Source organism: Paenibacillus sp. N3/727 (genome assembly GCF_022637315.1).
Classification (GTDB): Bacteria; Bacillota; Bacilli; order Paenibacillales; family Paenibacillaceae; genus Paenibacillus_AQ; species Paenibacillus_AQ uliginis.
Map to the genome: position 1 here is coordinate 1110343 of NZ_CP093336.1, position 115343 is coordinate 1225685.

A 115343-nucleotide genomic window follows, 5' to 3' on the forward strand; every position below is an offset into this window, starting at 1 on the left:
AAGGCATCATCCATCTTAGATATAACTGATCTGCATATTTTGAATAACGACTACATAAAAGCTTTTGAATCAGCACAATCGTGGGAACGACTTCTTACGCAATTTGATAGTTGGCAATACACCGGATTAGGCCGATCTATGAGTGAATCCTGGTTTGATATCTGTCTTGGCTTTTATAAAGAAAAGGATATCATTAGCGCACAGTTATGCTACCGGAATGGTGATTGGATGTTAAGAAAAACAAATCATTTTTATTTAAACGTTTTGGAAAAAGCGTTTGCCTGCAGCAAAGCTGTTGGGGATAGGAAGGGTATTCGTTTTTATAAAAAAGCAGTTAATAAGGAACAAAAAAGCATTGATAAAATGTTCAAAAAACGATGACATGGCTCTCGAAACGGGGGCCAAACCAGCTGCATGTTTGATCCATTTCAAATATCCCGATGATACAATTATGAGAATGGATTATTTGGTATTATTGATTCTGAAAAAGGTTTTTCTGTATTAAAGAGAACTAGAGGGAAACAATATTCTGAATAGTTGAGAGGGGAGAAACAAACATGACAAAGGGAAACGACATCAGCAATAAAACGGAGTTGTCGCCGGAACAACGCGAGGGACTGCTCAAAGCTTTGAAAGCCCGTTTCGAGAAAAGCATGAACCGCCATGAAGGACTGGAATGGGCTAACGTGCAAGCAAGGCTCGAAGCAAATACGGAAAAGCTGTGGTCGCTTCATGAAATGGAAAGAACTGGCGGCGAGCCTGATGTTGTTGGGTATGACCATAAGACGGGCGAATACATATTTTATGATTGTGCGGTGGAAAGTCCTAAAGGCCGCAGAAGCGTTTGTTACGACCGTGCAGCGCTGGAGTCAAGGAAAGAACATAAACCGCAAAACAATGCGGTTGACATGGCAGCCGACATGGGCATTGAGCTTTTAACGGAAGAACAATACCGGGATCTGCAGCAGCTTGGAAATTTCGATCTGAAAACATCAAGCTGGGTGGTAACACCTGCAAATATTAGAAATCTTGGCGGGGCCATCTTTTGTGACCGTCGCTATGACACGGTCTTTGTGTACCACAATGGAGCTGAATCCTACTATGCTGCAAGGGGCTTCCGCGGCTCGCTAAGAGTCTGATGATGATCTTGTATGGGGCGGAGCATCACTTGATGGTGATATCCAATACTATTGATGCGGAAGAACATCGGCATTCTTTTTTACAGGTAACCATTTCTTTAGAGGACGAATTTGATATTGATGTAGAGGAACAAAGCTTGATTTGCTCCGGCATCATTATCAATTCCAACGTGGTTCATCGGCTAAAAGGAGCGGGACACCCTTTGATGCTTCTTCTGATGGACAGCACCTCTGAGATGGCGGCAAGCTTTAAGCGGTATATAGAGGGTCAGACATATCATGTATTTCCGCCGGGGATGATGAAGACTATTCGCGAATTTGTGCCAAAAGAGTATCCTGGCGTTAAGGATACGGACAGCTATCTTTCTTTTCTGGGACAACTCATGAAGCTAATGGGCGTGGAGCATGTAAATACAGCTATTGTTGATCCGAGAATAAGAGAGTTTATACAGCTTATAAAAGATTGCACCGACTCCGAGCACTCCGTAAGTCTATACGCCAGGCAAATGGGTTTGTCCAATAGCAGATTGTCGCATCTCTTTAAAGAAAATACAGGCATATCGCTTAGCGGATACATGCTGTTGCACAAGCTTCAGAAGGCAACTTATTTTATGTTTAAAGGGCTCAGCATTACGGATGCGGCTATGGCGGCGGGATTTGATAGTCCGTCGCATTTAGCCGCCACCAGTAAGCGGCTGCTGGGAATGACGGCGAAGGATATTCGCAAAGATAGCGTCTTTTTAAAAGTTTCCTGCCTGCATTAACCGTACAATTGGTGCAGGAGGTGTTTCCAATGAGAGCATACTTAAAGGAAACGGAATTGCTGAACTATTCTCATCCCCTGATCGGGCAAGTCATTCACAGTCGCCAGTGGGATCGTATGCCCAGGAAGGAACAAATTCTTGGCATTTACAACTACGTCCGTGACGAAATCCTGTTCGGCTATAATAGGGCGGATGATATTCCGGCATCGGAAGTATTGCAGAATGGCTATGGTCAGTGTAATACAAAGGGTGTGCTTTTTATGGGGTTGCTAAGGGCCGTGGGAGTGCCTTGCCGTATGCATGGATTTGCCATTGATAAAAAGCTGCAAAAGGGAGCGATGAAAGGGTGGTATTACCAACTGTCGCCCCAGGAGATCGTTCACAGCTGGGTTGAAGTGCTTTATGAAGGCAAGTGGTTGAATATCGAAGGGTTTATACTGGATATTCCCTACTTGACCAAGCTTCAGCAAAAATTCGGACAGTGTACGGGTTCATTTTGCGGTTACGGCGTTTCTACAGATAATTTTCAAAACCCGGAAATTTATTGGAATGAAAACGATACCTACGTGCAAAAGGAAGGAATCGTTCGGGATTTTGGGATTTACGACAGTCCCGATGCATTCTTCTCCGTTCATCAACAAGGGCTCAGCCCGCTCAGGAAAACGATCTATAGCCGGGTCGTTCGGCATCTGATGAATCGGAATGTTAATCGCATAAGGCAGGGGTAATAACTGTTATTTGGATAAAGAGAAATTGCGTGCTTTAATTACCGCGATTGAAGGATTTGAACACACCTGAAGTCTTTTTTAATCCCTGTTTGTAAAAACTGACCTATCCTAAACCAGTTCACTGGGCGATGGAGAGCGGGAGGGAAGAAAATTCACTGAAGGAAAATGTATTGACCCGTCATGCTTAAGTAAATTAGTAATGATTCGATCGGAGTAGCCTTTTAGAGGTTACTCCGTTTTTTTTGCTAGCAAGTCGAATTAACAATCGTAATTAGAGGCGGTTCAGCGCTGAAGCGGCGGCGAGATCAAACTCCGTCTGGAGACCGAAGCCAAAATACATCTGCTGCAGGAAGCAACTTCTCTTGTTTGGTATATTATGGAATCAGAGCGTGAGGAGGTCGATTACTAGTGATCTAAGACCTGGGTGCCAGTCGGAATCACCTACGGACAGGTCCAAGATGCTATATAGATTGAACTAAAGAAAGGGGTACTTCAACGAAGAAGGCGGAATTATTCTGGAGAAGCGCAGCGTGCGCCTAAAAGCTTTCCAAAGGAAAGCTCACATCGGAAGCATAAGCTGTCCCCAGATTTCAACGTTATATAAAGACATGAAAGAAATCTGGGGGCAAGAGCGATCGTAAGAATAATCCGCATTCGTAGTGATGCTCAGGCTACGAATCTTTAGTTCAACTTATATAGAAAGAAATTCAATTTGATTATTTCCATCTCTTTGAGAAACTGGGAATCGCGTCAAACCAAGCTTTAAAAATACGATACGAGGAGATGTAATAAGTGAAAAAGCTTATCGAATTCAAAGGAGTAACGAAAGAATACAATGTAGGAGAAGTGTCAATCAAGGCCCTTAATGGTGTGGATTTTTCCATATCGGAGGGAGAATTCGTCGTTATTTTGGGAGCAAGCGGCGCCGGTAAAAGTACGATTTTGAATATACTTGGCGGTATGGATACGCCTACCTCAGGTCAAGTGTTAGTTGGCGATCAAGAAATAACAAGATTGAGCGAAAAAAAATTAACAGTCTATCGCGGTGAAAAAGTTGGATTTGTATTCCAATTCTATAACTTAATTCCGAATTTAAACGCTCTAGAGAATGTTGAATTTGCCACTGAAGTATGTAAAAACCATCTGGATGCTAAAGATATTTTATATAAGGTTGGATTAAAGGAGCGTATGAAAAACTTCCCTTCCCAGCTCTCTGGAGGAGAACAACAAAGAGTTGCAATTGCCAGAGCTGTTGCAAAAAATCCTTTACTTTTACTTTGTGATGAACCAACCGGAGCTTTGGATTATGTGACAGGCAAGTCCGTCTTAAAGCTTCTTCAAGATTTGAACAGGGAAACGAACAAGTGTGTCGTTTTGGTCACCCATAATTCCGCAATTGCTCCTATGGCGGATAAGATTATTAAGGTTAAAAGCGGAATGATCGAGAGCGTTACGATTAATGATGAGAAACAAAGCGTTGAAGGGATTGAGTGGTAATTATGAAATTATTTTCGAAGTTATTAAGGAATGTAAAACATTCGATCGTTCAATTTATAGCCTTGGCTTTGGTTGTCGCAGTAGGCGCTTTTTTCTATGCGGGGCTGAATAGTTATAGCAATAAGCATCGTACTTATTCTGAGGCTTACTTTAAAGAACATAATTTAAGCGACTTAAATGTATATTACGGTCAAATTTCCAAAGATGATGTGGCTGGTTTAAGTGTAATTGAAGGTATCAACAAAATAGAAGGACGTTATACCTTTGATGCCACGCAAGTCTTTAAAGATTATAAAGCTTCATTAAAACTTCATTCGATCCCTGTCAACAATGAAATCAATACGCCTACTATGATTGAGGGCAGTATTCCGTCAAAAAAGTATGAGATTTTATTGGATTCCCATTATGCCCAAGAACATCATTATCAGGTCGGCGATCAAATCCGTATCAATACGAATGGAAGAGATGTTACGTTTACCATTAGCGGCTTGGGCGAGAATGTGGAATATTTAAAAAAGAACCCCACGCAAGACCATAAAACCCACGGAATCGCTTATATTGCCGAAGAGACAATACCTGAAATCCGGGACGGCTTTTACTATAATGAAATCATGATTGATGCTCAAGAAGGTTACGATATTGACCAATTAGGCAAATCAATTGAAGGACAATCCAAACATCTTCCTTATTTAGACCAAACAAGTAAGGAACGGACTTACGGTTATTCTCAAATAAAACAAACAATATATAACAATAGTATGATGAGTAAGGTTATACCTTTAGTTCTCTTTTTGATCTCCGCTATTATCCTGTTTCTTACCATGTCGAGGACGATCGATTCTGAGCGAAATCAAGTAGGTATCATGAAGGCTTTGGGTGTAAAGAACCGAAACATCATGCTTCATTACATGGGATACCCTGTGCTGGTAGGTATAGCAGGCTCAATCATAGGTTGTATTATGGCCGCTCTTGTATTTATTCCATTAGTAACTGCGTCGAGTGCAAAGTCCTACACTTTGCCTGACATTACATTCTCACTTTCTTGGTTTTCGATCATTCCTTCGATCATTTTCTCTAGCGCTTTTGGAATTCTGTCCTGTTACTTGAGTGGCAGAACGATATTAAAAGAACGTGCGGCTCAGGCGATGCGTCCTAAACCGCCAAAGAAGATGAAAAAGCTATTAATTGAAAGAGTTCCGGGTATCTGGAGTCATATTTCCTACAGTTACAAACTCATTTTAAGAAATATATTTTTAAATAAACAAAAAGCTTTAGCGAGCTCAATTGGTGTTGTTGTAAGCACGGTGTTATTGATAACTGCTTTGGGCACTCAATCGTCCTTGATCAAAATAGCGAACCAAACTGAAGATGTTTATACGTATGATGTAAGAGTAGATTATAAGCTGGGCACATCTTCCGATACGCTACAACTACCCTCCGGCATTAAAAATAGTTATTTTACATCCACCTTTCCTGTTGAATTCATTAAAGGTGGTGAAAAAGAAAATGCCACTTTGGTTGTTACGGAAAAAGAAAACAATCTCATTCATTTCTTTGACAAAGATGACAACAAGATGTATTTAGAAGATGAGGGTGTGCTGGTACCCCAATCCTACGCCGACAAATATCATATTGTAGAAGGGGATACCATCCAAATAAAGTTCACAGCACCAGAGCTTAAAAATAAATCGGTAGATATGAAGGTTTTACAAATATCTACACAGTATTCGAATCCGTCTTTTTATAGCACACCAGACTATTTAAAGAGCTTTGGCATAGACTATAGTCCAACTTCACTGTTAGTTGAAGCCAATAGCTCTACCGATCTTATAAGCGTCCGTAACTTCTTTGAACAAGATCCTCATGTAGATACAATTGCAGATAAGAATGATCTAAAGCAATCAGCTCAATATATTTTGAAACAAAATAGTTTTATATTTATCATGTTTATCATTTGTGCCGTCATACTCTCCTTTGGCGCCATATATACGATATCTTCCATAAACATTTATGAAAGGAATCGTGAGCTTGCAACACTTAAGGTATTAGGCTATCAAAAAAATAAAATAAACAGACTTATCTTTTTTGAAAACATCATACTAACCACCTTTGCGGTAATTGTAGCTTTACCGATAAGTGGCTATTTTTATACAATTATTGTAAAGGCACTGTCTAGTACCCATCAACAAATCCCAGATAAATTAAGTATTTTTATAATGCTGGTATCTGTTATGTTTGCATTCTTACTCACCATTCTCTCTAACTTATTACTTCGGAGAAAAGTGTCTCAAATCAATATGATTGAATCATTAAAAAGTGTAGAATAAAACTTTTAAGGTGATGAGACAAAAATGGGAGTACTAGGATATATTATCCTGATACTCCCACATAAATCAAAAGTCGATTACCCATTCAGATCCTAAATCTATATAAGAACTAATTGCTCATTTAAAAGACGACTTGAACCCATTTTTATTCGTTCTAATTTATTGAAAAAGTCAGCTTGCTCTCTTATATTCATCTCTAAATTCGATTTGATTTGGAGATGATAATTAATTGTCAAAATTGAGTATCTTTTTTCACCTATGTATTTTTCATTAATGCGTTCAAAAATATAGCTATTTTCTTCAAAGGGAATAGTCGCACATTTTATTTTCTGTGTTTCAATGTTATTTAATTCTTTTCTTAAGGTATCAAAATAGTTTGTTTCAAGTGCCTGTCGTTTTTTACTTAAATCAGTAAGTGAGCCTTCACTTGTAATATAGACCGTATGATATTGTTCTTGAATAACAACATCTTCCCTTAATGACTTAAATTGATAACGATCATCGCTATCGCGAGATACATATTTACTATATTCTCTCATTACGTAACCTATATCACTTAAAGCATTATTAGGAGTTACTTGCTCAAATGCCTTAACTAAATATATTTCCCTCTCAGATAACGGATTTCTTTCCTTGATATCATCAACATGAAAATTGGTAAGTTCATAACAAGCTACTAAATGTACTATAGGCTTATTAAGATCTGTTCCTAAACCATCTTTATATTGAATAATTCCAAAACATTCAATGTCATGTGTAGATTCATCAGGTGAATCCTCATCATAAATAAAACCTTTAATATCTCCCATAACATAGCCAGCTTTATTCTGCGTGCTAATCGAAATTGTTATACTTTGTAAATCTTCCCCTCTATTATTAACAGATTTTACTTTTGCAAAAATACTTCCACCACTATCGAGATACTTCGCTAGTAATGGTGTGAACTCCTTTGGGACATACCCAATAGATTTCCTATTAGATAGGAATACCTTAATAGCATTTGAATCATACTCATTGTTTGGCTCTCGAACTAAATAAATTGTATCTCCATCAGTAGCATATCTTCTAATAATATTTGGACGATCCTCAAAGGTGACTCCAGATACATTAAATTCAATTTGCATAAAATCCTCCTAAATACTTATTTACTAATTTAACTATTATACTATGATACTACTTTTATAAATTGGAGATTTATCAATAATAAGTATTAATCCGTGATTTTAGTACGTGTAACAAACGTCATAAATTGATTCAGGTCGTTAACAGGGGCTCTGCTTGATGGCAGCGCCTTTTTCTACATATCTGAGTGTACTGGCAGCAGCGCCTGATCTATAATAGGGACGTGGCATTCAATGGTAAATTCAATCATCAATGGAATAGGAGAACAGGATGAATAAACAGAAGATGGCCGTCATCGGCTTAGGTCACATGGGCCGGATTATGATTCACCGATTACTGCCCCAATATGGTGAGAAGATCGAATTAGTTGCACTTTGCGACAGTGATGAGTCCAGTTTGTACAGGGAAGTCGCAGCAGCAGGAATTAGTCCCCGGCTGTACACCGACTACCGCCAGCTGCTGAACGAGGTTGCGCTTGACCTGGTGTATATCGCGGTTCCGCCGTCCCTGCATTATGACGTGGCCCAGATCGCATTTGAGAAAGGCATTCACGTCTTCTGCGAGAAGCCGCTTGCCAACAGCTTGACCGAAGCCCGGAGTCTGGTGGAGCTGGCAGAGAAGGCCAATGTGCTCCATGCCGTTCATTTCTCGCTTCCGCTCGACCCGGCCGTCCTGAAGCTGAAGGGATTACTTGAAGAGCAGGCGATCGGCCAGATCCTTAAGATGGATCTATACCTGGAGTTTCCGCAGTGGCCGAGGTCCTGGCAGCAGAATCCATGGATCACCTCAAGACAGCAGGGCGGATATCTCTTGGAAGTCGGCATTCACTGGATCCAAATGATCCAGCAGGTGTTCGGTCCGATTACGCATGTGAAGAGCGAGATCGAGTTTCCGCCGGATTCGAATCAGTCCGAAAGCCGTGTCCGAGCCGTTTTGCGATTACATAATGATATCGAGATTCACCTGTCTGGAACCGATCAACGGGAAGGGGAGGAACGTGTCTCCCTGGTGGTCCATGGTGAGGAAGGAACCATGGCGTTGGAAAACTGGCGCAGCCTGTTCAGAAGCGGCAAAGACGCCCATCTTCAGCCTGTACCTGTGGACGACGTCGTTAGCCCGCTGCCGATCCTGAAGCAAATCATTCAGATTTTGAACGGAGAGCCAGGTCTTATCTATAATTTCTATGACGGGTATAACGCGCAGGTTGTATTGGAAGCTCTGCGTATGCCGGGTGAGGGCTTTACGGATTTAAGACCTCAATTGATGGGGGCCAAGCGGTAGAATTATCGTAAACAATCGGAAACCCACCGCGGGTAGTATAATGCCGTAATGAAATCGGGGAATGGATGAATGGAGAATGGGGAAAGGCCCAATCCATCAAGCCGTTCCTCTATTTTGAAGTGCGGAATGAAGGCTGCGATTACAACAGATGTCCGCGGACATGAAGTTATTATAAGTGAAGAGGGGTGAGGACCCCTCTTTTTTGTTAAACTCTCTTAATGATTTTGACTTTGAGAGTCACTTTCCATAGCTCTAATAGACTCGGCAACCTTCACCATCATGGAACATTCAACCCTCTTGCGAAAAACATCACAGCTAAAGTCATAGATGCCGTTGATGGAACCCGTCGCGTGCAGGGCATTGGCAGGACAGCCACCGCTGCAGTAGAGTTTGGCCCAGCAATCCTTGCATTCCGGTTTCGAGTAGCAGTTGCTCTCTTTGAATTGGCATTGTAGTTCTGGTCGTGTGATACCATCCCAGATGTTCCCCATGCTGTACGCTTCATCTCCGACGAACTGGTGGCAAGGAAAAAGCTCGCCCCATGGCGTGACAGCGAGATATTCCGTTCCCGATCCACAGCCGGTAATTCGTTTCTGAATGCAAGGGCCTTCCGAGAGGTCTAGCATGTAATGATAAAAGGTAAACCCGTTGCCTTGTTCACCGCGCTCAATCATTTCTGTGGCGAGAATTTCGTACTGGTTATAAATTTCCGAGAGGTCCTCCTCGGTAAGTGCATAGGGTTCCCGCGGATCACAGATGACCGGTTCCATCGAAAGTTTATCAAAACCAAGGTCTGCGATATGGAATATATCATTGGTGAAATCGACATTGTTACGAGTGTAGGTTCCTCGTACATAGTATTCTTGGTCTCCGCGTTTTCGGACGAATTCCTGGAACTTAGGTACAATATGGTCATAACTGCCTTTTCCGTTAACGGTTGTGCGGAGCCGGTCATGAATCTCTTTTCTACCATCCAGACTGAGTACGACGTTGTACATTTCCTTATTTAAAAATTCGGTGACCTCGTCGTTCAGCAGCATACCGTTCGTCGTGAAGGTGAAGCGGAACTTTTTCTTATATTCTTGTTCTTTGCTTCGTGCATAAGCTACAATCTGTTTGACCACTTTCCAGGCCATAAGCGGTTCGCCGCCGAAGAAGTCAATGTCAAGGTTCCGGTGATGTCCTGAATTTTCTAGCAGGTAATCGATAGCACGCTCTCCAACCTCATAGCTCATAATGGCCCGATCGCCGTTGTATTTTCCCTGACTGGCGAAGCAATAGTCGCATGATAGATTGCAGGTGTGCGCGACATTGAGGCATAGCGCTTTAACATAAGTTTTTCGATTCCTTAAATCCATAGAGAGATTCTCATACGGATCTTCGGTAAAGAGCTGTCCAGTATCTTTAAGCTCCTCAATGGCCGCGATGGTTTCTCGAATGTCTCTCTCGGTAATATCCGAATCGTGCTTATGCTGTTCCAGCATGATTGTCAGGATTTCCTTCGGAGATGTATGCTCGTAAAGCTCAATGATTTTGTATGCCAGATCATCAACAACGTGTACCGATCCACTGTAGGTATCAAGCACGATGTTGTATCCGTTCAGTTGGTATTGATGAATCATACTTGCTAATCAAGCTCCTTTTACCGACAAATAGAACCGGTTTAAAAAATAGACGCCCATCTACAGAGCAGTGGGCGGTGAACATTTTCGAATCCTATTTGTTCATTGGGTTTTCACAGCGCTGGTTGGCAACGCCGCAGGAAGTCTTACAAGCGGACTGGCAAGATGTTTGGCATGCGCCACATCCGCCGTGTTTTGCGGTATCCATCAGTTTGCGGGTACTCAGTGTTACGATTCTTTTCATCATGAATAACTCCTCTGCCATTTCATTAGTTCAACAATAACAAGATAATATTGTGAATGAATTCACTCTACTTCTTTGAACATGGTAGCAACTACTTCGGATGTACATCAATCAAATAGGTCACACTGGATCAACTCAAAAAGTAGATTATTATAAAATATACCTAGCTACCGTCAGTACTCATCCGTGTGGAGAGGATTAGAATCGGTGGCAACAATACCTAAATGAAGAGGCTGCCCCAAAAACTACAATGAACGTAGTCTTTGGGGGCAGCCTCGTTTAGATTACTTATGTCTTATTTAAAGGGGAAGTGATCCCTTCCAATTGCCTAGCTCTACAACTTACTTCCTACTTGGCAACAGCTTATTTAACAAGATCGCTGCAAGCGAAGCAGCTAGAATAGGTGAGCCCAATAGATATTGCACGAAAGTAGGCAGAGTATAGAGAAAATCTTTAGGAATGAGCACTAGCGCTAGCGTTAAAATCATCGGTATTGCGATAATGTACATTTCTTTTTCGCCAATCGTTTCGTTTTTCATGACCTGGATACCGTTAATCGAGATGATACCGCAGACGATAGCGAACACGCCGCCGATGACAGCTGTTGGAATCGAAGAGATTAAAGCTGCTAATTTTCCTGAACAGCCGAAGAGGACAAACCATCCTCCTACTGCAAGAAAGACTCGTCGGCTCGCGATACCTGTGATGGAAATAATACCTGCATTTGTAGAATAGCCTGTAACTGGAGTTGAACCGAGTCCAGCAGCTATAAGACAGCTAATCCCTTCTCCAACAACACCTTGGTTAATATTCTTATCCGTTAACGGTTTATCGATCACGTTGCTGATGGCAAACCACGTACCTGTTGTTTCAGCCAACAGTACGAGATAAATAATGACCATGGTGATAATAGCAGAAAAGTCAAAAGTAAAGCCGAAATCTTTAAAAGGAATCCGCGGCATGCTAAACCACGGGGCATTTTGAACAGCTGAGAAATCCAAGACGCCCATAAATTGTGCAGAAATACATCCGACAATTAACGCGATCATCACGGAAGTAATTCGGAATATCGATCCTTTTTTATGGAACAAAGAGCCTAGGATCACGAAAATAATGAGCACAGCAGCTGAGATAAGTGCTAATAACACGTTTTGGTTAATTGTAGCGTCAGTGGCGCCATAAATATTGTCTCTGATCGCAACAGGCAATAAAGAAAGACCTACAATGAAAATGATTGTTCCCCCTACAATGGGAGGGATAAATGATTTAACTATTTTGTTGAATACTCCAGCATAGCCCAAAATAATAACGAGGATCGCACCAATTAAGCTGGCACCTAACACAGAACTCCAACCTAGTTCTCCACCACCACTAGCGGCATAAATCGTGACAATCGCACCGAGCGGAACATAAGAAGGACCTTGCGCCATAGGCAGCTTCATACAGAAATAAGTTTGGACAATCGTTGCAAGCCCAGCAGCAATAAACGTGGATTGAATTAATGCGCTTGATTGATTGGGTTGTAAGCCAATTAACATGGCAATCAGGAAAGGAACGACATAGACGTCCATTGCTAATACATGCTGTAAACCTAGGACTGCCGATTTTCCGAATGATATTTTGTCTTCGGGTAGAACCGTTAAATGCTGTGATTGTGTTTGCGCGTTATCTTGCTTGTCTGCTTGTGTTTTCACTCAGATGCACACCTCGAATTTTCTAATTAATTTCTATATCTTAACGTGAATGAACCTTTTCACCTTGTACCCAGACTTCGCGGATATGCTCAGGCCTTGCAAGATACATGATTTTCTGGAAAATATCTTGTAAATCTTCATTCTCATCGAAGATCGGTAGTTTGGCAGATGGACATTTCGTATCGATAACCTGTACATCCCACGTATAATTTTCTTGAATACGACCGATAGGCAAGCTCAAGCTTTCCCCACCGCCAGCAGTAGCAAGATAGAATGCTTCATGTATCGTAATGCGTGATCCTGGTACACCACGCTCTTCGGCAGGAAGATAGGTGTTAACGCCATCCTCGAGCATTCTTGAAGAGATTACAGCTTGTCTTATATTATCGAATAGACTCGGTGAGAAGCCTCCAGAAATATCAGACCTTAAGCCAATCTCAACACCTTTGGAATGGATATGAGCGACTGGAATGACACTGTTGGCGAAATACGCGTTTGATACAGGACAATGAGCGATAGCCGTTCCGGTTTGAGCAAATAAATCGACATCAGGATCATCTAGGAAGTTACAATGTGCCATGATCGATTTATCACGCAATAGGCCAAAATCATGCAACGCAAAAGCATCGTTCTTGTTATATCGATCTTGTACATAACCGTGAGCCCAATCACTTTCACTACAGTGGGATTGAACATACGTATCGTATTTAGCTGCCAGTTCCCCCAAGCCCTTTAGGCCTTCATCTGTACAACTTGGAATGAATCTTGGTGTTACTACGGGATACACGCCTTGTTTCGTGGATTTAGCTAATTCTTGTACCGCGATAATAAATTCTTCCGTATCTGCTAGTGCCGCTTTGGTGTCAGCATCGCGATAGTATTCTGGATTTTGCTCGGGATCGTCCATTACTACCTTCCCAACGAGTCCACGTTGGCCTTTATTTGCACATATTTCTGCTAACAACAAGCTTGCTTCTTTATGCACCGTTGCAAAATAAAGTGCTGTTGTTGTTCCGTTTGCCAGTAAGGTGCTTACCACTTCATCGTAGACCTTTTGTGCAAAATCTAAGTCTGAGAATTTAGACTCCAGTGGGAAGGTATAGGTGTTTAACCAATCATAGAGTGGGATGTCTAATGCTGTTCCAGATTGGGCCCATTGCGGTGCGTGAACATGTAAATCGACAAAACCAGGCAAGAAATACTGTCCGTCAGCTAATCGATGAAAGCTGCTGGTGCCTTGATACGCATCTAGCAAAGGTTGATAGTCTGCATCTTCCGGAGCAACGATTTTTTCAATCATTCCGTCCGTATTGATACAAAAAAGATAGTCTTTTAATATTTGAATTTCTTTGGATGATTTGCTCGAAAAAGCAGTCCCTTGAAATAATTGCATATGTTTATCCATGTTTACCGCCTTAATGTTCGTTTTTTGGAATGTGTTTGTTATTATAATCTGTTGAAAATGATAAGTCTATACTAAAAAAGACGAATAGTGGGGTTTGAATATTCTCATATATCCAGTTTTTTTAGTTGCAATTAATGTAGGAGGAAGGTACGTTTGATGAGATGAGGGAACCCTTGTCCCATCAGCCTCGGCGAATGCCGAGAGGCTATTATAGAACATAGGAGGATATATGTCCTGGAGCAAATTGAAGCAACAACTGGAGAGTTTTCTCTGTCCTGCGTTATATGGAAGAGTCGAATACCGCGCAACCAGCTACCGTTATTTACCAGATAAAGCAGGTCTTTGTTATATTGCGGTAGATAAAAAGAACGTACTCAATATGAGTGATAGAACTACCTTAATCAGATGGTATCAGACGGAACTGGAAATTAAGAATGATCCAGATATCCAAATTCCTATCAGCAATGAAGAAATTGAAGTGGTCAGAAAAGATACCAAGGGGATCGTTCCGGAGGATCGTTTAAAAGTAATTGCAAGAAGTAGAAAAATATCAGAACATGCAAAGGGACTTTTGTCAGCACAGTCATCATTAAGTAAATCAAATTTTATCGTTCTAGCTAATAAGTTTTTATCCATTTCTATAGAGGAAAGCATAGAGAGCAATGATATCTTATTGAATATTCTAGCTTTGGTGGATAGACGAGTTGGAAAAAAGCGAATTTTAAACATGACCGAGAAGATGAAGTTAAAGCATCCAATTGTGCAGTATTTTTATGAACTACGGCGTAGTACGTTATGAAAATAAATAACTCATTCACCTCCAATCGGGAGGTTTTTTCATGATTATTAATATTTGTTCGCCGAAATATTTTGAAAACCGTTCTTATGTTATAATTCATTCTTAGCCGCTAATGCAGTGAAAGGAGAATTTTATGTTTGATCTGAACGATTGCATCTGTTTTATTACGAATACAGCTTCCAAAAAAATAATTGATGAATTTAATAATAGATTAGAGAATAGTGGTACGACCCGAGTACAGTGGATGGCTCTTTATTTCATCGGAGAAAAAGATGGAATTATCCAAAAGGAATTGTCTCAAAAAATGAATGTGCAGGAGTCCTCAATTGCCAGACTTATGGATCGCATGGAAAAAGAGAATTTATGTTATAGAATCAGAGACGTTAAAGACAGAAGGATTACCAGAGTTCGATTGACACCGCTAGGTGAAACGATGAGAGAAGAATTACTTCCTTTTGGTCAATCTTTTCATAATGAAGCTACTCAAAACATTTCACAGGAGGAGTTATCTATTTTTAAAGAAGTGCTCAATAAAATGGTTCGGAATTTGGCGAAAAACAACTAATTGATTTGACATTATTCGAGCCAAATGATACTTTATACACATATACTTTACATAGCAACTATTGCAGTGTAAAGTTAATTTTTCGAGAATAAAAGTGAATTATTTCACAATTAATCAAGAGGAGAGTTAAAGATGAAAAAAGATGTGAGAGAAATGTTGAATGATTTCACAAATGGACTGGCCACCCTGTCTGAAACCAATGGTGAACACGTAAATGCGTTTATGAATTTGCTGGGAACCACCTATTCAGAGGGAGCTCTCGATACAAAAACGAAAGAACTGATAAGTATCGGCGTTGCCGCTTACAACCGTTGCGAGTACTGTATCGTTTTTCACGTTTACAAAGCTCTTGAAGCTGGCGCGACACGTGAGCAAATTATCGAAGCAGCGATGGTGGCAGTAGCGTTTGGCGGAGGTCCGAGCATGGCCTACTCTGTCACCTTGCTTAAGGACTCTATTGACGAATTTGAGAAAGACTTCAAATAGCAATTACAAGAGCAGCTTTACTGAACATGGGAGGTCTGCTTTAACAAGCAGACCTTGCGGATAACAACCTAGATGAACTAAAGAAATAGAAGTACTTCAACGGAGAAGGCGGAATTATTCTGGAGAAACGTAAGTGGTCGCCTTTGTCCCCGGATTTCAACGAATATATATACATAAAAGAAATCTGGGGGCAAGAGTGATTGGAAGAATAATCCGCATTCGTAGTGATGCTCAGGCTAAGAACCTTTAGTTCGACTTATATAGATAAACTTAAGGAGGCATCTCTTTTGGAGATTAAACTCGAACAGCTCTCCGGACACGAGAAGACATCGAAAATCGGAAAAATTAATGTATCCGTTGGAGATCAAGTTGAGGTTGGACAACAACTATTGCAATTAGAAAGCAAAAAGGGCAACACCCCTTTCAAATCTAAATACGCTGGTAAAATCGACGAAATTATGGTTACAGAAGGACAGGAAATCGGGATTGGTCATGTAATGTTTAAAATGACTACCGATCAGACAGAACCTGCCAAACCTAAACTGGATTATTTTGCTGGGCTGGTTCATGGCAAAAAGGAACAGGTGGAGGCCGATGTTCTAGTGATCGGTGCAGGACCTGGAGGATATGTAGCCGCTATTTATGCAGCGAAGCATGGCCTAAAGACAGTTATCGTAGAAAAAGAGAAGCTTGGCGGAACCTGCCTCAACGTGGGCTGTATTCCTACTAAAGCTTTAATCCGATCTTCAGAAGTATTCCATAACTTTAAGAATGCAGAAGATTTCGGAATTTCAGCTGAACATATTCAATTGGAAATGGCTAAGGTCATTGAACAAAAAGATAAAATCAAAGATACGCTTGTTTCAGGAATCGACTACCTGCTGGAGAAAAACGGAGTAAGAGTGATCCGAGGAAGTGCATCCTTTATAGACAACAAGCAGGTACTGGTCAAAAACAGAAAAGACGAATATACCATTCAAGCGACCAATACGCTAATTGCCACAGGCTCAAAAATTTCCAAAATCAATCTGCCGGGTATCGAACATGATTTTGTCTTGAACAGTACATCGGCACTGCAGCAGAAGGAGAATTTTAAATCGATCACCATTATTGGTGGCGGTGTCATCGGTATGGAATTTGCCTTTATCTACTCCAATTTCGGGATCGAGGTCAACGTCATCGAATATTGTGACCGGCTTTTGACTATGGTGGATGAGGATGTTTCGGAAGAAATCAGAAACATCGCGGCTGAACGCGGAATTCGCGTTCATACTGAAGCCAAAGTGACAAGGATCGAAAAAGATCAGAACAGCAACGCGGTCGTCATTTTTGAAAAAGATGATACTGAAATGTTTATGACAAGTGAAAAAGTTCTGGTCGCCATTGGAAGAGAACCAAACCTTGAAGGATTGGATATCGATAAAGCTGGCGTTGCACTAAACGAAAACGGAAAAGGGATTGCTGTAAATGAACATTTGCAGACATCTGTAGATCATATTTATGCTATTGGCGATGTCACCAATCGAATTCAGTTAGCTCACGTGGCTTCCCATGAAGGAACAGCAGCAATAGACCATATATTAGGAACAGCCTCGACCTTAAATTACGATATGGTACCAAACGTTATCTTCACTTCACCTGAGATTGCATCCGTTGGACTGACAGAACAACAAGCATTGCGTCAAAAGATGCAAATTACGATCAGTAAATTCCCTTTCCAGGCTAATGGGAAAGCGTTGACGATGAGAGAAGAAAAAGGGTTCGTCAAGTTAATTAAGAATAACGACAACGGTAAAATCGTTGGTGCTTCCATCATCGGTCCTGAGGCTTCCGCTTTGATCAGCACACTTACTGTAATCATCAATAACGGGATCTCAGAGGAAGAAATTATACATACGATTTTCGCTCATCCCACGACTGGTGAAGCCATTCACGAAGCGGCATTAGGCTTAGGCATTGGAGCGCTTCATTACCATGAATAAGATCGTAATATCGCAGGAACACGATCCTTATTTCAATCTGGCTTTGGAAGAGGAGCTGTTTAGAAACGCACGGCAGGGTGAAGTGACACTATACCTTTGGCAAAATGAAAAAACAGTCGTTATCGGTAGAAATCAGAATCCGTATATCGAGTGTGATATCGAGCAAATCAAGCGAAGTGGCGGCAAAATTGCCAGACGAATTTCGGGTGGAGGAGCAGTATACCACGATTTAGGTAATCTAAACTTCACTTTTGTATGTAAAAAGTCACAAGAAGATTTGACTAAACAAATAGCAGTACTCCAAAAAGCTGTCGAACATTTTGGACTTCAAGTGGATCGGTCTGGAAGAAACGATTTGATACATGAAGGTGAAAAATTCTCCGGTCATGCCTTTTATGAAGAAGACGGGAATGCATTTCATCATGGGACCATGATGGTAGACGTAGACTTGACTATGCTTGCTAAAGTGCTGAAACCATCCAAGCTCAAGCTGGAATCGAAAGGAATCACCTCGGTCAAAAGCCGGGTCGTTAATTTGAAGGAACTAAACGATGAAATCACAATTTCCAGCCTTTCCGAAGCGCTGATTGACAGCTTTAAAGAAATTTACGGTGAAAACTCCTTCTTGGTAAAGTATAACTGGCAAGAGAAATCGCTTGACTTTATTAAGAAATATATGGATGATCGATGGATTTATGGGGAGAGTCCTGTATATAATGCGTCTTTTGAGAAAAGGACTTCATCAGGCAATATTCAGGCCTTTTTCCAAGTTGAACATGGGCTTGTAAAAGAGTTGAAGATTTTTTCCGACAGCATCTCTATTTTAGATTTTCGTGCAATTGAAAACCGTTTTATTGGAATGGATTTTAATGAAGTAATTGAAAAAGATTTGTTGCTTCTTGCCCTGTAAGCAGCCCCCATTTAGTGGACAATAAAAAAACCTAGATAGCAAACTGGCGCCGGTACTGAATCGGCGTCAGTTTTTGTAATTCCGTCCCATCACGCGTGATAGAATAGATTTAAATTTACGCATGATTGGAGGTCTCCTCATTGATCATTCAACTTGGCAAGTTTGAAGTGAAGTCCGGACAATTGGTTGTAGCCGATCCCTATTCTTTTTGAGGCTCGATTAAAAATGCTTCTCAAATCCTCCACGTCTTCTCGTGAAGTCATTTACTTTACGACTTGTTAATTCCTCTTGGTCGATATAAAGAACAAAATATTTATCTGGAAAGCCAAAATTTTTATTCATAATTTCATTCTTAAAAAAAGAATAACATGTATGAAATGTAGCTTCATCTTCACCATAGATCCAGTCATACCACATTTTGAAGTGGTCTCCATCCAACACAACCAAATCATGTGATTGTAATTTTTCGTCGCACCTTTTCCCCTACATAATACCACTACAAATAGTAGGAGGGGGGATGACACAATCGACCGATCGCCTCGCTTCATAACCTCAATTTTGATATTTTTATTAATGATTGTTTATTTTTTATTAAAATTTTGGTATTATGTTTATTGGAATACGAATAATTAAGGTTATTTTTTAAATTATTGTTCGGTTTTATAACACTTTATACATTGATGCAGAAATTACACTTACTACAAATGAAGTGTTGATGTATGGGAATGGAGCTAAGATGAAGAAGAATATTTACTTTAATCATGATGGCGGCGTTGATGATTTAATTTCGTTATTTTTGCTACTGCAAATGGACAACGTTGAGTTGACGGGTGTTTCGGTCATTCCAGCGGATTGTTACTTAGAACCAGCTATGTTTGCAAGCCGTAAAATCATTGATCGTTTCGGTAACGGCGGTTTGAATGTAGCAGAGTCCAATTCCCGTGGGAAGAATCCTTTTCCAAAGGACTGGCGCATGCATGCGTTCTATGTTGACGCACTACCGCTTCTCAATGAATCTGGTAAAGTCATTGCTCCAGTAGCGGACAAGCCGGCACATCTTCATATAATAGAAACGCTGCGTGCAACGGAAGGAAAGACGACCTTACTATTTACCGGTCCGCTTACTGACCTTGCTCGTGCATTAGATATCGATCCTACGATCGAAGAAAAAGTAGAACGCCTTGTGTGGATGGGTGGTACATTCCGTGAAGAAGGAAATGTGCATGAGCCTGAGCATGATGGAACAGCCGAGTGGAATGTATTCTGGGACCCTGAAGCAGCTGCTCGTGTATGGGAGAGCGGGATTGAGATTGATTTAGTAGCCCTAGAAAGCACTAATCAAGTACCACTTACACTAGATGTTCGTGAGCGCTGGGCTGCAGAACGCAAGCATATCGGTGTTGATTTCCTTGGCCAATGCTACGCGATGGTGCCGCCGCTTGTTCACTTCTCGACGAACTCGACATACTATCTGTGGGATGTATTGACGACAGCGTTTGTTGGCAAAAGCGATCTGGTGAAGGTGCAGACGGTTAACAGCATTGTTATTACTGAAGGTGCAAGCCAAGGCCGAACCGTTGAAACGGCTGATGGACGTCCGGTAAATGTCGTTTATGACGTGGATCGTGATGCATTCTTTGATTACATGACAGAATTGGCGAAAAAAGCAACAGAAAGGGTTTCATAATGTCAGAGAAAAAGCGAGTTATTATTGATACCGACACAGCAGGCGATGATACGATTGCCATTTTAACAGCACTTCATTATTTCCAAGTAGAAGGCATTATGATGACAGGCGGCAATGTCCAGTTCGATCAACAGGTTGAAAATGCACTCTACACCGTTCAAGTCGCAGGGAAAAGTGGACAAGTTCCTGTGTATAAAGGGCATGAGCGCCCAATGATGGGTCTCGGTCAAAAAGAGCATCGTACGGTTGAGGATGTACATGGTAAGGATGGAATGGGGGATTCGTTTTTTGAAAAAGCGATTCAGTCTTCTGAAAAAGGACATGCCGTCGATTTTCTTATCGATACCGTTCACAACAATCCTGGAGAGATCCATCTTATCGCGATTGCGCCGTTAACGAATATTGCGATGGCGATCAAGAAAGATCCGACCATTGTACCTCTAATCCCGCATCTTTATATAATGGGCGGCACGAACAATGCGTTAGGAAATATTACGCCGAGTGCGGAGTACAATTTCTACGTTGATCCGGAAGCGGCCAAAATCGTCCTTCATTCGGGCATTCCAATCACCATGGTTGGTTGGGAAATGTGTACAGAGTATTCCATTATGGACGATAACGATCATGAAGAGATCGAAGCTCTAGGGACAAAAGGCGCTAAGTTCTTCAAAGATGTCAACAAAGTTGTTATGAGATTCAACAAAACGGTACATAGACTAAACGGTACAACCCATCCGGATACGTTGCTCGCAGCCGTAGCGGCGGATGAGAAGATTATGACCAAGTCTAATCTATATCACGTTGATATTGAGACGGTTGGCGAGCTGACAAGAGGCTACAGCCTTGTAGATATTAACAATCGTTTGGAACGCACTCGTAATGTTCGCGTGTGTGAAGCGATTGATCGCAATGCTTTTAAAGAGATGCTATTTGATGTATTGAAATCTATTAACTAACGAGTAGTCGTCTTCTGAAATGGAGAGCGGCTATTTCCAGCCCTTTCACTTTTACATTCCGGGTCACTGCACATGAAGAAAGGATATGTATATGCAATTCATTTGGGGAGTTCTAGGCATCTTAGGCATTTTTTTAATAGCAGTTGCGTTTTCGAAAAACCGTAAGGCGATCAATCCGAGAACGGTCATTGGCGCGTTTGCGATTCAATTCATTTTTGCATTGATCGTATTAAAATGGGATTTTGGTAAAAAAATTCTCGAATACTTGTCATTGGTCGTTCAAAGCATCATAGATTCTACGAATGCAGGAATTCAGTTCTTGTTTGGCGGGATACTAGGTGCGGAAAACGCAGGTTTCACGTTCGCTTTACAAGTATTACCTATTATTATCTTCTTCTCTTCCTTAATATCGGTTCTTTACTATCTTGGAATTATGCAGTGGGCTACGAAAATTATTGGTGGATTTTTAGCCAAGGTGCTCAAAACGAGTGAAACGGAATCCATGTCAGCGGCTGCAAATATTTTCCTGGGTCCGACAGAAGCGCCACTGGTCATCAAGCCATACATCGAGAAAATGACCAAGTCAGAGCTGTTTGCGGTCATGGTAGGCGGACTGGCGTGCGTCTCTGGTTCTGTTCTAGGTGGATACGCTATGCTTGGTGTTCCTATTGAATATTTGCTTGCAGCAGCATTCATGGGAGCTCCGGGCGGTTTGCTAATGGCTAAATTATTGGTTCCTGAAACAGAGCATCAAATTAGAGTTGATCGTGTTGAAATGATTAAAGATACAGAGTCCAGAAATGTCATCGATTCCGCTGCTCGCGGGGCTTCGGAAGGGCTAAAAATGGCTGCCGGTGTTGGTGCACTGCTGCTGGCGTTTATATCGCTTATCTTCTTAGTAAACACGATTATTGGCTGGTTTGGCGGCATATTTGGTTTAGAAGCGCTGACGCTGGAGCAAATTTTAGGCTATCTGTTTGCGCCGATTGCCTTTATGATCGGTGTTCCATGGGATGAAGCCCTACAAGCTGGATCTTTCATCGGTCAAAAGTTTGTCCTAAACGAATTTGTAGCGTACACTTCTTTTGCACCTGAGATTGTTAATTTGTCTCCAAAAAGCGTTGTCATCATCAGTTTCGCACTTTGTGGTTTCGCCAATCTAGCTGCGATTGCATTGATCATTGGAGGTTTGGGCGGGATTGCTCCTTCAAGAAGACAAGATATCGCTGAGATGGGCTTGCGTGCGGTCATTGCAGCAACATTAGCTAACCTATTGAGCGCAGCTATTGCCGGGATGCTCTTTTAGATCAGATGATCGACTGAGAAGTATAATTGAATAGAAGTTACGAAGAAACGGCGGTGCAAGGTTCTAATCTTGCACCGCCGTTTTTTCGTTTTAATCCATAGTTTTAGTAGTTCTTTTTTACCATGATAGATTCAAGTTTCGATGTTATACTATACAATATTCAATAAAAATTTGCGAAAATATGTAAAAATGGGTCTTTTTAGGAGGATTATGGGGAAACAAAAGGGCGAAACTATTATCCTTATTCCATCGCTTGAGCCAGACGAGAGACTATTGTCCTATGTACAGGAATTGCGAGAATACGGCCTTATGAATATTGTTATTGTAGACGACGGCTCTGGTGAGGAGTACCAGTCGATTTTTAGGGAGCTCAGTGAGAACGGTTGTGTCCTGCTGCGGCATACGGAAAATCAAGGGAAGGGCGCTGCACTCAAGACTGGCTTTCAGTATATCGAACAGCAGTTTGATGAGGTTTCCTCCGTTGTAACTGCAGATTCAGACGGACAGCACGCTGCAGAGGATGTATACCGGCTTGCCAAAGAAGCGCAACGCCATCCTGACGCGCTGGTTCTAGGGGTAAGGAACTTCAGCGAGGGAGGAATACCGCCCAAGTCTTTGCTGGGCAATCGGATTACCTCCATTATTTTTGCCATGCTGTACGGCAAGAAACTGTCAGATACCCAGACAGGTCTTCGAGCCTTCGGCCCCCAGCTGCTTGCATTTATGCAAGGTGTTCGCGGCTCCCGTTTTGAATACGAGCTGCAGATGCTCATCTCCTGTATCCAGTCCGGCATACCGATTCATACCCTGCCGATTCAAGTCATTTATGAAAATGGAAATGCGGGGACTCATTTTAAAGCGATCCGGGACAGCGCCCGGGTGATGAGTGTTCTGTTCTCCAATTTCGTGCGATTTATTTCCTCTTCGATTGCCAGTGCTGCAGTTGATATAGGAATCGCATGGTTTTTGATCGACTTTTTGCGGCCGATGTTGGGCCAGCATGACTATGTAAGGATTCTATTGGCCACGGTGATTGCAAGAATCATTTCCATTATGGTCAACTATTTGCTGAATAAGCACTTTGTATTCCACAAAGAGGATACCCAGGGAAGTCTATGGCGCTATTTGACGCTATGCGCGTTCGTGATCTTGCTTTCCAGTACCGGGGTATATTTGATCCATACGATTTTCTTGATGAGTGAGAAAATAGCGAAAATCGTCTGTGATGCCTTGCTGTTCCTGCTCAGTTTTCAGATGCAGCGGCGGTGGGTATTTGCAGCAAGGAGGCAGCGGCTTTAGTGCTAAACAAAAAGCGGCAAAATGTTCTGTTTGTCGTCACGATGATCCTAATGTCTATTTATTTGCTATGGCGCATGATTTTTACGCTGCCATGGGATCAAGGTTTCTTGAACATGGTTTTCGGTATCCTGCTGATTGTGGCTGAAACGGTAACGGTGCTGACTACCTTTGAATTGTTTTTTCAGAAGATGCAAAAGGAACGTACACAGCTTAGCTTCCCAACCATTCCGCCGGAGCATTATCCAGATGTAGATGTATTCATTGCCACGCACAATGAGCCGGTCGATCTGTTGTATAAAACCGTCAATGCCTGTACGTTTATGGATTATCCGGACAAACAGAAGGTTCATATTTATTTGTGTGACGATGGAGGACGGCCTGAGGTTGAGGAGCTTGCTAGACAGTTTGGCGTCGGGTATCTTGGCTTTCCCGGAAACACGGAGGCCAAATCTGGCAACTTGAACAATGCACTGAGCAAAACTTCCTCCCCGCTCATTGCAACCTTTGATGCTGACATGATTCCCCAGCACACCTTTCTGATGAAGACCGTTCCGTATTTCCTGCTCTCCAAGTTTATAGAGGAGAATGGTCAATGGCGGCTTCGCCGAGAGGATGAATTGGATGAAAAATTTAAGCTCGGGCTGGTTCAGACCCCTCAGAGCTTCTACAATCCGGATTTATTCCAATTTAACCTTTATGCAGAGCAGGAAATTCCTAACGAGCAGGATTTCTTCTCAAGAGAGGTTAATATTTTGCGCAATGCCTCCAATGCGGTGGCTTATACAGGGAGCAACACGGTCATATCCCGGAAAGCTATGGAGGAAATCCATGGTTTTCCGCTGAAAACGATCACCGAGGATTTCGAGACGAGCGTCCGCTTGCAGCAAGCGGGCTATATTACTTATGCAACCCAGGAGGTTCAGGCCGCCGGGCTGACCACGACAACGATCCAGAGCATGATTAAGCAGCGCACCCGCTGGGCAAGGGGCATTATTCAAAGCTTGCAGAATACCCGCGCTATCTTTTCCAAGAAGCTTCCCTTCTGGACGAGAGTTACTTACTTGAGCAGCTACTTGTACTGGTGGTCCTTTTTTAATCGGTTGATTTTCATTATGGCTCCCATTTTATTTGCGCTATTTGACTTCCAAATTGTAAATACTAGCTTTTGGCAAATTTTAATATTTTGGCTTCCGTCCTATTTTTGCTACAGTATGTCGATGCGTTATCTGTCAAGCAATATTCGAAATCAGCGCTGGAGTCAAGTCATTGATACCATATTTATGCCGTATCTGATTGTGCCTGTCTTCCTTGAAACCTTGGGCATCCATGAAAGAAAATTCAAGGTTACGAACAAAAACAAGGCCGCCAGCCGAAAATGGATGTCCTCCCTGTTGTATGCAATTCCGCATATCATCCTTCTTCTTCTTTCGGTTGCAGCAGTGGTCCGGTTTGTGCATGGCAAGTACGGCTTAGCTCTGTTCTACAGCAGTATCATCATTTTTTGGCTGGTTTATAATATGATTGCATTATTTTACGCCCTATTCTTCATGATCGGCCGCCGCGCTTATCGTGAGACAGAGCGTATTCGGGCACAAGAGGATGTAACAATCCACTACAAAGCTAGCAACCTGCACAATCAGGCGAAGACCGTAGATGTATCCGAGCAAGGCATTGCCCTATATGTCCCGTATCCCATTTACTTGCCGCAACAGACTAAGATCTCTTTGGTCGTGAAAACCGAGCGCTATGAGGCGAATCTCGATGCAGTCATCGTCTATGTGAAAAAGGATGGAGAGGGCTGGCGCTATTCTGCAAAGGTTCAGCCGGTCAATGAGAGGGATAAACGCCAATATATGCAAATCATTTATGACCGAAAACACTCTTTGCCAGAGCAGATGAATCTTTGGGATACGGCTTATGACGATATGCTTCGCAATGTGAAAAAGCGTATTGTCCAACCCAGATCGGATCAGAGAAAAATGCCTCGGATCCGGCTTCAGCTTCCGATCGTTTTTACAAATGGTGCTAGCTGTACGCTACGCAGCTTCAATTACCGTTTCTTTTCCGCCTCTGGCTTCCAAGGCGATATTTCGGCAGGGGCTTTGGTTACTTTTTATACAAAAAATAATATTGAAGTCATTTTGCAGCATACAGGAAAAACTACAGCCGGTCACGAGGTCCTTCTCTCGGTTGAGAATATCGACGATATTGTGGAGCGCGGCCTTATAGATCAACTGTTGGATGATTTGATCCATCCGCATTCCGAGAGTTTCACTAGAGAGGGTTAGGAGAGATAGAGATGCTGATTATGCTTCAACTTTTGATGGGAGTTTTATTGGTATTCTCCTTTCTTGGTTACTTGCTTATTGTTCGGAAGACACTTTCACTACAATGGGAGTTCATCCCTGTATTCGTGTTCTCATCGATTGCCTGCATTGTTTTTTTTAGCGGTTTGGCAGGGCAGCTCTTTATGGGGAGCCTTGCCGTTATGGTCCTGGGCCTGCTTGCGTTTGTTGTGATCGCGTTTCTCTGGCTGCGCCAAGGGGCTTCATTCCGCATTTCCTTTTCCATATCCCAGCTTTGTTTTCTCGTAGGAAGCTTCATTTTTCTGCTGGTGCTTTTCCAGAACAAATTGACGCACTACGATAATTTTTCCCACTGGGCTATCGTTTTGAAGCAGATGTTAAGTACGGACGCCTTTCCGACGCCAGACTCCAATCTCATTGATTTTAAAAATTATCCGCTTGGCGTCTCGTCTTTTCTCTATTATGTCTGCCGTTTCGCGGGACATTCCCAATCCGTTATGCTATTGGCGCAAGGGCTGCTTATCTTTTCCTGTTTTTATGCCATGTTCGGCATCGTTTCCGAAAAGAAACGCTTTCTTCTGTATGCTTTTCTCGGACTCGGCTTATCTACGCTTTCTTTTTTCAATATTACGATCCGCATCACCAATCTGTTGGTGGACTTCTTGCTCCCGATATATGCACTAGCGATCTTGGCAGTTGTCTATCAGTATCGTAATGATATGAAGCGAGCATGCATTGTCGTTCTCCCGCTGGTGGGGTTGCTGACGGTCGTTAAAAGCACCGGCATTATTTTTGCGGCCATCGGCCTGATCTTTCTAGTGTATACATGGCTAACTCATGGGCAAAAGTCCGGTTGGAAACCTGCGCTAGCTGTGGTGGGGACGATCTGCGGCGCACTAATTCCTTACTTCGGCTGGAGCTGGCGAATGGCGACGATGTTCCAGGGGGTAGATAACAAGTTCGATGTTGCTGCCTCCGGTCTGCAGATCGGAAAGACTCCGGAGCAGATGCGTGAGATTATTTCGCTATTTCTAAGATCTAGTACCGACCTTACGACACGGCCGGTGATCGGGATTGTTATCTTTCATCTTGTAGCGATCGCAGCTTCTGTATTTGCGGTAGTTGTGTTGAAGAAGAAGTGGAACTTGTGGAAAGCACTGATTGCTCTGGATATCGTACTGTTACTGTACTATGCAGGGATTCTGGCGCTGTACCTCTACTCGATGCCGCTGGATGAGGCGATTAGGCTGGCTGGCTTTGAGCGTTATGTATCGAGCATAGTGGTGCTGTTTGCCGGCGGGCTGGTGCTGTGCGCTACGATAGACCTGGAGCGTTCATTCCACTATAAAATAGGTGAAGTGCCCGATTATCGTGCATTTAAGAGTTTCGAGACGAAAGGCTATTATCAAAAAGGAATTATAGCCTGTATAGCTATTGCTGCCACCATCCTTTTATCGGAATACAATGGTATCGTCTCGATCGCCAAAAGCTACGATACGACGCTTCCGCACAAGATTTATGCGGTTACCGGTGATCGGTGGTACAAAGGTGGCCAGGAGGATAAACACAGATATCTCTTCTACGCCTCGGACAGGGATCAGCAGGTCACGAACTATTACATGCAATACGTCGGGAAGTATTTTTTGTATGCCCCAAAAGTGGACGGGATTGTGTTGTTCTATGAGGACAACATGGACAATCTTCTGAGCGGCTACGATTATCTGGTCGTTGTGGAGACGGATTCCGACGCAAAGCGGTTGTTGAAAAAGCATTATGGCGTTGACATGCAGGAGGGTATCTACAAAATTACCCGTTCCGGGGATCAGATCGTTCTTACGCTGCAATGAGGCCATAATCGTAATGGAATCCTGTTCCGGTTTTATGGTTTTTTACCCTCCAATAAGGATTAAGTAGACCGCAGACATAGCCTGCGGTCTTTTTGCGCGCAAAAAAAGGGCTACTTGAAGGTAGATATGTCAATGAAATCATTGCAGTCAATAGGCTGGGATTCATTCTTTTTTGAACAATTGATACCGTCTAAACATAATAAGTACACACCGGCAAAGGTTGTATCTCAGCATAATGATCGGTACCATCTTGTTTCGGAGCAAGGGGATTTCACAGCGAAGGTTACAGGTAAATTTCGTTTTAAAGCAAATCACCTTAGAGATTATCCTGTAGTTGGAGATTTTGTGCTGGTAGAGCACATTGAAGAGTCAAACCATGCCTTGATTCATATGGTTCTACAAAGGAAAAATTGTTTCTCAAGGAAAGCCCCGATATCTGGGGAGAAAAATGAAGAACGGTGTTATTGAAGGTGGTATAGTTAGAAATAGTCATTCTGCTCAACAAGATTGACTTGTGCGACAAGCCCGATGAGTATTTGTCTCAGGTAAATGAAATAGCTGGTGGTTCACTTGTGTTGCCAATAAGTGCCGCTAACAAAATTGGACTTGATCCAATTTTGAATTACATGGTCGAAGGCAAAACGATTGTATTTCTCGGATCGTCAGGCGTTGGGAAATCTACCTTGCTTAATTCCCTTCTTGAACAGGAAGTGCAGACTACGAATCAGACAAGTAATTATTCTGGCAAGGGCAAGCATACAACAACTCACAGACAGTTGTTCTTTCATCACTCGGGATGTATGATCGTGGATACTCCGGGTATGAAAGAACTGCAATTGTGGGCAGAGAACGGTGATCTTGATTCGGTATTTACAGATGTCGTGGATATTGTCGCCCAATGTAAATTTTCGAATTGTACTCACAGAACAGAGCCGGATTGTGCGCTTCAATCAGCTATTGATAGTGGAGTGATATCACGGGAGCGTTATGAACGCTATCTAACTCAGCTAAAGGAATTGAGCCGATTGAAGGAAAAGAAAAAAGAATACATGCAGAAGTATAGCAAGAGAAGTAAGCGCTGAACCTGATAAATATGATGGAAGCTTATGAAAAATTGGAATTACGATGATTGAGAGAGAAATTGTCAAAGAGTTTAATAGAAGATTCCATTTATTTTGGCAAGGAACTCTAGGGCAATTGATGAAAACGACTCCTGTATAGGGAGTCGTTTTCAGGTATAGGTCGAATAAACTCCACCACCGATCTGCCCGTTATTGAGCTACATGAATGACTTTGTCAATTAGCCCGTATGCCTTTGCTTCGTGGGCGTCCATAAAGTTATCTCTGTCGGTATCTCTTTCAATTTTCTCAAGTGCTTGACCCGTTTGTTGAGCCAATATGTGGTTAATCTTACTTCTCAATCGAATAATGCGTTTGGCGCTTATTTCTATATCCGTTGCTTGACCTCGTGCTCCGCCGAGAGGTTGGTGAATCATGACTTCACTATTAGGAAGTGCAAGCCGTTTTCCTTTTGCTCCGTTTGCCAATAAAAAAGCACCCATTGAAGCCGCCATACCAACACATAGAGTTGTTACGTCAGCTTTCACTAACTGCATTGCATCATAAATCCCCATACCTGCTGTAATTGAGCCGCCTGGCGAGTTAATATACATGTTTATATCCTTCTCCGAATCAGTAGCATCTAAATAAAGAAGCTGTGCTATAACGCTGTTTGCAACCTCGTCAGTAATTTCGCCGGAAACAAATAGGATTCGGTCTTGCAAGAGCCTTGAGTAAATATCGTAGGCTCTTTCGCCCCTAGAGGATTGTTCGACAACGTAAGGAATTAGATTCATAGTTACGCTCCCATCCTTTTCAGTAATCGACACGGTATTTCTTTTCTAAGTATGAAAACTCATTATCCCTTGTTTCCAAAACCTTTGGTTGAATGAATACGATATTTGTTTCTTCACTGTTGGATGGGATATTGGTATTACTTAATTCCTTAATTCGTTCTACAACTTGTTCGTCAATCTTGACCAGATCCATTTCATTTTCATTCACTAATTGAATTGGAATTTTCTTGCATACCGAGGTTTCGCGTGAAAACAAGGTCACAGAAATTGTCACTTCACCACATGCAATTGCGTCTTGGGTGAAGATTTCTATCATAACCTCTTTGTCCTGTACATCAAGGACAATTTGTTCTTGTTCATTCTCAACATAACCATTGAGGTTACGTGAGCGATAAACGCCATTCGGAAGCTGGATGTCGAGTTCCGATTTTTGAGATTCAACTTTGTCATCTCGAAGTATCTGTATCCATAAATGATTCATTCCTTCTTCGTTCTCCATCAATGACTTGGCTAATTTAATTTCAAGTATCATTGATTTTCACCCCTCAATGCCTGAGATACCGAATCAATAACTTTTTGTTTTAACTCTGCAGAAATCCGAGGGCTTATCGTTATTATGACATCATCCGTTATTTTCAGTGTTTCGTTTTCAATAATTCGGCTAGGTTCATACAGTGTCATTTGCTGACTGATTTTTTCAATATCCTCCAAGGAAAGCTTCTTCAATGTTTCCTGAATGGAGGCCAATGTTTCGCCAGTTCTTGATAAGGTGATAATAGCTCGAAAGTAGTGAATGTGATTATCCGTGTAGACCCTCTTATTACCGACTAATTCAAGGGGCGGTACCATACCAATCTGCGTGTAATACCTTACCGTTCGCAAATTCATGCGTGGGTCGTCTTGTTGGAGAACTTCTGCTATTTGTTTAGCGGTATAGCTATTCATGACACACCTCCAATTACACTTAACTGTTACTGTTACACTATAGTGTATTGTTTACAGTTTACTGTAACGTTATTCGATTGTCAATTTAGTGTGCATTGATTACAATTACAACTCAATAAAAAAGCCCACCCTAAGGTGAGCTGTGAAATCGTACCGAGAGGTAGATGAACAATAATTAGCGAATACTGCCACATCGAAGGACTGTCTATTTACGCAACTCATACATGTGGAGTGCTGTGTGTCGCTGGTGAGAACGTAGTGATTTAGAGCCACATTTACCAAGGGATTGCCCGAGCTGCTAATCAGCTTGGGCATTAGAAAATACTACCTCAATCCAAGTAAGTAGTTCAAGTTGTCGGGTTTAAAAAAGGAGTATGTCGGAAAATGTCGAAGTTACAGTGTAGGTACATGTTAGTATATTCTGTAATTGCAGAGGCGAAGTCCACAGCAAGAGTTTAGATTTATGCAAAATGCTTATGTTAGAAAACAGTTAAACCTATTTGAAGGGGAAGGTTAAATAACGTATTAGAGAGGAAGTATAAGTATGACGCTAGCTCCGGATAAAAATAAGCTTTATCCAAATGAAAATATTAGAACAGTTTGTTACATTAAAAATTTACCAAGTAGACCAAACGTTGAGATTGGCGATTATACATATTACAGTGACAATACAACCTCACCAGAGAATTTCTATGACAATATTCAGCATCATTATGACTTTTTAGGCGATAAACTGATTATCGGTAAGTTCTGTGCCATGGCTGAAGGGGTTAATTTTATTATGAATGGTGCTAATCATCAGATGGATGGTTTTACAACATATCCCTTCAATATTTTTGCTGGAGGCTGGGAAAAGGTCACTCCAACGAAAGAACAATTGCCTTTCAAAGGCGATACTTTGATTGGTAATGATGTATGGCTGGGACAACATGTCACGATTATGCCGGGGGTAAGAGTTGGCGACGGGGCAATTGTTGCTGCGAACTCAACTGTTGTGAAAAACGTTGAACCATATACAATTGTTGGTGGCAATCCTGCAAATGCTATTAAGAAGCGTTTCAGTGATGAGACGATTAAATTATTGTTGGAGCTTCAATGGTGGAACTGGGATGAGAAAAAAATATTTGAAAATCTTGAGCAACTAGTTTCGAGTAACGATATTTCCACATTAAAGAAGCTATTGAATGAGGAATAATATAATTAATAGTAGGTCACGCTCTTGCAAATGGGCTTATTTTTAATATCCCATTGACCGTCTCAACACATGTGGAGTGTTTGCTCATTGTTACTTAAGAAAGACTAATAGTTGAGATGTATTGGCGGTTATAGCAAAGAGGGGACACAAAACCCCTCTTTTTGTTGGGTCTATTATCGTTTTATGTTGATTTAGGGAACTGACCCCTACAAGTTATTATGATGTTATAAGTTCTTGTCCTCAAAATACTCTTGATATTGGCTTGGCGTAACGTGGGCGTACTTTTTGAAGATACTAATAAAATACTTGTAGTCACTAAAGCCGATATCTTGAGCGATTGTATATACTTTGTTATCCTTTGATTTCAGTAAATCTATCGATTTTTGGATGCGATAGCGGTTGAGAAACTCATTGAACGTATAGCTTGTCTCTGCCTTGAATTTTTGGTTCAAGTAATAGGCGCTTAAGCCAAGCTCCTCAACGAGGTCATGGATGCTGACTTTCTTTGCATAGTTCTCCTGTACATAGGCGATCATTTTGGATACGTATTTAGATGTTTTTGTTTCTTTCTCTAAAAATTTGCTGTTTATAATTTCTTCTTTTTCTTGCGGATGATTAGAGATGATTTCATATTTGCGTATTAAATCCACTTTTGCTTTGGCAGATTCCAGTGCTGTAACCAACTGATCATCCTCTAATGGCTTCACTAAAAACTCAGTTACGCCTAACTGGAGTGCTTGCTTGGCAAGATGAAATTCATTATAGCCGGAAATAATAATGCTGCTGAAGGTATGCATCTGCAGCCCCTCTCGAATCATCGAGATGCCATCCATAATCGGCATGTTGATATCCGATATGACAATATCCGGTTTAAGCTCGCAGATTTTCTCATAGCCATCTTGCCCGTTAAGCGCTTCTTCAATGACGATACAATCGTATTTAAGCCAATCAATGCTGAATCGTATCCCCCTGCGAATCATATCTTCATCTTCAACAAGCAGAACTTTAAACATGATGTCCACTCCATTCGTAAGGAATTGTAAGTGTCACACAGGTGCCTTTTCCTTGCGTGCTGTCAATGTGGATGCCGGATTCTTCACCATATAGAAGCACTAAACGACGATGAACGTTGTATAGCCCGATATGCTGTGTAACGTTTGTCTGACTTTGCAAAATCTGATTAACTTCCTGCAACGTTTCTTCACTCATGCCTGGCCCGTTGTCGAGAACCTCCAGAATCAGCTTTCCTGTGGATGTGTAGATCCTAATCTCAATAAGCACATTGGTTTGATTTCGATAGCCATACTTGATAGCGTTTTCGATAATCGGTTGAAGCAGAAGCTTAGGGACATATACATCTTGGGTTTCCTCCGCTACTGAAATCCGATACTCCAGTCGTTCATTGAAACGAATTTGCTGCAACTTCAGGTAATCACGTACATAATTCATATCATCTTTCAGCTGAACACTGCGATCATGTCCGATGCTGTATCTAAGTAGTCTGGATAGAATCATGACGATTTCCTGCGCTTGATTCGCGTCAATCTTAATTGCATAGCGCAGTGTTTCCAGTACATTGAATATAAAATGCGGATGGAACTGTGATTGCAGCTGCTTAATCTCAATAATGGTGCGGAGCTCTAACAGCTCTTTATTTTTCTCCATCAGATCCTTTAATCGATCAAGCATCACATTGTACTCATCACCTAGAATTTCAAACTCGTCATTCGTCTGAATATCGACATAGCCATTGAAATTCCCTTCGCGCAGCTGTGCCAACGCATGAATTAATTTATCGATCGATTCGGAATTGCGCGTGGACATTTTGTTCGCCAGGAACTGAATCATGATCCATAGCAGTAGGCTGGCAGCAATAACAAAGAAAGACACCGTATAGTAGGTGTATTGCTCTGATTTGTAGGAATTGAGCGCGATGACTTGAATAGGCGTGTCAGGTATTCGCTTGGAATACATGTAGTACTTGCCATCGTTCAACAGAACATGCCCCTGCTTATCAAGCTTAGGGCTGAATTTGTTCAGAACACCTTTGGTAACATTGCTAGTTGTGGCAATAATGGTGTTATGTTCATCGGTGATCATGGCGATCTCATTATTTTGTTCAAAAATAACTTTCTGGATGTCTGATTCGTACAGTTGGTAGATGATATAACCTATCGTCTGCTTGTCCTTTACGATGGCTTTGCCAAACGTATAGCTCGTATCGCGATCATGCGAATAACGGAAGCTATTCATTTCGGTCAGCGTGTCGCTTGGCCTCTGATCAATCCGATTAATAAGATTGCCAAAAGCAAAGTTGGAATACAGTTCATCTGGCGGAGCGGAACTAGCCAGGAAGATGCCTTCCGTATTGACGATATGGAAAATACTCTTGACCTTCTGATGATTGTTGAAATCATAAAACTGGGAATACACTTTATCACTGCCCAAATGTGTGCTCACATAGTTCATAACAGTAGGGGAGACGGCCATCTGATTAATCTCTTCGTAGTATTGCTGAAATACGCCTGCCATGGACTGACTAATGGATTGGGCAGCTTCGGTTGTTTTTTGGGTCAGGTTCATTCTGCCATTAATAATGGTGAAGGCCAAGAACAGTACGATTAAAATGGAAAACGGGATAATCGTATATATTCGAAATAAGTGACGGGTTGATTCCTTGAAATTACGCTTTTTTTTATGTTCCATGTTGCCCTCCACTTACGATAAGCCTTTCATTATACATTATACTTACTCGTTGTTCATAGCAGATAATCCAAATACATCCAAGCCGGTCCTCAATGCTGCAGGTACCGACTTGGATGTAAATGAATCTATTAACTTCGAGAGTGAACGCAAGATTCGATGCCGAGTTACTTTCTGTATTACTTCGTGATCAAAAGCGGACTTTTTGAACTACCTCTCTTAAAGTGAAACTTCTTTCTGTCCAGAGAGCTTCAGGAAGACGAGCAGCGACACTACCGTAATTAGGGTAAGGATCGTGGACAGTGCTGCCGCAACGCCATAGTTCCCGCGAATGACCTCGGTATAAATGGCAACCGTTACGGTCTTCGTCTTGCCTGTATACAAGATGATCGAAGTACTTAATTCTGTAATGATGGTAATCCAGCTCAAGATCGCACCGGAGACTACGCCTGCAAGCATCATCGGAAGTGTAATCTTGAAGAACGTCTTCATCTGGGAAGCTCCCAGGCTGATCGCTGCTTCTTCAATACCATCGTTAATCTGATGCAGAATGGCTGCACTCGATCGAATCGTATAAGGCAGACGCCGAATGACAAACGAGATGATCATGATTAAGGCTGTTCCGCTCAGTGCCAGCGGCTTATTGTTAAACGTGATCAATAAGGCAATCCCTAGAATGGAGCCGGGAACGATATAAGGGAACATCGTGAAAATATCAAGCGTGTTCGTTAAAGCATTCTTTCTTCGAACGGTTACATAAGCGATCAGAATCGCTAACAGGATAATGACGACAAGCGACACGATTGCCAGGAAGAACGTGTTCGTAATGACGCCTCCAATATTATTGAAAGCATCCCGATAGCTTTGGAGCGAGAACCCTTTTACAAAGATTCTGCCGTTCGATTTCAGGAAAGAAGTATAGATGACATATAGTTGCGGCAACAGCGCAATTAAAGTATACAGATAGATGACGGCATGAGCCGTAATGTTGCCGAGTCCCTTTTTCTTCTTGGATTCAATTGGATGTAGCGCACTCATCGTAAAGGATTTACGATTGGATACGAATTTTTGAAGCAGGAAGATCGTTGTTGCAAACAGAACGACAATGACACTGATCGCAGCAGCGAAGCCATCATCGCCGCCGACCTCACTGATAAACTCGTTAAAGATCAGTACAGGGACTGTCTTGTACCCTTCACCAATCAGCATCGGTGTACCAAAATCAGCGAGTGCACGCATGAATACGAGCAGGCCGCCTGCAAGCAAGGTTGGCGTAATGAGCGGGAGCAGCACTTTACGCATTTTGCTGAGGCCCTTATAACCCATGCTTTCTGCAGCTTCCATTAGCGATTGGTCCACATTCTTAAGTGCCCCCGATACATACATGAAGATAAGAGGGACCATCTGCAAGGTTAAGACCACTACTATACCTGTAAAACCGTATATATCAGGCATCGTAATTCCAAATGTGTTACTAACGAATTTGGTAATGACGCCGCTTCTTCCTAACAACAGGATCCAGGAGTAAGCTCCAATGAATGGGGCCGACATCGACGAGATCAGAATCAACACTCGAATGGTTGAATTGCCTTTAATCTTAACCGTTGCCATGATATAGGCCAGCGGCGTTGCGATGATGGCAGCAAGTAATGTTACGCTGACGGTTACTTTAACACTGTTGAACAGGGCATTTAAATAATAGGGTTTACTGAAAAACTTTGTGAAATAGGCGAATGAAAAGTCGCCTGTCGTGCCGTTGTATACGCTTTTGAACAACATCGTAAATAAAGGCAGGGCCAGAAAAAGAATGTAGAAAGCGAAGATCAGTAACGAAATGTTGGTCCAGACATCAAATCGTTTGCGCGTCCCCCTCATAGTTGACCGCCCCTTGTATAGTTCAATTCACCTGCAGCATCATAAACATTAATCTTCTCTTTTTTCACCTTCAGATAAATGACTTCACCAGGTTCAAGTATTTGTGTAGATTTCGATTCCTGTGTGATTTCAACCCGTTGACCGGACTCCAAATCCACAAAATAATGGGTGTTCTGTCCTAAGAATACGCTGTGTACAATAGTCGCTTTCAGGCCTGTTTGATCCTCGGTCATGATGAACTCTTCAGGGCGAACCGAAATTTTAACGTTAAGAGTATTCTGCGCATTCGATGTCGGCACTTGAATGTTAGAGATTTCTTCCGAATAGCCTGAACCGATCTGCAGGTTATAGCTGCTTGCTTCTCGCGTTAAGCTTCCTTCGATAATGTTAGTACGGCCGATAAAGGTAGCAACGAAAACATTCGCAGGACGTTGATAAATTTCTTGTGGCGTACCGAGATGCTGAATCACGCCTGATTTCATGACTGCAATTCGATCGGATACAGCCATAGCTTCTTCCTGATCGTGCGTTACGTAGACGGTTGTAATCCCGACTTCTCTTTGAATGTCTTTAATCGCGTTCCGCATGTCGACACGAAGCTTGGCATCTAGGTTGGATAGAGGTTCGTCCATCAGCAGCACATCTGGCCGTATGACGATCGCTCTGGCTAATGCAACGCGCTGTTGTTGACCACCGGACAGATTCTTCGGCATGCGATCTTTGTATTGTTCGATTTGAACGACCTTCAAGATGTCATCTACTTTGGAGCTGATTTCAGCTTTGGATAATTTCCGATTCTCAAGTCCGAACGAGATATTTCCTTTAACCGTAAGGTGAGGGAAGATGGCATAGCTCTGAAACACCATCCCGATGTTTCGCTTACCTGGTTCGACCTGATTAATGACACGCTCATTAAAGTTAATCGTTCCGCCTTCAATGCTATTAAAGCCAGCAATCATGCGCAGAAGTGTTGTTTTGCCGCACCCGGAAGGACCGAGAAGGGTGAAGAATTCACCCTTCTTAATCTCCAGGGACAACTCAGGAATGACGGTTGCATCACCATATTTTTTTACTAAATCTTTAATGGTTATTGTTACGCTCATAGTTGTCACCTATTCTTATAGTTTATTTGGTGCTTGTGAATACATCGATGTAACGCTCAACGATTTGGGATTTATGCGAACTTACATAGTCTGTGTCTTCATCAATCATGTTGATATCGGCCAATGGCTTCATGTGATCACCAAGCTTCGTATCTTGGCGAAGCGGACGGTTCGTTAATTGAGTACCAAACGCATCTTGAGCTTCTTGAGACAGAATGAAGTCGATGAATTTCTTGGCATTGTCCATGTGCGGAGCATCTTTGATAATAGCGGATGCCGCATCCAGGAATACTGCGCCTTCTGTTGGATATACAACTTCTACCGGAGCACCGTTCTTTACATAAGTGCTAGAAGGGTCTTCGTAAGTTAGGCCAACCACATATTCACCGTCAGCAACGCTTTTGTGAACGGCACCGGAACCGCTTGCAATTTTACCGTCTAGGTTCTCGATCAATTTGCCAACATAGTCCCAGCCTTTATCATTCTCATAGTCGCCGCCCTTCGCTTTCAGCATATTGGTTAACTGTGCAAAAGCGGAGCTTGAGCTTGCTGGGTCAGCAGAAGCAATTTTCCCTTTAAGCTGCGGGTTGAGCAAATCCTCATAGCTTTCAATTTTAATATCGCCGATGAGGTTTTTGTTCACGAGTAACACACTTCCATCTGAGATATAAGGGGTAGCGAATCCCGAAGTATTGCGATGACCTTCAATTAAGTTCTTGTCTTCAGGTGACACGTAAGGCTCGTATAGATCGGCATTTTCACGGTAACCAGCCATGGAACCACCGAACATAACGTCAGCATAAGGATTCTGTTTCTCGGATTGTAAACGCTTAACAATCTCGCCTGTTCCAGCCGTTACAAGTTCAACTGTAATCCCCGTCTCCTTCTCGAACATTGGAATGATGGTCTTGATGATCTCTTCACTATTCGGACTGTAGACGACAAGTTTATTAGATGAACCCGAATCTGACTCACCATTTCCACAACCGCTTAACGCCCCTACAACTAACATGCAAGCTATAAGCAACATAGAAAACCTTTTCATTTTTATTCCCCCTGAACTAAGTTTGTTTCGTTGCATGTCTATTGTAGCAAGTATGGTACCGTTTTCAGAATCCCATAATTCGCAAACATCGTCTAAAATTCGCAACCTATTTTTGAGTAAGGAGAGATCTGAAGTGAAAATAATTTATAAGCGGCTGCATATACGAATTCTAAATTACGTTTGCATTTAGAAAAAGAAAGTTGTTAAATATAATTAACCTGGTTATATATTTACTCTGTTATGTAAAATGTAAAGCATATAAGTTGTTTGAAAGGTGATTTTATGGATAAGAAAGAGGAAGAATATATACATGTAGTCGGAGCTAGAGAGAAAAACCTTAAAAATATTGATGTGAAAATCCCAAAGAAAAAAATAACGGTCTTTACTGGAGTTTCAGGTTCAGGAAAATCATCTTTAGTGTTTGATACCATTGCAGCAGAATCACAAAGGCAGCTCAATGAAACGTATTCAAGTTTTATTCGGCATCGCTTGCCGCATTATGGACAGCCGAATGTGGATGCTATTAAAAATTTATCTGTTGCCATTATCATTGATCAAAAACGTATTGGAGGAAATGCAAGGTCAACGGTTGGAACGATCACTGATATAAATTCATTACTAAGATTATTGTTTTCTCGGATAGGACAGCCCTTTGTTGGCTATTCCGATGTTTTTTCATTTAATAATCCTTCTGGAATGTGTCCAAAATGCGAGGGATTAGGGAAAGTCGATACGATAAATATGGAGCGGCTGTTGGATAAAAAAAAATCTCTCATTGAGGGAGCCATTTTATTTCCAACCTTTGAACCGGGAGGATGGAGATTAAAAAGATATATCCACTCGGGCTTTTTTGATAACGACAAAAAAATTAAAGACTTTACAGCTGAAGAATTGGAGTTGCTTTTATACAAATCAGATATTAAAGTAACTACCGCTGATCCGGAATGGCCAAAAACTTCATTTTATGAAGGGCTTATACCGCGAATTGAAAGAAGTTTCTTAAAAAAAGAAGATGGAGAATCAAACAAATATAAAAAAGAAATTGCTGGTATTGTCAGTAAAGAAACGTGCCTTCTCTGTGGCGGTACTAGATTAAATGATGAGGTCTTGCAGTGCACAATAAATGATAAAAATATAGCGGATTGCGTGGACATGCAAATTACGGACCTGCTGGATTTTATCAATGCCATTAAAGACCCGAAAGCAGTTACCATGGTCATGGCAATAAGTAATCGGTTGGAACATTTAGTTTCAATTGGTCTAGGTTATTTAAGTTTAAGCCGCGAAACGTCAACTCTTTCAGGCGGCGAATCACAGCGGATAAAGATGGTCCGGCAGTTAGGAAGCAGCTTAACGGATCTTACTTATATTTTTGATGAACCGAGCATTGGTTTACATCCTCATGATGTAAATAAGATCAATGATTTATTAAAACTTTTACGTGATAAAGGGAATACCGTTCTTATAGTCGAGCATGATCCTGATGTTATTGAAATTGCAGATCATATCATTGATATGGGACCGCATGCTGGAACAAATGGTGGGAAAATCATGTATCAAGGTACTTTGAATGGTTTGCTAAAGGCAGACACACTTACGGGGAAATATTTATGCAATCAAACCCAGTTGAAAAAGAATATTAGAACCCCAGCCGCCGAATGGCTGTCTTTGAAAAATGCACATTTGCATAATCTTAAAAATATTAATGTGAACATTCCTAAAGGGGTTATGACGGTAGTCACTGGAGTTGCAGGTTCAGGAAAAAGTACGTTAGTCAATCAAGTGTTGCCCAAATTTTATCCTGAAACGATTTTTATTGATCAGAAACCAATCCAAGCTTCGAAACGTTCCAATATCGCTACTTTTACAGGATTATTCGATATCATAAGGGAGTTGTTTTCGAAAGCTAATGATGTAAAGCCTGCTTTATTTAGTTTTAATTCACAAGGAGCCTGTCCAAACTGCAAGGGCTTAGGAGTAACATATACAGACTTGGCATTTATGGATACAGTTATAAGTGCATGTGAGGTTTGTCAGGGCAATCGATTTATAGATGAGGTACTAATTTACAAATTGCGTGACAAAAGCATAAGCGAAGTTTTAAACATGACAGTTGACGAAGCCTTAGACTTTTTCTACGAAAAAGAAATATCTGCAACCTTAAATAGATTAGCAGATGTAGGAATAACCTATATCACGCTTGGACAACCACTAAATACGTTATCTGGCGGAGAACTGCAAAGAGTAAAACTCGCCGCTGAACTTGAAAGTAAAGGGAATATATATGTGCTGGATGAACCAACCACTGGACTTCATATGTCAGATATATCCCAGCTCCTTAAAATTTTGAACCGTCTTGCTGAACAAGGCAGCACCGTAATTGTGATAGAACATAATCTGGATGTTATTAGTCAAGCAGATTGGATTATTGATTTAGGACCCTTTGCAGGACAAAAGGGTGGTGAAGTAATATTTGAGGGAACGGCACAGGATCTAATAAACTGTAATGCCTCCATTACAGGACAATATTTAAAAAAATATCTAAAGGGAGGGAAATATGCATGGCAAAAAAAGAACTAGAAAAATATTATATTCCTTTTCAATGTATGATTATCAATAATATTAATCGTCTTAACATTGAGGGTGTTACTACGGCTCAGTATAATGTATTGGACATTTTAGATAAACAAGGCTCTAAAACAACTAAAGAGTTAGCAGAGATTCGTGGGATTTCACAAGCTGGAATGTCTAAGTTAACGAAAAGGCTTTTAGAGAAAAAATACATTATACAAGAACGTCAGGAAACGGACCGGCGAGCCTATGACATTTTTATTACTCCTGATGGTAAGAATTTTCTTTTAAAATCGGAGAAATTTAGAAACGAAATCATGAATTTAATTGAGAGTGCGTTGACAGAAGAAGAATTACATTGTTTTATACAGTTGTGCAAAAAAATCACGGATTCATAATAAAGTAAAAGGAAAAGGGAGTAAACAATGAATAATTATAAATTGACCATACAATATGATGGCGGGCGTTATAAGGGCTGGCAGCGTCTGGGTGATAGTGAGAATACCATTCAAGGGAAAATCGAAAATGCCTTATCCGTCATGGTAGGTCAATCCATTGAAATCATTGGGTCCAGTAGAACAGATGCGGGGGTCCATGCTCTTGCGCAAGTAGCCAATTTTAAGATCAGTGACAATATGCCTGAATCTAAAATCATGAATTTTTTGAATCATTATTTACCACCGGATATTAGCATTACGGAAGTTGAGCTAGTGGATGACCGTTTTCACGCTCGTTATAACGCGAAAGATAAAACGTATTTGTACAAGATTTGGAACGAAGCGTATAGCCATCCTTTCATGAGAAAGTACAGTATGCATGTTGGGAAAAAGCTGGATATCGAAAAAATGAAAAGTGCATGCCAGTATTTTATCGGTGAACACGATTTTACGGCTTATTCCAACGCCAAGTCTAAGAAAAAAGATACGGTACGAAAAATATACTCGCTGGATGTAGAAGAAGTAGAAGGCTTTATCCAATTTCGAGTAAGTGGAAACGGATTTCTGTATAATATGGTTCGAAAAATGATTGGAACGTTGATCGAGATCGGATTAGGTGAAAAAGAAGCAGAAGAAATACCGACCATTTTACTCTCCAAAGAACGAGTGCAGACGGGTGGAATGGCGGATGCATGTGGACTTTACTTGGAAAAGATTAATTTTTAAGAATCCTTTCAGATCCGTTAGGGCAAGATATGATTTGGAACTGCGCTTGGCAAGAAGCAGCGCTTCCTATCACAATGACGAGGGAGTGAGATGGATGGCTAATAAAAAAGATCAAAACGTTGATTCTGACCGCGACACGACCATGGATGTTGACGCTGGAGAAGCTGTAGGAACTGCAGGCGGCGGTGTCGTGGGTGCTGCTGTGGGTTCCGTATTGGGTCCAATTGGCACTATTGCAGGTGGCATCGCAGGCGCAGCATTGGGTAACAAAGCTGGCGAGGCTGTTGGAGATGAAGACAGCGATTCAGAATAAACAGCGCTAGCACTACCATATACTGGCGAGTAAAAATCAGGGGGCCCGGAAAATCCGGTGCCCTCGATTTTTTGTTAGGTTTGACTGTGCACGGCGGGCAGTCGATTGACTTGCAAGCGTATTATGACAGTCTGTCGGAACCGTCTGAGCCGATGGCCTAGATTATTATATATTCTCATGAAATCATCATGGTATCGGACAACTGTAGAGCTATTATCCAAGGGGTCATTTTATCAAAAAGAACAGGAGCGTTTCGTAAGAACGTTCTTGTTCTTTTTTGTCATGTGGAGAAAATTGGAAAAATATATATATCGCTGCCCCATTAGCTGTAGCTGTAAAAACCCTCCTATGTTACGATGTGGGGTATAATCAAGCAAATAAGTATCGTACAATCATGACACTGGAATGGAGATAAAATCTTGAAATCATTTAAAAAAGTTTATATAGAAATTACAAGCATCTGCAATCTCGCCTGCACCTTTTGCCCGCCAACGGAGCGTAAGGCAAATTTTATTAAGGTGGATGACTTTTCGAAGAGGTTGGATGAGATCAAACCGCACACTAATTACATTTATCTACACGTCAAAGGGGAACCGCTTCTCCATCCTAAGATCGATGAGCTACTAGATATCAGCCACGAGAAAGGCTTTAAGGTCAATATCACAACAAACGGAACATTGATCGCGAAAAATCGGCATAAGCTGCTTGGAAAGCCTGCGCTGAGACAGATGAACTTTTCGCTTCACAGCTTTGACGGTCATGAGGGATCAACCAACCGCGAAGGATATTTAAGGGAAATCCTCTCCTTTGTCCGTGAAGCGGAGGAGCATAATGTCATCTTCTCATTCCGTCTGTGGAATTTGACGCAGGACAACGCAACAAACATTGAAAAGAGTAGAAACCGCGAGACACTCGAAATCATAGAGAAAGAATTTGGCCTAGATTACAAGATCGAAGAAAAGGTAGTGCCAGGCGGAGGGGTGAGAGTCTCCAACAACGTCTATTTGAACCAAGATCATGAATTCCAGTGGCCTAGTATGACAGCACCTGAGGATGAAGGTAAAGGCTTTTGCCATGCACTTCGCAGCCAAGCGGCCATTCTTGTGGACGGAACTGTTGTACCATGTTGTCTAGATGGTGAAGGGGTAATTAATCTAGGCAATATTCATCAGACATCATTTTCTGATATCGTCGATGGCGAGCGGGCGAATAACCTCGTTGACGGATTTTCCCGCAGGGAAGCTGTCGAGGAACTATGTAGAAGATGTGGATATCGCCAGAGATTTGGAGCGTAATGTTTGTTGATTGGGATTGAAAACTTATAAGTTGAAATAGAATGAAGACGCTGGGATTTGTTATCCAGCGTCTTTTATATTGAACGCATTTTATTCTTAATGGAATGTTGTTTGGGTAGTGTAATCATGGAAATTAAAGGTAATTAATGGTATGATATAAGCTAGAAATATTACAACGGGAACGAAAAAACACGGTTCGGTTGGTAGTCCGAACACATGGTCATCATTGTGTCCGTGTCAGTAACCTTCCCCCCTCGGGATGTCCATCGTACTCGTAATACGTTAGAGGGGGAGTTTGTATGAAACTGACTGTCTATTTTGATGGTCAATTTTGGGTAGGTGTTGTAGAGGAGAATGATAACGGCAAGTTAAAAGCAGGCAGATATATTTTTGGGCCTGAACCAAAGGATGACGAAATTCTCGCGTTCATCCATAAGGATCTTTGTGAACTCATAAGTAAATTATCACAAGATGTGGATATTACCACAACTAGTGACCGAAGGGTTAATCCCAAGCGTTTAGCAAGACAGGTGGCTCACGAGCTAAGTATGAAAGGAATTTCTTCATATGCACAAGAAGCTTTGAAATTGGAGTATGAGAAGAGAAAAAAAGAGAAACAAGTGTATACTCGTCAGCAAAGAGATGAAATGAAGGAACGAAAAAGAGAGTTAAGAGTTCAAAAAGCGAAAGCTAAGCATCGTGGTAAATAATTTGGATAGCGATGTATTAGCGGATATAGAATTAAAGAGGGGGGAGAACCCCTCTTTTTAAGTTTCATAACTCTTCAATTACTACTGTACTGCCAAAGTCTTCACTGAACAGGATTTCAATTAATTTGTCTGCCGTATATTCAGGTGTTTGCAGCTTCCCTTCTTGGGCGATTTGGATGAATTGATCCACGTAAGGGAAGGTTTCACTGCTTACAGAACGAATCTCAGCCTGCAATTGCGTATCGATCATGCCGGGATATACGGAAACAACCTTGGCAGGATATTCTTTATTCAGCTGTTCCAAGCTCACGCTCTTGGAGAAAGAATCCAAACCGGCTTTAGAGGTGCTGTAACAGCTTTGGGATGGCAACAAGTATTTGGCTGAGGCAGATGATATATTCATAATCCGTTTGTCTATGTTTAATTCGAGCGTGTGCTTAATAAAATTTGACGTAAAGATCATAGGAGCAAGTAAATTGATATTTACATTTTCAATGATGCTATCAGCACTATTCAGTTCAATTGGAGCAACGGGGGATAGCATCCCGGCATTGTTTATCAAATGAACCGCATCAATTTTCGATTCATGTTGTATTGTGTTAAATAATTCTTCAAAAAGTTGATCAATTCCGCTTAAGTTATTTAGGTCAAATGGGTGGTAGCTTATCCGGTTGTTTTTTTCCTTCGCCAGTTCAATTAGCCTGTGATTGCTAGTTCTCGATATGCAAAAAATATGATGGTTATCATCTAGCAATTGTGTGGCCAATGCTTCGCCAATTCCCCTTGATGCACCTGTAATGATAAAAAATTGCATCCAATTTCACCTCTAATGTTCGATTTTTAATCAGTAGACTTTCTCCTCTTCTTCTAGATGCTATTCACTGTTTCCTTCCGTACGCCTTGATAGACTATCTCAAATTCCATCAAAATACATCTTGATATATTATCAATGACTAACGCGAGCATATGTGCTTTAAAATCTATATTACGTGACGACACAACTCCTAAATCTACTTCGATTTGAAAAGGTTAATCTTGGTAAGTGATTATAGTGAATATACGTGACGGGTGTCATTGTCGCTGCTACCTTGTATGCGGCATCATATATGAGCATAAAATACCGAGTTCTAACCGTAAAAAGGATGGGGAAACGTTACATGGCACAAGACGAATCACAACATGCTTCACAACAATTGCCAACATATAAATTACAGCAAGCCTCTTTAGAGCCGACTTGCTCGAAAGCATGCTCGGACTCTGATAAGGAGACGCAGCATCAGTCCTCGAACCGTGCTCAGCATGCTGTGCAATGGCGACCTTCTCGCTTCAACGCCCAGGCGCAAGTGGATGACGACGGGCTTATTCTTTACAACAGTTATTCAGGGGCCATTGCTTCCTTCTCGGCGGAAGAACGGAAACGTGTACTGTCTTGGCTTCACCCGGGACAAACGGATATGGAGCCGGATCATGAGATTTACAAGGAACTACGGGAACACGGTTTCCTTGTTTCGGCGGATACAGACGAGCTGCGGCGGGCGCAGTTCCTTCATCAGTCGATGCACCAGCTAGATGCCATGCATCTCGTGCTGCTAGTTACTGAAGCATGCAATTTCCGCTGCAATTATTGCTATGAATACTTCCCGCGTGGAAACATGCGGGGCGAAGTCATCAAGGGACTGATCGCCTATATGGAGCAGCGGGCGAAGACACTGAGTGTCTTGAATATCAGCTGGCATGGCGGGGAGCCGCTTCTGGCTCCACGCGTGATCGAGCAGCTGTCTGCGTCTTTCATTGAAGTCTGCGATAAGTACAATGTTGCATATCATGCGGAAATGTCAACAAACGGTTATTACTTGACAAGAGAGCTGTTCGAGCAGATGCTCGATCTGCACATCGATCGCTATATGATTACGCTGGACGGCCCTGCAGAAGTACATAACACTCGACGGGGATTATTCGGGGGTGGGGACACCTATGAACGCATCGTATCGAACTTGCTCTCCCTCAAGCAGGTAGATCGCCCATTCGAGATCAACATTCGAGTAAATTTTGACAATAGCAATCTGGAAGCTGTTCATTCCTTCATTCCGGAACTGCGCGATTTGTTTGGAGATGATGAGCGTTTTGCCGTCTATTTCCGGCCTGTAGGCTGCATGGGGGGAGAAAACGATCTTACGCTCCCTGTGTGTGATGCTCGTACTAAGGACAAGGAAATATGGGCGCTCAATGAGGAAGCGATTCAAGCGGGGCTGCCTGTAAGTTCCTTTATAAAAGACATTTTGCTTCCGACAGGGGCGATCTGCTATGCAGCGAAGCCGAATTCGATGGTTGTCGGGTCGGATGGACGCCTTTACAAATGCTCGGTTGCGTTCGAACAAGAGAACAATCAATTAGGACGTATTCATGAGGACGGTACGCTCGACGTTGATATGGACAAGCTGGCCTTATGGACGACGTCCGGAGAAGAAACGGATGCGAACTGCCAAGCCTGCTTCTTCCGTCCGTCCTGTCAAGGCAATCATTGTCCGCTCTATCGTATGCGGACGGGCAACCGCCCTTGCTCCTACGAGAAACGTCAAATTAAGCAGGTGCTTCGCACGATATGGCTCCAGTCTGCGGCTTACGAATCAGCTGAGTAGTAGGCTGCATCTAGTCCTGAAGCCAACCTGATCATGGAATGGAAGGAGAGCCAGGCGAACTTCGTACTGTCTGTGCGTATGCAAGGAGAGCCAGGCGAACTTCGTACTGTCTGTGCGTATGCAAGGAGAGCCAGGCGAACTTCGTACTGTCTGTGCGTATGCAAGGAGACCCAAGCGAACTTCGTACCGCCTGTGCGTATTGCAAGGAGGTGAGTAATATGAAAGTAATTCGTCCAGCAGCAAAGCCTGCATCGATCAAGACAGGACGCTTGACCAAGTCTGTACCCGGCAATTTGAGCTAATAGCCAGCTGATAGCTCTGAAGCTCTGAAGCTCTGTGAGTGCCCAGGCTCATCGATGCCTTTCTTGAGATGAGAATGTTGGTGCATGAATACGCAGAATAGCTGCACATGGTTTGCGAGGCACGGTGTAGTGTTGCATATCATACAACAACATGCGGGTGGGGATGCACTCAGTGCACCAATGTTGCATGAAGTACATCATTTTCCCATAAAAATACGCTTGAATCGAGTAATGAAGGGATAATCTTGCGCATAATGCAACAATAGCTGTGCATAGTGTCTTTTGGTCCGTTACATGTTGTATGACCTGCAACATTTTTCTATCGATCCCTCTCGCAGCCGGTGCAATACGAACCACCGAAGATTTATAGCAACAGCAAAAGCCTGGGATCCTAGATACCAGGCTCAGATTGTCGAGAAACCCTGTCCTTTTAAAGGTACAGGGTTTCTTTTTCCAAAATGAGCGGTGCTCCATCGAGGTGAAGCTCCATTCTTACAAGTGACTGTTCGTTGCGCCAACAAGGCTCTCAAACAGTTATAACTCCTCATCGCACATTGGAGCAATCGCAAATTTCATTAACTCTCCCTAACATCGAGGATAGTGGTACAAAACACAGTGGATATAACCGCGCCAGGCCAAGAGAACCAGTGTCTGGATTGTACTTTTCCTGTTTCTTCGTCTACCGCCTCTGAATACAGTCCATCCCATTGAACAAGCTCCATGAGCTTTTGAAAAATTCTGTCTCGGCGAACCTCATCCTTCATAACATCGCTAAAGAGCAGTTCCTGCGCATCCCCTAAAGGCCATGGATGAGGCGTGTGAACAGATCCCAATCCTCCATAACGGCCGGGATAAAATCCGCCTTTATTGTCTTCACTGAATCCAAACTCCATCGTATGGATCCATCTCGTATCATCTTGACTACAGAATCCCCACATTGGAGCATATACGGCAGGAAGGTCGTTCGCATCGTGATACTTCTGGAAGTTGCCCTTCAAATCCGTCAGATAGGTAAACAGTTCTTTACCATTATGAAGTGTGCTAAATGATCCTATGCAATCATGTCGTACCTGATCTGCCCATTCTGCTAAATCTTTATCGTAAAAAGAAAACTCTTTGTTCAACTCGGATAATTGCTGCAACGTATGCCACGCAAGTACTTGACTGGAAAAATGATAAGGATAATCGACTTTGTCATCAGCCGGAGTCTCTCCAGTCTTAAACAGCCACTTTTCCTCATGTTTAAACGCCATGATCATATCAAGAACATCTTTGGCAATTGGCAGTAAACGTTCAATTGTCTCCTTATCACCGAACTGTGCATAGTAATCACAAAGCTCTAGAAGGGGATAACATTGCTGATCGAATTGGAACACATTATCTTTACTGGAGCCGTTCGTCAAATAAGCGCGTCCCCAGTATTGAAGTGGGCGATCGGCCTTTTCAAACATCCAGAGTAAATGCCCCTTAACAATCCGTTGTACAAGACTCTTCCATTCTGTTCGATATGAATCTTCAAACAGGAACTCCATTTTTTTCTCGGATTCCAATAGGAGCTGCATCATGTAATAGGAGTCTCGATTCCATGATAAAGGAAGTAATTGATGATCGGTGATTACACACATATACTCATCACAAATTGGCATAGAACAGCAGGAAACGATATAATCAAGATTCCTTTGAATGATAAACCGAGCTGCCTTCGCTTTATCACCTTGGACGGACTCCGTATTCTTCCATTTAGGTAAATTCTGAATTGCCTTGGCAGTCAGCTCTTCAACATCGGTGTACGTCAGTTCAGACTCACATTCTTCTTGATGTGAAAGTGAATAAACCATGTTGATGATTCGGCTTTCTCCTTGTTCCAACGTAAGTTCCGTTCCATATTCGTAATTGACAGGTTCATTCGCTGTTGTCTGTACGGGTGCAAGGATCAAGGCATCTTTACCAGTAAACAAATACATATCAGCTCTGGCAGATAGATGCGAATTGCAAATAGCCATATGATTGCTCTGGACATCCACTCTATTTTCCAATGGAGGAATTGGAATAGGTCCTCCTTCCGTCAATTGTCCGTAACTGCAGCGGTTTAAACTGAACCGTCCACCGACCGTAAGTGGAAAGACGATTTCTTTATCGCTTATATTGTTAACTTCGAATCTATGAATGAAATAGCTCTTTTCATCCTTTTCGGTTGCTACAAACATAGAATGAACTTCGGCTGTTTCGAACTGATAGCGAAAAACAGGCGACTTGCCTTCCAAATAATAAACTTCTTGATTTAAGCTCTTCTCTTGAGGTCTGATACCGAAACCAACCGCCTGGCGTTCACCTTCTAATGAATCAACCAACCTTCTGCGGTAACAGCGAACATAGTTGCTATCATAAAACTTATCATTTGGAAACTGTTCAATCGAAGTCAGTGTAATGAATCCTTGCGTTGGATGATAACTATTTACGGAACGGACCAATCCGTCAAGTCCTATACTGGCCGACAAGCGCCCGTTTCCGACATCGATTGGTTTTTGATTGCTAACATCTAGTAAAGGGAGCATCTGACGATTGTTGTATTCTGTTTGCATTTTACTCTGACCTACCTGTTTTAGTATTTGGGATTCGGATTCTCTGCCAATGACGCGTATAATTCAGGTCTTCTGCTTCGTAAGATCGGCTCTTGTTTCCGCTCTTTCAAGATGAGGGATAAATCGATCGTACCGATTAATACGCCTTCTTCATCTCCTGCTTCGCATACGACTTCACCACGAGGATTCACGATTTTACTTAAACCGCAATAGGTACATTCACCGTCTGTTCCAACCCGATTAATCGCCACTGTAAAAATCTGATTATCCTGTGCTCTGGCACAAGTACGAAGGTTCAGTAAATATTCGAAGTTTTTAGGAACGGCTGAAGGAATGAAAATGGCTTCTGCACCTTTAAGCGCCATAATGCGAAACATCTCTTCGAATGCGTGGTCATAGCATGTCGCGATTCCTATTTTCATTCCTTTGAGGTCAAATACCGGGAATTCCGATCCACTCCGGAAATATTGATGCTCGGTAGGGTAAAGATGAACTTTTCTGTATTTGCCAACATAGTCACCATTCTCGTCAATCACAAACGTTGTATCGTATAAGACGGATTCCTGAAGCGAATCTTTTTCTACAATATTGGCTATAATCGCAGTACCATATTTTTTTGCCTTTTCTGCCAACCGATAAACCGTGGGCCCGGGAACCGTTTCAGCCAATGTATAGAAATCATCGTTAATCAAGCCAAGATGATATCCTGTAGTAAAAAATTCAGGCAAACATAGCACGTCTACGTTCATCCCTGCTTGATCAATATATTGTTCCGCCTTTTGAATATTGGCTTCCTTATCCTTTATTACACAGTCCATTTGAACGATACCAATTGTTAATTCCATCTTGTTCTCCTTCTAAGCAAAAGTTACGATCTGGCCGTAACCTTCGAAAGGGTAGTCAATCACAATTCGTCCGACTTCCGTATCCCCGATGCCGCTGTACAGGTTAACTTTGCCGTCTTGACGCATCTCAATGCCTGCCGTGAAGGCGCAATCTGTCAGAACGGGCTTTTTGGCCGGCCCTTCAGGATAGCAGGGGCGTGTACCGATGATCTTGACATCTAGCGCTTCATTTGTGGCTGGATCTAGAACAAAGGACATGTTCATGTAGGTTTGAATCATATGTCCTTCTTCATTCATTGACTTATAGCAGATGTGTCCGATTACGCCGATTTTTCCACTTTCCAAATAGTAGGCTTGGTTACAGCCGCCCCATTCGTCCTTAGCGAACAAATCTGGAATGTATGGAGCGTTCTCGATGATATCATTCGACAGTTCATCCAGATTGTTGATGACAGTGAATCCGATAAGTGATTCGCTTCCGTATTTTTGACGTACTTCCTCGCTCCGTGGTCTGGAGAACACGCCTATTTTATTCCCTGGCATTTCTACCAGTCGAATATCTTTCATATTATCCGGCCCGGTCGTAAAGTAATAGAGATCGTTCAGGTCGGTGCCTCTATAGAAGTAACCGAAGAACTTGTCCACATTTCCCTGTTTGTAGCGGACATGCGTCCCACCGAGCACCAAGGTACTTCCGACCACACTTACATACGGATCTTCAAGCTGATAAATCATAGAGTCCGGCACCAGTGTCCATTCATCATTACCGCTCTTCTCAAACAGGTGAACCCAGGAGCGAGCCCATTCTTCACGTTTTTCGATGCGTCCATAGATATAACGTTTGCCATTCCATTCAAATGGAATGGATACATTGTAAACATCATATCCCGCTACGCCGTGAAAAGTGAGTTTTACACTTTCGTATATATGTTTGTTCTCTTCGAATTGTTTACGACGTTCCATAAGATTCATGTTCAACATCTCCTTAGTCATATTCGTTAGTTAACTTTTCTATCGCTATCGTAAATCATGGAGAACTGCAAATCTTGCTTTGTTTTGATTAGCGATTATGGTATTTTGACATATGAGACAAGCTGATGAATGGAGGCTGGGAAAATGGAGGTCAAGAAGCTGCTCGCTTCGGAGGGAATTGATCCGGATATTCAGGCGCATTACCGGTTCATCACATCAATCCGAAATACGGCGGAAATTCATACGCATGATTTCTTCGAATTGTTTCTTATATTAAAAGGCAGTGTTATCCATTGTATAAACGGAACGCGGCAAAGGCTGGAGGAAAATACACTTGTATTCATTCGGGATCGGGATGTACATTACTATGAGCAAACGGAGGAAGGGGATTGCCAATTCATTAATCTCTCGTTCAATAAGGAAGTCGTTGCAGCATTGTTCGATTACCTTGGCGAAGGTTTTCCAAAGCTGCAGATTCTGAATCCAGACATGCCTCCGACCGTAATTCTCTCCAAGACGGAGAAGGAATATGTACGATACCGGCTTGATAGATTGAATCTCATTCCACATACGGATAAAGCGCACGTAAAAGCTGAAGTAAGGGCATTGCTAGTGGAGCTATTCTCACGTTATATGACAGTAGCAGAGAGCCCCGATTGGAGTGAGCATCCGAGTTGGCTGCAGGAGTTATGCACGGAGATGAAGAAAAAAGAAAATTTTATTGAGGGAATATCAGCTATGCTCCGGGTGTCAGGCAAGTCGCATGCGTATGTGTGCCGAATGTTTAAGAAACATTTGGAAATTACCCCAATACAATATATCAACAGGCTTAGATTGTCCTATGCAGAAAATTTGCTTCTCAATACCGATATGGAGATTGTGAATATTTGCCTAGAGGTCGGACTTGAGAACATGAGTTACTTTTACGACTTGTTCAAGCGGCAATTCAATATGACCCCGCATACTTATCGTGTAAATGGAGAAAGGAAGAATAGTATTAAGAAGATATATTAGAGAGGAAAATTAATCTGCCACTGAGCAAAATAAGTTTACCGCTAAGCCGACGATTTTCAGGCATTTGTCCTGATTTCGATTGGCTTTTTTGCGTTTTTACGAGACGTCCATTATATTACTGGCGAGGCTGTCATCTCTTGTTCGCCAATGGCGTCATTGAATCGCCCTTGCCGTTTTGGATGCAGAAGAGGGCAAGGGTAGCGCTGTGGCACTGCCTTTGACGCTGAGGATTTTAGCCTTTCGTGTCCACTGATCGACTGTATCCAGCACATACCAAGTCTCCGGCCTGGAAGGCACCTTTGGGGGATAAGCGGAAAAAGGGGGAGGACGTGAACGATTACGGTTTATGAAGTTTTGTTTGATCGTACCTTGTTTCACTACTGTAAACGTGCCCCAGTCGTTTAATTGTATTATCTTTCCAACTCTCTTATCCCATGCTACTATGATAACTATATAAATTGAACTAAAGAAATGGAAGAACTTCAACGGAGAAGGCGGAATTATTCTGGAGAAACGGAGTGGTCGCCTTTGTCACCAGATTTCAACAATTGTATAAATATGTTAAAGGAAATCTGGGGGCAAGAGCGATCAGAAGAATAATCCGTATTCGTAGTGATGCTCGGGCTGAGAATCTTTATAGTTCAACTTATATAGAAAAACTATAATACATAATGGAGAATACACAATGAGCCGATCAAGGAAGATACTCGTTATTGAGGATGAACAAGATATTTCCCGTGTTATCAAAGATTACTTAACCATTAACGGATATGAGGTTTTGGTTGTGGAGAACGGTCAGGAAGGCCTGACATTAATCGACACCTTGTCGCCCGATTTTATTATTCTGGATATTATGCTTCCGGATGTGGACGGGATTGAGCTGTGCCGTCAAATTCGTGAGACATGCATCACGCCCATTCTGATTTTGAGCGCTAGAGGCAGCGATACGGACAAAGTGCTCGGGCTTGGATTTGGTGCGGATGATTATATGACGAAGCCATTTTCTCTAAGTGAGCTCGTAGCTAGAATTAACGCCCATCTGCGGAGAGGGGACATGGACAGCAGGCCCAAGCATGATGAACTGTTGCAGTATGGGAGCCTTATCATTGATAAGAAAGCCTACAAGGTAACAATAGAAGGTCGAGAAATATCATTATCTGCGAAGGAATTTGAACTGTTGTATTACTTGTCCAAGCATAAAAATCAAGTGTTCTCTAAAAGTCAGTTATTAGATGCAGTATGGGGATACGATACCTTTGGAGATGAAAGCACAATAACCGTTTATATTCGAAGATTGCGAGAAAAGCTGGAGACCGACCCCTCAAATCCAACGTTTATTAAAACGGTCTGGGGCGTTGGTTATAAATTCAGCTTGGATTAAGTCTGGGGATGGAGAATACGATGTATGTAAACCGGTGGTTAAGAAAGTGGATTTACGCTGTTTCGATATGTCTAATCATCGCGATCGGATGTGGAGCGTACATCCTATGGGGTGAGAAAGAGGACAAGACCCACACGAGCTATGTGATTAATCAAGTGCGTATCAAGGTCAACGATATGATGTTGTATCTTGAACAACATCATCAAGCGATTGCCAGCGATGCGACGATACGAGAGACCTTGCGGAAGATGAGTGAAACTAGTGGGGTAAACCTTCTGTTTTCTCAGTTGGATGGCAAGGTTATTTTTCATTCTTCCTCTGAGGAGTCAATACAGACCATCGATTTAAAGACTTCGCTTCATTATGATTTATATCGTTCAAGGGTAGATGAAGATTTTTTTGAAATCGCCTTTCCCGTCATCAGCCAAGAGTCACAAGCTCAAATCGGAAATGCCATATTTACAGTGCCGGCAGCACAGGTTATCTATGGACCATCAAATGATATCCCCCTCTTTCCTTTCATCCTGATGATTTTATGTTTATTGATGATATTTATTTTACTGTGGTTCCTTAGAAAGAAAATCAACAACGATACAATCCGACCGATTCAGAAATTGAAGTACTATTCGGAAGCCATTCTGAAAGGGGATTACGATCATAAAGCGGAGTATGGTCGCATGGATGAAATCGGAGAAGTGTACGCCATGTTTGATCAGATGAGGCTGGAGATTATGCATCTTAGCAAACGAAGAGATGAGCAAGATAAAGCTCAGAAGGAGCTGATCTCGAATCTATCTCATGAGCTTAAGACACCCCTCACGACGATAAAAGCATACCTTGAGGCGATACGTGCAGGGGTTTGTCCTGACATGGAATCGGTTATGGAATATATCCAAGTGATGCAAACCAACACACAAAAAATGACAGTGCTTGTGGATGATCTGCTTCTGCATGCATTAAAAGAATTGGAGCAAATCTCAGTCTGTCCAACAGAGCAATATAGTAAAAATATCTTGCTGCAAATGATTAAGCCGATAGGTCATTCCGTCCGTACAGCCGGGATTACCTTTATCGAGCCAGTAGAGATTCCTAATGTGCTCATCAATGTGGATGCAAATCGGTTGGAACAGGTGATTTCCAATCTGATTGCGAATGCCTTGAAGCATACATCCCCAGGTGATTCCATCCGAATTGACATTGAACAGGAGCGGGATCAGTTAACCGTCACGATTGCAGATACAGGCAAAGGAATTCTACCGCAGGATATGCCGTTTATTTTTGAACGTTATTTTAAAGGTCAGGTGGACAATCTATCGGTTAAACAAAAAAAAGAGGGTTCAGGATTGGGCTTGTCCATATGCAAATATATTATTGAAGCGCACAAGGGATCGATTTCCTTTAAAAGCAGACCGGGTCAAGGAACCACTTTTTATTTTTCCATTCCATTATGCTAAGCCGTGGTCTGTAATACTTTATTAATAATCTGATAAGCAGCATGCAAGAAAAGCCCTTTACAATGGCAAATATACTGAATTGCAGGAGGGCATTAATGAATGACTGCCAAAAAAACGATGATTCATGCAACTAACCTCTGTAAAACTTACTCTACCAGCAGCGAACAATATCATGCCATTCGAAATCTTGATATCGATATTTACCAAGGAGACTTCACGGTTATTATGGGAAATTCCGGTTCAGGAAAATCGACATTGCTCTATCTTCTAAGTGGACTGGATAGCGTGACAGCTGGAGAGGTGTATTATCAAGAACAACATATTAATTCTTACAGCGAAAAGAAAATGGCAGACTTCAGGGCACGGAGGATTGGATTCATCTATCAAGGAATTAATCTGGTGCCTGATCTCACTTTTGGGGAAAACATCGCATTGCCTGGCTATATCGCCGGTAATAAAAAAAATGAAGTGAAGAAAAAGGCGCTTTCGCTCATGGAAGCAATGAACATCGAGAGTCTGAGCAATCGCTTGCCAGCTCAAGCTTCAGGGGGACAACAGCAGCGGGCGGCCATTGCAAGAGCGCTGATTAATTCTCCGGAAATCATTTTTGCCGATGAGCCGACAGGCAGTTTGAATTATGATCAAGGCGTCGCGATATTGGATATTTTAACGAATGTGAATCGCCAAGGGCAATCCGTTGTCATGGTTACGCATGATATCAAAGCGGCTTGCAGAGCGGATCGGCTCATTTTTATTCGAGATGGCAAAGTGGGCGGCATTCTGGAATTTGATAAATACCAATCGGATAGTGACGACATTCAGGACAGAGAAAATATTATATTTTCTTATGTTTCAGGAAAGGAGTGACGCGGGTGAATGCGGTGTGGACTCTTTTCCTATCTAACCTAAGAACGAAGAAAATCCAAAACGGACTTACAACGGTGCTCATTCTGTTATCTACGCTACTGCTGTCAACCGCAATGACTGTAATCTCAAATACACAAAATTTATTTACAGACATGCATACGAAAGCAAACGGTTCTCATCAAATTTTGATGTTGGGAAATGGTCTGCATGATCCGATCGTTTTCAAACAATGGTGGGATGAGCAGCAGGGGGTTACGGCGTCCGAGCTGATACCATATCGAAATCTGTCAGGAATCACCCATCAAGGAAAAGAAATTAATAATATCTATATGTTTATGATGGATACAGCAGAGCTTCCCTTTACGGTTGATAAGCTGATCTGGGCGCAAGGAGATGAAAGAAGCACCCCTGAGGTCGGGACCATCTGGATACCCACTTCGTTTTCTTATTCCAATGGAATTGAAGTAGGTGATAAGGTAAGTTTTAAAACAGGCAAGAGTACATTTGAGTTGAAGGTAGCAGCAGTTGTCGTAGATATGCCTTTTGGAGCTCCGTTCACAAGAAACGCCCGCATCTGGATGAACACGCAAGATTATAAAGATCAGTTTCAGTCATTGCAGGGAAAAGACATGTATATGATGGGACTTCGCTTTGACGATTACGATACCAATACACAGTATTGGGACCGCTTCGAGAAGCAGGCCGGTACGCCGTATCTTGAATCCAAAATAGAATTCGAATCGATATCGTCATTTTATCTAATTATGAATAAAGTAATCGGCTTTGTTATGATTTTTCTCGGAGCTGTCATGCTGCTTGTGGCCTTATTCACAATTGGGTTCACGATTTCAGACGCGATATTGGCGAATTATCGAACGATTGGGGTATTGAAATCTTGTGGGCTATCTTCATTTGGAATCATTGGAACCTACATGTCTCAATATGCTTTTCTATCGATCATCGGGATTATTCCTGGGTTAGCTGCCAGTCAGTTTTTATCCAAAGTCATTGTAGAGAGCTCGCTGTCATCTTTGAAAACAAATCGTTCAGAGCTATCGATGCAGGGTAATTTCACGGCTCTAGCAGTCGGAATATGTGTATTTGCCCTGGTCATTCTATGTGTGTTGTTCTATGCCAATAAAGCCCGTTCCGTACAGCCTGTGCAAGCAATCCGGTATGGCATGTCTGAAATGGATAGCAGTAAATGGGCAAGACGTGTACGTTCGAATGGAAATCGTCCAGTTGGATTCGATCGACTTCCCGTTATGTTCGTTATTGGTCTGCGCAACATGTTGAAGAATGTGAAAGGTTCTATTCTCATGTTTATTCTAACCGTGATTACATCAGCCGTTCTTGTATTCGGATTTGTGTTGTTATACAGCGTTCATTCCATTCAACGAACGGCGTCATCATGGGGATATGACAATTCACATATTGCAGTAGAAGTCTTTAATCAAGCAGCATTTTCACGTACTCAATTTGAAGAAGATATGTTGTCCGACCCAAGAATCAAAAATTTCGGGTGGTTTGGGAATGTTACGGGAGTGGTTCCTTCAGAACTATCCGATCGTTCCGGAGATTCGAACACCTCATCCATGAATGTCTATATCGGTGTTGCTGATGGTAACTATGATGATCTGGGGTATTCCACATTAAGAGGAGCCAATCCCCTTCACAAGAACGAAATCGCTATTGGTATCAACGTATCGAAGAAGCTTAACAAAGATATTGGTGATGTGATAACGGTGTACATCAATGGAAAACCGTATTCGCTCATCGTTACAGGAATTTATCAAGCGATTTCCAATATGTCCTATTCTGCAAGAATAACGGTCGATGTGATTAAAGCAGATCATCTGGACTACAGCAATGCAGAAACATATTTTATCAACCTGCATGATAGCAGCCAGTCCGATCAGGTCGTAAGTGATATTAATGAGCAATATAAGGAAGCGCTCTCCGCATTAACTCAGAAAACGCTACTAGATTCCGTATTTAAAGAGGCTGTCGGCCTGCTTATCTTGCCAATGAGTATGATGGGATTGTTGTTTATTGTTGTCACTTGCATCATTATTTACATCACTTGTCGTATGAATATTAGAAAAGACAGCAAAACCTATGGCATTTACAAATCACTTGGCTTAACATCGAATAGGATTAGATTATCCGTAGCCCAAGGGATCGTTGCTTTATCTGTCATCGGCGCGCTACTAGGCATATGCGTCGGAGTATACCTTCTGCCTATTTTGCTGGAAAATATATTAACATATTATGGGATTATGGAAGTGCCTCTAATTATGCATTGGGGCGGTATTATTGGAGTTGCAGTCGTAAGTATCATATCGGCAGGGGTTGGTTCTTGGCTGTCGTCCAGGGTAATCGCGAACACATCCCCTCGGATATTGGTGATTGAGTAAAAATATAACGAAGTCTAGGCCCTTCCCTATGTGGAAGGGTCTTATTGCTTCATGTAGGCCGTTTTTTGTACTGTCTATGAGAAATTTCTTTGTGAAATATACCAATCTTTGTTAATATAAAAAAAAGTCTATCAAAATTAAATAGAAACAGCTTATATGGTGCTGATGCATAAAGTATGCGGCTTAATAGGGAAGGTCGATGAGAGTTCGACGCGGTCCCGCCACTGTAACGCAGAGCTGACAATCAAGGTAGTAGTCCACTGTTAAAGATTTAAACAGGAAGGACGATTGTCAAGCGATGAAGCGAAGCCAGGAGACCTGCCATGTAAGTGCTCTATATTTCTCACGAGGATGGGAGGGAGATGTTTATTTGTGCAGCTTGTTTACAGTTGCACGTTTGCTTGGTTATGCAAGACAGGCCACAGAACATCTTTCCAATATGGAAAGATGTTTTTTTATTTCCATTTTGACGATGAGGAGAACGTTGACACCTATGAAAAGATTGTTGAAGCAAAGTATATCTGCACTATTAAGCGTTGTGTTATTGCTTACTCTACTGAATCCACAAGTCGTGAGTGCGGCGAATGGTCAAAGTAATACACAATTAGACGGCATGATTGAAAGTACGGTTAATTACTATAAAGAGTACTATGGACAAGATCCTACATCCACCATTGATTCCTGGTGGCAGCTTGTTGGCCTATGGGGCGCAGGTCAGGATTTGCAAGATGGAACGTGGAAACTGCCATCTTGGGAAACGAAAGCACCAAGACTTAAACCTGATGCCGTAAATTTAACTGATCATGTTCGGTATATTTTCGCACTGCTCGCCATGGGAAAAGACCCGGCTCACGCTTGGGAAACCGATCGAAACCTGTGGGCGGAACTTGCTACCCATCAAAATCAAGAGACGGGCGGCATTGGCGGTATAAATAAACATATTTGGGCGATGCTTGCTCTGGATGCCGGAGAGAAGCTCGGACAGAATGTAGGCTCATGGAATGCTGAGTCCAAGCAAAAAGCGCTGCAATACCTGCTCAAAGCGCAGTATGAAGACGGCGGCTTTGGTCTGTCTGCTTCAGGAGGAGAAAACAGCGATACAGATATTACAGGCATGGCGCTGCTTGCGCTGGGGCAATACAAGGGGCAGAGTGAAGTTGATGCTGCCATTGAACGGGCCAAGAATGTCTTAAAGGATCGCCAGCTAGAGAATGGTGGTTTTAATTCTACGGGCACTTGGGGCTCTGGAGATAATTCGAACAGCTTATCTACTTCGGTATCCGGTCTGGTTGCCGTAGGCGAAGACATGATGTCGCCCGCTTGGCAGATGAACGGGAATACCGTCGTTGATGCGTATGCAGGATTCCAATTGGATGACGGCTCTTTTAAATGGAAAGCAGAAGATACCGATAAAAACGGAATGTCGACTGAACAGGCTCTTATCGGTTTACTTGATATTCAACATGGAAAGTCGGTATGGAAGCGAATTGCCGAAGGGAGTCTTCCACCGGTTAACCCGAGCGTGAACGTACAGGTTAGTGTACAAGGCATAGACAATCCCATTTATAATCCGAGTCCAATCATTCTGGATGTGAATGGTCAATCTTGGACAGCACTGGATGCGCTGAAACAAGCGCTGGATCAAGCCAATCCGTCAATTAGCTATAACATTACAGGTGATGGAAACCAGGCGCGCCTTACCTCCATTGCGGGACAAAATGAAGGGCAGTTGGGTGGAAGCGACGGCTGGGCTTATAAAGTGAATGGCAGTGCTCCTTCTGCAGGGGCAGCAGCCTATGAGATCAATAATGGCGATGAACTACATTTCTATTATGATCGTCAGCCTGTGATATCGTCCGCATCTTCCATTGATCAAGGCACTGTAGATCCTTCGATTGAAGTGCAGCTCGTTGGCGATACGTTCTTATCCGAGGCAGTACAGGTTGACAGTTGGTCTGTAACTTCAGAGACTACTGGGCTGAACTTAAAATCAATATCGCTGCTTACGGATCAACAAGCGAAGCTTGTCTTCGAAGGTCAAGCGGCTCCGGGCTATATTTCCATTCAAGCGCTGACAACAGCAACAGCAGGGAAAAAGACAAGTAATGAAGTTGTCATAAGTGTAAATGAAATTCCGGATCCAAACGATGACCATACGATTGTCATTGATGAGAATGAAACCAATGTGAGTGTCGGGTCGGATCAGGATCCGCTGTCCTCAAGCAAAGTTACACTTGCATTTCCAAAGAGCGAACTGCCGCATGTAACATCTGAAACAGACAGTACTTATTTGGAAGTTGACCCGAATACGAATGTCATTTCAACATGGGATAACAAGCTTGAATTACCGCATCGCTTGAATACGAATAATGATCTTTTGCTTAACAAGATAAATGAAGTCTTGTCCTCTGCAGACAAAGAGATCAAGGGAATTGATCTGCGCGTAAAAGTGGGCGGTGATCAGGATATCCGCTTCAACCAGCATGTGACATTAACCTTGAAGGGTAAAGGATATGCAGAAGCTGGATTCATCGATGCAAACGGGACATTTACACAGATTTCGAAATATGAGGATTCGTCGGCACGTATTGACGAGGTTTACGCTTATGTCCATGACGGCGATCTAATCATTAAGACTACGCACTTTACTGAATTTGTTGCCTATACTACACAAAAGAAGGAAACGACCGGGGGAGGTAACGGTTCTGGTAATGGCAATGGTGGCGGAACAGAACCTGGTGGAGAGAATGGTAGCGGAAACGGATCTGGAGGAGATAATGGATCGGGCAATGGCGGCGGTGTAGTCCCTCCGATTACGAAAACAATTACATTGTCTGCTGAAAAACGCTCCATAGGTGAAGGAGATATTATCGCACCGGTTAGCGTTACAATTCAGGATGGGGATAATGCTTTTACAGCACTGAAAAGAGCAGCTGATCAAAGAGGGATCTCAATCGACTATACTGGCTCCGGGGCTTCGCTTTATGTGCAAGCTATCGACGGCCTGGGAGAGTTCGATAAAGGCCCCCTAAGCGGATGGATGTATTCCGTCAACGGCACATTCCCGAACTATAGTGCCGGTCTATATACATTGAACAATGGCGATACTCTCCGCTGGCAGTATACAACGAACCTGGGTAAAGATATTAGCGGTGGCCTTGATGGCGGTACTGAAAAACCAGGTCAGCCAGGACAACCAGGACAACCAGGACAACCAGGGCAACCAGGTCAGCCAGGTCAGCCAGGTCAGCCAGGACAACCTGGCACTTCAGGAGTTCCGGGAACAGCGGGCGGAAATACGATTTCTCCGAAGCAGATCGAAGAGTCAGCCAAGCTCCAGAGCCTTATTAACGGCTCCGCTGCATGGATCTTAAACAACCGTAAGTTCTCCGTTCAAGATAACTTTAACGATTGGGATGTTTTGGCGCTGGCTCGTTCCGGCAAACAAGTGCCATCTGTATACTACACGGTACTGGAGAGCTTCGTTAAAGAGAAAAAAGGCGAATTCCGGTTGGTTACAGATTACGAACGCATGGCATTGGCGGTAATGGCCATCGACAAGGACCCAAGCAACATCGCGGGCTATAATTTCCTGGAGAAAATTTATAACAACGAGCGTATGAAAAATCAAGGGACAAATGGGCTGGTATTTGCTTTGTTAGCATTGGATGCAAGCAAGTCAGCTATCCCTGCTGATGCGCTCTGGACAAAAGACAAGCTTGTAAAACAAATCCTCGACCAGCAAAATCCAGACGGCGGATTCCCGATCAGCAAAGAGTCGAACGCTGGAAGTGACATCGATATGACAGCCATGGCCCTTCAGGCCTTGGCGAAATATCAGGATCGCAAAGAGGTCAAGGCAGCAACGGATAAAGCATTGACATGGCTGTCGTCGCAGCAGCTTCCGGGCGGTGGATTCAAGGCTTGGGGTGTCGAAACGAGTGAGAGTATTTCGCAAGTTATCATTGCCCTGTCCAGTCTTGGAAACAGCTTGGAAGATAAGAGATTCGTGAAACAAGACGGCGATTTGTTAAAAGCATTGCGTACGTATCTCAATAAAGACGGTGGCTTCGCTCATGGACGCGGAGAAACCAGCAATTATATGGCGACACAACAAGCGCTGCTAGCGCTCGAAGCCTATGATCGCATGTTGAACAATCACAACAGCCTGTTTGATATGACAGATGTGAAATCAACAGGTACCTCGCAACCAGAGACGGCTGCACATCCATACGCAGATGAAGCTTCCATAGCTGCCTGGGCGAAGGAAGCGGTCAACAAGGCAACCGAACTCGGATTGATGCAAGGAACGAGCGGTGAGGCAGCAAAGTTCGAGCCGAAGCGTGAGCTGACTCGTGCCGAATTCGCAGCGTTAATCGTCAGATATGCCGGCTTGGAGCCAAAAGGTACAAGCACAGGGTTCAAAGATGTTGATTCCAAGTCCTGGTATGCAGGTTACGTTGCCACTGCGAAGGAAAAAGGATTGATTTCAGGTGTCACAGCCAATACGTTTGCACCAAATCAAGCCATTACGAGACAAGAGATGGCGACAATTCTGGTTCGAATGAAAGGCCTGTCTAAGGACACAGATACCTCTGCAGGTCTGAAAGATCAAAAGCAAGTGTCCACATGGGCATTGCCTTACGTCAAATATGCTTATCAAACAGGACTCATGTCCGGTGATGGTGGATACTTTAGACCACTGCAACATGTGACAAGAGAAATGGCCGCGGTGGTCATCGTCAGACTGTACGACATTCAATAATTAGTATTTGTGAGAGAAGGAGAGCAATCTCCTTCTTTCCATTTCAAAAGTTGTTCAAAAAACATTCTATGCATCATCGACAATTATGTAAGGCTTTGAGGTGAGGATATGTCCAATTGGTTAGCATTATTATGGCGTAAAAAAAACTACTTGCTTGGAGTATTCGCCGTACTGGCAATTGTGCTAGCTACAGTATGGATTTATGGCGGGAACAGTGAACAATCAAAGGGTGCGATACATACAGCCTCGTCGGCTGCGTTGGGACAAGAGACTGCAGAGCTGGATACGTCCAAGGATAACTTCGAGGATAACACAAAGGATACGTCCGGGGATTCGACTGATTCCTCAACCGATACGACGGTGACGAAGCCGAATGGGGCAACGTCTGAAGCGCAGTCGGAGCAACCAACTGCCGTTCCATCCGGTCAGAATGAGGCTGGGAACGAGGAGACTGCAAGTAAGACCGGCAGCGAGACTTCCAAGGCGGAGAAATCAACCGGCCAGGATACGAAAGAAGCTTCATCTCCTAAAGGAAAGAAGCCAGTAGACGCGGAGTCTGGCACGGTTCCCGAGCGTACAGACGGTGAACGGCCACTTGCAGGTAAATCAAATGAAATTTCTAAAAAAGTGCCCCCATCAGAGAAAGGCACGAAAGCATCCAGTTCTTCCTCGTCCACAGTGAAGAACAAGGACACTGCGGCGATGAAAGGAAAGCCGGACAGCGGGAAACAGGTAGCGAGCCCTTCTACTGACAACACGCCTGCCCCTGAACCGGAAGTTGCGCCGTCTTCGTCCAATACCGTGCGAATTACGATTGTGGGCTCTCCGGATGTCGGCACGATTTTGGACACGAGGGAGGTTGACATCGGAGATTCGGAGACAGTGCTGGATATCTTGAAGAAAACAACACGTTCCCTGAAGATTCAAATGGATCATAGCGGCTCTGGTGCCAGCGCATACATCAAAGGCATTGATAATTTATATGAGTTCGATAAAGGTGCAGGAAGCGGCTGGATGTACAGCGTTAACAATAAATTTCCGAATCGGAGTGCAGGTGTATGGTCAATTCATCCCGGTGATCATATTCAGTGGCTGTACACGGAAGACTTAGGCAAAGATGTGGGTGCCGGCGTAGATAACGGATTATGGGATGGGAAGAGCTGACATGATATATGGTTTCTCTTCTTTACATCCTCGATTATGTTTTGCTTATTTTGCCGTCCTATTGTTGGCATGCATGATGTATACCCATCCGGTATATTCGATTCTCACGTTAATCGGTATCGTTGCACTGAATCTATCCTTGGATGGAGGACGAGCGCTTAAAAAGGGAATAAAGGGTTACTTGATTCTCGCTATTATTATCTTCGTTTCTAACCCCTTATTCTCCAGCCGTGGAGCCACCATATTAGGATATGTGTTCGATCGGCCGATTACATTAGAATCGATCACCTATGGAGCATTATTCGCGCTGTCGCTGTTAAATATATTGCTGGCGTTTGTTGCTTATAATCTCGTTATAACGCCCGAAAAATTATTATACCTCTTAACGCCAATAGCGCCGCGAACCGCTTTTATTATTACGGTAACCCTCCGTTTTGTACCGCTGCTGACAAGACGACTGAAGCAAATTATGACAGTCCAGCGTGTACTTGGTTACTTGCATCCTAGAGCAAATAAAAGACATCTCATGCGTGAGGGGATGGAGACACTGCATACGTTAATCAGCTGGTCATTGGAAGAGGCGTTGCAAACGGCCAGTTCAATGCGGGCACGTGGATATGGGATCGGGAAGAGAACCAGTGCCGTATCGTACCAAATGGATCGAAGAGATATCCTTGTAACCTGGATTATGGTTGTGACGGGCGCCAATATTGTAATTGGAGGATTGTTCGGCGTCAACCGGTACCAGGTATATCCTCGGCTACAGCCGCTGGAATGGTCACCACAGCTATGGTTGCATCTGATATGCTACTTGATCTTTGTCTTCATCCCGATCGTCATGAACGGAAAGGAAGAGCTGTTATGGCGCACTATCAGATCGAAAATGTAGGCTTTCAATACCCGAACTGTCCAGACCAGACACTACAAAATATTTCCGTCACGATTGAAGAAGGAGAGTTCGTATTGCTGTGCGGCTCTTCAGGATCAGGGAAGACGACCTTGCTTCGGCAATTGAAGCGGGAAATTCGGCCGGAGGGCATACGAAACGGCGAAATCTATTATCGAGGATTGCCCCTGGATCAGGTGGAAGAGCGAAGCTCGATCGAAGAGATTGGAATGGTGTTTCAAGATCCGGATAATCAGATCGTCATGAACACCGTCTGGCAAGAGCTGACCTTCGCGATGGAGAATCTCGGTTATTCAACGACCCAAATGCAGCGAAGGGTAGGCGAGCTTGTTCAATTTTTCGGCATGGAAGACTGGCTTCAGCTTCCGATTCATGAACTGTCTGGCGGGCAGAAGCAGCTTGTCAATCTCGCCTCGGTCATGACGCTGCGACCAAAGGTGCTGCTGCTGGATGAGCCCACTGCACAGCTTGATCCTATTGCGGCCAAAGAGTTTATTCAGCTACTGTCCCGCATTAATGAGGAGTTCTCCATCACGATTGTAATCAGTGAGCATCGGATTGAAGAGATTGTACCGCTTTCGTCGAAGCTTGTGATGCTCAGACATGGACAGGTGGCATATTACGGGTCTCCAAATTCGGTCATGAAGCAGATATGGAGTGAGGGTGATTCGTCATTCATACCGTATCTTCCGTCTATCAGCCAGCTCTACCTGGAAGTAGAGAATGCCGAGGAGCACCGGGCCATTCCCGTAAGTGTGAAAGAAGGAAGAAAATGGATTCAAACTAACAGGGAGCGTTTAAATGCAAAAGAGGAAGCAGTGTCTGCGCCACCAGGGAATGAGGGACAACAATCCGAACCGCTGCTCACATGCAGGGAGCTCTATTTCACCTATGATAAGAATGCTCCTCTTGTCTTGAAGCGTCTGTCATTATCGATTCACAAAGGCGAGTTCTTTGCTCTGTTCGGTGGCAATGGATCGGGTAAGTCCACGCTTCTTCAGCAAATCGCGGGCGCGCTTGCACCGCAAAGAGGGGATATCCTGTACGCGGGCAAGTCCCTGCTTCGAGGTTCCGCTCTCGATAGGAGCCTGAAGATCGGGTACGTAGCGCAAAATCCGATGCTCTACTTTACAAGAGATACCGTAAGAGAACAATTGGCTGATCGGCTCAAACGTCTGGGCGAGCACAGCAGTAGAGCAAGACTGAATGAGCTTGTGGTCAGATTTGAAATTGAAGATATTATGGATAAGCATCCTTTTGATATAAGCGGGGGGCAGCAGCAGAAGGTTGCGCTCATTCTTGTGCTGTTGGCAGAGCCAGAACTGCTACTGCTCGATGAGCCGACAAAGGGGCTGGACGCTATGTCCAAGCATAAACTGGCGGAATTACTTGAAATGATCCGTGAAGCGGGGACAACGATTTTGATGGTCAGCCACGACATTGAGTTCGCAGCTTCCTATGCAACTAGATGCGGACTGTTGTTCGACGGGGCCATGGTCGCAGTTGAAGAGACACGATCATTTTTGCAGAACAATTATTTCTACACGACGACCATTCATCGTACGGTAGGAGACATTTTGCCAGCAGCGATCACGGTGAAGGATGTATGGAAACAATGGGGAAAATGAAGCGTGCGCTCTATATCGGAAGTTTAGCAGCAGCTGTTGGTTTACTCGCGGTTGTGCTATGGATGGACAAGTACTATATGCCTTTGAGCTTTCTGATGATTGGATTGGCGATGCTCCCCTTCTTCATTCGCTTTGAGCGGAAGACGATGAAGGCGGAGGAAATTCTTCTCATCGCGATGCTTGGCGCTATCGCTGCAGTGAGCCGTGTTCCGTTTGCACCGCTGCCAAGTGTACAGCCAACCTCTTTTGTCATTATGATGTCAGCTCTCGTGTTCGGGCCAGAGGTTGGATTTCTCGTGGGAAGCATTGCTGCAGTCGTATCAAATATTTTCCTTGGTCAAGGTCCGTGGACACCATGGCAAATGTTCTGCTGGGGCATGATCGGGTTTACAGCAGGTTTATTGAGAAATACCTGGTTTATGAAGAGTCTATGGGGCAAAAATATATTCGGCTTTTCGTGGGGTTTTCTGTTCGGCTGGATTATGAATCTATGGTTCTTAATTGGCATGTATGATCATTTAAGCTGGAAAGTATTCGTATCCGCTTATGTGGCGAGCTTCTATTTTGATCTTGCCCATGCTCTGTCGAATGTGTTTTTCATTACCGTTTTCTCGGCGATATGGTTAAAAATATTACTGCGAGTCAAGTCGAAATACGGTTTGCTGCATTCCAGTGACATAAAACTGTCGGATATGTAATTCATACTTACGCATGCTAGATAAGCAAGTGAGATGTGTATATTCGATGCAGTTTCGTACTGAAGGTTTGAGTGGAATTTTAAAGTTTGAGGAAGAAGGGTACCCGTAAGCGTAAGGGTGCTCTTTTTTTGTGATTTTTCATGTTGACTCTGCCATAAAACATGTTACAATCATTATCATTATAATTCCTATTGTATTACTAGGAATAAGTGAGGGGGACAGACTATGGCACAAATGATCATAACAGGCTTGTTATGCGGAAGCTTGTTGGGCTTCGTCATGCAGCGCGGCCGGTTCTGCCTGACGGGTGGCTTTCGGGATATGTATCTGGCGAAGGACAATCGGATGTTCTACGCGCTGTTAATTGCGATTACGGTTCAAAGCATAGGGGTATTTGCACTCATTCAATTTGGGATGATTGAGTTTAATGCCGGATCGTTCCAATGGCTGGCCACGATCGTGGGATCGTTCATATTCGGTATCGGGATTATACTCGCCGGGGGCTGTGCGACGGGGACATGGTATCGTGCTGGGGAAGGCTTAATTGGCAGCTGGATTGCCTTGTTCGGATATATTGTGATGAGTGCCATTATGAAGTCAGGTGCGCTCCTACCGGTTAACAACAGTCTGAAGCCATATTCGGCATCGACGAATTCGATTCCGGCTACCTTTGGACTATCGGTATGGCCCTTTATTGCGATTCTTACAGTCATTACGGTCTGGCTTGTCGTCAAGCAATTGCGTAAATCCAAGGTTGTGATTCCAGCGATGCCTCCGAAGCGGCGAGGACTTAACCACCTCTTGTTCGAGAAGCGCTGGCATCCATTCTTCACGGCGGCTCTTGTCGGTGGGATTGCCCTTATCGCCTGGCCGTTAAGTGAGGCAACAGGGCGGATGTCTGGTCTTGGCATCACAACACCGTCAGCGAATTTGCTTCAATATCTCGTGACTGGGGATAGCAGCAAATATATCAACTGGGGTGTATTCCTGGTGCTGGGCATCTTTGCGGGATCATTCCTCGCAGCGAAAGGGAGCCGCGAATTTCGCTTCCGAGCACCTGATGCGAAGACAGCGATATCCAGCTTCAGCGGCGGTCTACTCATGGGCTTCGGTGCCAGCTGGGCAGGAGGCTGCTCGATCGGCAACGGTCTTGTCATGACGGCCATGATGACTTGGCAGGGATGGGTATCGCTTGTCTTCATGATTTTGGGCACATGGACAGCTTCGTACTTCGTATATGTAAGGCCGCGCGCCAAGGCAAGAAGCAAGCAGGGCTATCAGACGCAAACCGCATAGGAGGAATTTGATATGAAGACCAAATTAGCAGTACTCGGCATGGTGTGTCCATTTCCGTTAATCGAGGCGAAGGAGGCTATCCAGGCGCTGAACAGCGGCGATGAACTTGTCATCGACTTTGATTGCACGCAAGCTACGGACAGCATTCCGCGTTGGGCGGCTGAAGCCGGACATACGATTACGAACTTCGAGCAAATCGATGATGCATCCTGGACGATTACGGTGCAGAAAAAATAACAAAAGCGATGAAGTGGACCGTCTTTCCCATGTTCAGCAATGGGAGGCGGTTCTTTTTGTGCTGGGAACATGAAAAGTACATATTGACTCTCACATTACGTAATAAGTTATTGTTAGATATTGAGAATAGAAGGAAGCAAGCTGTGCAAGATAAAGAATGATATCAGGGTAGCTAGTGCGGAAATGCCGCGTTGGTGGTAAACTTGTACAACGGGATGAGATTACCTTTCATCTAAACAAGCTATTAAGGGAGAGTGATCCGATGTTAAGTGAAAAGCTGCTTTCGAAGTTGAACGATCAAATGAATTATGAATTTTATTCTTCTCAGGTGTACCTGGCCATGGCGGCCTATTGTTCATCGGAGAGCTTTGACGGGTTTGCGAACTTTTTCATCATGCAGTCAGAAGAAGAGAAGTATCACGGGATGAGAATTTTCCATTTTATAAACGCCTTGGGCAAACGTGCCATCGTCAGCGGTATGGAGAATCCTCAGAATGAATACAGCTCACTGCTGAACGCCTTTGAGCATTCCTTCGAGCATGAGAAGACGGTGACCAAGCGAATTTATGAATTGTCCGATATCGCGTGGGATGAGCGGGAGCATGCGACGATTAACTTCCTCAAGTGGTTTATTGATGAGCAAGTAGAGGAAGAAGCAACCTTCGACAGCATCATTCAGAAACTGCGCCGTATTGATAATGATAGCAACGCCTTCTATATGCTCGATTCCGAGCTAGCCAAGCGCACGTTCACGCCACCGGCTGGCGAAGCCTAAGCTTAATTAACAATCAAGAAGCTGTCTTCCCGAACATGTTATGCGGGAGAACAGCTTCTTTTGCTGTGCGCCCCAAACTCATGATTGAATATCTTTCTTCCTAAACAAAATGTAAGTTATGGTCAAGCATAAGCCTATCAAGATCAAGGGAATTACCAGTGCATTCAAATAGTCAGATAACCCGGAAAGCACAATATGTTCGGAATTAACTACATAAACGCCAGAAAACTTCATAATTTGTGTGGTTAGCGTATGTTCAGATAGCCAAAGCAAAACGTTAGAAGAACTATTCTTGAAATAGCCGCTTATCAAGAAATCACCAAATATAATCATGAAGGTGGCAACTACGGCTGTTGCTGTTCGCTTAGCAAGTACGCTAACTAGCATAATGATGGCCGCATACGCAGCTAAATACAGAATGTTGAACGCGATCGCACTTACTACCGTAACTAAATTATTGTTTGAATTTTGATGATTAGGACTAGAACCTGAGATCCAGGCAGCTAAAATATATACAACATAGAAGGTTCCGAAGAATTGGAAGACCCACCAAGTTATTGCCTGAATGGCAGACATAAATTTTCCGGTGATGTACTTTGATCTACTGTACCCGGAAGCAATGATATGCTTGATTGAACCATGCTCGAAGCCTTCTGTAACGAAGAAGCTTAAGTATATCGGAATTATAAAATAGAGAAATAAAGATAAGGGAGTAACCTGAGTTAACGGTTCTATCCAGTTATTAAGCTGAAAATTCGTTTTATTCCCTATCCAAATTGGAAGCAGAATACCAACTATTAAGAACAGTAGACTAATTCCCTTAAATGCGGTATCCCGCATTATATAATAGGTTTGGCCCTTTAAAAAATTCCTCATCCTACATGGCTCCTATCAGGTTCATATAGTAATTTTCAAGATTAGTAGCAGACAGGTTAATTGCTTCAATGTGTATCTCATGCTTCAAAAAAATAGACAACAGAACTTCTAATTCAACCATATCTTTAGGAATGAATACCTCCCCTGTCTCAGATAGGGTAATATTCGTTATATTCAGTTCTTGTTGCATGATCTGCATTGCTGCAGCTGGGTTAGCCGTCTTGATACAATATTGAGCCTTTGCCGACTCCTTTAGCTCTTCCAGAGGCAGTTCTCTAACCAGTTTTCCCTTGTGTATAAATCCAAATTTTGTTGCCATGAGTTGAAGTTCGCTTAAAATGTGGCTGGAAATAAGTATAGTCACTTCATTTTCACGTGCTAATCTAGTCAATATTTTTCTTATTTCCACAATTCCGGAAGGATCGAGTCCATTAATAGGCTCATCTAAAACGAGAAATTTCGGGTGATTCAGCAATGCGATAGCAAGCCCTAATCTTTGCTGCATGCCTAAAGAATATTCTGAAGCCTTTTTATTTCCTACATCCGATAAAGAAACCCATTCCAACACTTCATGAATTCTCGAAAGATCGCCAATTCCATATACTTTGCAATAAAAGGTCAAATTCTCCAAGGCGCTTAGATGTGGATATAAAGCAGGTCTTTCGATCAGAATTCCCAGTTGTTTTCTAGCCTGAATAATATCACTAGGTTTGTGTTGACCTAATAGAGCCATGCTCCCCTCAGTAGAATAGATCAGCCCGCTAATAATCCGCATTAGGGTAGTCTTACCTGCACCGTTTTCTCCGATCAATCCATAAATATCACCTTGTTCTACAACCATATTGATATTCTGAAGAGCGTAGCTCTTCCCGTATTGCTTGCCTAATCCTTTGGCCTCAAAGATCGTTGTACTCAAGTGAGTTGTCGCTCCTTATTTTTTTGTAATGAACTGTCGTATATGATTAAGTGAATCGTACTACTATTTTGGTTACCTGAAGTACCTGATGTAAAAAGTGGGACGAAAATTGTAATTTTTGCGGAAATACAATAGTTGGGTTATTTTTGAAAAAGAAGAAGATATTTGAGGTATACTATAATTGAATATTTTTATATTTTGATGATCAGAAATGCGGAAAGGAAGGGTTATATGATTCGCATTGCAATTTGTGATGATGACTTTCAAATGGCTGAACAAATTGAAAATTTGTTAGATTCCTTTCAACAAAAGCATGCCGAGGAAATTGAAGCCGATATTTTTTATTCGGGGGAAAAGTTAAGAGAGGAAATAAAGCAGAACTGCGCATACGAAATCATGTTGATGGATATTGAAATGAAGGGACTTAATGGGGTAGACGTTGGCCATATATTAAGAGCGGATAAAAATAATGACTTGGTTCAGCTCATTTACATATCAAGCCATGAAAAGTATCATATGCAGCTTTTTGATGTTCAGCCGTCAGGATTTATCAGTAAACCTATTCAACCTGACCTCTTTGAGCGAAAGCTAGTATCCGCTATTCAGAAGATTAAACGCAGGTCCAGGGACAAGAGAAGACGGTTATTACCATTGCAGCAAAAAGGAAGTGAGTTCCTAATCCCTTTTAAAGATATTATTTATCTGGAAAGTAACGGTCGGAAAATTATCTTGCATACTAGAACGGAACAAATCGAATATTACAGTACGTTGAATAAAGAAAATGAGAAGTTATTTGGTGATGAATTTATACGGACCCATCAATCGTATATCATCAATTTCTATCATGTGAAACATATCACTTCTAAGAAGATTGTATTACTGAATGGTTTGGAGTTACCGATCAGCGAAAGATATGTTGCCTCTGTTAAAAAAAGCTATTTAACATTCAGGGGGAATTTAATTGGATAATTTTTTGATAGAGGAGCTATTCTATGGATTTACACTCGCTGCGATCCCTGTAATTATTCACTATTTCTATAAGCAGGTTTTTAGGGTTTGTGTTTTCAATAGAGTGTACACTTTCTTATTTTACTGCTTATATTATGTGCTTAGTTTGGCTTTACACTTCAGTTCTTTGTCTGGTACATATATTTTACTAATGAATGCCGTGTTCATCATATTATTAGGATTTCTTTATAAAGGCCGTACGGCATGGAGGATAGGCGTGGCTTTTTTCATTATTGTGGTCATTGTACTTGCTGACATAGCCGTGATGGCTCAGGTTCAAAATACTACGGATTATATCTTTAGTTTGTTCTTCTCAAAGATACTTATTTTTTTAATCATGCAAATCATATTAAGGCTGGCGCAATCTATTGGCGACGGTCATTTAAATAAAGGGTATTGGATGATATTGTTCCTATGCCCGCTATTCAGCATTATCGGAATTCATCATTTAACTATGAATCCATTGTATCGAATATATCCTACTACGTTTCCCGTTATTTCTAGCAGTTTATTATTTATCAATTTACTAGTTTTGATTTTATGCGATCGTATATTACGTATCCAATCGACCCAGATCAAAAATACTCTTCTGGAACAGCAAAACGCTTATTATATTCATCAATATTTAATTTCAAAGAACAGACAAGAAGAAATGAGCAAGTTTCAACATGATTTCAAAAATATACTGTTAGGTTTGCGTTCCCAACTCCGGTCAGAACATGAAACAATCAGCATGAAGCAGCTGGATGATCTTCTGGGAAACATCAATGATGCTGTGGGCAGCTGTAACACGGGTTGTATGATTATCGACTCCATCATTAATTATAAACAGAAGATCGCCCATCAATTGAAGATCCCTGTTAATTTGGATATAAATATTCCGCCGAATTTAAGGTTAGACAGTGTAGCAATGAGCATTATTCTAGGAAACGTTCTGGATAATGCCATTGAAGCGTGTAAAGCTAACACTGCTTCTGATCCATATATCAATATATATATTCATTACATGAACGAGTCCCTTTTTTTAAAAATGGTAAATTCCTATGCTCATAAAATTGTTACCGATCATCATGGCAATATCATTTCAAATAAACTGGACAAACATAAACATGGAATAGGGTTAAGCAGCGTTAAAAAAGTGGTAGAAGAAAATCAAGGCATATGGGATATCTCTTATGAGGATCAGATATTTTCAGTTGAAATCGTTTTGTTTGAGATATCGAAAGAGCTGAAAGTACAGAGCAACTAGAACCGGAGCTGCGAGACTTGTTGAACTGGGACTACTGATTGCGATGATGGGGCAGGAAGCCTTGTGGCCCTTGGAAAAGACGAAAACCCGTGAAAAAGCCTGATTCTACAAGGCTTTTCGCGGGTTTATGTTCCTCATCCTATATAGGTTAAAATTAATGACCCTGTCCTATTTTATTCATCCAACCAGCAGCTTTTTCCATATCCTCTGCTGCGTTCCTACGGCAGCTCTAGGACAGATGGCAGGCGACATAATGTCCTGGCTTCGCTTCCCGGAACTCAGGCTTGCGTTCGGCGCAGGTCTCGGTCGCGTATGGGCATCGCGTCCGGAAGGAGCAGCCGCTCGGCGGATTCAGCGGACTCGGCAGTTCGCCGCTCAGCACGATACGCTCTTTGCCGGCCTCGATGTCGGGATCGGGGACGGGAATGGCGGACATGAGAGAGCGTGTATACGGGTGAAGTGGCTCTGCATACAGCGCCCCGCTGTCAGCCAGCTCGACGATCTGCCCCAAATACATGACGGCAACCCGATCGCTGATATGCTTGACCATGGAGAGATCATGCGCAATGAACAGGTAGGTGAGTCCAAGACGCTTCTGCAGATCCTGCAGTAGATTGACAACTTGGGCCTGTATCGATACGTCCAGCGCCGAGATCGGCTCGTCGCAAATAATGAACTTCGGATCGACCGCCAGCGCGCGGGCGATTCCGATGCGTTGGCGCTGACCACCCGAGAACTCATGGGGATAGCGGGTGGCATGATCGGGATTGAGCCCGACAAGATGAAGCAGCTCCTCGACCCGCTTCCTGCGCGATGAACGGCTGTCGGCCAGCCGATGAATGTCCAGCGCCTCCCCGATAATGTCCATGATGGTCATGCGCGGATTTAGCGATGCGTACGGGTCCTGAAAAATCATCTGCATCTCGCGGCGGAACGCCTTCAGTTGCCGCTGCTTCAACCGGTAGATATTCGTTCCCCCGTACCAGGCTTCCCCGGCCGTCGGCTCGTACAAGCGGAGGATAGTCCGTCCCGTCGTCGATTTGCCGCACCCCGATTCGCCTACCATCCCGAGCGTCTCTCCTCTGCGGACGGTGAAGCTGATGTCATGGACGGCCTTCAGCGTTTGGCCCCGTCTAAGGTGGAAATGCTTGCTCAGCCGGTTGATCCGAAGCAATGGCTCTGTGCTCATCTGGCCACCTCCCGGGCCAGCGGGTGCAGCAGCCAGCAGCTCGCGCTGTGGGTTCCGCTGATGGAGGTCGATTCCGGCTGCCGCTGCTGGCAGACGCGCATCGCGTCGTTGCAGCGGGCCCAGAACGGGCAGCCTGTCGGCGGCTTGGCCAGATCGGGCGGCGTGCCGTAAATCGGCACAAGAGGCTCATCCTTGCTCTGATCGATCCGCGGCAGGGAACGCAGCAGGCCTCGGGTATACGGATGCTGCGGCTGCTTGAATATTTCCCGTTTCGTGCCGGACTCGACGATTTGCCCCGCATACATGACGATGACGCGGTCGCACAGATCCGCCACAATACCAAGATCATGCGTAATCAAAATGATCGATGTCCCAAATTCGCGCTGTAGATGCTTGAGCACGCTCAGAATCTGGGCCTGGATCGTCACGTCGAGCGCCGTCGTCGGCTCGTCTGCGATGAGCAGAGCCGGCCGGCAGGCCAAGGCAATGGCAATCATGGCCCGCTGCCTCATGCCGCCGGAGAACTCATGCGGATATTGGGAGAAGCGAGAGGCCGGATGGGGGATGCCGACCATCTCCAGCATCTCTATCGCCCGCCGCTTGGCTTTCTGTGCTGTCATGTGCTGATGCTTTGTCAGCACTTCGGTAATCTGGCGGCCGATCGTCATCGTGGGATTGAGCGATGTCATCGGATCCTGAAAGATCATCCCGATATCCTTGCCCCGGATGGACTGCATTTCCCACTCCTTCATGCGCAGTAGATCTTTTCCCTGGAACCGGATCTCCCCTTGATGAATGCGGGCGGGAGGATGGGGCAGAAGACGCATGATCGCTTGGGCAGTCACGCTCTTGCCGCAGCCGGATTCGCCGACGATGGCGACGGCCTCCCCGGGCTGGACATGGAATCCGATGCCGCGCACCGCTTGTACCTCGCCGCCGCGAACGTGAAAGGAGACACGGAGATCTTGGACTTCGAGCAATCGTTGCATGTGCGAACCCTCCTTGTCCTTATTTTTTCATCTTCGGATCAAGCGCATCGCGTAGCCCGTCTCCGAACAGATTGAAGCACAGCATCATCAAGCTGATGAACAGCGCAGGGAAGGCAAGGCGCCAAGGATGAATAATCATAGCCTTCAGCGCGTCGTTAATCATCGTCCCCCACGATGCGGATGGCGATTGCACGCCCAGCCCAAGGAAGCTCAGCACGGCTTCGCTGAAGATGGCTGCCGGCACCGCCAAGGTCAAGGTGACGATAATCGGGCCCATGGCGTTCGGCAGGAGATGCCGGAACAGAATGCGCATGTGAGGCGAGCCGAGGGAACGGGAGGCGAGGGCATATTCCTGATTTTTGAGCTGCATTATCTGTCCGCGCACGATCCACGACATATTGATCCAGCCGGTCACGCACAGCGCCAAAATAATCGTGCCCAGGCTCGGTTCGAAGACGACAACGAGCAGAATCGCCACGAGCAGATCCGGAATGGAATAGATGATTTCGGAGATTTTGTTCATCACCTCGTCGATCCGTCCTCCGACATAACCCATGATGCCGCCGTAGATAACACCGATGACGAGATTGATGGCCGCGGCGGAGAAGCCGACGATAAGAGAAATGCGGGCGCCCATCCACGTGCGGGCGAACATGTCGCGGCCGAGATCGTCCGTTCCGAACCAATGCTCGGCGGAAGGCGGTAGATTCGTATTCTCCAAATTATTGGAGTAGTAATCGTAAGGCGTCAGCATCGGGCCAATGATGGCCATGACGATGATGAGCAGCAAGAAGACAAGGCCCGTCATGGCAACCCGATTGTCGCGCAGCCGCAGCCATGCGTCACGCCATGCGGATATGCTTTCCTGTACGATCGCTTCCGCCGCATGTTCGCTGACGTCCGCCTTCCGGAAATCGTCTGGGGCGAGAGGGCGTTCTTCAGCCGGGGAATGGAACATTGTCATGCGGTCTTCTCCTTTCTCGAGACAAGAGCAATGCGGGGATCGATCAACCCGTACGCGACGTCGGTGATGAAGCGGGCGCACATCAGAATCAACCCGTAGAATAGGGTAATGCCCATAATGAGCGAGTAGTCGCGGTTGCTGATGCTTGTGACGAATATTTTGCCAAGCCCTCCGATTCCGAAGATTTGCTCGATGATGAAGGAGCCCGTCACGACATTGGCCGTGAGCGGCCCAAGATAGGTGACAACGGGCAGAATGCCGTTGCGCAGCACATGCCGGCGGATGATCGCGCCGCGGGACAAGCCTTTGGCCTTGGCGGTCTTAATATAATCGGCCGAGAGCACTTCCAACATGTTCGAGCGCGTCAGGCGTGCGATGAAAGCGATAGCCAGGGCGGAGAGCGCCAGGGTCGGCATAATGTAATCAAGCGGACCATTCAGGCCGACGACATGCAGCCATTTCAGCTTCACGCCGAAAATATATTGGAAGAAGGAGGCCAGCACAAAGCTGGGGACCGATACGCCCAGAACGGCGATGACCATCGAGGCGGAGTCGAGCAGCTTGCGATGCCGCAGCGCCGCAATCATGCCCAGGCTTACACCGATGACGACAGAGACGATAATCGAGACGACGCCGAGCTTCAGGGAATAGGGGAAGGCATCGCGAATCGTCTGGCCGACTTCGCGGTCCAGCATTTTCATCGAAATGCCCAAATCGCCTTTCGCCAGGTTGGATAAATAGACGAAATATTGCTCATACAGCGGTTTATCCAGTCCGTATTGGGCCATCAGCCGGGCGCGAACTTCCGGTGGAACTGCTTTTTCCGACATGAATGGATCGCCGGGAATGGCCTTCATGAGCAAAAATGTGACGGAAGCCAGTACCCACAGCGACAGGATGAGATAGAACAGCTTGGTCAAGGAGTACCGAATCATGGATGCATCCTCCTTCTAGTCAGGTTCATTCCGCCATGGATATGAAGAAGCGGGACGCACCGGCTACTTGGCCAAGTGCATCCCGAACGGACTTCATACCGGGCAGAACGCGAGCTCTCGTCGTTATTCGAAGTAACCCCGGCTGTAGTTGATCATTCCCTGATAGTCGATAAACACGTTCTTGAGATACGGTTTCTTGAGTCCGACGTTCGTGTAGTAGTACAGCGGAAGAATGGCCTGATCCTGCTCGATCATCATGCGCTCTGCCTTTGCCATCAATTCCATCCGTTCCTTGTTATTAAGTGATTGCTTCGCCTCCCGGACGAGCTTGTCGAATTCCGGATTGCTGTAACCGATGTCGTTGTTGCCGCTTCCGGTCATGTACAGATCGATGAAGGACATCGGGTCGTTGTAGTCGGTCGACCATCCGGATCGGGCCATCTGATAGTTGAGCGCGGTGCGGTTTTTCAGGAAGACGCCCCATTCCTGATTCTCGATTTTCACTTTGATGCCGAGATTTTTGCTCCACATGTCAGCGACCGCCTCGGCCACCTTTTTGTGGCTCTCATCGGTATTGTAAGCGAGCGTAAATTCAGGCATAGCGGACAATCCCAGCTCGCTGAGCCCCTTTTGCAGCAGCGCTTTCGCTTCCTCTATATTTTCTTTGAAGTAATCGTCCTTGTGCTCGTTGCGGAATTCGTCCTTCTCGCCGGTGATGCCGGGAGGAACGATGCCAAACGCTGGCAGTTGTCCGCCAAGAGTCACCTTGTCGACAATTAGCTGGCGGTCGATCGCCATCGACAGCGCTTTGCGGATGTTGACGTTGTTGAACGGCTCTTGTTTGTTATTGAACAAATAATAGTAGCTGGAGGCGATACCTTTAATCTCCAGTTCGTCCGGCTTCGTTTCCTTCAAGATTGGAATTTGCTCATTAGGAACGCGTCCGGTCGGCATGCCGGCATAATCAATCTGGTCGGTCTCGTACATGTTCAGCTCCGAGCCCGAATCGGCTACCATGGACATTTGCACCTTGGTGAATTTAATTTCATCCTTGCCGTAGTAATGCTCATTTTTCACCATCTCTAGCGAGCTTTGCTGCTTCCATTCGCTGATTTTGAACGGGCCGTTCGAAATAATGGTGCTCGCCTCAGATGCCCATTTCGGATTGTCTTTGACGGAGGAGTGTACCGGGAAATAGGTCTGGAATGAAAGAAGGCTTAAAAAATACGGAGTGGAGTGTTCCAACTCGACCTCAAGCGTGTTGGCATCGACAGCCTTGATGGCTACCGAGTTCGGGTCGGCGCTTTGTCCGGTGTTGTATGCCTCCGCGCCCTTGATATAGTACAGCTGATAGGCGTACGGCGGCGCTGGCTCCATCTTCGGATCGAGCACCCGCTTCCACGAGAACTCGAAGTCTCCCGCTGTCACGGGGTCCCCGTTCGACCATTTCGCGTCCTTCCGTAAATGGAAGGTGTACTTCGTGCCATCCGGTGATATTTCCCACTTCTCGGCGGTGCCCGGGATGGCTTCGCCGCTCTCGTTGCTTCGTGTCAGACCTTCGAACAAACCATTGAGCACGGCGAATGCCACGTTGTCTTGCGCCTGACCGGGATCGAGCGTCGGCGGGTTCGAATGCAGATTGAAGCGGAAGACTTGCTCCTTTGGCGCTTCGATTTTGTCGCCGGCTTTGTCGCCGCCAGGTGCCGGTTCTGCGGGCTTTTCGTTGTTCTTCGCCGGAGGCGAGGATGAGTCGGTGCCTTGGCCGCTGCTGCCGCAAGCACTCATAAAAGCGCTTACGGCTAGTAATAGTGTCAGCACGACTAGCATGGATTTGCGTCTTTTTCGCATAGCGTACCCCTCTCTTGGTATGAAGTGGTCCACCTGGCCGGAGGCAAGATGATGAAGCAGAATCGATGCAGCCATCGGTGTATACCCTATCATTCTATAAACATGCCAACTCGTCTCTATTTATTCCAGTTTGTGATAAATTTTCATGAAACATGTCATGTAAAGGCGTGGCTTTCCGGCATGGAGCGGGGGGCAGAAGTGGCCTTCGGTTCATGTCAGGCGAAGAGCGCGCCAAAAAACGAGACCGGAAGAGTCCGGTCCCGCTCGAGTCCGCCATTCTGCTGGCGGCGGCTTATGGATTATTCGGTAAAGTCGAACAGAGATACATCGTGCAGCAGTTGAAATCGACACAACCAAAAGAACTTCCAAACCTGGATCATCCCAAGTTGGAGCGCAATGACTATAAATATTTAGAAAAAATTCCCTAGGCAAGCTAAAAATAATGTTATAATTTGGATTGAACATACACACCTTGAGTGGGCGCATTTCCTCCTTGTGAAGGGGGTGGTGCGATGAACATTTCGTTCGGTGAAGTGATAACCTTCGGGATCTTCCTGCTGGCATTGCTGACCTACATCGACAAACGAAAGAAACCCACTCCTAAGGTTTACCGCCTAAGTGGGTTACTTTCTCTTCTTGATCTGATCTTGGAGGGGAAATCCTGCTCAAGATGTTTGTACTGGGGAGCAGCGGGCGGCTGCTCCTTATTTCTATTCTTATCTTAACACACCCCTTTTTTAGACCTCAATAACGGTAATGACTCAGATGATTCTCCATTTTAATTTAGAATGAGGTGCAGGCATGAACGAAATCAACTGCAAGAGCGAATTCATTACAAGAGTGGAACAGATGTTGGAGCATTATCAAAGTCTCTATGACGGAAATGGTCCGTATGTTTTGAATGGTCAATTAACGGCGGATCAAATAGAGGAATTTGAAGCCGCGGCAAAGGTAGTGCTGCCGCAAGATTATAAGGATTTCCTGCTTCATATCGGAAATGGCGGCAAACAAGGCCATCACGACAGACCGTTTCCTCTGTCTCTATCGCACGCGAAGGATTGCATTGAATCCAGTCTAAATACCACTATTGGACTTGAATATATGAGCCTTCCCTTTTCCTTGGAGAGCTGCAATCGATATTTTGGCGATGGCTTTGAAAATATTGATGAAGATCTTGCAGATGAAGAATATGATCAGATGGTTATGGAGGCTTTGCACGGAACGATTACGCTGCATAACGATGGTTGCGGTTATTATATCGTCATGATAGTGTCAGGCGACCATGCGGGCAAGCTTTACTACATTGATACATGTCATGGGCAGGGGACTTTTCCGGTTAGTGATTCATTTAGCGAATATTATATCAAGTGGTTAGATCGTAAAATAACGGAGAGGCTGGCCCACCTGGAACGTAACGATAAATTTTCATGCGTCATTACCAAGGTGAAGTTGGGCGGAAATGTTAGGGATTTGCATGTACGCAAGGATCAGAATCATTATTCGTTTCAGTTTGAATATTTTTGTCCAAGCGACTTTGTAAGGGAAGGCGGATACTCGGAACATACCCGGGTTGGTGATCGGCTCGTGGTTTCCTTATATATGGAGCATAAATCCTGGATGCCTTTGGAGCTTGAAAAAATAGAAGAACAGGATGAACGCGGGGCACTTCAGCCGCTTACCGTCATTGGCGAACGGTCTGAGTATATTGTAATTGGACGGGTAAACCGGTTGTTTATGCATGATCCAGGCGAAAAGTGTTTTCCGTTATATGTGGAAGGGCTGGAACAGGAAGTTTTGGTGAAGGGGATTGAAGAACTCGTTGTTTCGGTAGGGGATGTTTACATGGTAAAAGGACAGTTGAACGGGAATGTTTATAGGATTATGAGATGATGCGTAATGACGATTGAACTAGGGATTTGGAATATGAACGCGTGATAAAATAAGATGAACTATACGCAGTTACGGGAGGTATCCTCATTGATCATTCGACTGGGCAATTTTGAAGTGAATTCCGGACAATTGGTTGTGGCCGATCCTTGTTATGAATTGGATAAGAACACGATCATCATGGGTGTATTGGAACCTGCAATGAATGGAACATGGGTTGGAGAAGTGGAGAAAGTCGAGGTCAGGGATTGGGGTGAAGCCAACGCCAAGTTAACGGCGTATCACAACTCTGTGTCCGAACAGGGAGAATACCTGGAATGGATTAAGTGTCCTTTTGTGGCTGGGGTGGATAGTGGGCAGGCCGGGATTTTTGATATCCGCCAATACCGAATTCCTGATGCGGATGCCGGGCAAGGTGATGTAGATACTGAGAACGAATGGTATCTCACCTGCTGCGATATTACCGAGAGCGGGGAAGAATCGGGCGTCCTGGATGGCGGTGTCGTATCTCGTACCGGCGTAGGCGACGGTGCATACGGCGTGTATAAAGCTGTCAATGAACAGGATCAGGTGGTTGGCGTGAAGATTGTGTTTATTAAGGGCTGACGGGGATGTTGTATGGGGCCAATTATAATCCGACAGTTACAGTTGACGACTTTTTGACGAATCACGTGAACATTCAGCAAAACACAAAAATCTAATACAGAATTCAGCCTAACCGTACATTTTCTTGCATACGGTGCATGTGAGAATGTAAGGATCTAAGATGGAGGAATTAGGACGAAAAAGGGATACGAACGAATCGTGTCCCCTTTTTAATCATGACTGAGGGATGCCGGATGCATTTCCATCCGATGCAAGTTTATCTCCATTTTCAAAGTGAATCCCGATTCGCGATACGATATCAGAAGAGAGTAATGAATGTGCCGCTCCTGTGTCTATAACTAAATGGTCGATTGTCAGAGAGCGTCTTTTATAGAGTATCGTCATGGAGGTTTGCAGCAGATTATCGATATATTCAATTTGCATGTCATCGACTCCTATAGAAAGGGGGCTTTCTCAATTCGATAGCAATTATTTCTTGGCCGGTGTGGTAGACGATATTGTTGTCCTTGCACTTTAAAAGCTCTTTGGTCGCCTCGGATGGTTCTTGAATGGCTCGGACAAGAGCAACCTCGTCAACGTACTGTATGTTATCTTGGGTATGGGAATTGAGGGTTTCCAGCAAGACGTATTGATCGGGATAAATCGAGCGCACCTCATGCCATTGCATTGTTATCACATCCTTTGGGAAATTTCCGTTCAAGCTTATATAGCTAATTATAGCGCACCATTTGAACTAAATGTACCGACATTAAATCCGATGTACCTTTTGGCTGGCGTCTGTCGATCCGGCAAAAAAACAACAAAACGCTTGGACTATGATAAGCCCAAGCGTTTGTTGTATGCTGGTTGAAAAATGATATCTTATTGTGCTTTTACAAATTCAGCCGATTTGATACCAGCTTGGCGACCGAAGATAATGATCTCCGCAACAGAGTTGCCGCCGATCCGGTTTTGGCCGTGCAAGCCGCCAGTAAGCTCGCCTGCTGCAAACAAGCCTGGAATGGCTTCGCCATCTTTATTCAACACTTCTGTGTTCGTATTGATTTTCACGCCACCCATGGTGTAGTGAATCCCAGGGGCGATTTTGATTGCATAGTATGGTCCACTGGATAAGTCGTTGTCCATTGCAGTTGTTCTGCCAAATTCAGCATCCTTTTTATCCTTCACCGCGTTGTTCCATGTATCCAGTGTGGTTTGGAGCTGATCTGCGGGAACACCCATTTCTTTGGCTAATGCCTCGATCGAATCCCCTTGAATTACAAAGCCCATTTTTTCATATTGTTGAATCGCTTTAGCGCGGGATTTTACGCCGGAATCAAATACAAGATAAGCCGATTTTTCAGGCAGTGTATTGATTGCAGCGGTGACATTGTCCCGAGTATCCAGTTCGTTTGCGAAACGTTTACCCTCACTGGAAACGAGGATCGCTCCTTCACCGCGAACCGCTTCCCCAATGAGATAGGATTTCTCTTGCTGTACCGTTGGATGAACTTGGATTTGATCCATATCGACCGTTACACCGCCGAGTTTTTCAATCATCTTGATGCCGTCACCGGTGCTGCCTTCTTGGTTTGTTGTCACAAGACCTTTCAGATCGGAGCGAACCTCGGCAATCATATCCATATTGGAGCCGTAACCGCCGGCTGTAACAACGACAGCATCCGCTGCAATATTTTTCTCATCATTCTGGTCGAAGATAACTTTGACGCCATTTACTTTGCCGTCTTGTTCCGTAATTTCCGTTACATTAGCGTTCACAAAAAGTGGGATTTCTTGTTCTTGTATGTTTTTCAGCAAACCGTTAACAAGGTATTGTCCTACCGCTGAGCCATCTTCAGGACGGTGTGTACGCTTTTCGCTCATACCGCCTGTAATCGTAATATTGTTCAACCGAATTCCAATGGAATCCAGCCAATCGATCGCACTTGCTGAATTGTCAACGAAGAAACGAAGCATCTCTTTGTCGTTTGTATCATGACCGCCTTTTAACGTCTCTTCATAAAATGAATCATTGCTGTCGGTAATGCCTTGCTCTTTTTGGAACTTAGTTTCAGAAGCGTTCATACCCGAAGATGATTTTGTTGTATTCCCGCCAGCAAGCGGCATTTTTTCAAAAATAACCGGGTTCATGCCTTTTTCTTTTGCCTCAAGTGCAGCAGACATACCAGCGCCACCTGCACCGACAATGATAATATCATATTTATCTTTTAGTTGATCGATTGGTGTATAGCCGGCTTGAGACGCCCCCGAAACGGCTTCTGTTTCTTTGTTCTCTTCTTTTTTGTCATTGCCCTGACTCTGGTTTTGGTTTTGGTTCTGGTTCCCGTTGCCGCATCCCGCGATCGCGAGCATGAGAGAGAGAACGAGAATAAGCGTTGTTGCTACGTTTTTTTTCATGTTTGACCCTCCGCTTTTATATGTCTGTTATCTAGATGAACGCGTAAAGAACCCAACAAAAAAGAAGGGAGTAACGGAGAAATTGAGAAGTGGAGGAGCGTGAGCGTCGCCTTTGTTCTCCGAACTTCAAATCTTTCACGGTTACCTCCCCTGTCTGAATCGTTAGTCTTTTAGGTTCACTTCATTTTAATATACTATCAGCTCTATTACCTGTGAATTATTTCACAATTATTGTTGAATTTTGTCGAATTGTCTTCTCGAACAAGTATAAGGTTTTTTTGGATGATGCCCCCCTCCTTTGGAACCGGATGCAGCTTGTACTGATCCAGAACCAGGGCAGCAGCTAACAACGGAATATATGGAATCAGATGTATCTGCAGTCATAAAAGCAGAAATACGGCGCGACTATTTTGGTATGGAGTGGTGTTTCCTAGTTCACCACCTAACATTGTAACAATTTTAACATGTAATTCTAGTTATTTTTATTTACTGGAAGATTATAGTTTGTTAGCTTCGGGGCAAGCCCTGAAATGATCCGACGGGTCACAAACATGTAACTCATTTTACTGTTTGAGGCCCCTTACTTTACTACAATAAGAGTAAGCACGACGGTTCAGGGAAAGGGGCGAAGCGATTGAACGAGAGCCAGAAGTATCAGGTTATCCTCCACGGAATGACAAGTAACAACGTGGCAAAGACGTGCAAGGAATTCGGTATTTCCAGAACTCTGTATTACCGCTGGTATAACGCCTATATGCAGGATGGAATGGCCGGACTTGGCAGGAAGGCCCGCAGACCGGTGATGCCGAATCAGGTGGACAGAAAAACGGAAAAGATTATTTTGCAATATGTGGCACGTTTTCCCCAGGATGGGCCCAAGCGGATCTATTATGAATTACAGGACGAAGGAGTACGGACGGGGGAATCCGGGATTTATAACGTACTACGCAGACACGGGCTAAACCGGAGAGAGGATCGAGAGCGATACGCCAGGGAGATCAAGGCCAAGAAGAGAACAAGCCGGGGAAAATCAAATTCTGCCGGAAACCAGGTGAAGCAGCAAAACCCACTGGACTACAACATGAACAATTCGGATCATGCGAGGCCCGGCTATATTTGTTTTCAGACCATCCAATACATAGGCAAGTTTCCGAAGGCAGGGAAGTTATACCAGTACATCATTTTGGACTCCTACTCGCGACTAGCGCTGGTGAAGCTGTGCAATCAGAAGTCAACGATGGAACTTATTGATTTTATGCGCTTTAAGATCATGCCATTGCTGAGAACCTTTCATCTGGAGATCGATAATCTGGTAACCAACAAAAGCCAGGAATTCTCGACAGCCTGGGAGCGGGGAAACCACATGTATACAGAATATCTGCACAAGCACAACATTAACTCCGTTACCTTTGGCGCCGATCATCCCGAGGTATTTCAACCTTTGCATGAATTCACTACGGTTCTGGGAAAAGAATTTTATAAACCGGTTTGGCACGAGGGAAGAATAGATTCCTTTGACACGCTGGAGCAGCACTTAAATGAATACATGAATTACTATAACTATATCCGTCCTCTCGGGGAGGGGAATAACCAAGGTAAGATCCCTTCTGACATTGTGCTTGATTTCAGAGGGGTTCAGGGGCCATTGCCGCTCTGGTTGTATACAAGGAGATGAGGGATATGATCAGGGACGGTGAAAAAATCGGGATCGTAGGTGCGGGAATCTCCGGCGTGACCCTCGCTTATGAATTGGGCAAGAAAGGTTACCGCCACGTGACGATTATGGAACAAGGGGACCGGGTTGGTGGCAAATGCCACTCGATCGAATACAAGGGGAAAACCTATGAAATGGGCACCTTGATTGGTCTGCCGTCATACAAAATGACGATGAAGCTAATGGAGGAGTTTGATCTGCAGGATAAGGGCCCTCTGCTGGATCGTGGATTTTTCAACAGGGACGGGTATACAACCTCGCAAATTCCTGTAGAGCAACTGTCGGACTTTGCCAGAGAGTTCAAACATCTTCCGGAGCTGCTGGGTCGCTATGAATTCATTAAAGCCCCGGGGTTTGCCAATATTCCGCTGGAGCTATGCAAGCCTTTTGCCGCCTGGTGTGATGAGAACGGGTTGTTTGTACTCAAACAGGTGTTTATGCATTATTTCAGCGCATTTGGTTTTGGTAGCATCGATGAGGTCCCGGCGGCTTATGTTATGAAGCTGCTTAATTACGATAACCTCATGTCATTCATTGAAATCACCCATATGATTTCCTGGCCCCAAGGGGTAACGGAGCTTGTCAAGCGCATGGGCGATCAGGCTTCGGATCTGCGGCTTACGTGCGGGGTGAATCGTATTGACAGGGAAGAGCCAGGCAGAGTCAGGGTTGAAACCGATCAAGGGACACTGTACTTTGACAAAGTAATTTATACAGCCTCACTGCGAGATTTGCCAGACAAGGTGGATATGGCTCACGAAGACCGTAAGCTGCTGGAGAGCATTATTTATGAGCGGTTCCGCGTTTACGCCTACAGGGTTGACAACATGCCGAAGCTGTCAGGTTACATTCCGGGTAATATGGGACCAGGACGCAAGGGCCAAATGATGGCTTGGTATCACAGATGGGCGGATCTGGCAGAGACGGATCTGATCACCGTATATGTGGCGGAAAGCGAAAGCATGAGTGATTCCGAAATGCGGGAGAGCATCGAGGCTACGCTTGCCAGTCTGGGGGGAGAAAATATCCGGCTTTACATGATGAAGTGCTGGAATCATTTTCCCCATGTGGACACGGACGCCCTCCAGAGAGGCTTCTATACACAGCTTGAACATATGCAGGGAAAATACGGCATCTACTTTGCGGGGGAAATCATGAATTTTCCTACGCTTGAGAACTGCATAATCTATGCCAAATCTTTGGTTGAACGGTATTTCTGACCTGCTGCAGCGTGTGTTATTCTGCAATATTTTACTTTCAAGTTCTGTTTACACTATATTACAATGAATTCCATGATTCGCAAGCGGAGTTGCCGTGAAGGGAGCCCTACTGAAAAAGTGTAAACCTACCTTTAAAGCAAAGTCCGCGGGCCCTTGTCCTGAAAGGAATCCCGGGATTTGATGCTTAGTCTGCCAAGCGCTATATTCAAGGCAGATAGGGATTGCATCATTGCAAAAGGAGGGTTATGCATGTTTTTTTTCGAAGCGATGCCTTGGTACTCGGTCTTGATGTGGTTTGTGGTGCTCGGGGGTTTAATGCTTGTGAATGAATTGGCGCGGATGAGCAAATGGGTGTCTCTGTTTCTCTTTCTTGTGCTGCCGATCATTCTGACGTTTGCGGTATGGCCGAATACAGCGGGGGAAGGATCTAGCGTAGGAACCTGGTTCCATTGGGTCAAAGTTTATTCCGCACTGGCAGGTTGTCTTGGTTTTATGGCCTTGAGGTACATTAAAGGGTGGGACAAGAACAAGTACGTCTTGATGTTCCCAGCTTTCATTCTCGCTCTCAATATTCTTGAAGCGGTGATCCGCGATTTCCAGGTGTACAGTTTAAATGGAATTGTGGACGGCGTCATGATGATCGGCGGACCATGGAATATTATGAACGGAATCGCCGGTTTGTTGAACATTATTACTATTTCCGGTTGGATGGGCATTATGGTTAGCAAAAACCGGTCCAAGGACATGGTATGGCCGGATCAGCTTTGGTTTTGGATCATTGCTTATGATATCTGGAATTTTGCTTATGTGTACAACTGTGTGTCCGACCACTCGTATTATGCAGGTGCAGCGTTGCTGCTCTCCTGTACGATTCCGGCATTCTTCTTTAAGAAGGGTGCGTGGCTGCAGCACCGTGCTCAAACGCTCGCAATCTGGATGATGTTTACGATGTCGTTCCCGGCATTTGTCGGAGAGTCCAAATTTGCGGTACAGTCCTCCCACAGCGAAACAGCATTGTGGGTGGCAAGCGCCTTGTCCCTGGCCGCAAATATCGCGGTATTCGTATATCACTTCTACAAGATTTCCAAGCATAAACGCAATCCGCTCAAGGTGGAAGTGTATACGGATTTGAAAGCATATCAAGCGGTCGCCGAGCATAATTAAAGACCTCGGGCCGGTAAGAGAAAGAGAAGCTGCAGCGTTGTAGCTTCTCTTTTTGTTGTCCGGCGGTATGATGAGTTGACTCTAGGAAATCAGTTGCGGCTGACACCTAATCCTTCTATGTTGTTGACACTAGGATATGAACAGCAGACAATGAAAGAACTCTTAAATATTCTTTTTCATAATTATTTTGACTGGATTAAGCTTGGTGGTGTTCTACATGATTCATTTGATTATGGCGATTCAAATCATGAGTTTCTTTTTTATTTTTAAATCGATTTCTCGCTATCCCTTTACATTCAAGGAGACAATCGTTTGGCTGGTGGTATTTTTAATGGTCGGGTTTGTATCTACCTATTTTATCGGGATATGGGGCGCCATTACGCTATTTATCTGTTTTATGGGCATATCCTACTTTAAAAGTCCAAGAAACTTTACCGCTTTAGGTGTTTTTTACGGAGCCTATGCTTTGATCATGAATTCATTTTTAGGTTATCTTGTGTCCAATCCGATCACATGGTTGGTTGAATTTGTTTTTAGGCAATCATCTGCCAATACCGAATATCTTCCGTATCTTTTCACAGCTATGGCGCCGCCTATTATCAATGAAGCTGGGCTGCGATTGGTGCGTCACTATGTTCCCCAGCTCAACAAAGAAATCTTACAGGAATTCAGCAAAGTCATACTTTTGCCAGTGATAATCCTTTTAGTCATCATTATCATTTCGGTATATCCGATTTTATCGATTGGCAATAGAACTGGCGATTATAATTCCGTACATAGAACATTACTCTTAGGCATGTGGATGCTGTTTATCGTTGCTTTGCTGTATATGCTCATTCAATACAATCATATTCAAAGAAGGGAAATAGAAAAATCGAAGAGCGAGCAATTGGCACAGCTAAAGGATTATGCAGCACAGCTGGAAAAAATATATGATGAATTCAGAGGGTTTCGTCATGATTATGCCAACATCCTATTAACTCTGGAGGATGGGATCAAGAGGGAAGACTGGGAGCAGGTCAAACAAGTGTATGAAAATACGGTTAAGCCAACCGGCCAATTGATGCGTAAAAATGAATATAGCTTTGTGAAACTACGAAACTTACATGTATCTGAGGTCAAAAGTATTTTGGCAGCGAAAATTATAATGGCCCAGCAAATGAAAATCGATGTTACGTTGGAAATTGAAGAAACCATTCATGACATTCCGATGGATTTGATTTCTTTTACACGGATTCTCTCCATTTTATTGGATAATGCGATTGAAGCAGCGGCGAAAACCGAAGCACCCAAGCTTTGGATTGTGTTTCTGGAAGACCGAAGCATTCAACGAATTACAATTGAAAATAGCTGTGGAGAAAATGTCAGTTTACGACGACTGGGAGAACGAGGATATTCAACCAAAGGCAAGGGGCGTGGCCTGGGCTTATACAATGTGCAGCATATATTAAAACAGCATAAGTTTGCTTCATTGGAAACAGAGGCCGGGTCTAATGTATTTTCACAAACGCTAATTTTAAGAACTGGAGAACGGTAATGAACATATTTATATTAGAGGATAACCTTATCCAGCAGCAGCGCTTAGAACGAATCATAAAAGATTTGTCGTTAAAGCATCAGATACGGTACCGAAGTCTATTTTCGACCGCAAAGCCTGATCATTTATTATCACAAATTGACAGTGCTGCCGATCATCAATTGTATTTTCTAGATTTAGAGATCAAAAATGAGAAGCATACCGGGCTTGAGGTTGCTAAGGAGATTAGATCAAAAGATCCCTACGGTACGATCGTTTTTGTCACGACTCATTCCGAATTAGCGCCAAAAACCTTTGCATATCGTGTAGCTGCTCTGGATTTTATTGAAAAAGAACTACAAGAAGAAGAGTTTATTCTCAAAGTGGAAGCGTGTCTGTTGATTGCCGATGAGCGCCGAACCATTCCTGTAAGTTCTGATAACTTTTCCTTTGAAAATAAATACACCAGTTTTCAAATTCCTTTTTCAGATATTCTCTATTTTCAGACCATGGAAATTGCTCATAAAATAAGACTAATCACCAAATCAAAAGCGATTGATTTTTATGCGGAATTAAATGAAATTGTGGATTATGACAAACGCCTCTTCCGCTGCCATCGAGCTTTTGTCGTTAATTTAGCGAATATTAGATCCGTTGATAAGAAGAATAAACTCGTCTTGTTTGATCATGATGAAAGCTGTTCTGTTTCAAGAAGATTGCAGAAGGAAACGATTGAAAGAATGGAAGCTATAAAACAAAAACAGTTTCCTGATTAAGATTTTATACGAAGTGCTAGAAGCTATTGCTCTAATGGCTGCTGGCACTTTTTTTATTTGGAAAGGATCAAAAAAGTACCGTTTACGAAGGTTAAAGGACTGTTTGTGATATGGCTATCCTGAAAGAAAGACAAAGCCCTTATGCTGTAAATGTAGCAGGAAGTAGAATCACGTCTCAGCGTGGTTTAAAACGATCAACTCAACTAAAGCAAAGTAAGGGGCGAGAATTATTGAATACGATGATCCAAATCAAACAACTGTCCAAAGCATATAAAGGCGGCGAAGTCGTCTCAAATGTAACGATGCATATTGAAAAAGGTGAAATTTACGGTTTCCTAGGACCGAATGGTGCAGGGAAAACAACCATTATGAAAATGATTCTAAATTTAGTGAAGCCTACATCAGGTGAGATTGTGGTGTTTAATCAGCCTGTATCACATACGTCTTATCAATACTTAAAAAAGATCGGCAGTATTATTGAATACCCCGTTTTTTATGAACGTCTAACCGCAGCTGAAAACTTAAGGTTTCATTGTGAATACGCTCAGTATGATGGTGAGAATCGAATTCAGGAAGTGTTAGGAATTGTTGGTTTACAAGGGGTGGGAGATAAAAAAATACATGATTTTTCATTAGGAATGAAACAGCGGTTAGGCATTGCCAGAGCCATAATTACAAAGCCGGAGATTTTGATTTTAGATGAGCCGATTAATGGTTTAGACCCTGTGGGAATTAAAGATATTCGGATGCTTTTACTGAAGCTAAAGAATGAGTATGGTATGACAATTTTAGTCTCCAGTCATATTGTTTCAGAGATGGAATCGATTGCGGATACGATCGGAATTATTAATCATGGAAAATTAATAAAGGAAGCTAAAATGTCGGAAATCAGAAAAGAAAGCAATTTAGAGGAGTATTTCCTAAATCTTATCGACGGAGGCATACAACATGTTTAAACTTATGAGATTAGAATGGGAGAAAAACAATCTAGCAGGGTATTGTGCAAGAGCTGTGATTTGTATGATTATTATTTTTGGAATGGTAGCCGGAATGGCTTTATTGGCAAACGCTCAAAATGAACCTATGTTTTCAAATTTTACAGAATTCATGTCATTGGCTAATATCTTCGTTCGCATTACCTTTGTCGTTTTTTCAAGCATCATCATTTCGAGATTAGTGATTGACGAATATAGGAGCAAAACCATTCAATTGCTATTTACGTATCCCTTGCAACGCAAAAAAGTGATTCAAGCAAAGTTATTGATCGTTCTTAGCTTCTGTTTTTCTTGTGTAGTGATTTCCACATTAATCATTGAAGGATTGACAGTCGTATTGAATCCGATGCTTCATTTATTCGAAACACCCGTGTCGATGGGAGAAATGTTGGCTACCATTCCATCGATCTTAATCGCTTCAGCGATGACAGCTGGCTTAAGTCTTATTCCTTTGTATTTTGGTATGCGTAAAAAGTCAACGGCCACAACAATTACGAGTGCAGTAATTATCGGAACACTTCTAAATGCGATGGTTTCGGATGGAAGCCGCAGTTCTGTATCGATGTTTCAATTTATCGGCGTTCCTGCTATTTTTGGTTTGTTTGGTTTAGTCGTCGCTTATCTATCGTATCGTAAAATTGATAGAATAGATCTTTAAGAGAGGTAGTCATGAAAACAAATAAATGGATTTGGTTATTAACGGTAGTTGCTTTGGTAGGAGTACTTTACATTACTTCGCAAATTGGATCTGAAAAGTTGGAGATCACAGAACACATCCCATCGGAAGAAGTTCAGAGCATCGAAATCACGAATGATTCATGGGATATTGAAGTGAAAGAATCGACAGACAATGAAGTTCATGTAGACATTAATGGTAAGCAGAAGGATAAGAAGAAAGTTCCTGTTTCAGTGACTCATCAAGATCATAAATTAATCATTCAACAAAATAAACAAATTGGTGGGGCGTTATCGGCCTTTACTTTTGAAAAAGAGGGAACCATCACGATTTTAGTACCCAAAAATACAGTAGAACAAGTTACATTGATCAATAAAGAAGGAGATCTTGATATTCATACGTTAGCCTCCCAAAAGCTAACCGTTAAAAATCAAGCGGGTAATGTGAAATTCAATCAAGTTGAAGCAGATTCAGGAGTTCTTAATCTAATTGTTGGAGACTTAACCGTAAACAATAGCTCATTTGGGAATTTAGACGTAGTTGCCAAGGCTAATGATCTTTATTTTAACAATACAACCAGTACAACCAGCTCCGTTTGGAATGTTTTTTCTGAAAAAGGTGAAATCGTTCTAAAGGGGATCGATGAAAAAGGTGAATTGAACGTTGAAACAAAAACGGGTGATATTCAAGTTGGTTATTCATCTGCGCCATCCAGCCTGAAAGTAGCAGTAGAAAATACTAAAGGAGATACAACGGTTAACTTGGCGAATCTCTCAACTACGAATAATACAGACGAGGAAATAAATGGAATGATTGGCGCTGGAGAATATCTATTGCATCTCAAAAGTCATTCAGGAAACATTGCGATTAAATAAAGGCATGCTGCTCTGCATTGCCCCAAATCAGCAGGTTTATGAGTCATTTTCTTATGCCAAGTCAACCAGTATCTCTATAGTCAATGCATATTCATTCTGGTACTATTTTTATAATCTACCGGACACATTCCTACTCGGTTTTTAAACAGGCGGCTGAAATAATATTGATTCATATAGCCTACTTTGATCGCCAAATCACCGATTTTGATATTTTGCATGGAGTTATCCAATAATTCCTTCGCTTTCGAGATGCGGAGCTCAGTCAAATACTCCAGAAAAGATACCCCAACCTCTTTTTTCATTCGTTTACTCAAGTAATTCGAATTAATATGAAATAACTCCGCTACATGAGGTACGGCCAGTTCCGGATCATTGTAATGATAGTGGATATATTCGGTTATTTTCACCATAATTGGCGAGAGATCACAGGAATTCGGGAGCGATTCCTGTGCCATCTCTTTTTTAAGCTTCGTAACTTTGTCAGGATGAAGACTGCACAAGTGATCGTGTAACTTAGCAAGCATTCGGTTTAGATCGCTCTTGGGTACCGGCTTCAGTAAGTAATCATAAGCATGCAATTGCAGGGCTCTTTGCGCATATTTAAAATCATCGTACCCACTAATGATCACCACGACCATGTCAGGATAACGACTCGCTACAAGTTGGACCAGATCAAGACCATTCAAACCCGGCATGTTAATATCCGCTAGTAATACGTCTGGTGTAGATTGCTCGATTAGAGACAGCGCCTCAGTAGCATTCCTTGCTTCTCCTGATGGTTCAAAAGGCAGCCGACTCTCTTGGATAAATTTCCGTAAGCCATTACGGATAATTTTCTCGTCATCCATGATTAGGACTTGCCACATGATTTGTCACCTCCAAGCGGTATATTTATCGTCATACAGGTTATACCTTGTCCACTACTGATCTGCAAACCGTAAAGCTCACCATAAGCAAGTTTGATGCGATGGCTGACACTATATAGACCGAATCCAATCTCTTCGTTTCTGTCTTTTTTTCCGTTCCGCAACGTCTCCTGAAGTGATGCCAGCCTGGATTTAGGAATGTCTACTCCGTTATTCTGGGCGGTGACGATCAGTTGATCCCCTCGTTCATATGCACGAATTGATATTTTACTTTTCTGGTTTGTCAGCGGCTTGATTCCGTGATAAATCGCATTTTCAACGAGTGGTTGAAGGATGAAGCGAATGATCTGTTGTTGTTCCAAATGCTTGTCATAGCTCAATTCGTAATCCAGAATATCATCATACCGAACACATTGGATATTTAAGTAGCTCTCGACATGTTGAAATTCTTGTTCCAGTGTTACAAATTGACTGCCGCTGCTGAGCCCAAGCCGGAAATACGTGCTTAAGGATTCTACAATGTCCACCACATCATGTGCGTCATGACTTGCAGCCATCCATTGAATCGTATCTAGTGTATTATACAGAAAATGGGGCTTAATCTGTTCGTGAATCATCTGCAGCTCCAGTTCCTTCTTTTCTTGCTGGGATTGATACAGCTTAATGAGCATTTGATTGAAGCTGCGCCCTAACTCTCCAATCTCATCGCGCCTTTTATCGTTAGAACGCACGCTCCAGTCACCGTCTTCCACTTGTCTCATCAATTGACGCAGCGCCTGAATCGGCTTCGCTATGGAAGAGCCCAGCAATAGGACGAGAATCAAAAAGAAGATACCTACTACAGTTCCTACCATAAGAGCCGACCGCTGGGTCTTCGTCATACCTTGGGTAAGCTGGGATTTCGGCACTTGGAATATGAGCTTCCAGCCCGGAACACCGGCAATCGAAGCTGTAAAGGTAGCCATGTTAGCTCTGGAATCTTCCAGTTCTGGAAATTCCGAATTGACGATAAGCCACCCTCTGCCGTCATACACCAGAATGTCTTGGGCGATTTCTTTCATTTTACCGATAGGAACGGCGGCTGCGATGTAAGCTGTATCTTCATTTACTAGCGGTCCAACACGGTATAGAATAACGACAATCTCTGCTTCGTTGGCTCTAGAAACAATAACGTTACTTACAACGTAGGGAGCATCCGACGAAATCAGTTCTTTATAATAGTCTCGCGTTAATATAGAGAAAGACTTGCTATCTGGCGTCCAAGAGTTTCCTTTGAGATCAACAATCCGAATGGACTCGTAGTCATGGCCTCGTCGTTGCTCTAGCTTGCGACTTTCGCGTAACAGCTCTTCTCGAGTCCAGTGGTGATCAGAAGCAAGGGTGGCGAGCATTTCGACTTCTCCAATCCGCTGCTGAAACCAATAGGATATTTGTTCGCTCCGGGCATTGACGATTTGCTGTGTCAGTGATTCGTTGAGTGGGACGACCGTTCGTTCCATCTCTATGTATATGGAGCCTAACAACGCAAGGAATAGTAAGAGAAAGCATCCTCCGGCATATAATGTAATTTTTCGTTGTATTGAGTGCATGTCTTCATTACATCATGTTGCATTCCATCTTTAAATGAGAAGTATCACTTGTCCAAAAAGTATAAATAAAATCCGAATTGTGCAAATACTTTTGGAGATGCATAGCCTATAATACACATTGTACATTTTTTCACAATGTCAAAATACTTCGTACAAACAGTATTCAGGGGAGGACCTATGAAAAGACACACAGGAAGAATTTTGTCCATTATTATGGTGCTGGCACTTGTATTTACGATGGCCGCTTGCGGCTCGAAAGACAACGCAAAGGAAGCATCGAATGGTACGACGACGGCCATTGGGGTAGGTAGTGGTAAGCACGGTGACATTAAAGTTGAGGTAACCTTTACGGATGAGAAAATTATGGATGTGAAGGTTCTGGAGCAGAAGGAAAATGAAGTTCTATCGGAGCCTGTATATACCCAATTGAAGGAAAATGTCATGCAGGCAAATAGTGCAGATGTAGATGTTATTAGCGGATCTAGTGTGACGAGCGAGGGGTATTTGGATGCAATTCAGGATGCGATTGCTAAATCGGGAATTACGCTGGTGGCAGGCAGTGGAACAGCTGATGCGAAACAGACCGAAGAGTCGGAGCAAACATACGATGTCGTCGTGATCGGCGCGGGCGGTGCCGGCTTTAGTGCAGCGTTTGAAGCAGCAGAAGCCGGAAAAAGCGTAGTTATTCTGGAGAAGATGCCGACCGTTGGCGGTAACACATTGATCTCCGGTGGGGAGATGAATGCTCCTGACAACTGGGTTCAGCATGAACTTGGCATTACCGATGATAGCCCAGAATTATATTATGAGGATACGATGAAGGGTGGCGACAATCTAGGTCAGCCGGAAATCGTGAAGATTTTGTCCGAGCAAGCACTGGGTTCAGCCGAATGGTTACGTGACGAGGTAAAAGTGGAGTTTTTATCCGATCACCTCTTCCAGTTCGGGGGACATTCCCGCAAGCGTGCACTTATTCCTGTCGGCCATACAGGAGCGGAATTGATTACGAAGTTCAAGACCAAGGCCGAAGAACTTGGAGTTAAGATCAAGACGAACATGAAAGCTGAGAAACTACTAACGGATGAGAGCGGTAAAGTAGTTGGCGTTGAAGCGAGTACAAATGGTCAAAAGGTGACCTTCAATGCGAACAAAGGCGTTATCATAGCGACCGGTGGATTTGGCTCTAATGTTGAGATGCGTAAGAAATATAATCCTGAGTTGGATGAGAGCTATATGTCTACGGACACGCCAGGGACGACGGGTGACGGGATTGTTATGGCTCAAGCCATTAACGCAGATATTACGAATATGGAGAATATTCAAACCTATCCGATCTGTGACCCTATTACAGGTGTAATCTCACTTGTGGCCGATTCTCGGTTTGATGGTGCGATACTGATTAACCAAGGGGGAACACGGTTTGTAGAGGAATTGGAACGACGCGATGTCATATCTAAGGCTATTCTAGCACAAGAAGGGCGTTACGCTTACCAATTCTGGAATCAGGAAATCGCCGATATCGGCAAGACGATCGAAGTGCACCAAGATGAGTATGATCAATTAGTTAAAGAAGGAATGCTCTATAAGGCTGACACGATTGAAGATGCGGCTAATTTCTTCAAGGTAGATGTAGAAACATTGAAAGAGACTATAAGCAAAGTCAACGAGTATGCGAAGACAGGCAAGGATCTTGATTACAACCATCGTGGCGGTTTGGTATCGCTGGAAAAAGGCCCGTATTATATTCAAAAAGCGGTTCCGTCGGTCCATCATACAATGGGTGGATTGGTCATTGATACGAAAGCACGTGTTCTGTCCACAGAAGGCACGGTTATTCCGGGACTGTACGCTGCTGGAGAAGTGACAGGCGTTGTTCATGGTGCGAACCGTCTGGGCGGAAATGCCATTTCTGATATTATTACTTTCGGCCGGATTGCTGGTCAGGAAGTCGCAAAGTAGATGTACTTTTAGTCGACAACGCGAAAAAGATGGAAGCTTTAAGACAAAAAGAGTTCCTAATTAAGGCTCTTTGAAATTCATTTTATAAAAAGATTCATATGAAGTGCTAGAAGCTATTTCTTAAATGGCGGCTGGCACTTCTTTTTCTTTATTTTGGTCAAAAGCCTTATTTTATGAATGCAGCAATAGGCAAGACCAAACCTCAATCAAAAGTAGTTTGGAATTGTCAAATCTAAGCGGGAATAAGGAGCGGACAGAATAATGGATACCATGATCCAAGTGCTGGAGAGAATTCATTACAAGTCAAAAGTCATTCAGGAAGCATTGGAATTCAATAAAAGAATGCTATGATATTGATATAACAGCTATCAAGGAGGATACATACATGATAAAAGCAATCGTCTTTGACTTTGATGGATTGATCATCGATACGGAAACCGTATGGTACAATGCGTTTAAAGATGTGCTTCGAGACTATGACTTGGATTTTCCGATGGAGGTATTTACGAAATGTGTAGGTACGCATGATAGAGCAATTCATGAATTCATTGAAGAGAAGCTGGGTCTGGAAAGCATCGAAACGATTATAAATTTAGCGAAGGAAAAGCACAGCTCCAAGGTGGATCTGCTGGAAATCAGAGAAGGCGTGAAGGACTACTTGTCCGCAGCGAAGGAGATGGGGCTCAACATAGGCCTGGCTTCAAGTTCCAACCGGGAGTGGGTTGAAGGGTTCCTGACAAAACTTCAGATCATTGACTTCTTTGATACGATCAAGACGGGAGACGAAGTTGAAAAAGTGAAGCCAGACCCGACGCTGTACATAAACGCGCTTGAGGCTTTGAATGTTAAAGGTAGCGAAGCTATAGCTTTTGAGGATTCGGCCAACGGAGCAAAAGCCGCCATCGCAGCGGGCATGAAATGTGTTATCGTGCCTAATGAGGTGACCAAGGAGATTAGCTTCGAGAAATATCATTTAAGAATTAATTCTATGGGTGACATGAGTTTAGCCGAGGTTATTAAACATATAGATAACGATGCAGCCGTGTAGTGGAAATCAAATAACACGAGCCAGTAACAATACGGATCATTTAGAGAAAGCGCCAATTATCGGCGCTTTTTCTTTTGGCTCAAAGCTATATCATATTCCATAATATTACTGTCTTAAAGTATAATTCAAATAAAAATACACCAGAAAATCTCGTAAAGGAAACACCTTAAATGAACAACGAATACGGCAAAAGAATGAATGCAGTCATTCAGTACATCAAGGACAATAGTTCTGAACGAATTACGCTGGATGAGCTAGCGGAGCATTCTAATTTTTCGAAGTTTCATTTTAGCCGAATATTTACGTCGATCGTGGGCGTAACCCCCATCGCATATGTGAATCAGGTTCGTCTACACAATTCGATACAGTACTTAACAAATAGTGACCGGACAATTTTAGACATCTCACAGCTTTGTGGGTTTGAGTCGGTAACAACTTTTAACACGGCATTTAAGAAGTTTTATAATCAGACGCCGAGCGAAGTTAGAGCAAGCAGGAGTAATGATAGCAATATTTCATTAATAGTTAGCAAAAATGAGAAAGAGTTATTCCATCCTCTGAATTACGATGAACACAGAAAAATAAGTCATTTTCTGAGGAGGATATGGGATATGAACGTTACGATCAAGGAGCTTCCTGCGTACGAGGTTGCATATGTCAGGCACATTGGCAGCTATTTGGACACCCATCTGGCATGGAGCGTATTAGGGAAGTGGGCCAATGAGCATCAGATTACCCCAATGAGTCAGTATTTTATCGGTATTTCGCTAGATGATCCTGCCACGGTGGAAGAATCCGAGTGCAGGTATGATGCTTGTGTCACATTGCCAGAGGATTTTGTTAAAAAGATTACAGATGTGGTTCAGTTTAAGACGCTGAGTGGCGGAACGTATGCCTTATATAACTTCTACGATACGGTCGACAAGCTGGCTATCGCGTACCAAAGCTTGTTTGATCAGTGGCTGCCGAACAGCGAGTATGACTCTGACGATAGACCATGCCTTGAGTTCTGTATGAATGATCCTGCGAACGATAAGGAAAGGAAATGTAAGGTTGAACTTTACATCCCTATTAAGAAGAGAATCTTGGCAGAGAGGGGATAAACCATGAATATCGAGGCCGTGATCGGGCAATTTCCTGTGATACAATCAGACTCGCTTATTTTGAAGAAGATTAATGAGAGCCATCTGGAAGAGGTATATGCCATTTACAGCAATGACAAAGTGTTTGAGTACTGCGGCATCATTCCTAAACATAACAAAAACACCGTGAAGTCGATGATCGGACATTTTGAAAGGGATTATAACAAGAGAACGAGAGTTAAATGGGGTATATTCAGCAATCAAAAACCTGAGCGGCTGGTTGGCATTATTGAAGCTTCTGACTTTAATCGAAAAGTGAATATGGTAACCATCGGTTACTTTTTGGCGGAATGTAATTGGGGAAATGGGATCGCTACGAACGCAGTTGCGATGCTGCTTCAATATTTGTTCGATGAAGTGCAGGTCAACCGGATTCAGGCTGAGGTGATGCCGCCGAATGAAAGATCCAGAAAAGTATTGTTAAAGAACGGCTTCACGAAAGAAGGCATGTTAAGACAAGCGTCCTTATGGTCAGGAAAAGGAATTGTTGATCTGGAGATTTACAGCATTTTGAAACAAGAGTATGAAGAGAAGTAATAGTAGATTCTTGTTTACAAATGCTGGAGATACGATTAGACTGGGGATGCCAAAACATACCTATCCATTTGGAGGCGAAATGTAATGGAGAAGCACAATCGGGAAGAAGTATCCCCACATCAATTAGATCAAAATATGAAGGCCCAGAACGTTGCGACAGATGAACTGACGTGGCATTCTCCGCTCGATGAGCCGTTCAGAGTATCCGGACTAGCCTGGTTTGAAAGTAATCGACTCTACCGTAGACTTCCGGCAGTCCCTGATTATCCGATACCGCCTGCTGTTGATATTTTAGCCAACTGTACGTCAGGTGGCCGGATCCGGTTCCGTACCAATTCACGATACATATCCGTACGAGTTCGCTTGACAGCGGGATCGGGCATGTATCATATGCCCCCAACCGGGGAATGCGGTGTAGACGCTTACACAGGCGGACCGGGTAACTGGTTATTTGCGGGTACAGCGAATTTCACGGCTGGTCAACTGGAATATGAGAGTCGGCTATTCGTTAATGATAGCAGGGAGTGGCGCTCATATATGCTGAATTTGCCGCTCTATCAAGGGGTAAAAGAAATGTGGATCGGTCTCGATTCAGAAGCGGAAATCTCTCCACCGGAATCCTATGAGTCGGACAAAAGAATTATCTTTTACGGCACCTCGATTACACAAGGTGGATGCGCGGCACGTCCAGGCATGTCCTATACGAATATTTTGAGCCGTAGAATAAACCGTGAGTTTATCAATCTAGGCTTTTCCGGAAACGGGAAGGGAGAGCCTGAGCTTGCACATATCATAGCGCAGATTGATAATCCGGCCTGTCTGGTCATTGATTATGAAGCCAATTCCTGTGGCACGGAACAGTACAAGAAAACGCTGCCTGTATTTATCCGAATTTACCGTGAAGCTCATCCGGATGTTCCGATTATTCTCGTCTCAAGATTTCCATACGGTGCAGAAAGGTTTAAGCCGGAGCTTGTTCAGGAGCGGCTGGAGCGAAGGGATTTCCAAGCTGATCTGATACAGAGTCTGACGGATGCAGGTGACCACAGACTTACCTTTGTTGATGGAACCAACCTGCTGGGTAGCCATCCGGGTGAGGCCACGGTAGATGGCGTTCATCCGACGGACCTCGGCTTCATGATGATGGCCGATTACCTGGAACCGATCTTCAAGCAGGTTCTTGCGGGTGCTGATCAAACATAAAGACATAAAAAAGATGACTTCCTACGGAGCAATCCGGAAGTCATCTTTTTGCATTTGTGAAGTTATTATCTATTCTAACCGATACGTTGCAAACGGCTTTCCGTGAACAAACGGATCACTTACCTCATCCAATTTCTTGCCAAGCTCCGGATCGATATGAATGTCCAGGCTTTGCATATTGCTTTCCATCTGATCGGTACGAGTAGCGCCTACAATGACCGTGGAAACGGCGGGGCGGTTCATAAGCCAGGCCAGTGAAAGGGCGCTTGGCGTATGACCGTTCTCTTCAGCCAGACGGCTTACCTGCTCTCCAAGCTGGATGTTCTTATCTTCCAGGAACCGGTTGAAGTTCGGGTCGGTTTCCGCCCGGGAACCGGATGGGACTTCTCCGCTACTGCTGTTATATTTCCCGGTCAGAATCCCGCCCGCCAACGGGAAATACGGAATAATGCCGACACCCTGATCCAAGCATAACGGAACAAGTTCAAGTTCTGGCGTACGGTCCGCCAGTGAGTAGCTAGTCTGGGTGGAAGTGTAGCGGATATAACCGTTTCGTTCGCTGATCCCGATCGCTTTCATGATTTCCCATGCAGCATAATTCGAGGCGCCAACATAACGCACTTTTCCAGAAGAGACCATGTCATCGAGCGTCCGCAGCGTTTCCTCTAGCGGTGTGTTCGGATCGAATGTATGGATTTGATACAGGTCTACATAATCGGTTTTTAACCGACGCAAGCTGTGCTCCAACTCCTGCATGAGATGATAGCGCGATGAACCCCGTTCGTTCGGTCCGTCAGCTCTTGGAAGTCCGGCCTTTGTTGCCAGTACGGCATTATGGCGTCTGCCAGCCAGCGCCTCCCCAATGATTCGCTCCGATTCAGTATTGGCGTAAATATTGGCCGTATCGATAAAATTAATGCCATGATCCAGCGCGTGATGGAGAATACGGGTGGACGTTTCCTGGTCAGCGCGTTTGCCGAAAGCGTTGGTTCCGAGCCCCAATTGAGAGACCTGGAGTCCACTCTGCCCAAGACGGCGATATTGCATAATATCCGCTCCTTTAGTGAGAGTGATACCAGACTCATAGAACCAATGCTCCGTCCCTGTTTACCACTTGGATTATAGGTTATCTGAACGAGGGCTGGCTAAGAGTCTGTTATCCTTAGATAATCCCAGTATAACCAATCTGCTCGTGCTGGTCCAAGCTTCGGCGGACTATGCGAATGATCTATTTCGATACCGTCGAAATAGATCATATCGCGCAAGTCATCCAGAGCGTTGGTGCGGCGTACCATGACGTCGGATGACCATATCAGGACAATGTAACGTCAGGGTTTACGGTAATCTCGAACGCCCGATGCCAGATATAGTTCGGGTTCTCATATGCAGTTGAGGCACTGGCATATTCCACATAGGACCATGTCCCCCCGCAGATTTGGCGGATACTGCATGAGGCAGAGGCTGGCGACTGTCCAATTCGGAAGGCATTCTTGGACGCAAGAGTTTCGGTGTGTGTCTGCACTCGATCCCGTAAGACATCAAGTACATAATTATAATCGCTCTCTGAATTGAAGAGCAGAAAATTCGCATCAGAGTATGGAATGTTCGTATATAGAGTATTAGCTCTGGAATACTGCCGAATCTCTCCAATGGTCAACGTCTTATAATAGTAGTCTTTCAAGAAACGCTTGAACAAAAGTGAACCGTGTGCGTTTACCGCCGCATCAAGGGCTGCGGATTGTGTCTCTGTGATTAGGTACGCATACCGGGCTTGCCCCATCCCGATTGCAATTCCGATTTTATTGCCGGCTGTATTCCAACCACTGTATCCGAGAATTTGTCCTGTGGATGGACTGCTGAGCAGCGCCTCTGTAACTGCGGAGTTCGCGGCACCTCCGGCGACGAAATCAATGACGACAGTCAGAACACGGTTCGAGGCATTGGATTCAATTCGACTTACCGCGCTGGATACCTGATTCACGTCTGTTACAGCAATGATCTCTACATCAGGGCAATCACTAACCAGCTGGCCGCCTACAATATCCACGTGATGACTGATATTTTCATGCACACTCATATATTCGTAAGGGTTAATGATTGTGGAACCATGAGGTCCGAAGTATTGTACTGTATATCTCGGTTTAGCTTCTACGTTTAATAGATGGTTGGCCATACGGGCCATGAGTGAATGGCCTAGGCCGTCCGCGTCAGGAAGAATGATAGCACGGTCAGGATTTTGTCCGTCCGATCCCCCCAGACAAGCTGTAATATAACCCTCCACAAAGTTGATCTCGTTGGCCTGAACGCCTTGCGTAGAGGAGTCATCGACACCAATCGCAAGAAAATCAATATAGCCTAATCGAGCAAGCTGATCCAGGATGTAATAGTTCGATTTGAATTTGTGGCGACGAGCTTCATAATAAAACTCCTTGTTGAAGGTGGTTGTGCTTTCGTATGGAGTGCCGTCCGGTTTTATGTCATAGCCATTCAAAATTCCGTTGAAATCACACACTTCTTTACGCGGTTGTTTCATGAAGCTGCGGGATTCATCATAAGCGTTCTGGAATACACCTTCAACATAAGTGGTTGTAGCCAGACGCATAATCGTATCCAGAACATAGACCGGTTTACTCGGACAGGATTCCTTAACCAGACGAATAGCATCCAATAAATTGGTTGTGGAAGGATCGTAGTTGGGATAACTTCCGCTCCCGCTGCTCCGCAGCCGTCTGCTTCCGATTAATCCTCCATAGGCAAGCATGTCTGCCGAAATAATAAAGCCGTCAACACAGTCTGCGTGATCGAGAATGAATTGGCGGATGTTCGGCATGTTTCCAAAGATCGGTGAAGAAGTGCTTTCCAGAATGGAGCCTGATGCTGTTTTTTGTGAATCCAAACGGTTCGTAATATCGCTAATAGATGGCGTAATAACTTCGATTCCGGCGGATCTTCCTTGGACAATAACATCATCCAGGTTCACTGGACGATCATCTAATGGCACATACAGTACTTTTTTCATAAAAACATCTCCCTTTATCATTTATTGATAGGCCACTTGCAAAAGGGAAGTGAAGAAATCAAAACGAGCCTCTTCCCAAGTTCATTTATTATTTCTTTATTGCGGGTGCCTTCACCTATATAGGTAATTCTTATATACAAATTACAACCGTTAGGATTAATTTTTTTAAAATCAGTAATTCCTGTGGAAATTCAATAGTAAATAGTGGTATATTGTTAATTAATAAGAACTAGCGTTCTTATTTTGTTGTGGTTAGTCTAATAAGATTGAATTAACCGAAATAGAAACTTCAACGGAGAAGGCGGAATTATTCTGGAGAAACGTTAGTGGTCGCCTTTGTCCCCGGATTTCAACGATTGAATAAACTTATAAAAGAAATCCGGGGGCAACAGCGATTGGAAGAATAATCTGCATTCATAGTGATGCTGGCTAAGAATCTTAATTCATCTTATATAAAAATGAATCCAAACAGAGGTGATTGTACAATGGATAAACAGCAGACGGCCTACGAACGTCTTAAGGTCCAGGTTGACCGTATTGGCTGGAGAATTCAATATCGTGCCAAAACGATTAGAAAACGAGAACATTCCTTCTACGATTTAGAATATATACGAACGGCTGTCTCTTTTACAGATGGCTCCGAGAATCGAATGATGATTGAACAACTCATCAATACGCTACCTCCTCAAGGCAAGTTGATTATCTATAAACTTTATATACAAGATCAGACCGAATCCGAAGTTGCCCGTCAATTAAATATGAGCCAACAGGCGGTGAATAAATGGAAACGAAAAATGATAGAGCAGTTGTCCCAGACTGTGAGCTCCTAGCATTGGTGCGTGCAGTACAACAAGATGATCCGGAAGCGATAGTGCAGCTGTTAGATTTGTTTAAAGAGGATATCGTTCGTGCCAGTCAATTCATTCAATTGCCCCAAGAGGATGCCGTATCGGAGATTGTAGTGGAGCTTCTGGAATATATCAAGAACAGTGTAGAATAACCATAGATTCTTCCAACCTTGGATGTTTTGTTATGGCTTTGATTTGACTCGACCCGTTTCTTATAAATCAGACATGATAGAGGAATACATAGAGCTTTTGCCCGTGTAATGCGGGAGAGGCTCTTTTTTTAATTTTTTTGACTAAACATAATTAAGACTCCATTTTAGTTGATGAAATTACGATAAAAGATATAGAAGGAAGTGTCGTTTAGAGGCTGGGAAAATAGAATAACTTAGATAATGCGAGGAGACCATTAGTATGAATGAAATTCAGGAAGTTGAGTTGCTTAGAGGGAGACCACGCAAATATAAGAAGCGGAAACGAAAAAAATTAGAATATGGAATGGAGGTAGAATCGAATTTCAACTGGAAATTAATAATTTATGCTGTTTTTTCTTTAATAATTTGTTTTGTAATTTTTTGGTTAGTTACATCTACATCTGCATTAGATAGTCTTAAAAAGTTGTTTATTTTAGGGTGAGTAAATTTAACCTCATCAAGATTTAATTGGCAGGTGTAAAAATTATCTATAGTATTACTTATATTGAAATGTTATACTAAATTATGGATGTTGTGAGTGTTAATGTTTTATTGGAGGTTGTTTGATTTGATACATACAACCACGATACGATCAGAACTGGAAAGTTACCTGCACAGGACCGGGCTAACGATTAATCAATTTGCAGAGAAATCTAAGGTTAACTCCGGGACGATCAGTACGATCATCAAGGGAACCAGGCCGATTGCCATGCAGCAGTTGGACCGCATTGTACTTTCTATGGGACTTCCTGAAGGCAGCTTTTATGAATTATATGTAGATGAATGCTTTGTTCAATCCCCCAATTGGCGGCGTTTGCGTCCATTTCTGTACCGCTGTGCCGAATTGGACAAGCTTGAATGTATTCAGAGAGTCGTTCACCTCATGATGGATAACCTCTCTTACATACCAGCGCTTTTTGATACAGCTGAGGATTTCTTCAACCAGGGCAAGCTTGGAGCAGCGGCTATTATTTATGAGAGTATTACCGAAAACGAGAAATATCAGCATTCCGAGCGGCTAGCCCTTTGTCATTATCGATTATTCACAATCTCATTAGGTCATGATCAGGAACAGAATCTTCGGGCAGCTACCAGATTTGAGGGTTTTGTCGAGCGACTGGATGTTATAGACCAGCTTGATGCGCTAAAGGATTTGCTTAATATGTACTTTTCTCTCAGACAATGGGATAAAGTGGATGAAATGGCCGCTATGATGGGGAGGAAGGCATTAATCCAATACAATTATAAGTATGAAATGGCAAGAAGGAGCGATCAGCATCGAGAGCCTAAACATCCGTTGTTTCTTTATATCGTATATTCTCATTTAATGCGTGCGGCTGTCTGTGATGAACACGGCGATTATGAACAGGCCTTGAAGTATGTTACATTGTATTCCGATATGAGCTGGGTGAGAGAGGACACTGAAGAGGCTCAGCAGTTGATAGAGAAGTTCAAAATGTGGGCTACGGCGAACACTTACTTATATCATCTTATGATGGGAAAGATTGAAGTCCTTCAGGAATATGTAGCGTTTATTGAATCACAAGAAAATGAAATTATTCATGCAGTAACTAGAATTCTTCAATCAGCAAATCGCTTTGATTTTAATATAGACGATATATTGCAGAAGTTTGAATTACAAATTACTATGTATATCGATAAAAAAACAAAAACAAGGGCCATCACTCATCAAGTGGAAGCAGATCGGTATACATTTATTTTAACTGAACTGGCGTCTTATTATTTAAGCAAAGAGAAATATGAGGATGGTATAAAGTGTGTACTGATTGGGCTGGAATCAGCTATAGAAATTCATAATGATGATGCGATCCTCAAGTATGTAAGACTATTTGAGCTGTTCCGACATGCGGCATCCAAAGAAGCACAACATAGATACCATATTTTAATTAGTGAGGTGCAAAAGAAATGAAAAGAAAAATTGTTGTACTGTTGGCTACTGCTCTTGTAGTTATGTCGATTGCGATTCCTGTAAGTGCTTCTCCTGTAAGTACTTTTCCTGCAAAGCCTCCTATCCAGACATTTAATCATGGCGCTGGAGATTGTTAATTTTCTTACCAGACAAATGTTCAAAATAATATTAGATCATTTGCCAGCCGAATCCCGGCTGGCTTTTTGTTTCCAAACAATGATAGGTCATATTCGATCATCTATTAGATAATGCAATACATCTATTAATCTATATTTTTACATTATATCCTAAAATATTACATAAGGAGGTGGCGATCAATGATACATGACGAAGTCATACGGCAGCGAATAGAGGAGTCTAGACAACTGCTGTATCAAATGGAAATGCAGTATGGTTTGCGGCACCCCAAAGTGCTTAAACAATCTATGGATTTAGACGAACTGATTAATCGATATTACAGGATTAAATATAGAGAAGGCATGAAGCCAATTGCTTAGAACAAACAAATAATTTCCTTATAATATGGGGTTCGAGTATCTGGTTTAATCTACGGGCCCCTTATTCATAAATGGTCATATTTATATTGGCTCAAAGCTGAAATTAGCGGTTAATATATCTCCTTAAGCGCGAAACGAGCCCTAGAAGCGATTCTAGCGGCTCGTTTTTCTTTGATAGAATTAATCGTATTACCAACCACCCTCACCATGGCTATTCGCGGAATAGAGGATTTTTGGAATTGAAGTTGATTGATCAGCTGAACTTATACTAACTGGTAAGATAAGGACGACTACTAAACTAATGATGAATGATAGCGCCACTAATTTTTTCTTCATCTGGATTATAAACCTCCTTCATAATTGCAGCGTATTTTTGAAGATCGGAATTATCTAACTTGCGTCGGATATTCTCTATCATGCTGCAGCACCTCACCATATTCGCTGTATTGTTAATTTTAAACGAGATTACCAAACTTTCCAATATATATTTAAAACCTTTTTTTATATTATCTTTATTCAAATAATATAAACCGACATCGGTTAGAAAATTTGCAAAGCGATCGTCCATAATATGAACTGTGTAACTACCGATAGTTCCTGATAATTCGAGTTGATCAGATATAATATCTTCAAACCTTTCAAGATACTTATCAATATCAAAATGATAGCAATTTGCTGCTTGAACGATTTTAAATAATGCCCTTAGTATCTCATCTTTTCGGGAAGAGATATATTCTACATACTCATCAAGTATAGTAGTATTACCTGTCATTATTCTATAAAGATAACCGTTGCCTATAGCCCATTCCCGGAACTGATCTTTTGTAAGTTCAGCTAATTCATCCGTTTCTATAATCCAGCTCTGATCCTCATAACATGATACATAATAAAGTGCCTCCTGGTAATCGCCGTTTTCAGCAGATATTGCACCTAACAGCAAATCGGAGTACAAAATGTATCCAAACAATGGTTTTTTCGGCTCTATGTGTTTTCCGTTACGTTTCTTTCTGTAATTCTTCTGCTCATAAAGATTTCTGGAGATACGCCCCATTTCTTGTGCGTAATATCTTGCTTTATTCCACTTGCGTAAGGACAGAAATATGTTTGTTAAATCTTTCAGAGCATCTAATTGCTCTGCTTCACTAAGGCGTGAGACATAGGATTCAAACTGTACTGCGCACTCCAGATTATTTTCCTGGTCCTTATTTAAGGAGCATGTAAATATCCTGTATTGACACAAAGCCAACCGCTCAGCGTGTTGGTATTTTTCACTTTCGGCAACTGTCTTATAAATAATTAATGCTGCTTCTTTATTTTCGTCTTGATATAGTGTTTCTGCACTATCGAAGAGCAAAGAAGAATAACTTAGATTATCCATCATCATACCAATAACTTGATCAATACATTCTAATTTACCTAGTTCAGCACATCGCATGATAAACGGCCCAAGTCGTCTCCAGTCAAGTGATGATTGTATAAAACATTCATCTGCATATAAAGTATAAAAGTATCCTTCTTCCAATTTCATTGCTCTTGTAATTAAATCAAGGTTTGATACGGAAATGGATTGATTGCCATTGATGATCCTACTAAGAGTTCCTGAATTGATTCCCGATTTATCTGCGAAGGAAGAGATACTAATATTTTCTTTCTTTATGTAGCGTCTTAACTCTGCACTGATCGTCTTGTCTGCAGGCATCAAAGATACCACCCTCCAGATATAAACCCAATATTTCCAAGAAATTATTCATATAAGTAAGTTTATGCATAAATATACCAGCGGTCAATATTTATCTGTTTTGATGTATTTATACAATCATTGAAGAGCAGTTTATTTTGGGTAATAGTGTATTGTTATTTATTTCATGTGAGCCCTTGTCATTTCTCGAGACTTATTTTATTATATGTTAGACAGCTTAACAATAAAGGTGGTTTATGATTAAAGATGAGTAAAATAAATGATGCACTTGTAAGTTGTGTTAAAGAAATGAATGAAGCCGAGTATGTGATCAACGCGCTGCTGCTGCACGAATATCGATCGTTATTAGATGATGAGATTTCGACCAAACAGGCATTGCTGCTGGAGCTGATTCATAAACATCAGAGAATGACCGTCCGGGAAATTGCGGATCAGATGGAGGTGTCCTCTAGTGCTGTAAGCCAGATTATTGGCAAGCTTGAGAAAATGGGGTACGTGAAGCGGGAGATTAATCTCCAAAATCGGCGTGAAATTATTGTGCAGATAGGACCGCAAGGAGTCACCTATTTTGCCAAGCAGGATAAGGTGGAGAGAGAGATTATTGAACGGTTTTATGCGAAAATGGAGTTTGAAGAGGTGCAGCAGCTCCTGCAATTAACACTTAAGTTAAAGGAAATTGTGGAGCAGGAATTAAGCAGAACATAATTTTTTTTAACATATATGTTAGTTTCCTTAATAATTAATTTCACTTACTAAATTCAAGGGAGAGTTGGAAATGAAATTGAAGAAGCAGCAGTTAGAGACGCTATTTAACGCTTTACATGAACAAGAACAAATGAACGGAGCGATATGTGTAGCCGAGCAAGGAGAAATTTTGTATCAGGGTGTATTTGGATATGGGGATTTAACGAGCAAGAGAAAGCTGACGCTTGAGTCCGTGTTCGAACTGGCTTCGTTATCCAAACCTTTTACTGCGGTAGCAATCATGCTATTGAAAGAGCAGGGGCGGCTAGCCTATGACGATTTTATCGAACGATGGCTTCCCGATTTCCCTTATCCCGGCATTACGGTACGGCATCTGCTGAACCATACTTCAGGATTGCCCGATTACATGGACCTGTTCCAGGAGCATTGGGATCATACACAGATTGCTATGAATGAAGATGTGTTAAACCTGTTGATGGAGCATAAGCCGGAGCGTTATTTTTTACCGAATGAACAATGGGAATACAGCAATACCGGGTATGTCCTGCTGGCATTGCTTGTGGAACGAATTTCGGGGCTGAGCTTCGCCGAATATATGGACACATATCTGTTTCGTCCACTAGGCATGCTGAATTCGCGGGTATACAACCGAAGATATTCGAATGTGAAAATCTCCGGATATGCTTATGGTTATGTTTACGATGCGATTACGGGTGAATATGTGCTTCCGGAACAGCTTTTGGAGACACAGTATGTGATCTACCTTGATGGCATTCAAGGAGATGGAACGGTGAACTCTACGGTAGGGGATTTATTAAAATTCGATCAAGCTTTATATTCGGACACAATATTAAGTGAAGAAACGCTTAAACAAGCCTTCACGCCGGTCCAGTTGAATAACGGAGAAACGTATGATTACGGCTTCGGCTGGATTCTGGAAAAGAATGCGGAAAAGGGGACGACCGTTAGCCATAGCGGAGGATGGCCGGGGTATGCGACACTCATGATTCGTTATATCGATGAGAGCAAAACGATTATATACCTAAGCAATATGGAACAGGATTATGAATCTGAGCAAAGTATTATTGCAGCAGTTCAACATATTTTATTCGACCAGCCTTTTGAAATTCCGGAACGTCCCGCGAAGAGAAGAGCAGTACAGGTTGATCCGAAAATATATGAGCGCTATACAGGTTCTTATCTCCTCAGTGATGGCAGAACTGCACGGGTTACTGTAGAGCAGGACCGTTTGTATCTTCAGGCTGACAGACAAATGCGTCTGGAGCTATATCCTTCATCGGAAGTAAGGTTTTTTCTCCGGTCTTTGCCGGTGGAGGTGGAGTTCGTTGTAGATACGCCTGCCAAAGCTTCTAAATTTATTGTTTATGAAGAAGACGGAACAGAGGATCACGCCATTCGGGCGGAGTAATGTAGGAAGGAACAAGAGCCCTTCATAAGTTCTATGAAGGGCTCTAATATCATGTTTACATCAAGCCTTTTTCTTTCAAAAAATCACGTGCAACGCTCTCAGCCTTAAGGCCTTCAGAATCTACTTTTGCGTTCAAATCTTGCATGATTTGTTCATCTAATACACCTTCGAGTTTTTTTAATGTACTTTCCAGTTCTGGATACTTCACTAAGACATCCTCACGAATGATTGTTCCCGCATGGTATGGAGGGAAAAAGCCTCTATCATCTTCTAATATTACTAAATCATGAACCTTGATTTGACCTTCTGTAGCGAAAGCATTAATAACATCGACTTGCCCATCAGTCAGTGATCGATACATAATTCCGCGGTCCATCGCACTGACCTTCTTAAAGCTCATTCCATAGGTCTTTTCTAGTCCTGGATATCCGTCTGGGCGATCCTTAAATTCGAATTCACAGCCCAATACCAACTCATTCGCCACTTTCGCTAAATCACTAAACGTTTTCAGGTTATACTTCGCAGCCGTTTCTTTACTTACTGCTAAAGTGTATGTATTATTAAAGCCGAAATTTGCAGGAAACGACAACTTATCTTTTTTCACAAGTTCAAGTGTCATGTTCAGTGTCTCTTCCGCAGTTCCTGTCTCTTGTTGATAATAGTTAGCTACGATGGTACCTGTATAATCAGGATAGAGTTGGATATCATTGCTTTTTAAGGCCTTCCAAGCAATATCGGATCCCCCTAAATTCACTTTTCGCTCTACAGCCAAATCGGTATTCTTCTCGATTAAATCTGCCATCATATGTGCCAATAGGATATTCTCGGTAAAGTTCTTAGAGCCAATAGTGATGGTCTCTTTACTTTCTTTGCCTGAACTGCATCCAATCAATGAAATCATAAGTACTGATATCAAACTTAATACAAACCATTGTTTCTTCATGTTTCTCGTTCTCCCCTTTTATTTCGTATTCTTTAAACCTCTTGGTGTTGTCCATTTCTCCGTTACGCCTAATAAGAAATCCAGGATTAAAGCGAGAATTGCAGCCGGTACAGCACCGAGAAGAATAAGAGCATCAATATTTCTAGATATACCCAAGAAGATGAAATCCCCTAGACCACCTGCACCAATAAAGGCTGCAAGGGTTGCCGTACCCACATTAATAACCGTAGACGTACGAATCCCTGCCATTATGACAGATAGCGCTAACGGGAGCTGGACTTTAAACAAAATCTGCATATCTGTCATCCCCATGCCCCTGGCCGCTTCGATTGTAGCAGCATCCACATCCTTAATTCCTGTATACGTATTCCGAATAATCGGCAATAACGAATACAAGAAGAGGGCAGCGATGGCTGTATTGATGCCAATTCCAAATAGAGGGATCATAAAACCTAACAGTGCTAAGCTGGGGATCGTTTGCAGAATACCGGCTCCACCAATAACCCAACTTTTTAACGAAGGAACACGAGACACTAATATGCCTAAAGGTACTCCTACAATAATGGCAATCAGCATAGAGATTAGAACAAGCTCGATATGCATTCCTATTGAAGCCAACAGATCTTCCCATCTTGAGCTAAATTGCTGAATGAGTTGTTCCCACAGCGTCTGCTTCATTGTTCTCCTCCTTACCGGCCCAGTGCCCTGCAAATGTTGTTAATAGACTCGCTCTTGTTACAACCCCAATGACATCCATTTCACTTGTTACGATAGGGATGATACCGTGTTTGGCATCATCAATAGCAATTAGTGCATCTTTTGCAGTTGCCGTCTCATCTAGGTAAAATTCAGAATCCATGATTAGTTCTTGAATTGTAGATATAGATTCCATGCGCGCCTGCAGATCGTATGCCGACACGATTCCATTAAATTGTCCTTGATCATTGACAACAATTAGCGTATCTGTTCTTCGCTTCCTCATTTGAGCAAATGCTCTGGATGGGGATAAGTCAGGTGTAGCAACAGCCGGGTTCTCACGCATAATATCTTTGACAGTAATAAATGCAGGATTCTGATAGATTCGATTCTTTCCAATAAATTGTTCAACAAATCCATGGGCAGGCTCATTAAGCAGCTTCTCTGGCGTATCCATCTGAAGCAACATTCCATCTTTGATTACGGCGATGCGATCGCCCAATTTCAGCGCTTCATCCATATCATGCGTAACGAATACAATGGTTTTTTTGAGAGATTT

Annotated in this window: 100 protein-coding genes, 1 pseudogene and 1 riboswitch (2 of these 102 only partly in view); of the genes and pseudogenes, 67 read left to right on the forward strand and 34 right to left on the reverse strand. The window is 43.2% G+C overall.

The annotated features are described in order from the left end of the window. The 6 genes from MNQ98_RS04965 to MNQ98_RS04990 all read left to right on the forward strand — a co-directional run. Positions 1 to 381: the 3' end of a hypothetical protein gene (locus tag MNQ98_RS04965; protein ID WP_241932184.1), read on the forward strand. The gene continues 714 nt to the left of window position 1, outside the view; 381 of the gene's 1095 nt are visible here — the last part of the coding sequence; its start codon lies off the left edge, out of view; it ends in the stop codon at positions 379 to 381. Between the two features lie 176 nt (positions 382 to 557). Beyond that, positions 558 to 1139, forward strand: coding sequence for a DUF4256 domain-containing protein (locus MNQ98_RS04970; protein WP_241932185.1), 582 nt, complete (start codon positions 558 to 560; stop codon positions 1137 to 1139). A 32-nt stretch (positions 1140 to 1171) separates the two neighbouring features. Beyond that, positions 1172 to 1903: a helix-turn-helix domain-containing protein gene (locus MNQ98_RS04975; protein WP_241932186.1), complete on the forward strand. Its 732-nt coding sequence runs from the start codon at positions 1172 to 1174 to the stop codon at positions 1901 to 1903. A 29-nt stretch (positions 1904 to 1932) separates the two neighbouring features. Beyond that, complete coding sequence (locus MNQ98_RS04980) at positions 1933 to 2631, forward strand: transglutaminase-like domain-containing protein (protein ID WP_241932187.1); 699 nt, start codon at positions 1933 to 1935, stop codon at positions 2629 to 2631. Between the two features lie 792 nt (positions 2632 to 3423). Further along, positions 3424 to 4128, forward strand: coding sequence for an ABC transporter ATP-binding protein (locus tag MNQ98_RS04985; RefSeq protein WP_208915719.1), 705 nt, complete (start codon positions 3424 to 3426; stop codon positions 4126 to 4128). Between the two features lie 2 nt (positions 4129 to 4130). Further along, positions 4131 to 6455 (forward strand): ABC transporter permease, encoded by a 2325-nt coding sequence (locus MNQ98_RS04990; protein ID WP_241932188.1) that lies wholly within the window; start codon positions 4131 to 4133, stop codon positions 6453 to 6455. Positions 6456 to 6553: 98 nt separating this feature from the next. On the opposite strand, the gene MNQ98_RS04995 is transcribed toward MNQ98_RS04990, so the two are convergent. Further along, complete coding sequence (locus MNQ98_RS04995) at positions 6554 to 7579, reverse strand: HIRAN domain-containing protein (RefSeq protein WP_241932189.1); 1026 nt, start codon at positions 7577 to 7579, stop codon at positions 6554 to 6556. A gap of 268 nt (positions 7580 to 7847) precedes the next feature. Here MNQ98_RS04995 and MNQ98_RS05000 point away from each other — a divergent pair, with 268 nt between their 5' ends. After that, positions 7848 to 8858: a Gfo/Idh/MocA family protein gene (locus MNQ98_RS05000; RefSeq protein WP_241932190.1), complete on the forward strand. Its 1011-nt coding sequence runs from the start codon at positions 7848 to 7850 to the stop codon at positions 8856 to 8858. Between the two features lie 215 nt (positions 8859 to 9073). Here MNQ98_RS05000 and scfB read toward each other — a convergent pair whose 3' ends face one another. The 4 genes from scfB to guaD all read right to left on the reverse strand — a co-directional run bounded on the left by scfB (position 9074) and on the right by guaD (position 13823). After that, entirely contained in the window at positions 9074 to 10480 is a 1407-nt protein-coding gene (gene scfB, locus MNQ98_RS05005) for a thioether cross-link-forming SCIFF peptide maturase (protein ID WP_241932191.1), read from the reverse strand. A gap of 94 nt (positions 10481 to 10574) precedes the next feature. Beyond that, complete coding sequence (scfA, locus tag MNQ98_RS05010; RefSeq protein WP_208915715.1) at positions 10575 to 10724, reverse strand: six-cysteine ranthipeptide SCIFF; 150 nt, start codon at positions 10722 to 10724, stop codon at positions 10575 to 10577. Positions 10725 to 11065: 341 nt separating this feature from the next. Continuing rightward, positions 11066 to 12418, reverse strand: a complete 1353-nt coding sequence (locus MNQ98_RS05015) for a uracil-xanthine permease family protein (RefSeq protein WP_241932192.1) — start codon at positions 12416 to 12418, stop codon at positions 11066 to 11068. A gap of 40 nt (positions 12419 to 12458) precedes the next feature. Further along, entirely contained in the window at positions 12459 to 13823 is a 1365-nt protein-coding gene (guaD, locus tag MNQ98_RS05020) for a guanine deaminase (RefSeq protein WP_241932193.1), read from the reverse strand. Between the two features lie 229 nt (positions 13824 to 14052). Here guaD and MNQ98_RS05025 point away from each other — a divergent pair, with 229 nt between their 5' ends. From MNQ98_RS05025 to rsgA, 12 genes are all read left to right on the forward strand, one after another. Next, positions 14053 to 14622, forward strand: coding sequence for an SF0329 family protein (locus MNQ98_RS05025; RefSeq protein ID WP_241932194.1), 570 nt, complete (start codon positions 14053 to 14055; stop codon positions 14620 to 14622). 133 nt (positions 14623 to 14755) lie between these two features. Beyond that, on the forward strand, positions 14756 to 15187 hold the full coding sequence (locus tag MNQ98_RS05030) for a MarR family winged helix-turn-helix transcriptional regulator (RefSeq protein WP_241932195.1): 432 nt from the start codon (positions 14756 to 14758) through the stop codon (positions 15185 to 15187). A gap of 132 nt (positions 15188 to 15319) precedes the next feature. Then, on the forward strand, positions 15320 to 15673 hold the full coding sequence (locus MNQ98_RS05035) for a carboxymuconolactone decarboxylase family protein (RefSeq protein WP_208915710.1): 354 nt from the start codon (positions 15320 to 15322) through the stop codon (positions 15671 to 15673). A 287-nt stretch (positions 15674 to 15960) separates the two neighbouring features. Continuing rightward, the gene (gene lpdA / locus MNQ98_RS05040) at positions 15961 to 17655 is read left to right on the forward strand and encodes a dihydrolipoyl dehydrogenase (protein WP_241932196.1); all 1695 of its coding nucleotides are present in this window, start codon (positions 15961 to 15963) and stop codon (positions 17653 to 17655) included. Further along, a complete protein-coding gene (lplA, locus tag MNQ98_RS05045) occupies positions 17648 to 18565 on the forward strand; it encodes a lipoate--protein ligase (protein WP_241932197.1) in 918 nt (305 codons plus the stop codon). Before lpdA ends, lplA begins: the two co-directional genes overlap by 8 nt. A gap of 736 nt (positions 18566 to 19301) precedes the next feature. Then, complete coding sequence (locus MNQ98_RS05050; RefSeq protein ID WP_241932198.1) at positions 19302 to 20252, forward strand: nucleoside hydrolase; 951 nt, start codon at positions 19302 to 19304, stop codon at positions 20250 to 20252. After that, positions 20252 to 21208, forward strand: a complete 957-nt coding sequence (locus MNQ98_RS05055; RefSeq protein WP_241932199.1) for a nucleoside hydrolase — start codon at positions 20252 to 20254, stop codon at positions 21206 to 21208. The genes MNQ98_RS05050 and MNQ98_RS05055 overlap by 1 nt, the downstream gene beginning before the upstream one ends. A gap of 91 nt (positions 21209 to 21299) precedes the next feature. Beyond that, positions 21300 to 22514, forward strand: coding sequence for a NupC/NupG family nucleoside CNT transporter (locus tag MNQ98_RS05060; RefSeq protein ID WP_241932200.1), 1215 nt, complete (start codon positions 21300 to 21302; stop codon positions 22512 to 22514). 210 nt (positions 22515 to 22724) lie between these two features. Then, on the forward strand, positions 22725 to 23813 hold the full coding sequence (locus MNQ98_RS05065; protein WP_241932201.1) for a bifunctional glycosyltransferase family 2/GtrA family protein: 1089 nt from the start codon (positions 22725 to 22727) through the stop codon (positions 23811 to 23813). Next, positions 23813 to 26101, forward strand: coding sequence for a glycosyltransferase family 2 protein (locus MNQ98_RS05070; RefSeq protein WP_241932202.1), 2289 nt, complete (start codon positions 23813 to 23815; stop codon positions 26099 to 26101). Before MNQ98_RS05065 ends, MNQ98_RS05070 begins: the two co-directional genes overlap by 1 nt. Positions 26102 to 26112: 11 nt before the next feature. After that, positions 26113 to 27966, forward strand: a complete 1854-nt coding sequence (locus tag MNQ98_RS05075; protein ID WP_241932203.1) for a hypothetical protein — start codon at positions 26113 to 26115, stop codon at positions 27964 to 27966. A gap of 536 nt (positions 27967 to 28502) precedes the next feature. After that, positions 28503 to 29048, forward strand: coding sequence for a ribosome small subunit-dependent GTPase A (gene rsgA, locus MNQ98_RS05080; protein ID WP_241932204.1), 546 nt, complete (start codon positions 28503 to 28505; stop codon positions 29046 to 29048). A gap of 189 nt (positions 29049 to 29237) precedes the next feature. Here rsgA and clpP read toward each other — a convergent pair whose 3' ends face one another. Genes clpP through MNQ98_RS05095 form a run of 3 tightly spaced genes read right to left on the reverse strand, consistent with a single transcriptional unit; the run spans position 29238 to position 30767 of the window. Beyond that, positions 29238 to 29822 (reverse strand): ATP-dependent Clp endopeptidase proteolytic subunit ClpP, encoded by a 585-nt coding sequence (clpP, locus tag MNQ98_RS05085; protein WP_241932205.1) that lies wholly within the window; start codon positions 29820 to 29822, stop codon positions 29238 to 29240. Between the two features lie 19 nt (positions 29823 to 29841). Next, positions 29842 to 30354 carry a hypothetical protein gene (locus MNQ98_RS05090; protein WP_241932206.1) on the reverse strand — a complete coding sequence of 171 codons (513 nt, stop codon included), beginning with the start codon at positions 30352 to 30354 and terminating at the stop codon, positions 29842 to 29844. Beyond that, positions 30351 to 30767, reverse strand: coding sequence for a MerR family transcriptional regulator (locus MNQ98_RS05095; protein ID WP_208915691.1), 417 nt, complete (start codon positions 30765 to 30767; stop codon positions 30351 to 30353). Before MNQ98_RS05095 ends, MNQ98_RS05090 begins: the two co-directional genes overlap by 4 nt. A gap of 544 nt (positions 30768 to 31311) precedes the next feature. Between MNQ98_RS05095 and MNQ98_RS05100 the strand changes: the two genes are divergently transcribed. Then, positions 31312 to 31962, forward strand: a complete 651-nt coding sequence (locus tag MNQ98_RS05100; RefSeq protein WP_241932207.1) for a Vat family streptogramin A O-acetyltransferase — start codon at positions 31312 to 31314, stop codon at positions 31960 to 31962. 224 nt (positions 31963 to 32186) lie between these two features. Here the strand turns inward: MNQ98_RS05100 and MNQ98_RS05105 are convergent, their stop codons facing one another. From MNQ98_RS05105 to MNQ98_RS05125, 5 genes are all read right to left on the reverse strand, one after another. Further along, the gene (locus tag MNQ98_RS05105) at positions 32187 to 32975 is read right to left on the reverse strand and encodes a response regulator transcription factor (protein ID WP_241932208.1); all 789 of its coding nucleotides are present in this window, start codon (positions 32973 to 32975) and stop codon (positions 32187 to 32189) included. Beyond that, the gene (locus MNQ98_RS05110) at positions 32968 to 34668 is read right to left on the reverse strand and encodes a sensor histidine kinase (RefSeq protein ID WP_241932209.1); all 1701 of its coding nucleotides are present in this window, start codon (positions 34666 to 34668) and stop codon (positions 32968 to 32970) included. Before MNQ98_RS05110 ends, MNQ98_RS05105 begins: the two co-directional genes overlap by 8 nt. A 216-nt stretch (positions 34669 to 34884) precedes the next feature. After that, positions 34885 to 36540: an ABC transporter permease gene (locus MNQ98_RS05115; protein WP_241932210.1), complete on the reverse strand. Its 1656-nt coding sequence runs from the start codon at positions 36538 to 36540 to the stop codon at positions 34885 to 34887. Continuing rightward, positions 36537 to 37643, reverse strand: coding sequence for an ABC transporter ATP-binding protein (locus tag MNQ98_RS05120; RefSeq protein WP_241932211.1), 1107 nt, complete (start codon positions 37641 to 37643; stop codon positions 36537 to 36539). Before MNQ98_RS05120 ends, MNQ98_RS05115 begins: the two co-directional genes overlap by 4 nt. 22 nt (positions 37644 to 37665) lie before the next feature. Further along, positions 37666 to 38688, reverse strand: coding sequence for an ABC transporter substrate-binding protein (locus MNQ98_RS05125; RefSeq protein ID WP_241932212.1), 1023 nt, complete (start codon positions 38686 to 38688; stop codon positions 37666 to 37668). Between the two features lie 282 nt (positions 38689 to 38970). Between MNQ98_RS05125 and MNQ98_RS05130 the strand changes: the two genes are divergently transcribed. The 6 genes from MNQ98_RS05130 (at position 38971) to MNQ98_RS05155 (ending at position 44740) form a co-directional block, all read left to right on the forward strand. Beyond that, positions 38971 to 41268: an ATP-binding cassette domain-containing protein gene (locus MNQ98_RS05130; protein ID WP_241932213.1), complete on the forward strand. Its 2298-nt coding sequence runs from the start codon at positions 38971 to 38973 to the stop codon at positions 41266 to 41268. Beyond that, positions 41250 to 41657 carry a MarR family winged helix-turn-helix transcriptional regulator gene (locus MNQ98_RS05135; protein ID WP_241932214.1) on the forward strand — a complete coding sequence of 136 codons (408 nt, stop codon included), beginning with the start codon at positions 41250 to 41252 and terminating at the stop codon, positions 41655 to 41657. The genes MNQ98_RS05130 and MNQ98_RS05135 overlap by 19 nt, the downstream gene beginning before the upstream one ends. A 27-nt stretch (positions 41658 to 41684) precedes the next feature. Beyond that, on the forward strand, positions 41685 to 42422 hold the full coding sequence (gene truA / locus MNQ98_RS05140) for a tRNA pseudouridine(38-40) synthase TruA (RefSeq protein ID WP_241932215.1): 738 nt from the start codon (positions 41685 to 41687) through the stop codon (positions 42420 to 42422). Between the two features lie 94 nt (positions 42423 to 42516). Beyond that, entirely contained in the window at positions 42517 to 42735 is a 219-nt protein-coding gene (locus MNQ98_RS05145) for a hypothetical protein (RefSeq protein ID WP_208915682.1), read from the forward strand. Between the two features lie 419 nt (positions 42736 to 43154). Next, positions 43155 to 44030: a radical SAM/SPASM domain-containing protein gene (locus MNQ98_RS05150; RefSeq protein WP_241932216.1), complete on the forward strand. Its 876-nt coding sequence runs from the start codon at positions 43155 to 43157 to the stop codon at positions 44028 to 44030. A gap of 299 nt (positions 44031 to 44329) precedes the next feature. Continuing rightward, positions 44330 to 44740: a YjdF family protein gene (locus MNQ98_RS05155; RefSeq protein WP_241932217.1), complete on the forward strand. Its 411-nt coding sequence runs from the start codon at positions 44330 to 44332 to the stop codon at positions 44738 to 44740. 64 nt (positions 44741 to 44804) lie between these two features. Here the strand turns inward: MNQ98_RS05155 and MNQ98_RS05160 are convergent, their stop codons facing one another. Then, positions 44805 to 45554 (reverse strand): (S)-benzoin forming benzil reductase, encoded by a 750-nt coding sequence (locus tag MNQ98_RS05160; protein ID WP_241932218.1) that lies wholly within the window; start codon positions 45552 to 45554, stop codon positions 44805 to 44807. A gap of 343 nt (positions 45555 to 45897) precedes the next feature. Here MNQ98_RS05160 and MNQ98_RS05165 point away from each other — a divergent pair, with 343 nt between their 5' ends. Beyond that, the gene (locus tag MNQ98_RS05165; protein ID WP_241932219.1) at positions 45898 to 47379 is read left to right on the forward strand and encodes a radical SAM/SPASM domain-containing protein; all 1482 of its coding nucleotides are present in this window, start codon (positions 45898 to 45900) and stop codon (positions 47377 to 47379) included. 877 nt (positions 47380 to 48256) lie between these two features. Here MNQ98_RS05165 and MNQ98_RS05170 read toward each other — a convergent pair. The 3 genes from MNQ98_RS05170 to MNQ98_RS05180 are packed head-to-tail and all read right to left on the reverse strand — an operon-like array spanning position 48257 to position 52080. Next, positions 48257 to 50263: a glycoside hydrolase family 125 protein gene (locus tag MNQ98_RS05170; RefSeq protein ID WP_241932220.1), complete on the reverse strand. Its 2007-nt coding sequence runs from the start codon at positions 50261 to 50263 to the stop codon at positions 48257 to 48259. A gap of 20 nt (positions 50264 to 50283) precedes the next feature. After that, on the reverse strand, positions 50284 to 51108 hold the full coding sequence (locus tag MNQ98_RS05175; protein WP_241932221.1) for a carbon-nitrogen hydrolase family protein: 825 nt from the start codon (positions 51106 to 51108) through the stop codon (positions 50284 to 50286). A gap of 12 nt (positions 51109 to 51120) precedes the next feature. After that, the gene (locus tag MNQ98_RS05180) at positions 51121 to 52080 is read right to left on the reverse strand and encodes an MTP-1 family protein (RefSeq protein ID WP_241932222.1); all 960 of its coding nucleotides are present in this window, start codon (positions 52078 to 52080) and stop codon (positions 51121 to 51123) included. A 144-nt stretch (positions 52081 to 52224) separates the two neighbouring features. Here MNQ98_RS05180 and MNQ98_RS05185 point away from each other — a divergent pair, with 144 nt between their 5' ends. The 13 genes from MNQ98_RS05185 (at position 52225) to MNQ98_RS05245 (ending at position 70683) form a co-directional block, all read left to right on the forward strand. Next, positions 52225 to 53094, forward strand: coding sequence for an AraC family transcriptional regulator (locus MNQ98_RS05185; protein WP_241932223.1), 870 nt, complete (start codon positions 52225 to 52227; stop codon positions 53092 to 53094). 685 nt (positions 53095 to 53779) lie between these two features. After that, complete coding sequence (locus tag MNQ98_RS05190) at positions 53780 to 54475, forward strand: response regulator transcription factor (protein WP_241932224.1); 696 nt, start codon at positions 53780 to 53782, stop codon at positions 54473 to 54475. A 20-nt stretch (positions 54476 to 54495) separates the two neighbouring features. Beyond that, complete coding sequence (locus MNQ98_RS05195) at positions 54496 to 55929, forward strand: sensor histidine kinase (RefSeq protein WP_241932225.1); 1434 nt, start codon at positions 54496 to 54498, stop codon at positions 55927 to 55929. 99 nt (positions 55930 to 56028) lie between these two features. After that, on the forward strand, positions 56029 to 56796 hold the full coding sequence (locus MNQ98_RS05200; protein WP_241932226.1) for an ABC transporter ATP-binding protein: 768 nt from the start codon (positions 56029 to 56031) through the stop codon (positions 56794 to 56796). Positions 56797 to 56801: 5 nt separating this feature from the next. Then, on the forward strand, positions 56802 to 59213 hold the full coding sequence (locus tag MNQ98_RS05205) for an ABC transporter permease (RefSeq protein ID WP_241932227.1): 2412 nt from the start codon (positions 56802 to 56804) through the stop codon (positions 59211 to 59213). A gap of 140 nt (positions 59214 to 59353) precedes the next feature. Beyond that, positions 59354 to 59553, forward strand: a riboswitch (cobalamin riboswitch). Between the two features lie 153 nt (positions 59554 to 59706). Beyond that, positions 59707 to 63978, forward strand: coding sequence for an S-layer homology domain-containing protein (locus tag MNQ98_RS05210; RefSeq protein WP_241932228.1), 4272 nt, complete (start codon positions 59707 to 59709; stop codon positions 63976 to 63978). A 108-nt stretch (positions 63979 to 64086) separates the two neighbouring features. Continuing rightward, positions 64087 to 65142 carry a DUF4430 domain-containing protein gene (locus MNQ98_RS05215; RefSeq protein WP_241932229.1) on the forward strand — a complete coding sequence of 352 codons (1056 nt, stop codon included), beginning with the start codon at positions 64087 to 64089 and terminating at the stop codon, positions 65140 to 65142. 1 nt (position 65143) lies between these two features. Further along, positions 65144 to 66031: an energy-coupling factor transporter transmembrane component T gene (locus MNQ98_RS05220; protein WP_241932230.1), complete on the forward strand. Its 888-nt coding sequence runs from the start codon at positions 65144 to 65146 to the stop codon at positions 66029 to 66031. Next, a complete protein-coding gene (locus MNQ98_RS05225) occupies positions 66004 to 67677 on the forward strand; it encodes an ABC transporter ATP-binding protein (RefSeq protein WP_241932231.1) in 1674 nt (557 codons plus the stop codon). The genes MNQ98_RS05220 and MNQ98_RS05225 overlap by 28 nt, the downstream gene beginning before the upstream one ends. Then, positions 67665 to 68375: an ECF transporter S component gene (locus tag MNQ98_RS05230; protein WP_208915665.1), complete on the forward strand. Its 711-nt coding sequence runs from the start codon at positions 67665 to 67667 to the stop codon at positions 68373 to 68375. Before MNQ98_RS05225 ends, MNQ98_RS05230 begins: the two co-directional genes overlap by 13 nt. A gap of 225 nt (positions 68376 to 68600) precedes the next feature. Next, positions 68601 to 69671 carry a YeeE/YedE family protein gene (locus tag MNQ98_RS05235; RefSeq protein ID WP_241932232.1) on the forward strand — a complete coding sequence of 357 codons (1071 nt, stop codon included), beginning with the start codon at positions 68601 to 68603 and terminating at the stop codon, positions 69669 to 69671. 12 nt (positions 69672 to 69683) lie between these two features. Next, positions 69684 to 69908, forward strand: coding sequence for a sulfurtransferase TusA family protein (locus tag MNQ98_RS05240; protein WP_241932233.1), 225 nt, complete (start codon positions 69684 to 69686; stop codon positions 69906 to 69908). Between the two features lie 262 nt (positions 69909 to 70170). Then, positions 70171 to 70683, forward strand: a complete 513-nt coding sequence (locus MNQ98_RS05245) for a ferritin (RefSeq protein WP_241932234.1) — start codon at positions 70171 to 70173, stop codon at positions 70681 to 70683. Between the two features lie 78 nt (positions 70684 to 70761). On the opposite strand, the gene MNQ98_RS05250 is transcribed toward MNQ98_RS05245, so the two are convergent. Together MNQ98_RS05250 and MNQ98_RS05255 are read right to left on the reverse strand one after the other, a co-directional pair. Then, a complete protein-coding gene (locus MNQ98_RS05250) occupies positions 70762 to 71559 on the reverse strand; it encodes an ABC transporter permease (RefSeq protein WP_241932235.1) in 798 nt (265 codons plus the stop codon). 1 nt (position 71560) lies between these two features. After that, on the reverse strand, positions 71561 to 72475 hold the full coding sequence (locus MNQ98_RS05255) for an ABC transporter ATP-binding protein (RefSeq protein ID WP_241932236.1): 915 nt from the start codon (positions 72473 to 72475) through the stop codon (positions 71561 to 71563). Between the two features lie 231 nt (positions 72476 to 72706). Between MNQ98_RS05255 and MNQ98_RS05260 the strand changes: the two genes are divergently transcribed. Then, positions 72707 to 73444, forward strand: a complete 738-nt coding sequence (locus tag MNQ98_RS05260) for a LytR/AlgR family response regulator transcription factor (RefSeq protein WP_241932237.1) — start codon at positions 72707 to 72709, stop codon at positions 73442 to 73444. 256 nt (positions 73445 to 73700) lie between these two features. Then, positions 73701 to 74732 carry a sensor histidine kinase gene (locus MNQ98_RS05265; RefSeq protein ID WP_241932238.1) on the forward strand — a complete coding sequence of 344 codons (1032 nt, stop codon included), beginning with the start codon at positions 73701 to 73703 and terminating at the stop codon, positions 74730 to 74732. 229 nt (positions 74733 to 74961) lie between these two features. On the opposite strand, the gene MNQ98_RS05270 is transcribed toward MNQ98_RS05265, so the two are convergent. From MNQ98_RS05270 to MNQ98_RS05290, 5 genes are all read right to left on the reverse strand, one after another. Further along, positions 74962 to 75921: an ABC transporter ATP-binding protein gene (locus tag MNQ98_RS05270; RefSeq protein ID WP_241932239.1), complete on the reverse strand. Its 960-nt coding sequence runs from the start codon at positions 75919 to 75921 to the stop codon at positions 74962 to 74964. Further along, entirely contained in the window at positions 75918 to 76910 is a 993-nt protein-coding gene (locus MNQ98_RS05275; protein WP_241932240.1) for an ABC transporter ATP-binding protein, read from the reverse strand. The genes MNQ98_RS05270 and MNQ98_RS05275 overlap by 4 nt, the downstream gene beginning before the upstream one ends. Positions 76911 to 76929: 19 nt before the next feature. Then, a complete protein-coding gene (locus tag MNQ98_RS05280; protein WP_241932241.1) occupies positions 76930 to 77874 on the reverse strand; it encodes an ABC transporter permease in 945 nt (314 codons plus the stop codon). Next, entirely contained in the window at positions 77871 to 78809 is a 939-nt protein-coding gene (locus MNQ98_RS05285; RefSeq protein WP_241932242.1) for an ABC transporter permease, read from the reverse strand. The genes MNQ98_RS05280 and MNQ98_RS05285 overlap by 4 nt, the downstream gene beginning before the upstream one ends. Before the next feature lie 123 nt (positions 78810 to 78932). Then, positions 78933 to 80636, reverse strand: coding sequence for a peptide ABC transporter substrate-binding protein (locus tag MNQ98_RS05290; RefSeq protein WP_241933849.1), 1704 nt, complete (start codon positions 80634 to 80636; stop codon positions 78933 to 78935). A 233-nt stretch (positions 80637 to 80869) separates the two neighbouring features. Here MNQ98_RS05290 and MNQ98_RS05295 point away from each other — a divergent pair, with 233 nt between their 5' ends. The 4 genes from MNQ98_RS05295 (at position 80870) to MNQ98_RS05310 (ending at position 83150) form a co-directional block, all read left to right on the forward strand. After that, positions 80870 to 81085 (forward strand): hypothetical protein, encoded by a 216-nt coding sequence (locus MNQ98_RS05295; protein WP_241932243.1) that lies wholly within the window; start codon positions 80870 to 80872, stop codon positions 81083 to 81085. Between the two features lie 84 nt (positions 81086 to 81169). Further along, on the forward strand, positions 81170 to 81382 hold the full coding sequence (locus tag MNQ98_RS05300; protein ID WP_241932244.1) for a hypothetical protein: 213 nt from the start codon (positions 81170 to 81172) through the stop codon (positions 81380 to 81382). 76 nt (positions 81383 to 81458) lie between these two features. Further along, entirely contained in the window at positions 81459 to 82547 is a 1089-nt protein-coding gene (locus MNQ98_RS05305) for an SMI1/KNR4 family protein (protein ID WP_241932245.1), read from the forward strand. 87 nt (positions 82548 to 82634) lie between these two features. After that, on the forward strand, positions 82635 to 83150 hold the full coding sequence (locus MNQ98_RS05310; protein ID WP_241932246.1) for a DUF4241 domain-containing protein: 516 nt from the start codon (positions 82635 to 82637) through the stop codon (positions 83148 to 83150). A 213-nt stretch (positions 83151 to 83363) separates the two neighbouring features. Here MNQ98_RS05310 and MNQ98_RS05315 read toward each other — a convergent pair whose 3' ends face one another. Both MNQ98_RS05315 and MNQ98_RS05320 read right to left on the reverse strand, forming a co-directional pair. Beyond that, complete coding sequence (locus MNQ98_RS05315; protein ID WP_241932247.1) at positions 83364 to 83573, reverse strand: hypothetical protein; 210 nt, start codon at positions 83571 to 83573, stop codon at positions 83364 to 83366. A gap of 438 nt (positions 83574 to 84011) precedes the next feature. Next, positions 84012 to 85547: a flavocytochrome c gene (locus tag MNQ98_RS05320; protein ID WP_241932248.1), complete on the reverse strand. Its 1536-nt coding sequence runs from the start codon at positions 85545 to 85547 to the stop codon at positions 84012 to 84014. 634 nt (positions 85548 to 86181) lie between these two features. On the opposite strand from MNQ98_RS05320, the gene MNQ98_RS05325 reads away from it, so the two are divergent. The 8 genes and pseudogenes from MNQ98_RS05325 (at position 86182) to MNQ98_RS05360 (ending at position 94483) form a co-directional block, all read left to right on the forward strand. Beyond that, positions 86182 to 87222 carry a helix-turn-helix domain-containing protein gene (locus MNQ98_RS05325; RefSeq protein ID WP_241932249.1) on the forward strand — a complete coding sequence of 347 codons (1041 nt, stop codon included), beginning with the start codon at positions 86182 to 86184 and terminating at the stop codon, positions 87220 to 87222. A 5-nt stretch (positions 87223 to 87227) separates the two neighbouring features. After that, complete coding sequence (locus MNQ98_RS05330) at positions 87228 to 88481, forward strand: FAD-dependent oxidoreductase (RefSeq protein WP_241932250.1); 1254 nt, start codon at positions 87228 to 87230, stop codon at positions 88479 to 88481. Between the two features lie 249 nt (positions 88482 to 88730). After that, on the forward strand, positions 88731 to 89645 hold the full coding sequence (locus MNQ98_RS05335) for a DUF5692 family protein (RefSeq protein WP_241932251.1): 915 nt from the start codon (positions 88731 to 88733) through the stop codon (positions 89643 to 89645). A gap of 217 nt (positions 89646 to 89862) precedes the next feature. Further along, positions 89863 to 91182, forward strand: coding sequence for a sensor histidine kinase (locus tag MNQ98_RS05340; protein WP_241932252.1), 1320 nt, complete (start codon positions 89863 to 89865; stop codon positions 91180 to 91182). After that, complete coding sequence (locus MNQ98_RS05345; protein ID WP_241932253.1) at positions 91182 to 91937, forward strand: response regulator transcription factor; 756 nt, start codon at positions 91182 to 91184, stop codon at positions 91935 to 91937. Before MNQ98_RS05340 ends, MNQ98_RS05345 begins: the two co-directional genes overlap by 1 nt. Before the next feature lie 230 nt (positions 91938 to 92167). Continuing rightward, positions 92168 to 92827 (forward strand): annotated as a pseudogene (locus MNQ98_RS05350) (ABC transporter ATP-binding protein); the annotation flags it as partial. 58 nt (positions 92828 to 92885) lie between these two features. Beyond that, a complete protein-coding gene (locus MNQ98_RS05355; protein ID WP_241932254.1) occupies positions 92886 to 93590 on the forward strand; it encodes an ABC transporter permease in 705 nt (234 codons plus the stop codon). Positions 93591 to 93601: 11 nt separating this feature from the next. Further along, complete coding sequence (locus MNQ98_RS05360) at positions 93602 to 94483, forward strand: DUF4097 family beta strand repeat-containing protein (protein ID WP_241932255.1); 882 nt, start codon at positions 93602 to 93604, stop codon at positions 94481 to 94483. An 80-nt stretch (positions 94484 to 94563) separates the two neighbouring features. Here MNQ98_RS05360 and MNQ98_RS05365 read toward each other — a convergent pair whose 3' ends face one another. Then, on the reverse strand, positions 94564 to 95349 hold the full coding sequence (locus MNQ98_RS05365) for a response regulator transcription factor (RefSeq protein WP_241932256.1): 786 nt from the start codon (positions 95347 to 95349) through the stop codon (positions 94564 to 94566). Further along, a complete protein-coding gene (locus MNQ98_RS05370; RefSeq protein WP_241932257.1) occupies positions 95334 to 96938 on the reverse strand; it encodes a sensor histidine kinase in 1605 nt (534 codons plus the stop codon). The genes MNQ98_RS05365 and MNQ98_RS05370 overlap by 16 nt, the downstream gene beginning before the upstream one ends. 177 nt (positions 96939 to 97115) lie before the next feature. On the opposite strand from MNQ98_RS05370, the gene MNQ98_RS05375 reads away from it, so the two are divergent. The 5 genes from MNQ98_RS05375 to MNQ98_RS05395 all read left to right on the forward strand — a co-directional run bounded on the left by MNQ98_RS05375 (position 97116) and on the right by MNQ98_RS05395 (position 102827). Continuing rightward, positions 97116 to 98897 (forward strand): flavocytochrome c, encoded by a 1782-nt coding sequence (locus MNQ98_RS05375; protein WP_241932258.1) that lies wholly within the window; start codon positions 97116 to 97118, stop codon positions 98895 to 98897. 388 nt (positions 98898 to 99285) lie between these two features. After that, positions 99286 to 99945 (forward strand): HAD family hydrolase, encoded by a 660-nt coding sequence (locus MNQ98_RS05380; RefSeq protein WP_241933850.1) that lies wholly within the window; start codon positions 99286 to 99288, stop codon positions 99943 to 99945. A gap of 170 nt (positions 99946 to 100115) precedes the next feature. Further along, complete coding sequence (locus tag MNQ98_RS05385) at positions 100116 to 101048, forward strand: AraC family transcriptional regulator (protein WP_241932259.1); 933 nt, start codon at positions 100116 to 100118, stop codon at positions 101046 to 101048. 3 nt (positions 101049 to 101051) lie between these two features. Beyond that, positions 101052 to 101624, forward strand: a complete 573-nt coding sequence (locus MNQ98_RS05390; RefSeq protein WP_241932260.1) for a GNAT family N-acetyltransferase — start codon at positions 101052 to 101054, stop codon at positions 101622 to 101624. An 84-nt stretch (positions 101625 to 101708) separates the two neighbouring features. Next, positions 101709 to 102827, forward strand: a complete 1119-nt coding sequence (locus tag MNQ98_RS05395; protein ID WP_241932261.1) for an SGNH/GDSL hydrolase family protein — start codon at positions 101709 to 101711, stop codon at positions 102825 to 102827. A 69-nt stretch (positions 102828 to 102896) separates the two neighbouring features. Here MNQ98_RS05395 and MNQ98_RS05400 read toward each other — a convergent pair whose 3' ends face one another. Further along, positions 102897 to 103874, reverse strand: coding sequence for an aldo/keto reductase (locus MNQ98_RS05400; RefSeq protein WP_241932262.1), 978 nt, complete (start codon positions 103872 to 103874; stop codon positions 102897 to 102899). A gap of 265 nt (positions 103875 to 104139) precedes the next feature. Further along, complete coding sequence (locus MNQ98_RS05405; protein WP_241932263.1) at positions 104140 to 105846, reverse strand: DUF4127 family protein; 1707 nt, start codon at positions 105844 to 105846, stop codon at positions 104140 to 104142. Positions 105847 to 106331: 485 nt separating this feature from the next. Here MNQ98_RS05405 and MNQ98_RS05410 point away from each other — a divergent pair, with 485 nt between their 5' ends. From MNQ98_RS05410 to MNQ98_RS05435, 6 genes are all read left to right on the forward strand, one after another. Further along, entirely contained in the window at positions 106332 to 106676 is a 345-nt protein-coding gene (locus MNQ98_RS05410; RefSeq protein ID WP_241932264.1) for a sigma factor-like helix-turn-helix DNA-binding protein, read from the forward strand. A gap of 5 nt (positions 106677 to 106681) precedes the next feature. Further along, positions 106682 to 106846 (forward strand): hypothetical protein, encoded by a 165-nt coding sequence (locus tag MNQ98_RS05415; protein ID WP_241932265.1) that lies wholly within the window; start codon positions 106682 to 106684, stop codon positions 106844 to 106846. Positions 106847 to 107105: 259 nt separating this feature from the next. After that, positions 107106 to 107327: a hypothetical protein gene (locus MNQ98_RS05420; RefSeq protein ID WP_241932266.1), complete on the forward strand. Its 222-nt coding sequence runs from the start codon at positions 107106 to 107108 to the stop codon at positions 107325 to 107327. Between the two features lie 126 nt (positions 107328 to 107453). Beyond that, positions 107454 to 108815, forward strand: coding sequence for a helix-turn-helix domain-containing protein (locus MNQ98_RS05425; RefSeq protein WP_241932267.1), 1362 nt, complete (start codon positions 107454 to 107456; stop codon positions 108813 to 108815). Beyond that, complete coding sequence (locus MNQ98_RS05430) at positions 108812 to 108952, forward strand: hypothetical protein (RefSeq protein ID WP_241932268.1); 141 nt, start codon at positions 108812 to 108814, stop codon at positions 108950 to 108952. Before MNQ98_RS05425 ends, MNQ98_RS05430 begins: the two co-directional genes overlap by 4 nt. Before the next feature lie 180 nt (positions 108953 to 109132). Beyond that, entirely contained in the window at positions 109133 to 109312 is a 180-nt protein-coding gene (locus MNQ98_RS05435; protein ID WP_241932269.1) for an aspartyl-phosphate phosphatase Spo0E family protein, read from the forward strand. A gap of 298 nt (positions 109313 to 109610) precedes the next feature. On the opposite strand, the gene MNQ98_RS05440 is transcribed toward MNQ98_RS05435, so the two are convergent. Then, entirely contained in the window at positions 109611 to 111011 is a 1401-nt protein-coding gene (locus MNQ98_RS05440; RefSeq protein WP_241932270.1) for a helix-turn-helix domain-containing protein, read from the reverse strand. A gap of 246 nt (positions 111012 to 111257) precedes the next feature. On the opposite strand from MNQ98_RS05440, the gene MNQ98_RS05445 reads away from it, so the two are divergent. Together MNQ98_RS05445 and MNQ98_RS05450 are read left to right on the forward strand one after the other, a co-directional pair. Continuing rightward, the gene (locus MNQ98_RS05445; protein ID WP_241932271.1) at positions 111258 to 111716 is read left to right on the forward strand and encodes a MarR family transcriptional regulator; all 459 of its coding nucleotides are present in this window, start codon (positions 111258 to 111260) and stop codon (positions 111714 to 111716) included. Between the two features lie 70 nt (positions 111717 to 111786). Then, on the forward strand, positions 111787 to 113145 hold the full coding sequence (locus MNQ98_RS05450; RefSeq protein ID WP_241932272.1) for a serine hydrolase: 1359 nt from the start codon (positions 111787 to 111789) through the stop codon (positions 113143 to 113145). Between the two features lie 55 nt (positions 113146 to 113200). Here MNQ98_RS05450 and MNQ98_RS05455 read toward each other — a convergent pair whose 3' ends face one another. The 3 genes in view from MNQ98_RS05455 to MNQ98_RS05465 are tightly spaced (at most 18 nt apart) and all read right to left on the reverse strand, a layout consistent with a single transcriptional unit that may run on beyond the window. After that, complete coding sequence (locus tag MNQ98_RS05455; RefSeq protein ID WP_241932273.1) at positions 113201 to 114088, reverse strand: glycine betaine ABC transporter substrate-binding protein; 888 nt, start codon at positions 114086 to 114088, stop codon at positions 113201 to 113203. Positions 114089 to 114106: 18 nt separating this feature from the next. After that, positions 114107 to 114766, reverse strand: a complete 660-nt coding sequence (locus MNQ98_RS05460; RefSeq protein WP_241932274.1) for an ABC transporter permease — start codon at positions 114764 to 114766, stop codon at positions 114107 to 114109. Continuing rightward, positions 114726 to 115343, reverse strand: the 3' portion of a protein-coding gene (locus MNQ98_RS05465) for a betaine/proline/choline family ABC transporter ATP-binding protein (RefSeq protein WP_241932275.1). Its footprint extends 549 nt past the window's final position; the window shows 618 of its 1167 coding nt (coding positions 550–1167); its start codon lies beyond the right edge, outside the window — the gene reads right to left on this strand; the stop codon is at positions 114726 to 114728. The genes MNQ98_RS05460 and MNQ98_RS05465 overlap by 41 nt, the downstream gene beginning before the upstream one ends.

Bases quoted from the DNA above. Each gene is read 5' to 3' on its own strand.
- guaD (WP_241932193.1), bottom strand. From the start codon at position 13,823: ATGGATAAACATATGCAATTATTTCAAGGGACTGCTTTTTCGAGCAAA.
- MNQ98_RS04975 (WP_241932186.1), top strand. From the start codon at position 1,172: ATGGTGATATCCAATACTATTGATGCGGAAGAACATCGGCATTCTTTT.
- MNQ98_RS05365 (WP_241932256.1), bottom strand. From the start codon at position 95,349: ATGTGGCAAGTCCTAATCATGGATGACGAGAAAATTATCCGTAATGGC.
- scfB (WP_241932191.1), bottom strand. From the start codon at position 10,480: ATGATTCATCAATACCAACTGAACGGATACAACATCGTGCTTGATACC.
- MNQ98_RS05260 (WP_241932237.1), top strand. From the start codon at position 72,707: ATGATTCGCATTGCAATTTGTGATGATGACTTTCAAATGGCTGAACAA.
- MNQ98_RS05215 (WP_241932229.1), top strand. From the start codon at position 64,087: ATGTCCAATTGGTTAGCATTATTATGGCGTAAAAAAAACTACTTGCTT.
- MNQ98_RS05430 (WP_241932268.1), top strand. From the start codon at position 108,812: ATGAAAAGAAAAATTGTTGTACTGTTGGCTACTGCTCTTGTAGTTATG.
- MNQ98_RS05300 (WP_241932244.1), top strand. From the start codon at position 81,170: ATGAACATTTCGTTCGGTGAAGTGATAACCTTCGGGATCTTCCTGCTG.
- MNQ98_RS04970 (WP_241932185.1), top strand. From the start codon at position 558: ATGACAAAGGGAAACGACATCAGCAATAAAACGGAGTTGTCGCCGGAA.
- MNQ98_RS05275 (WP_241932240.1), bottom strand. From the start codon at position 76,910: ATGCAACGATTGCTCGAAGTCCAAGATCTCCGTGTCTCCTTTCACGTT.
- MNQ98_RS05290 (WP_241933849.1), bottom strand. From the start codon at position 80,636: ATGCTAGTCGTGCTGACACTATTACTAGCCGTAAGCGCTTTTATGAGT.
- MNQ98_RS05250 (WP_241932235.1), bottom strand. From the start codon at position 71,559: ATGAGGAATTTTTTAAAGGGCCAAACCTATTATATAATGCGGGATACC.
- MNQ98_RS05435 (WP_241932269.1), top strand. From the start codon at position 109,133: ATGATACATGACGAAGTCATACGGCAGCGAATAGAGGAGTCTAGACAA.
- MNQ98_RS05360 (WP_241932255.1), top strand. From the start codon at position 93,602: ATGAAAACAAATAAATGGATTTGGTTATTAACGGTAGTTGCTTTGGTA.
- MNQ98_RS05410 (WP_241932264.1), top strand. From the start codon at position 106,332: ATGGATAAACAGCAGACGGCCTACGAACGTCTTAAGGTCCAGGTTGAC.
- MNQ98_RS05115 (WP_241932210.1), bottom strand. From the start codon at position 36,540: ATGAGGGGGACGCGCAAACGATTTGATGTCTGGACCAACATTTCGTTA.
- MNQ98_RS05320 (WP_241932248.1), bottom strand. From the start codon at position 85,547: ATGAAAAAAAACGTAGCAACAACGCTTATTCTCGTTCTCTCTCTCATG.
- MNQ98_RS05200 (WP_241932226.1), top strand. From the start codon at position 56,029: ATGACTGCCAAAAAAACGATGATTCATGCAACTAACCTCTGTAAAACT.
- MNQ98_RS05460 (WP_241932274.1), bottom strand. From the start codon at position 114,766: ATGAAGCAGACGCTGTGGGAACAACTCATTCAGCAATTTAGCTCAAGA.
- MNQ98_RS05270 (WP_241932239.1), bottom strand. From the start codon at position 75,921: ATGAGCACAGAGCCATTGCTTCGGATCAACCGGCTGAGCAAGCATTTC.
- MNQ98_RS05025 (WP_241932194.1), top strand. From the start codon at position 14,053: ATGTCCTGGAGCAAATTGAAGCAACAACTGGAGAGTTTTCTCTGTCCT.
- MNQ98_RS05295 (WP_241932243.1), top strand. From the start codon at position 80,870: ATGTCAGGCGAAGAGCGCGCCAAAAAACGAGACCGGAAGAGTCCGGTC.
- lplA (WP_241932197.1), top strand. From the start codon at position 17,648: ATGAATAAGATCGTAATATCGCAGGAACACGATCCTTATTTCAATCTG.
- MNQ98_RS05280 (WP_241932241.1), bottom strand. From the start codon at position 77,874: ATGACAATGTTCCATTCCCCGGCTGAAGAACGCCCTCTCGCCCCAGAC.
- MNQ98_RS04980 (WP_241932187.1), top strand. From the start codon at position 1,933: ATGAGAGCATACTTAAAGGAAACGGAATTGCTGAACTATTCTCATCCC.
- MNQ98_RS05120 (WP_241932211.1), bottom strand. From the start codon at position 37,643: ATGAGCGTAACAATAACCATTAAAGATTTAGTAAAAAAATATGGTGAT.
- MNQ98_RS05130 (WP_241932213.1), top strand. From the start codon at position 38,971: ATGGATAAGAAAGAGGAAGAATATATACATGTAGTCGGAGCTAGAGAG.
- truA (WP_241932215.1), top strand. From the start codon at position 41,685: ATGAATAATTATAAATTGACCATACAATATGATGGCGGGCGTTATAAG.
- MNQ98_RS05335 (WP_241932251.1), top strand. From the start codon at position 88,731: ATGTTTTTTTTCGAAGCGATGCCTTGGTACTCGGTCTTGATGTGGTTT.
- MNQ98_RS05330 (WP_241932250.1), top strand. From the start codon at position 87,228: ATGATCAGGGACGGTGAAAAAATCGGGATCGTAGGTGCGGGAATCTCC.
- MNQ98_RS05370 (WP_241932257.1), bottom strand. From the start codon at position 96,938: ATGCACTCAATACAACGAAAAATTACATTATATGCCGGAGGATGCTTT.
- MNQ98_RS05455 (WP_241932273.1), bottom strand. From the start codon at position 114,088: ATGAAGAAACAATGGTTTGTATTAAGTTTGATATCAGTACTTATGATT.
- MNQ98_RS05240 (WP_241932233.1), top strand. From the start codon at position 69,684: ATGAAGACCAAATTAGCAGTACTCGGCATGGTGTGTCCATTTCCGTTA.
- MNQ98_RS05390 (WP_241932260.1), top strand. From the start codon at position 101,052: ATGAATATCGAGGCCGTGATCGGGCAATTTCCTGTGATACAATCAGAC.
- MNQ98_RS05000 (WP_241932190.1), top strand. From the start codon at position 7,848: ATGAATAAACAGAAGATGGCCGTCATCGGCTTAGGTCACATGGGCCGG.
- MNQ98_RS05340 (WP_241932252.1), top strand. From the start codon at position 89,863: ATGATTCATTTGATTATGGCGATTCAAATCATGAGTTTCTTTTTTATT.
- MNQ98_RS05160 (WP_241932218.1), bottom strand. From the start codon at position 45,554: ATGCAATTTTTTATCATTACAGGTGCATCAAGGGGAATTGGCGAAGCA.
- MNQ98_RS05060 (WP_241932200.1), top strand. From the start codon at position 21,300: ATGCAATTCATTTGGGGAGTTCTAGGCATCTTAGGCATTTTTTTAATA.
- MNQ98_RS04995 (WP_241932189.1), bottom strand. From the start codon at position 7,579: ATGCAAATTGAATTTAATGTATCTGGAGTCACCTTTGAGGATCGTCCA.
- MNQ98_RS05055 (WP_241932199.1), top strand. From the start codon at position 20,252: ATGTCAGAGAAAAAGCGAGTTATTATTGATACCGACACAGCAGGCGAT.
- MNQ98_RS05305 (WP_241932245.1), top strand. From the start codon at position 81,459: ATGAACGAAATCAACTGCAAGAGCGAATTCATTACAAGAGTGGAACAG.
- MNQ98_RS05420 (WP_241932266.1), top strand. From the start codon at position 107,106: ATGAATGAAATTCAGGAAGTTGAGTTGCTTAGAGGGAGACCACGCAAA.
- MNQ98_RS05125 (WP_241932212.1), bottom strand. From the start codon at position 38,688: ATGAAAAGGTTTTCTATGTTGCTTATAGCTTGCATGTTAGTTGTAGGG.
- MNQ98_RS05110 (WP_241932209.1), bottom strand. From the start codon at position 34,668: ATGGAACATAAAAAAAAGCGTAATTTCAAGGAATCAACCCGTCACTTA.
- MNQ98_RS05245 (WP_241932234.1), top strand. From the start codon at position 70,171: ATGTTAAGTGAAAAGCTGCTTTCGAAGTTGAACGATCAAATGAATTAT.
- MNQ98_RS05030 (WP_241932195.1), top strand. From the start codon at position 14,756: ATGTTTGATCTGAACGATTGCATCTGTTTTATTACGAATACAGCTTCC.
- MNQ98_RS05095 (WP_208915691.1), bottom strand. From the start codon at position 30,767: ATGAATAGCTATACCGCTAAACAAATAGCAGAAGTTCTCCAACAAGAC.
- MNQ98_RS05165 (WP_241932219.1), top strand. From the start codon at position 45,898: ATGGCACAAGACGAATCACAACATGCTTCACAACAATTGCCAACATAT.
- MNQ98_RS05445 (WP_241932271.1), top strand. From the start codon at position 111,258: ATGAGTAAAATAAATGATGCACTTGTAAGTTGTGTTAAAGAAATGAAT.
- MNQ98_RS05090 (WP_241932206.1), bottom strand. From the start codon at position 30,354: ATGATACTTGAAATTAAATTAGCCAAGTCATTGATGGAGAACGAAGAA.
- MNQ98_RS05210 (WP_241932228.1), top strand. From the start codon at position 59,707: ATGAAAAGATTGTTGAAGCAAAGTATATCTGCACTATTAAGCGTTGTG.
- MNQ98_RS05315 (WP_241932247.1), bottom strand. From the start codon at position 83,573: ATGCAAATTGAATATATCGATAATCTGCTGCAAACCTCCATGACGATA.
- MNQ98_RS05400 (WP_241932262.1), bottom strand. From the start codon at position 103,874: ATGCAATATCGCCGTCTTGGGCAGAGTGGACTCCAGGTCTCTCAATTG.
- MNQ98_RS05195 (WP_241932225.1), top strand. From the start codon at position 54,496: ATGTATGTAAACCGGTGGTTAAGAAAGTGGATTTACGCTGTTTCGATA.
- MNQ98_RS05235 (WP_241932232.1), top strand. From the start codon at position 68,601: ATGGCACAAATGATCATAACAGGCTTGTTATGCGGAAGCTTGTTGGGC.
- MNQ98_RS05375 (WP_241932258.1), top strand. From the start codon at position 97,116: ATGAAAAGACACACAGGAAGAATTTTGTCCATTATTATGGTGCTGGCA.
- MNQ98_RS05155 (WP_241932217.1), top strand. From the start codon at position 44,330: ATGAAACTGACTGTCTATTTTGATGGTCAATTTTGGGTAGGTGTTGTA.
- MNQ98_RS05135 (WP_241932214.1), top strand. From the start codon at position 41,250: ATGGCAAAAAAAGAACTAGAAAAATATTATATTCCTTTTCAATGTATG.
- MNQ98_RS05285 (WP_241932242.1), bottom strand. From the start codon at position 78,809: ATGATTCGGTACTCCTTGACCAAGCTGTTCTATCTCATCCTGTCGCTG.
- MNQ98_RS05385 (WP_241932259.1), top strand. From the start codon at position 100,116: ATGAACAACGAATACGGCAAAAGAATGAATGCAGTCATTCAGTACATC.
- MNQ98_RS05035 (WP_208915710.1), top strand. From the start codon at position 15,320: ATGAAAAAAGATGTGAGAGAAATGTTGAATGATTTCACAAATGGACTG.
- MNQ98_RS05440 (WP_241932270.1), bottom strand. From the start codon at position 111,011: ATGCCTGCAGACAAGACGATCAGTGCAGAGTTAAGACGCTACATAAAG.
- MNQ98_RS05180 (WP_241932222.1), bottom strand. From the start codon at position 52,080: ATGAATCTTATGGAACGTCGTAAACAATTCGAAGAGAACAAACATATA.
- MNQ98_RS05065 (WP_241932201.1), top strand. From the start codon at position 22,725: ATGGGGAAACAAAAGGGCGAAACTATTATCCTTATTCCATCGCTTGAG.
- MNQ98_RS05145 (WP_208915682.1), top strand. From the start codon at position 42,517: ATGGCTAATAAAAAAGATCAAAACGTTGATTCTGACCGCGACACGACC.
- MNQ98_RS05230 (WP_208915665.1), top strand. From the start codon at position 67,665: ATGGGGAAAATGAAGCGTGCGCTCTATATCGGAAGTTTAGCAGCAGCT.
- MNQ98_RS05355 (WP_241932254.1), top strand. From the start codon at position 92,886: ATGTTTAAACTTATGAGATTAGAATGGGAGAAAAACAATCTAGCAGGG.
- MNQ98_RS05220 (WP_241932230.1), top strand. From the start codon at position 65,144: ATGATATATGGTTTCTCTTCTTTACATCCTCGATTATGTTTTGCTTAT.
- MNQ98_RS05170 (WP_241932220.1), bottom strand. From the start codon at position 50,263: ATGCAAACAGAATACAACAATCGTCAGATGCTCCCTTTACTAGATGTT.
- MNQ98_RS05225 (WP_241932231.1), top strand. From the start codon at position 66,004: ATGGCGCACTATCAGATCGAAAATGTAGGCTTTCAATACCCGAACTGT.
- MNQ98_RS05105 (WP_241932208.1), bottom strand. From the start codon at position 32,975: ATGTTTAAAGTTCTGCTTGTTGAAGATGAAGATATGATTCGCAGGGGG.
- MNQ98_RS05175 (WP_241932221.1), bottom strand. From the start codon at position 51,108: ATGGAATTAACAATTGGTATCGTTCAAATGGACTGTGTAATAAAGGAT.
- clpP (WP_241932205.1), bottom strand. From the start codon at position 29,822: ATGAATCTAATTCCTTACGTTGTCGAACAATCCTCTAGGGGCGAAAGA.
- MNQ98_RS04990 (WP_241932188.1), top strand. From the start codon at position 4,131: ATGAAATTATTTTCGAAGTTATTAAGGAATGTAAAACATTCGATCGTT.
- MNQ98_RS05395 (WP_241932261.1), top strand. From the start codon at position 101,709: ATGGAGAAGCACAATCGGGAAGAAGTATCCCCACATCAATTAGATCAA.
- scfA (WP_208915715.1), bottom strand. From the start codon at position 10,724: ATGAAAAGAATCGTAACACTGAGTACCCGCAAACTGATGGATACCGCA.
- MNQ98_RS05050 (WP_241932198.1), top strand. From the start codon at position 19,302: ATGAAGAAGAATATTTACTTTAATCATGATGGCGGCGTTGATGATTTA.
- MNQ98_RS05405 (WP_241932263.1), bottom strand. From the start codon at position 105,846: ATGAAAAAAGTACTGTATGTGCCATTAGATGATCGTCCAGTGAACCTG.
- MNQ98_RS05190 (WP_241932224.1), top strand. From the start codon at position 53,780: ATGAGCCGATCAAGGAAGATACTCGTTATTGAGGATGAACAAGATATT.
- MNQ98_RS05345 (WP_241932253.1), top strand. From the start codon at position 91,182: ATGAACATATTTATATTAGAGGATAACCTTATCCAGCAGCAGCGCTTA.
- MNQ98_RS05075 (WP_241932203.1), top strand. From the start codon at position 26,113: ATGCTGATTATGCTTCAACTTTTGATGGGAGTTTTATTGGTATTCTCC.
- MNQ98_RS05100 (WP_241932207.1), top strand. From the start codon at position 31,312: ATGACGCTAGCTCCGGATAAAAATAAGCTTTATCCAAATGAAAATATT.
- MNQ98_RS05185 (WP_241932223.1), top strand. From the start codon at position 52,225: ATGGAGGTCAAGAAGCTGCTCGCTTCGGAGGGAATTGATCCGGATATT.
- MNQ98_RS05450 (WP_241932272.1), top strand. From the start codon at position 111,787: ATGAAATTGAAGAAGCAGCAGTTAGAGACGCTATTTAACGCTTTACAT.